The organism is Enterobacter sp. PL_is514 (assembly GCF_055816715.1).
Genome location: NZ_JBVPGN010000035.1, coordinates 1 through 113811, shown reverse-complemented (window position 1 = coordinate 113811; position 113811 = coordinate 1). Strand labels below are relative to the sequence as shown.

Below are 113811 nucleotides of genomic sequence, written 5' to 3'. Positions count from 1 at the left end.
GGGTGAACTCAGCATAATGATCCCTTTGATCATTTTCTGTTTTATTTTACTTACACATTTCAGCAGATCGTCTTCGCTGCTTTTTGAGGTTTGCAAAATAACATCAAACCCTTCTTCTTCCGCTTTAGCCGTAATGGCATGAAGGACATCGGAGAAAAAGGGATTACCGGCAGTGGTTTTGGTTGAACGGGTCGAAATAACCATAATGGCATCGAAGCCTGAAGAGGTCAGGGCGCGAGCCAGTTTGTTGGGTTGATAATTTAATTCGTCAATCGCCTTCAGCACTTTGTCACGTGCTTCGGGAGAAATATTCGTTTGTTTATTCAGAACGCGGGAAACGGTTGATTTCGATACGCCCGCAACCCGTGCGATATCATAGATGGTGGGTGACATACACCTTACTCACTCCGGACTGACAGCAATGCCGTTCATCTTACTGGAGAGAAAACGGCAATAGCAATAAATAAGAATTGATAATCAACGATCTGCCCCCATTTATTGTATTCTGAAGCCATGCATTCAAGGCTTCCAGGCAACGAAGGACGGCGATGAAGCGACTTAAGAACGAAATCAATTCACTGGTGAACCGTGGCGTTGACCGTCATCTGCGTCTGGCCGTGACGGGGCTGAGCCGCAGCGGTAAGACGGCGTTTATCACCGCGATGGTAAACCAGCTCCTGAACCTGCACGCCGGGGCGCGTCTGCCGTTGCTTAGCGCGGTGCGGGAAGAACGCCTGCTGGGCGTGAAGCGCGTCCCACAGCGGGATTTTGGTATTCCACGTTTTACCTATGACGAAGGGCTGGCGCAGCTCTATGGCGATCCGCCCACCTGGCCGACGCCGACGCGAGGGGTCAGTGAAATTCGCCTCGCGCTGCGTTTTCGCTCGAATGAATCCCTGATGCGCCACTTCAAGGATACCTCCACGCTGTACCTGGAAATCGTCGATTACCCCGGCGAATGGCTGCTCGACCTGCCGATGCTGGCGCAGGATTACCTTAGCTGGTCCCGCCAGATGACGGGCCTGTTGCAGGGGCAGCGCGCCGGGTGGTCGGCCAAATGGCGACAGCTGTGCGAAGGTCTGGACCCGCTTGCCCCGGCCGATGAAAACCGTCTGGCGGCCATTGCCGACGCCTGGACGGCGTATTTGCACCAGTGCAAGCAGGAAGGGTTACACTTCATTCAGCCGGGGCGATTTGTTCTGCCGGGTGATTTAGCGGGCGCGCCTGCGCTTCAGTTTTTCCCCTGGCCGGATGTGGACGGGGTGGGCGAATCGACGCTGGCGCAGGCGGATAAGCACACTAACGCCGGGATGCTGCGTGAGCGTTACCATTACTACTGTGAAAAAGTGGTCAAGGGATTCTATAAAAACCACTTTTTGCGATTTGACCGCCAGATTGTGCTGGTGGATTGTCTGCAGCCGCTTAACAGCGGGCCACAGGCCTTCAACGATATGCGCCTTGCGCTGACGCAGCTGATGCAAAGTTTTCACTACGGGCAGCGGACGCTGTTTCGCCGTCTGTTCTCACCGGTAATCGATAAACTGCTCTTTGCGGCCACGAAGGCCGATCACGTCACGGTCGACCAGCATGCCAATATGGTGTCGCTGCTGCAGCAGCTGGTGCAGGACGCCTGGCAAAACGCCGCCTTCGAAGGGATCGGCATGGATTGCCTTGGTCTCGCGTCCGTGCAGGCGACGCAAAGCGGGCTGATTGACCTTAACGGTGAGAAAATACCGGCATTACGCGGGAACCGGCTCAGCGACGGTGAACCGCTTACCGTGTATCCGGGCGAAGTGCCTGCGCGGCTGCCGGGTCAGGCCTTCTGGCAGAACCAGGGCTTCCAGTTTGAAGCCTTCCGCCCGCAGGCAATGAGCGTCGACAGGCCATTACCACACATCCGTCTGGATGCGGCGCTGGAGTTTTTGATTGGAGATAAATTGCGATGACGGAACCGTTAAAACCGCGCATAGACTTTACCGGAACGCTTGAGAAGGATCCTCAGGAGGCGTTCAAAACCTCGCAGACGTTCAGCGGCACGCAGGCGGATAACTTTGCCCCGGCCCTGACTGAGGAGCCTGGCGTCGAAGAAGGACCGGCGGAGGCGGTTGTGGAAGCTGCTCTGCGTCCAAAACGCAGTCTGTGGCGCAAGATGGTCACCGCCGGTCTGGCGCTGTTTGGCGTAAGCGTGGTTGGGCAGGGCGTGCAGTGGACGATGAATGCCTGGCATACTCAGGACTGGGTCGCGCTGGGCGGATGTGCCGCGGGCGCGCTGATTGTGGGGGCGGGCATCGGGTCGGTTGCCACCGAGTGGCGTCGGCTCTGGCGTTTGCGCCAGCGCGCGCACGAGCGTGATGAAGCGCGGGATCTGCTACACAGCCACGGCACCGGGAAAGGTCGCGCGTTCTGTGAAAAGCTGGCCAGCCAGGCCGGAATCGATCAGTCGCATCCGGCGCTTCAGCGCTGGTATGCCGCCATCCATGAAACCCAGAATGACCGGGAAGTGGTGACGCTCTACTCCCATATGGTTCAGCCGGTGCTGGATGCCCAGGCGCGACGCGAGATCAGCCGCTCTGCGGCGGAATCCACCCTGATGATTGCCGTGAGCCCGCTGGCGCTGGTCGATATGGCCTTTATCGCCTGGCGTAACCTGCGCCTGATCAACCGTATCGCGAACCTTTACGGCATAGAGCTGGGTTACTACAGTCGGCTCAGACTGTTCAAACTGGTCCTGCTCAATATCGCGTTCGCCGGGGCGAGTGAGCTGGTGCGCGAAGTGGGCATGGACTGGATGTCACAGGATCTGGCGGCGCGTCTTTCTGCCCGTGCCGCTCAGGGTATCGGCGCGGGATTATTAACGGCGCGTTTGGGAATTAAAGCGATGGAGGTCTGCCGTCCGCTGCCGTGGATTGATGGCGATAAGCCCCGGCTGGGGGATTTCAGGCGTGAGCTGATCGGCCAGCTCAAAGAGACGCTCAATAAAAAACCGACTCCGTGAGGTTTTGTTCACTAATCGTGCTGGCTGTCAATATTTGTTGACAGCCATCTTCCGGATCACCGTGTTCTGACATATCATTTTACTGTTATTGGCTTAAAACGGTGAATTTCCCATGCGTCTTGAAGTCTTCTGTGAAGACCGTCTCGGTCTGACCCGCGAATTACTCGATCTTCTTGTTTTACGTAGCATTGATTTACGTGGCATTGAGATCGATCCTGTCGGGCGAATTTACCTCAATTTTGCCGAAATTGAATTTAATACCTTCAGCAGCCTGATGGCGGAAATCCGCCGTATCGCTGGCGTTACGGATGTACGCACCATTCCCTGGATGCCCTCTGAGCGTGAGCACCTGGCCCTGAGCGCGCTGCTGGAAGCCATGCCCGAGCCGTTCCTCTCCCTGGATTTGAAGAGCAAAGTTGAGCGCGTTAACCACGCGAGCTGCCAACTGTTCGCGCAGAGTCAGGAGAAGCTTAGCAATCATAACGCCGCGCAGCTGATCCCCGGCTTTAACTTCCAGCGCTGGCTGGACAGCAATCCGCAGAACACGCTTAGCGAGCATGTGGTGATTAACGGACAGAATTTCCTGATGGAGATCACGCCGGTCTATCTGAAAGGAGAAGGGAATACTCGCGTGTTGACCGGGGCAGTGATCATGCTGCGCTCGACGTTACGCATGGGTCGCCAGCTGCAAAACCTCTCCAGTCAGGACGTTGGTGCATTCAGCCAGATTATTGCCGTCAGTCCGAAAATGCGCCATGTGGTTGATCAGGCGCGCAAGCTCGCAAGCCTGACCGCGCCGCTGCTGATTACCGGGGATACCGGCACCGGGAAAGACTTGCTGGCTCATGCCGTGCATCTGGCGAGTCCGCGTGCGGCTAAGCCCTATCTGGCACTCAACTGCGCCTCTATTCCGGAAGATGCCGTTGAAAGCGAGCTGTTTGGTCACGCGCCGGAAGGCAAGAAAGGGTTCTTCGAGCAGGCTAACGGCGGCTCGGTGCTGCTGGACGAAATCGGCGAAATGTCGCCGCGTATGCAGGCTAAGCTGCTGCGTTTCCTGAACGACGGAACGTTCCGCCGCGTCGGTGAGGATCACGAAGTGCATGTGGACGTGCGCGTCATTTGCGCCACCCAGAAAAACCTGGTTGAACTGGTGCAAAAGGGGATCTTCCGCGAAGATCTCTATTACCGCCTCAACGTCCTGACGCTGAATATTCCGCCGCTGCGCGATTGCCCCCAGGACATCATGCCGCTTACGGAGCTGTTCGTCGCCCGCTTTGCCGACGAGCAGGGGGTGCCGCGTCCGAAGCTGTCTGCCGATCTTGGCACGGTGCTAATGCGCTACGGCTGGCCGGGCAACATTCGTCAGCTCAAAAACGCCGTATATCGCGCGCTGACCCAGCTTGAAGGGTATGAGCTGCGTCCGCAGGATATCCTGCTGCCGGATTACGACGCCGGAACGGTATCGGTAGGCGAAGAGGCGATGGAAGGGTCGCTGGACGACATCACCAGCCGTTTCGAGCGTTCTGTGCTGACGCAGCTGTACCGCAGCTATCCCAGCACCCGCAAGCTGGCAAAACGTCTTGGCGTCTCGCACACCGCGATCGCGAATAAGCTGCGTGAGTACGGTTTGAATCATAAGAAAGGTGACGAATAACAAAAAAGCCTCTGCAAAGAGGCTTTTTACTTTACGTTTATTCCTTCGCCATCGGCGTGTTAACGATTTCTGTTTTTGTCTCTCCCTGTATCGACGCAATCCTGCTTTCGACGTCTTTCACCTGCTGCGGGCTGTGCAGCAGGGTATAGGTCAGATCGAACTGCGCGCTGGCGCCTGGCTCCAGCTGCTTAACCCGCTTCTGCTCGCGTTCAATCGTCACGGGGTAGGCGTAGCTGGTACCCGGTTCGATGCCCGTGACATAACCCTGCTTCAGCGTGTCGGTATTTTTCCATAAGGTCAGCACGGGCAGCTGGCGCGTATCAAACTGGATTGATGCGCCTTTATCTCCGGCTTTATTGACCACTGCCGCGAGCGTTTCGTGGTTATTGTCTGCGAGCGGTTTAATGTTAAAGACCATCTCATCAAAGCCTTTTGTCGGCCCGGCGTAGGTTTGCCAGTCGTTAACGCCCGCTTTGGCGTAGTCATTGAATGGGCTCACGCTCACCGCAGGCGCAAGGAATCGGGCGCCTTCTTCGAGGATTGGCGTGCCGAAGTTGCTGTGATAGATGATTTGGTAATCATGAGGGTAATCTGCATGGTTGGTCAGAACATCATGCAGGCTGAACTGGTTGGTTCCGGGGACGTAGCGCAGTTCGGTCATGGTTTGCAGATCCGCTTTTTTAAACGTGCTCTCTTTGATCAAACCCCGAACGCGGATCTCATGCGGAGCGGCATCCGCAACCTCGACCTCTACCTGCGATACCGGTGTATTACCCGCTCTGCCATGCAGGGTGTAAATTTGCCCGTCCGCGGTGACCGGGTGCCCTGTCCACTCATAGCCACAGCGCACCATCATCTCGTTGAAACCATCCAGCCAGCCGAGACCGTTGCGGCTTTCAAGATTGATATAAGCCGGATTAACGACCTCTTTGACGGGGGAATTCCAACCCAGTCTGGTGCCAAAGCCTTCTACGTGCAGAAGGTTCATCCCGCGGGTCGGGCTCAGGGTGATGGTGAGGCCATCTTTGCTGCTAATAATGATGACTTTGCTGCCTTCCTGCTTGCCGCCATGTAAGACTTTTTGCTCAATGCTGAACGTTTGATCCTTAACTTTCAGCTCGTCACTGGAAATCTTCCAGTTTCCTTTCTCTACGCTGCTTTCAGCGCTTGTCAGCACCCAGGTTTTAGCCGCAGCATGACCAGAAATCAGGACCGCAAGGAGCGTAAAAGCGAATTTAATCTTCATATATTATCCTTTTTGCTGAAACGATTATTTTCTTTCGTAAGCAAATCTAATGTTTAGACAAAAAGGGAAATGTGATGTGCTTCACTGGGGATGAAAATAGGGAATTTTAACGATTATTATGCGTTACTGATCACGCTCATGTTACATATTGCCTAAGTTATTGCATGATTAATGTGACTTACGAGCATTTAAGCTTTAACGATTCAGCTCTGAAGTAATAAAAAACCCCGCCGCAGCGAGGTTGAGAATAAGTTGTATAGAATGCTAAGGACTTATTATGCTTTCAGCACGTCCAGCGCGGCAGTGTAGTCCGGCTCGGTGGTGATTTCGTTAACCAGTTCGCTGAAGACGACGGTGTCGTTTTCATCCAGAACCAGTACAGCACGTGCTGCCAGACCCTTCAATGGGCCTTCAGCAATGCTGACGCCATATTTCTCGAGGAAATCTGCGCTGCGCAGGGTGGAGAGGGTAATAACGTTGCTCAGGCCTTCGGCACCGCAGAAACGGGACTGGGCAAACGGCAGGTCAGCGGAAATGCACAGCACAACGGTGTTGTCCATTTCAGTCGCCAGCTGGTTGAATTTACGCACGGATGCGGCACAAACGCCGGTATCAATGCTTGGGAAAATGTTCAGTACTTTGCGTTTGCCCGCAAACTGAGCCAGTGTGACGTCAGACAGATCTTTAGCCACCAGAGTAAAAGCCTGCGCTTTGCTGCCAGCCTGCGGAATGGAACCTGCTACAGCAACCGGGTTGCCCTGGAAATGAACGAGTTGTGACATAGATATCTTCCTGTTTACATATAGTTAACGTCGGGGCTAGTGTATGCCATCAGCGGATAACACGGCAAACCAAATTTTTCGCCTTACCGGGCCGCAAGGAGTCAGTGATGAGAAGCGTTAAGGTCTATGAAGAAGCCTGGCCATTGCATACCCCGTTTGTGATCTCCCGCGGCAGCCGAAGTGAAGCCAGCGTGGTCGTAGTTGAAATCGAAGAAGAGGGTATGAAAGGCGTCGGGGAATGTACGCCTTACCCGCGCTACGGAGAAAGTCCTGCGTCGGTGATGGCGCAGATCATGACCCTGGTGCCTGACCTGCAAAAAGGGCTCACGCGCGAGGCGTTACAGCAGCGTTTACCCGCCGGGGCGGCGCGCAACGCCATCGACTGTGCGCTCTGGAGCCTTGAAGCCGCTAAGCAGCAAAAATCGTTGACGTCCTTGCTGAGTGTGGTCGTGCCGGAGACCGTCGTGACGGCGCAGACGGTCGTGATTGGTGAGCCGGAGCAAATGGCCGCCAGCGCAAAAGCGCTCTATGACGCCGGGGCCACGCTGTTAAAAGTGAAGCTCGACGATCGTCTGATCAGCGAGCGGATGGTCGCTATTCGCTCGGCGGTGCCCTCAGCCACGCTGATTGTGGACGCCAACGAGTCGTGGCATCCCGAGGGGCTGGCCGCGCGATGCCAGCTGCTGGCCGATCTGGGCGTAGCGATGCTGGAGCAGCCTCTGCCGGTAAAAGAGGATGCAGCTCTGAAGAATTTTATCCATCCGTTGCCCGTGTGCGCGGATGAAAGCTGCCACACCCGCGAAAATTTGAGCGAGCTTAAGGGCTGCTATGAGATGGTCAATATCAAGCTCGACAAGGCAGGCGGACTGACAGAAGCCCTGGCCCTTGCAGCGGAAGCCCGGGCGCAGGGGTTCGCCCTGATGCTGGGATGCATGCTCTGCACCTCCCGGGCGATCGGCGCGGCGCTGCCGCTGGTCAACCAGGTTCGTTTCGCCGATCTGGATGGCCCGACGTGGCTGGCGGTTGACGTTTCACCGGCCCTTAAATTTACCAGCGGCGTGCTTCATCTCTGAGGCTGCCAGCGCAGAAGCTCCATCATCGCTTTTAGGTAAATTTCGCTGGCTTCGTCGGAGGATATCGGCGGGAATTCAGCGGTGATGCAGGGCAGGCTCAAATCGGCACACCAGCTTCCGAATGATCCGGGTGTTTCATACCCCACGCTGGTGACGAGCGGCAGGGCGAAAGCCTGTGCCAGCCACGCGCCCAGGTCGGAGTGACGCGGATCTTCAATGCAGGCCAGCGGATCGTGGAAGGAGACAACCCACGCGGGGTGGATCTTATGGATAAGCTGGCACAGCGCCTGCGTTTCTGGCTCCGAGCCGGGCTTGTCTCCCGTCAGCAGCACCACGTCCCGCTCCTCGGCTGAGCTGTTCCAGCGATACACCGTTTCTCCGGCGCGCCAGTTTGCCGCCGGGAAATTACGGTTCAGGTCGACCCCCCTCGCATTTGCCCGTAATCCAAGCTGGCAGCCATCCGGATTCACGGCAAGAATCACGTGATGGCGTCGTAATGACGGCGTCAGCGTCCGCAGCGCGCACGAGAGCGTGACGACAGACGAGTTCTCATCACCGTGCGTGCCGGCAATGATCAAACCGCTGTCGCGATCGGCATCGGGTGCCGGGAACCAGATCAGCGATGCGCCTAAAAATGAGCGGCCATATTGTTCCGCTCCCGGAGGAAAGGCGCCGCGTTCCGCGCGTGGTCGGGTGGTTGCCATACGAAATCCTGATAAAAAAGTCTCTACTGGCAGTGTTGTGCAAAAGCCGCTGTTAATCAAATAGTTTCCGTAACGGCTGAGAATTGCCTTAAATCACTATTCAGGCGTAAGTTATTTGCATTTCTTATTGTCGAAACAAATAATTACGCATCTGCTTGTTACCTGAATTTATTAAAGGGGATCTTATGAAGCATCCTGTTTCGCGTCTTTTTACCGCACTGTGTCTGTGCGGGCTCTCTACACTCTCATACGCTGCTGATGTGCCGCAGGGCACGGTACTGGCGCAAAAACAGGAGCTGGTCAGGCATATTAAAGACGAACCTGCCTCGCTCGATCCGGCAAAAGCGGTGGGGTTGCCCGAGATTCAGGTAATTCGCGATCTTTTCGAAGGGCTGGTGAATCAGAACGAGAAGGGGGAACTCACTCCGGGCGTGGCGACGCGCTGGCAGAGCAACGATAACCGTATCTGGACGTTCACCCTGCGTGACAACGCGAAATGGTCTGACGGTACGCCCGTCACCGCGCAGGATTTTGTCTACAGCTGGCAGCGTCTGGTTGACCCGAAAACCACGTCTCCGTTTGCCTGGTTTGCGGCGCTGGCGGGTATCAACAACGCGCAGGCCATTATCGATGGCAAAGCGGCGCCTGACACCCTGGGCGTGACGGCGGTGGATGCCAGAACCTTACGCGTCCAGCTGGACAAACCGCTACCGTGGTTCAGCAACCTGACGGCAAACTTTGCCTTCTATCCGGTACAAAAAGCGAACGTTGAAAGCGGTAAAGAGTGGACGCGTCCGGGTGCCCTGGTGGGCAATGGCGCATACGTCCTGAACGACCGCGTGGTGAATGAAAAACTGGTTGTCGTTCCGAATACTCACTACTGGGACAATGCGAAAACAGTCCTGCAAAAAGTGACCTTCATTCCGATCAATCAGGAATCATCCGCCACCAAACGCTATCTGGCGGGGGATATTGATATCACCGAATCGTTCCCGAAAAACATGTATCAGAAGCTCCTGAAGGACATTCCGGGACAGGTGTATACGCCGCCTCAGCTCGGAACCTATTACTACGCGTTTAACACGCAAAAGGGCCCGACGGCCGATGCACGGGTTCGTCTTGCCCTGAGCATGACCATCGATCGCCGCATTATGGCGGAGAAGGTATTAGGTACCGGTGAGAAGCCGGCCTGGCATTTCACGCCTGACGTGACGGCGGGCTTCACGCCTGAACCTTCACCGTTCGAGCAGATGTCGCAGCAGGAGCTGAATGCTCAGGCGAAAACCTTGCTCCAGGCCGCAGGCTACGGTCCTCAGCGTCCGCTGAAGTTGACCCTGCTGTACAACACCTCGGAAAACCACCAGAAAATCGCCATTGCGGTGGCGTCAATGTGGAAGAAAAATCTCGGTGTGGACGTCAAGCTGCAAAACCAGGAGTGGAAAACCTATATCGACAGCCGTAATACCGGTAATTTTGATGTGATCCGCGCGTCATGGGTAGGCGATTACAACGAGCCATCGACCTTCCTGTCCCTGCTGACCTCAACCCACAGCGGCAATATCTCGCGTTTCAATGAGCCAGCCTACGATAAAATTATCCATCAGGCGACGCTGGAAACCACGGCGAAAGCGCGTAATACGGACTACAACATGGCGGAGAAAATCCTCATGGAGAAAGCGCCCATCGCGCCAATTTATCAGTACACCAATGGTCGTCTGATTAAGCCCTGGGTGAAAGGCTACCCCATCGATAACCCGGAAGACGTGGCGTATAGCCGGACAATGTATATTGAGAAACACTGACGCCCAGGACTTAACTACTACCAAATCCAGAACTGGCGCGGAGTACAGCGCCAGTTGCTCCGTCTGATCCTCTCCCGCCACAGCAGAAAATAACACTTTCCTGACGATACTCGCGCTGATATTTATCAGGCGATTCAAAAAACACAATACGTAATTGTGGGTAAAAATTGCATGTGTTGAAAATCGCCATCTACACTTGAACAAAATAATATCTTGTGTTCTGCATATTAAAAACATGCAGTAACTCCAGTGAGGTCAATATGTCTTTCACTAACAGAGAGTTGCGTGAACTTGTCGAAACACAATTAAAATATACGTTATGCGTTAGCCTGGACAAGGCTACCAACGGCGATATATTCAATGCTGTGGCGCTGGCAGTGCGGTATTTTCAGCAAGATCGCTTTCTCGATAGTCAGGCCCGGCAGCGCGCTGAAAAGAAAAAACGCGTTTATTATCTCTCAATGGAATTTTTACTCGGGCAGTCATTGCGTAACAACCTGATGAATATGAATTTGCTAGATGATATGCGTCAGGTTGTCAATGAGCTCGGATTTGATTTTGATAATATTTTTGATGAAGAACCCGATGCGGCACTTGGGAATGGGGGGTTAGGGCGCCTGGCCGCCTGCTTCATCGATTCTATGGCTACGTTAGATATTGCTGCTTCAGGGCATGGTATCAAATACGAGTATGGTTTATTCAGGCAGACGTTTGAGAATGGTCAGCAAGTCGAACATCCAGATGACTGGCATTCCATGCACTCCCCCTGGCTAGTTGAACACCATAGCCAGGCTATGCTGATCCCCATTGGTGGTTTCATTGAACATTCAGATGATGTTAATGGTAATTACAACCCAATGTGGATGGGATGGAATACCATCGTAGGCATTCCTAATGATTATTTCGTTTCTGGTTACAGAGGTAACACCACTAATAAACTTCGTTTATACAGTGCCGTAGCTTCTAACTCTTTCAATATTCATATTTTCAATCATGGCGATTATATAAAAGCAGTTAGTGAAAAAATAGCTTCTGAAAATATCTCAAAAATACTCTATCCTTCTGATGAAATTCTCTCAGGTAAGGAGCTCAGACTTACTCAGGAGTATTTTCTTGTGGCATGTACTTTGCGTGATATTTTTCGTGAATATACTGAAATTGAAACGGATATTTCTTTATTGCCGAAGCATGTTGCTATCCAGCTTAATGATACGCATCCCGCGCTGGCTGTTGTCGAGTTGATGCGAATACTTGTAGATGAACATAACCTTCCCTGGCACCAGGCCTGGGATATCACCCAAAGAACTTGTGCATACACGAACCACACGCTGATGCCTGAGGCCCTGGAAACCTGGCCAGTGGCGTTGTTTGAAAAACTGTTGCCGCGGCACTTGCAGATTATTTTTGAGATTAACCACCGTTTTCTTGAGGATGTCGCCTCCCGTTGGCCCGACAAACCGCATTTGTTGACCTCCTTGTCTCTGTTTTCGGGGGACAACGAGAAAAGTATCAGGATGGCAAATTTGGCCATCGTCGGGAGTCATTGTGTAAATGGGGTGGCGATGCTCCATTCCGAGCTTATTAAAACGCACCTGGTTCCCGATTTTTATTTTATTACGCCAGATAAATTCATTAATCAGACCAACGGCATTACGCCGCGCAGATGGTTGCAGCAGGCTAACCCAAATCTTGCCGCGTTTCTGAATCAGCAATTGGGTACCCGATGGCCGACGGATTTACATATGCTTCGACAGCTGGAGAAGCATGCGGATGATACGGGGGTGATCGATCATATCCGCGGCATTAAATTCAAAAATAAATCCGCGCTGAGCCAGATTGTTTCACAACGTTATGGGATTATGTTGGACCCTATGGCAATGTTTGATTGTCAGGTAAAACGCATTCACGAATACAAGCGCCAGCTTCTGAATATTCTTCACGTCATTTCTCTCTATATTGATATTAAAGAGAATGGGAGAACCATAGCGCCTAAGGTGCATCTTTTTGCAGGTAAAGCGGCACCCGGTTATCGAATGGCAAAGCTTATTATTCAGTTAATTAATGCTGTTGCGAATAAAATCAACAGCGATGCGCGTATTGCCGGACAGCTGAAAGTCATTTTTCTTGAGGATTACAAAGTCTCCTTAGCCGAAAGCATAATACCGGCAACAGACCTGTCTGAACAGATATCCACAGCAGGTACGGAGGCATCTGGAACCAGTAATATGAAGTTCGCGCTGAATGGTGCGTTAACAATGGGTACGTATGATGGTGCCAACATAGAAATTCTTAATGCTGTTGGGGTAGAAAACTTCTATCTTTTCGGCGCGACGGCTGAAGAAATCAATGAAATGCGTTCAAATGGCGATAATAATCGTTTCTATCGTCAGAGCGATCCTCGAATGATGCGTATAGTGGATACGCTTATTTCTGGCGCTTTTACCGCCGATCGTGAAATTTTTGCACAGCTACACCATATGTTGACAACAGCCGATCATTATTGTCATCTGCTGGATTTTGACAGCTACAGTCAAACCCAACGTCAGGCAATGGCGGATTTTGAACATCCGCGCCAGTGGCATCGAAAAGCGTTGCTAAATATTAGCCGAATGGGGGAGTTTTCGAGTGACAGAACCATTCAGGGATATGCAAGGGATATTTGGGGAATAAATTGCTGAGGGTCATGCTTCCGGTTGCCTTCCGGGAGCGATGCCGGTGCACTAAGATCTGCATTCGGGAACACGTTACGCCTGATGTGAGGGTGATTATGAACTTTGAAATACAGAGTGAAAATGACGTACAGATTGTCGTTCCGCTGGTTCGCAGGCTGGATGCTTCTGTCGAGCAGACCTTTAAGCAGCAGGTGCTGGAGGTGATTGAAAAAAGCAATAAAAAGATATTGCTGGATTTCAGCCACGTAGATTTTATTGACAGCAGCTGTCTCGGCGCGCTGGTATCCATACTCAAGAGTTTAAACGGCAAGGGTGAGCTGGTGCTGTGTTCGCTTAACAGCAATACACACGATCTCTTTAAGCTGACCAGGATGGATCGTATTTTTTCTATTAAGGCCAATCGGCAGGATGCCCTGCAGGTGCTGATGGGCTAATATCACATTGCTTTTAGGGGAGAAAGCGGGATGTGCCAACGGTTAAAATGAGAACTGACGCATCCTCGCGCCAGTCCTGAAAACATGGCTCCGCTCCACCCGCACGGTATTCGCCCGGGCTGATACCGGCGCGCTATTGTGCTAATAACGCACTAAACTTCGCCAGCCACTGCGGATGCGCGGGCCAGGCGGGAGCCGTCACCAGGTTGCCGTCTACGTGGGCCTGATCGATGCCGATAGTGGCGAAGTGTCCTCCGGCGAGGCGCACCTCAGGCGCGCAGGCCGGGTAGGCGCTACAGGTTCGTCCTTTCAGGATGCCCGCGGCAGCGAGCAGCTGCGGGCCGTGGCACACTGCCGCAATCGGCTTACGCGCGGCGTCAAATGCCTGCACCAGCTTTAACACGTCCTCATTTAGCCGCAGATACTCGGGCGCTCTCCCGCCGGGGATGAGCAGCGCGTCGTAATCCTGTTCCTTGACGGTGGAAAAGTCGGCGTTGAGGGTAAAGCGGTGACCGGGTTTTTCGCTATAGGTCTGGGCGCCGTCGAAATCATGGATTGCCGTCATGATGTAGTCGCCCTTTGGTTTATCGGGACAGACTGCATCCACCTGATGGCCAATCATCTGCAAAGCCTGAAAAGGCACCATGGTCTCGTAATCTTCGGCGTAGTCGCCAACCAGCATCAGGATCTTCTTGCTCATCATTCCTCACCTTTTTCAATAAAGATGATTAAGATATAGCCTGGCGTGGCTGAATTGCCGGAAATAAAAAAGCCCGTCAGAGCACGGGCAACATAAGCAAATGAATAAGTGATTCGTTATCAACGTTGTTGGAGGATAACGCCGAGTATTTTACGCGGCTGTAAGGGAAGCAGATACCTGACATATTCGGTAGGTGAAACAAGCGATTAAACGTGCGTTACGGTGCGTCGAAGGTCGGGTAAAGGCTATTTTCAAGGAATTCGACGAGATACCAGACCTCACCGCTAAAAATAAACCAGAAGCCAAATATAATAAGGAGTAAAATAATTAAGGTGAGTATTATTTCTGTTTTTCCCATTGCAGCTTTAACCCACCTGAAGCTAATTGATTCGAGGTGGGCATTGTAGCGGGGCTTTACTGGATACTCCAGTTTCATGCAGCAAGGACTTTATTGCGTCCGTCATTTTTAGCGCGATACAGGGCATCGTCCACACGCTTAAACAGCTCATCAATACTCTCCCCCTGATCGTGCCGCGCCACGCCAATGCTGACGGTAAACCGCGGTAAGCCCGGAATCGTAATGCGGGCTACGGCTGCACGGATCGACTCGGCAATCTGCAACGCGGTGTCGAGAGAAGTGCGCGGCAGCAGAATTACGAACTCTTCGCCACCCCAGCGGAACACCATGTCGCCCTCCCGACTACAGGCTTCGAGCGTTCGCGAGAGGGCGATAAGCACCTCATCACCTTTCAGATGACCGAACAGATCGTTAATATTTTTGAAATGGTCGGTATCCACCAGCAGCAGGCTAAATTGCTGTTGCGCTGGAAGATAATTGAGGCTGTTTTGATCGGTAATGGCATAGAACTGGCGCCGGTTGAGTAGCCCGGTCATGGAGTCACGTAACGCCGCATGCTCCAGCTCCTGCTCCAGCCTTTTCTGCTCGGTGATATCGTGAATGATGCACAGCATCAGCTTGTCGCCGTAGATCTCAATGGGCCCGGCATACGTCTGAACGTGGCGGGTGGATCCATCGGCCAGGCGGTGAACAAAATTGAGAGGCTTATGACCACCGGGCAGCGCGGCAATCGCCGTCATAATGGGCATCACATCCCGCCCCAGGGTATTAATTTCCCAGGTATGCTTACTGCACATGTCGTCGTGTGAATAGCCATAAAAATTGAGTGCAGCCAGATTCGCATCGACGATTTGACCATCGCGGGCAGGATCGATCAGCAGCATCGGGGCGCTGTTGGTCAGAAAAAAGCGCGCATAAAATCCCTGTTTTTTCCGCCGGTAGGTGGCGGAACGGCTGGCCTTCAATCCTGAGAGTAATTGTGGTGAGGTCCCCTCGAAAACAATCACGTCACCCCAGGGGGCGTAGTGGGCAAGCGAGAGACGACAGCTTAACGGCGTATCCTGGCCATCCCAGCTGATTGTCCAGATTTCGACGATCTCCTGATCTGTTTTCAGTTCAGGTACATACATCGACAGGAGGGGTTGCGCATTCGCAGAATAGGTGCCTTTGCGCAGGTCATCGAGCGTTTTATCCCCCATGACCTGCGTTGCGGCCACATTCGCAAAAATGATCTGTTCCGACACGGGTGAAATGAGCCACACGGGTGTTTTAATTACATTCAACGCATCAAAACAAGGTTGCGACATAGGCATTTCCTGTTCATTGGCACACTGTGGCTGACATGTATGACAGAATTGACTCGCGTGTACTGCTTTGAAACATACTCCACTTCATCCCGTCAGGCATGATTTTTTTGTGAAGCAAATGCGTTTTCCGAATGAATTTTACCAATTGGTATAATTTGTTTGTCCGAGTTTATTTGCAGCAGCAGCCACGGTACCTGTTCGGCAGGTAAGGGGCGGGAGAAAAGGTACCCCTGCAGATAATCGCAGCCGAGACGGGTGAGGACCGCCTCCTGTTCTTCCGTTTCGATCCCTTCTGCCACCACATTCATTTCCATGGTCCGGGCGATACTGATGATGGTTTCAACCAGCTTGTAGCTTTTTTCATTTTCCAGCATCGAGGTTACGAAGCTTCTGTCGATCTTAAGTTCTTTAGCCGGAAGCACGCTCAGCATCAGCAGGTTGGAATAGCCCGTACCGAAATCATCAATCGAGACGGTGATCCCTGCGTGATTAAACGTATTGAGCAACTCAATGCTGCGGTCGAGATTTTTAAGTGCGGTGCTCTCAGTTACCTCAAGGATCAGCCGGGACGGAGACAGGTTATATTTTTCCAGCATCGACGAGATGATAGGGAAAATGTCCGGCTGTTCGAACTGGACGGGGGATAGGTTAAGCGACAACGTCCACTGGCTGAACCCTTGTTCAGTCCAGAAATGCAGCTGCCGGCATGCCGCTTCAATGGCCCAGTTGCCCACCGGGATAATTAAGCCTGTTTGCTCGAGCGAGGGGATAAACAGACCTGGCAGTACAACGCCTTGCTCAGGATGCCGCCAGCGCAGAAGGGCTTCAAAACCATGAATGGTTTTCTCTCCCGCATGCCAGGTGGGCTGGTACCACAGTTCAAACTGATCGCGTTCAAGCGCCTGAGAGAGTTCCTGCAGGAAACCGGGTTTCGCCGGGATCGCTGTTGACATCTCGGACTGATAAATCGCCCAGCCGTTGCGCCCATCGTCTTTGACATGATGTAAGGCTGCATCCGCCTTAAGTTTGAGCTCGTGCAGCGTTTCGCCATCCTGAGGATAGAGGCTGACGCCCGCGCTGATCGTCGTGCTCAACGTATGTCCGCAAACAGACAGAGGGCGTCGTACATCCCCGAGCAGTGAAGTGAGCAGGGCGTTGAGCTTGTCGTCATCACATTCCGGCACCAGCAGGATAAAGGCGTCTCCTCCCAGTCTTGCCAGGGTCATCTCACGCGTGAGTCGGGCCGTGATGCGCTGTGCGACGGTGATCAATAACTCATCGCCGACGCTGTGACCCCAGGTATCGTTGACGCGTTTGAAATGATCGACGTTCAGGAAAATGACGGCAAATTGCCTGTTACTCAGCAACGCGCTGCGCAGGCAGTCCTGCATACGGAGATCCATCTGGTGGCGGTTCGCGAGTCCGGTGAGCGCATCAAAGCGCGCCTGTAGCTCAAGCTGCCGATTGAGCTGCCGCAGATTGTCCGTCAGCCGGCCGGTGCGTCGGTGAGAATCGACAAGGGAAATAATTAACATCACGCCAAGCAGGCAGAGCGTGGTGACCGAAACCCAGATGGATAACCCCAGTTCGCCGATCCCGCCGGGGAGGGTATGCGACATTTCCGGGTAATGCGCGGCACTCATGCCGGTATAGTGCATCGCACAAATGGCGGCGGCCATGACCAGGGCCGCGAGAAGACGATCGATAAAGACGCCTTTGTGTTTATCTCGCAGACGGAAAGCCAGCCACAGCGCCGTGCCGGAAGCCACCACGGCAATGACCACGGACAACCCCACAATACGGCGATCCCAGATGATGCTGCCATCCAGCATCAGGGCCGCCATACCGATGTAGTGCATGGATACTACGCCTGCGCTCAGGATCGCGGTGGCAACGATGGGGCGAAAAAGAGACCGTTTTTTTCCCGCGACGGCAATATCAAGGGCCGTGGTCGACGCAATAACCGCGACGCCTAGCGATGCAAGGGTTAACCAGAGGTCGTAGCTCATCATCATGGGCATTTGCATCGACAGCATGCCGATAAAGTGCATCGACCAAATGCCAATGCCCAGCGTAACCCCACCGGCAATACGCCAGAACAGGGCAGCCTTTCGGCTGGAAGGGGGGATCTTTCCGGCGCTGTCCAGCGCCACAAAGGAGGCGATAAACGCCACCAGATAAGAGATAGCGATTAACACAGGGTCCCACGATATATTGAGCATTATGCAATCCCACGCCTGAGAGGGTTACCGATTTCGCCTGCCGGGTACATCTTTATCGGGAAACGAACATGCGCATTCAAACCATATTAGTTATTTATCGTGAAAAATGGCCAGTCATATTAATACTCTAAAACTTATTAAGAATATAAAATATATTCCATTGTTAATGTATTAAGCATTGCTAAACAAAAACGAATAAAAGTAGCAAAGCTCCTTAAATATGAGGGAGATCGTATCGTCTCACCGCGGGCGATACTATCGCTTAAGATGGCGAGAGACCAGTATCACAGCATCCTGCGCAGAACATTTTCACTAATACACTCTTTTTGTCTGACTTAAGACAAATCTCAGGATGCTAACGGCGAAAAAACAAACCCGTGAAGTTTGCGAGGAAAAACGTCTGAGCCAATGCTATAAGTCTTAATGCCGACCAAAATATAAAACGTGGGTATTATCATGCTAAAAAATATTAGTGTCAGGACCTTTATTATTGGGTTCCTTTTATCTCTTTTTTTGGTGAATGCAGGTGTCGTTGTTCTATTTTCCAGCAATCCTTCTCTCTTTATTTCGCTTAATGTCATCAACTTCATTGCGCTATTTTTGCTCTGGGTCTATATGACGAAGTATCTTGTGACGCCGATCAATACGGTGAAGAAGAGTATTGAAGAGGTGACAGCAGGTAATCTTGGTGTCTCTATCCCTGAATTTGGCAATAACTGTGCCGGCCGACTCATCCCGGGGATAAACAGCCTCTCCGGCAACATTGCGACGCTGGTGCGCGAGATCAGGGCGTCGTCGCAGACCGCGATGACCTTATCGGATCAACTCTCGGCACGTAGCGCTCAGCTTTCGGTGAAAACCGAGCAGCAGTCTGCGTCTTTAGTGCAAACCGCAGCCAGCATGGAGCAAATGGCGGCGAGTACTAAAAACAATGCCGATAACACCCGCCTGGCGAGCGAACAGGCTAATGTGGCGACGCTGCAGGCGCGCAAGGGCGGGGAGCTGATGGGGCAGGTCGCCAACAATATGCAGTCCATTACCGAATGCGCCCAGCAGATGACGGAGATTATTTCGTTGATTGACGGCATTGCGTTCCAGACCAATATTCTGGCGCTCAACGCGGCCGTTGAGGCGGCAAGGGCAGGCGATCATGGAAAAGGTTTTTCTGTCGTTGCGGAAGAGGTAAGAAACCTGGCACACCGCAGCGCAGAGGCCGCGAAGAATATCAAAGCGCTGATTGAAGTCACCAGCAGTAACGTCACGCAGGGCGCTACCGTTGTGTCGCAGGCAGAGAAGAATATGCATGAAATCGTGACGGGCTCGGGGAATGTCAGTCGCTTAATGGACGATATTTCCGCGTCGACATCAGAGCAGGAAAAAGGCATTTCTCAGATCACGCTGGCGCTTTCGGAGCTGGAGCGGGTCACGCAAAGCAACGTGGCGATGGCAGAGGAACTCAACGGTTCCTCTGATGTCCTGCGCAATCAGGTCATTGAGCTGCAGGCCCGCACGCGTAATTTCAGACTTGACCAGGGCTCTTCTTCCTCATTACCAGGCGGCTCGCCATCCTTCCTCCAGCGGCCAGAGCACTCACTCTGACTGAATCTCAAAGCCTGGCATGCCAGGCTTTTTTTACGCCTCTGGCCAGTATGTACATTTCCTGAGCGATATCAGCGCGATGGGAGACATAGTTGTTGCTTAACCCCTGATGGAAGCTAGACTGACACCAAAAGAGCTAAAAAGGTGGAGGCGCTGTGGAAAGCATTAAAGGATCTGAACTTAACGTTCCTGACGCAGTTTTTGCGTGGGTGCTGGACGGCCGCGGCGGTGCGCGACCGCTGGAAGATAATGATGTGATCGACAGTGCGCATCCCTGCTGGCTACATCTGAACTATACCCACCCGGACAGCGCTGACTGGCTGGCCTCGACCCCGCTCTTGCCAAATAACGTGCGCGATGCGCTGGCGGGTGAAAGCCTGCGGCCGCGCGTGAGCCGAATGGGGGACGGTACGCTGATCACCCTGCGCTGCATTAACGGCAGCACGGATGAGCGTCCGGACCAGCTGGTTGCGATGCGGGTCTATATGGACGATGGACTGATTGTCTCCACCCGACAGCGTAAAGTCCTGGCGCTGGATGACATCGTAAACGATCTGAAAGAGGGCACCGGGCCGATCGATTGCGGCAGCTGGCTGGTGGACGTCTGTGACGCGCTTACCGATCACGCGAGCGAATTTATCGAAGAACTGCACGACAAAATCATCGACCTGGAAGATAACCTGCTCGATCAGCAGATCCCGCCGCGCGGTTTTCTGGCCCTGTTGCGTAAGCAGCTAATTGTGATGCGCCGCTATATGACGCCGCAGCGCGACGTGTACGCGCGTCTGGCCAGCGAAAGACTTGCCTGGATGAATGACGATCAGCGACGCAGAATGCAGGATATTGCCGACAGGCTGGGGCGCGGGCTGGACGAGATTGATTCCTGTATTGCCAGAACGGCGGTGATGGCGGACGAGATCGCGCAGGTGATGCAGGAGTCGCTGGCGAGAAGAACCTACACGATGTCCCTGATGGCGATGGTCTTTTTGCCCAGCACGTTTCTTACCGGACTGTTTGGCGTAAACCTGGGCGGTATCCCGGGCAATGCCTATCGCTATGGTTTTACCGCGTTTTGCGTCATGTTAGTTGTTTTGATAGGCGGTGTTGCATGGTGGTTGCATCGTAGTAAATGGCTGTAAATTTACGTTTTTTCCAGCTTTTACCGGGATCAAAACGCTCTTTTAATTGAGCGAAGTCAATAAACATCTACCCCGTAAGGTGCAATATTACTCCCGCAGGTGAATGCAACGTCAAGCGATGGGCGTTGCGCTCCATATTGTCTTACTTCCTTTTTTGAATTACTGCATAGCACAATTGATTCGTACGACGCCGACTTCATAGTCGGCTTTTTTTTGCCTCCTGATTCTCAACGTCTACCCTAAAAGGGACGACAGTAAATTATGGAGGGAATGATGAGCATCCTGAACGCTCTGCTACTGCAACAATCGCGTCAATCCGATCCTATCCCCAGCGATCCGGTCCCCATGCCCGATCCCATCCCGCGCCCACAGCCGATGCCCGACCCGCCGCCCGATGAAGAACCGATTAAATTGTCGCATCGAACCGCGAGATCTGCGAGGATACGCGCCATCTGACTGCAAAGATGACCACGAGAGACTATTGTGACCGCTTTTTCTACCCTGAATGTTTTGCCCGCTGCCCAGCTCGATAACCTCAACGAGCTGGGATACCTCACGATGACGCCTGTTCAGGCGGCCGCGTTGCCTGCCATCCTCGAGGGCCGTGACGTGCGCGTACAGGCGAAAACGGGCAGCGGGAAAACGGCGGCATTCGGCCTCGGCCTGTTGCAGCATATTGATGCGGCGCTTTTTCAGACCCAGTCTCTGGTGCTGTGCCCGACCCGCGAACTGGCAGATCAGGTTGCGGGTGAACTGCGTCGCCTGGCGCGTTTCCTGCCTAATACCAAGATTTTAACCCTCTGCGGCGGACAGCCGTTCGGCGCGCAGCGTGATTCACTCCAGCATGCGCCGCACATTATTGTCGCCACGCCTGGCCGCCTGCTCGATCATCTGCAAAAAGGCACCGTCTCGCTGGATGCGTTACAAACGCTGGTGATGGATGAGGCAGACAGGATGCTGGATATGGGCTTCAGCGATGCGATTGACGAGGTGATCCGTTTCGCACCCACCGACCGTCAGACGCTGCTGTTCTCTGCGACCTGGCCGGACGCTATCGCCGCCATCAGCGGGCGCGTGCAGAAAAATCCACTCACCATTGAAATCGACAGCGTAGATGCGCTGCCCGCTATCGAGCAGCAGTTCTTTGAAACCTCGCAGCAGGGGAAAATTCCGCTCCTGCAGAAGTTGCTGAGCCAGCATCAGCCTGCCTCCTGCGTGGTGTTCTGTAATACCAAAAAAGACTGTCAGTCGGTCTGTGATACCCTCAATGCCGCCGGGCAGAGCGCACTGTCGCTGCATGGCGATCTGGAACAGCGCGATCGCGATCAGACGCTGGTTCGATTCGCTAACGGCAGCGCCCGTGTTCTTGTCGCAACCGACGTCGCTGCGCGCGGTCTGGATATTAAATCCCTTGAGCTGGTGGTGAACTTTGAGCTGGCGTGGGATCCCGAAGTGCACGTGCACCGTATTGGCCGTACCGCACGTGCAGGAAACAGCGGTCTGGCGATCAGCCTCTGCGCACCGGAAGAGGCGCAGCGCGCCAATATTCTCTCTGAGATGCTGCAGATGAAGCTGAACTGGATGAATGCCCCTGCTGGCGTCAGCCTGGTGCCGCTGGAAGCCGAAATGGCGACGCTTTGCATTGATGGCGGTAAAAAAGCCAAGATGCGTCCAGGTGACGTATTAGGCGCGCTGACCGGAGATGTGGGACTGGACGGAGCGGATATCGGTAAGATTGCGGTTCATCCGGCGCATGTTTACGTAGCGGTTCGCCAGGCGGTGGCCCATAAGGCATGGAAGCAGCTGCAGAACGGGAAAATTAAGGGTAAAACCTGTCGCGTACGTCTGCTGAAATAAAGCATCAAGCGTCTCAGAAGATGTTTCTGAGACGCTAATCGCTTACTTCACTTCAAGCACGTTCAGACGCAACTCTTCAAACTGATTGTCATCTTCTTCCGGCTGCCAGCCGGCTGGCTGCATGGGAATATCTTCCCGGTCAAACGCCAGATCGCCGCCATTCACCACGTCTGAGTCATGGTTAATGCCTTTGAAGTCAAACAGTTCTACATCCGCGAGATGGGAAGGGACAACGTTCTGCATCGCGCTGAACATAGTTTCGATACGACCCGGATAACGCTTATCCCAGTCGCGCAGCATGTCGCCAATCACCTGACGCTGCAGGTTCGGCTGAGAGCCGCAAAGGTTACATGGAATGATCGGGAACCCTTTAGCCTGAGAAAAACGCTCAATGTCTTTTTCACGACAGTAGGCAAGCGGGCGGATCACAATGTGTTTACCGTCATCGCTCATCAGTTTAGGCGGCATGCCTTTCATTTTGCCGCCGTAGAACATATTGAGGAACAGCGTTTGCAGGATATCGTCGCGGTGATGGCCCAGCGCAATTTTGGTCGCGCCCAGCTCCGTCGCGGTACGATACAGAATGCCGCGGCGCAGGCGAGAGCACAGAGAGCAGGTGGTTTTCCCTTCCGGGATTTTCTCTTTCACAATACCGTAGGTATTTTCTTCGACGATTTTGTACTCAACGCCCAGCTTCTCGAGGTATTCCGGCAGAATGTGCTCCGGGAAACCCGGCTGCTTCTGATCAAGGTTGACCGCCACCAGGGAAAATTTCACCGGTGCACTTTGCTGAAGATTACGCAGGATCTCCAGCATGGTGTAGCTGTCTTTACCCCCTGACAGGCAAACCATGATGCGGTCGCCTTCTTCAATCATGTTGAAGTCTGCAATGGCTTCGCCCACGTTACGGCGCAGTCGCTTTTGCAGTTTGTTCAGGTTGTATTGCTCTTTTTTGTTAATCTCTTGATTCTCTTGCATTGAGTACTACCTTCGGAGCCAGCAGGGGCAAAAATTGTATGCCGCGTATGGTACGGATTCCGGCGGCGAATGCCAGCACGTTTTGCAGCGAGGTTATATCTGGCGTTGCAACACTGTCAGCGTGCGCTGTGGTTTCAAGGCCTCCTATAGCACATTACTCGTCCTGGTTTTCCATATTTGTTCTATGACGGGAGGAAACTTGTATGGCATAAGAGCGTTAAACGAACATCAAAAGGAATGACGTTATGTCGCTTTATGACCTCAAAACCGAAGCACTTGCATTACCGGAGGCCTGGCACTCTCATGTATTAGGCCGCTTTGGAACTGCGAATCTCAAAGTTTTACGAATGGATGAACGCTCAGTGATTGAAGAGGTTCATGAGTATGACGAGGGGTTACTGGTCATTGATGGGCGTCTGGAGCTGAGCGTGAAGGGTAAAAAAATCTCTGTGACGTCTGGACAACTTTATGTAGCCAAAGCTGGCACTCCCCATACTGTCGAAACAGGCAGTTTTGGCACACTGGTTATCATTGATTTACCAGAAACGGAAGTGGCCTCGCTTTAAGCGGCTTGCGATGAAGTGTCAGGGTGTCGTTTTGATCTGGCTCTCAGTCTACCTGAAATTAATGAAAACGTATCAGCAGGGCTGCCATTCGGTGGCCTTATATCTTTCCCCTCGATGATGTTGTTTATTGCGCCATGGGAGCAGACCAAATATTCGGGTCTGAATGAAAATTTTCGACGCCTGACATGGTAATTATTATGTTATCTACCATGATTAAGACGATGACAATTCAATCGCTTCAGCATCGCTGAAGCGGTTACTTCACTCTAATCGAGAACCCTAAATGCGCCATGCATCTATCCCCGTAGCTGCAGCCACGGCAATATTTTTGCTGGGCGTTTTTATTATCAATTTACAGGTTTGGTATTCTGCACGGGCTGACAGCTTTGCAGGGGCGCACTATGTCGTGCGGAACATGAACGTCATTCTTAAAGAAGCCCGTCATGCGACCCAGATTGCAATGCAGCTTGCTGAGAATGAGTGTGATGCTGAAGGACAGTATCGGCTCGGCACTGAAGCGGCATTACAACCACATCTGAGAACGATCGTTATTCTGAAAAAAGATGCGGTCTGGTGCTCCTCCTTACCGGGAAACCGCGTGTTGTTGGTTAACGGCTCTGCGCTGCCTGCAGCATCGTTACTACTCGTTCCAGCGAAAAGTACGGTCAACGGCCTGCCGGTTCTCTTATACCAGACAAATCATGCCGGAAGCCGAATCATGGTGAGCATCAGTGACAGCCATATCCGGGATGCGCTGAATATGCCATTACGTGGCGTGGGATATTCACTGAACGTCGGCGATCGTATCTTAGGCCAATCAGGCGATGTGTTGACGGCAGCCCATTCGAACAAAGATGTACTGACGGTAAAAGATGCTGATTTTCCTTTCGCGATTCAATTTAACGCTCCGCCTCTGTTTAGCCTGACGAGATTATTCGACCAGGCCGGTGGGGTGTTGTTATTTCTGTTGCTCATTTCCTCTCTTCCTGCTTATCTTTTGCAGCGTTATCTCTCTAAGGATATTTCGCCTGAGGAATCTCTGCGTACTGCCATCTACAGAAATGAAATTATTCCCTATTACCAACCCGTCGTGAGCGGAAAAGAGGGCACCTTGCGTGGCGTAGAAGTGCTGGCCAGATGGAAGCATCCGCAATCGGGGTTTATTTCTCCCGCGTCCTTTATTCCTCTCGCTGAAAAATCAGGGTTAATTATTCCGTTAACTCAAAGTTTAATGAGACAGGTTGCAAAGCAGATGAATTCTATTTCAACGTTGCTGCCAGAAGGGTTTCACGTAGGAATGAACTTCAGCGCTTCTCATATCGTTGCGTCCACCTTTGTTGAAGAGTGCCTCCACTACAAACACAGTTTTATTCAACAGGATCTTAATCTTGTCGTTGAGGTGACCGAGCGCGAACCGCTCCACATCGATGAACATCTCGTTAAGACGCTGAATGAGCTGCATAACAACGGATTTGCTATTGCCCTGGATGACTTTGGTACGGGATACTCAGGTCTATCCTATCTGCAAGCGCTGCATATTGATTACATTAAAATCGACCAAAGCTTTGTTGCCAGGGTTAACGCGAATGAGGATTCAACGTTGATCCTGGATTCGGTGCTGGAGTTGGCAAAAAAACTTTCAATTAGTATCGTGGCGGAAGGTGTTGAAACAGAAGAGCAGCTTGATTACCTCACGCGCAATCATATCCGTTTTTTACAGGGTTTTTTCTTCTATAAACCTCTTCCTTTCAAGGAGCTGCTCAAAGTTCTCTTGTCGAAGCCAAAAGTTAAAGTGAGGGTGGAATGAGGTTTAACCCGCAATCAGCGTTTCAGCCTGAAACATTTCTAAGATAGCGTATACTCCCTCTTCCAAAACCGCTCAACAACCCGGTGGCTTGTGCTATGACCCTCAATCGCTTTTGTTACTTACTCCTGATCTTTGCTGCAATCGGTAGCTTTCTGGCCTCGAATCCTGTGGTGATGTGGTTTCTGCTGATCAATGTGCTGACGTTGGCTCTGTATGGCGCTGATAAAATGGCGGCGCGTAAAGGGATGCGCAGGGTACCGGAAGCTACGTTGCTGGTATTTGGCGTGACAGGAGGTTGGCCTGGCGCCATTGTGGGCCAGCAGCTTTTTCGCCATAAAACCCAAAAGCAGCCCTTCAAAACCTACTTTTTCTTAAGCGTCGTGGTCAGCATCGGCATGATGGCGGTGCTTTACCATTTCTCTCCTGTTTCTTCTTTATGAACGTATTGACATCAAGTTAACTTGAGCTTTTAAGATGCCAGCACCACGTTGATAAGGGAGTAACATCTTAAAATGAAAGAGATTGATGTAGGTTTCACTCATGTCGCGTTTATGGTCAGAGACCTGGAAAAGAGTATTGCCTTCTATCGTCGCTATGCCGGTATGGAGGTCATTCATTTGCGTGAACCCGATATGCCTGATGCAAGAAAAGTGGCATGGCTTAGCGACCATACTCGTCCTTTTGCACTTGTTCTTGTACAGGCCGATACCGTGACCGATACGCCGCTGGGTAGCTTCGGGCATCTGGGTATTGCCTGCGCGACCCGCGAAGAAATTGACAGAAAAACCGCGATGGCCACCGCTGAAGGCGTGCTAAGGAAAGCGCCTGAGAACGTAGGCGAGCCCGTCGGCTACTATGTCTTTTTTGCCGATCCCGATGGAAATACGTTAGAACTGTCATTTGGACAGCGTGTCGGTCTGGAAGCGATTCGAACGATGAATCGGGATAAATAACGCGGGTAAACGTCTGGAACGAAGAAATGGGGCGCATCGCACGTCGTTAATTAATCCTCCATCACTGCCAATAGTAGTAGGACTATTCTTAAGTGGTTGCTGTTTTTTGCACAATCTGAATAATACGTGCAACAACAAGGAAGACAACATCCCATGAAAATAAATTCTATTATACTGGCAGTGCTGTCTGTCTTTTCTGCGCCTTCCTGGTCTGCTTTTCAGGAACGGGAATATAATACCTGGTATATCAAAAATGCGGTCCTTTATGATATGACACAAACCTCGGAAGGCTTTCCCGTCATGGTGAGTGTTTCTCAGCCAGGGCGAAAATCCGCTAACTTGCTGGTGTCATATATTACTGAAGGCCGTTGTGGTGATAATAACCTTCCGCTAAATGTGAATGGTAAAGTCCTGCCCGCTAAATATGATTGTGTTCAGATAGGGCAGAACAGAATTGAACATTTTTCAGTGGTGGATGCGGACAGCGTCAATGGCATGGTGACGCATTTGAAATCTGATTTCACTATTCTCCTGCAAAACGATATCAAAATTTGGGCGGCAAATATAAAAACGCCAAAATACGGGCTGGCACCGAGATTCTAACGATGAAATGTCTGTCTCGCGACAGGTATTATTTCTATCATGGTAATCATTTATGAAATAATAGTGTCGTGGTGTTATTAATCAAAATAAGGAGTAAGTGGCCCTGTTTTTTTACGTATTGAAATGGACTGTATGCTAAACGGTACGAAACCGCACAAATAATCCTTTCTGACATTATGGATAAAGCTCACTACCAGACTTACGCTTGCTAGCGGCGTTTTAGTTGTTCAGCACATCTTTACTGGTAAGGAGCAGAAAATGTCGCAACGTAATAGTCTGGATTTACTAAGCCGTAAAGAGGGAATGTGTCTGTTAGAGCAAAGCATGGGTTTTGTCTGGCAGGCAGCACTTCGGGCGGTCGCGGTATTAGGGGTCGCAGATCGTCTGGTTGAAGGAAAAAAATCCGTTACGCAACTGGCGGATGAGCTTAATGTCGATGGCGACTATCTTCATCGGATCATGCGCGTATTGTCCTCTCGCGGGGTGTTCAACGAATTATCTGAAGCTGAATACAGTCTTAGCCATTCAGCACAATTCCTCTGTTCTGAGCATGAATTTTCCTTGCGTGCGGCGGTGCTCATGCTGACAGACCCAACATTCTGGCAGCCAGCGGCTAAAATGGATGAAATATTGCAAGGCAAACCTGTTTTTAATGATTTGTTTGGCAAGCCTTTTTACGACTACTGGCAGCATGATGACACGATGACTGACAGCAACATTTTTCATGCGGGTATGGCCTCTATGTCATCCGTAGAGAATGAAGTCATCGCAGATAGCTATTCGTTCCCTCAAAACGCTGTCGTTGCCGATATCGCCGGTGGGCTGGGTAACTTATTGTTGGCCGTTTTACGTCGAAATCCGACCTTAACGGGGATCCTCTTCGATCAAAAAGACGTGCTTGAGCGGAATCGACTGCACCTGTTAAAGGATAATCGTCGATGGAAGACCGTTGAGGGCAGCTTTTTTGAATCCTGTCCTGTAGCGGACATTTACCTGCTTAAATATATTTTGATGGACTGGCCTGATGAGAAGGCCATTCAGATCCTTCAATGCTGCAGAAAGGCTATGAAAGAAAACTCCCGGCTATTAATTTTTGAGCCGCTTATTAAAAAAGAAAATAATGAACAGGGACGATTTGAAATTGACCTTCTTCTGTTAACAAGTTTTGATGGAGGGCGGGCACGAACAGAGTCTGAGTATCAGGCCTTGTTTGAACAGACCAATCTGAAATTGAACAAAATAATAGACACCCGTTCGTATCTGTCGATTTTAGAAGTCATACCTGCCTGAACTGTTTAAATAATATTCACAGAGCATGTGCCCGGCATTCCGTTTTACCGTATTCCTGCTACGCTTGTCTGTTGTACCAGGAGCATGAATATGAAAAACAAAGATGAACAAACCGGATTAGTGGGGCTGGCGATTGGGGCCGCCGTTATTGGGCTGGTTTCAGCGCAGAAACCGATCCATCGCAACAGTATTGTCGATGAGCTGGTCAGGCTAGGCAGGCAAAAAGGCGATGGTGTAGAAGACGAGGTTTTCGTGAAAGCCGCCGAGCTGGTGAGAAAAGGGGTATAGCCTATGGCTGAATGTCGTAATGCGCAGTGCCATTGCGGTGCGGTGGCCTTTACCGTTGCGCTCACGGATGGCCTGAATACCGCGCGGCGCTGCAGCTGTTCTTTTTGTCGCATGCGGGGTGCGGTCGTCGTCTCTGCGCCGCTGTCAGGGATTACCGTGACAAAAGGTGAGGATAAGCTCACGGAGTACCGTTTTAACACGGGAACGGCACGGCACTTCTTCTGCTCGGTGTGCGGGATCTACACGTTCCATCAGCGGCGTTCCAATCCAAACGAATACGGCGTGAATGTTGCCTGCTTTGAAAACGTCTCACCGTTCGATTTCTCTGAGGTGAAGGTAATGGACGGGGTAAACCATCCCTCGGATGGAGACAGCGGGGTGTTTGGCTATCTCTCTTTTCGCAAGAAAGGGACAGTTGAGGCGTAATTGCCGCCTGGCCATTCTTTAATCAGCCTGGCTATAGTGGAGGGTGGTTATCTGAAACAGGAGAGACTATGCTCTGTGTTGAAAAAGACGATCCGCGAGAGGCGCCTGAATCAGGTGATAAAAAGCCTCAACCGGTGAAAAAATAACGCGACCTGTGCGTTTATCCGCCACCGGCACTGCTGGTGGCTTTTTATTTTCCAGGAAAACCTGTTAACCGCCATCCAGGTGGGTTAACACAGCGCCGAGATGCCCGACAATATCAGCAAAATCAAAAATTAACGCCATCCACAGCAAGGCTAAAAGGGCAAGTACGGCAAGGGATACACGACCAAACAACGCTGTTATCCTTAGTGACGAAAGGGCTATCACCTGAGTTTAACCCGTTTTCTTTCAACTTACCTTCAACCAACCCTTTTCTGAAACTGTCTTTTGTGACGTACTTCAAAAAAAATTGAGCCCGCATCATAATGCGGGCTCTGGCAATCAGAACTGGTAAACCAGACCTAACGCGACGACATCATCCGTGCCGATGCCGTTGTTTTTGTAGAAGCTGTCATCTTCATCCAGCAGGTTAATTTTGTAATCAACGTAGGTGGACATGTTTTTATTGAAGTAGTAGGTCGCGCCTACGTCAGCGTATTTAACCAGATCCTGATCGCCCTGACCGTTGCCCAGATCCTTACCTTTAGACTGGAGGTATGAAAGGGTCGGACGCAGGCCGAAGTCGAACTGGTACTGCGCGGTCACTTCGAAGTTCTGGGTTTTGTTCGCCACGGCGTCGGTGTTATCACCGTACGGCGTCATATTGCGGGTTTCAGAATACATTGCCGCCAGGTAGATGTTATTGGCGTCATATTTCAGGCCCGCAGTCCATGCATCCGCTTTGTCGCCGCCCGCTGTGGTATTCATCACCTGCTCGTTGGTACGGTCAGAAGAGGTGTAGGCTGCACCCGCAGTAATGCCCATGCCGAAGTCATAGGTAGTAGAGATACCGAAGCCGTCGCCGTTCTCGTGACGCGTGTCGCGACCGTTGTTGGTGCCTTCCTGATTGTTGCTGGCGTCTTCATTTTTGCCCTGATACTGCAGCGCAAAATTCAGACCCTGCACCAGACCATAGAAATCGGTGTTACGGTAGGTGGCCACACCGTTGGCACGGCCGGTCATGAAGTTGTCGGCTTTGGTGTAGGAGTCACCGCCGAACTCAGGCAGCATATCGGTCCAGCCTTCCACGTCGTACAGCACGCCATAGTTACGACCGTAATCGAAGGAACCGTAGTCGCCCACCTTCACACCGGCGAAGGCCAGACGCGTCCAGGACTGGTTATCAGACCCTTCGGTGTTATTGGCCTGAATGTTGTATTCCCACTGTGCGTAGCCGGTCATCATGTCGTTGATCTGGGTTTCGCCTTTGAAGCCCAGACGCATATAGGTTTGATCCCCGTCAGCGCCTTTATCATCGGAGAAATAGTGCAGACCATCTACTTTTCCGTACAGATCTAATTTGTTGCCGTCTTTATTATAAATCTCTGCTGCATGAGTTGCGCCAGCCATTAACAGAGCCGGAATCATCAGGGCCAGTACTTTTCTTTGCATTGTGATATTCCTTTGCAGTTGTTTTTATTTAATTACCTGTTGAACTTCCTGAATGAGAAAGTTGTCTCATGCTAAATCACTCCTGTGTAAGAGTAATAAATTATAATTGTTACGAACTAAGTAAAATCTAAACCGAATAAATCAATGGTAATGGTCATCTGTTTGATGAATGTATTAATGCAAAACATAATAAATTAAAATTATTAATCAGGCATTAGTTAAGCTATTCTTGGCGGCGTTATATGCCTTTAAGATTATTTATCCATAATTCGCGTGAATAATATTTAGGAAACTAAATAGATATTTATTGATTATCTGGATTCGCCCGGTGTGAATACACCGGGTTTTTTTATGGCAAAAAAAAGCCCGGACACGCCGGGCTGAGAAACTAGTCGCTGGTCGATTTTTCGGCTTTACCCGCCAGCTGCGCCAGGAAATCATAACGTTTTTGCAGATCGGCCGCGGCGTCTTTCCAGAGCTGTTCGGCCACTTCCGGCTGCTGCGCGTTAAGGCGACGGAAGCGTTGTTCCTGCATCAACGTCTCGGCCAGGGCATCTGACGGCGGACGTGAATCCAGCGCCAGCGGTAACTTACCCTCGTCCGCACGGCGCGGGTCGAACCGGTACAGCGGCCAGAAGCCGGTCGCGGTCAGCTGACGCATCTGGTCGTGGCTGAGTGCCAGGTCGTAGCCGTGCTCTTCACAAGGGCTGTAGGCAATGATCAGCGACGGGCCTGGATACGCTTCCGCTTCCTGGATGGCTTTTACCGTCTGGTTAAGCTGGGCACCCAGCGAGATTTGCGCGACGTAAACGTGACCGTACATCATCATGCTCACACCGAGATCTTTGCGCGCCTTGCGTTTTCCGTGTTCACCGAATTTCGTCACAGCGCCAAGCGGCGTGGCTTTAGACGCCTGACCACCGGTGTTGGAATAACACTGCGTATCCAGAACCAGGATATTGACGTTTTCGGTCAGGCTCAACACGTGATCCAGTCCACCAAAGCCGATGTCGTAAGCCCAGCCGTCACCGCCAATCAGCCAGATTGATTTTTCAACCAGCGCGTCCGCGTCGGTCAGCAGTTGTTCAGCGCCCGCCACGCCCTGAAGCGCCTGACGTAGCTCAGCAACCTGCTCACGACGTACCTCTGGCGTCGCGTCCGCGTGAAGCGCGTCATTGAGCCCGGCGGGGATCTGCCCGGCAAACTGTTCCAGCAGGCGCATCACGCGTGCGCGGTGCTGGTCAACGGACAGGCGGAAGCCCAGGCCAAATTCGGCGTTGTCCTCGAACAGCGAGTTTGCCCACGCGGGACCGCGACCGTTGGCGTCAGTGGTGTACGGCGTGGAGGGCAGGTTACCGCCATAGATAGATGAGCAGCCGGTAGCGTTGGCAATCAGCATCCTGTCGCCGTACAGCTGGGTAAGCAGCTTGATATACGGCGTTTCACCGCAGCCTGAGCAGGCGCCGGAGTATTCAAACAGCGGCGTGATCAGCTGCGAAGTGCGAATATCAATGCGTTCCAGTTTGCTGCGATCGATTTCCGGCAGATTCAGGAAGAAGTCATAATTGACCTTCTCCTCTTCAACATGCTCCAGACGCGACATCATATTGATGGCTTTAATATCCGGGTTCTGCCTGTCTTTCGCCGGACAGACCTCGACGCACAGATTACAGCCGGTGCAATCTTCCGGTGCGACCTGCAGAACGTATTTCTGTCCGCGCATATCGCGGGATTTCACATCCAGCGAATGCAGGCTGGCCGGCGCGGCCTCCATCTCTTCCGGTGACACCACTTTGGCGCGAATGGCAGAGTGCGGGCAGGCCGCTACGCAGTGGTTGCACTGGGTACACAGCTCTTCCTTCCAGATGGGGATCGCTTCGGCGATGTTTCGTTTTTCCCAGCGGGTGGTGCCCATCGGCCAGGTGCCATCTGGCGGCAACGCAGAGACGGGCAGGGCATCACCCAGCCCGGCCAGCATCGCCGCCGTCACGGTCTTCACGAAATCAGGCGCCGCATCGGACACGACCGGAGGGCGGTTCGGGCTTGCGGCGTTGACCGGCTGCAGAGGCACCTCGAACAGCGACTCGCGCGCCAGCGCCAGCGCCTGCCAGTTACGTTCGACCAGCTCCTGGCCCTTGCTGCTATAGCTTTTGGCAATCGCGCCCTGCAGTTCCGCCAGCGCGCTGTCGCCCGGCAGGATATTCGTCAGATGGAAGAAGGCCATCTGCATAACGGTATTGATACGCGCGGCAAGGCCACATTCGCGGGCAATTTTCGCCGCATTCACCACAAAGAAACGGGCTTTTTTCTGGTTCAGCACCGCCTGCACTTCCTGCGGCAGGCGCGACCAGACCTCATCTGCGCTGTATGGCGTATTCAGGAGGAAAATACCGCCAGGCTTCAGGCGTTCGGCCATCTGGTATTTATCGATAAACTGCAGCTGGTGACAGCCAACAAAATCAGCCTGAGAAATAAGATACGCAGAGCGGATGGGCTGTTCGCTCACCCGCAGGTGGGAAACGGTCAGACCGCCGGCTTTCTTGGAGTCATAGACGAAGTACCCCTGGGCGTACCACGGCGTGGAGTTGCCGATGATTTTGATGTTGTTTTTGGTCGCAGAGACGCTGCCGTCACTGCCCAGACCATAGAACAGCGCCTCGAGTTTGGCGGTTGAGGGCAGGGTGTTTTCCGGCAACGACAGGGACAGATTTGTCACATCATCATAAATGCCGACGGTAAAGCGCGGCTTGGGCTTCGCTTCGCTGAGCTCGTTGAATACCGCCAGCACGCAGTCCGGTCCGAACTCTTTGGAGGACAAACCATACCGCCCTCCGATCACGCGCGGCAGCGTTTCACGTTCGCCATGATTAAAGGCTTCGGCCAGGGCCGTCATCACATCCAGATACAGCGGCTCCGCCTGGGCGCCCGGCTCTTTGGTGCGATCGAGCACCGCAACGGTACGCGCGCTCTCCGGCAGTGCCGAAATCAGATGTTTCGCCGAGAACGGCCGATAGAGACGCACTTTAAGCACGCCAACCTTTTCGCCGCGCGTCAGCAGCTCGTCAACAACTTCCTCGCAGGTGCCAATGGCAGAGCCCATCAACACAATGACCCGTTCCGCCTGCGGATGGCCATAATACTCAAAGGGTTTGTATTCCCGACCGGTCGCGGCGGCAAAGTCATTCATCGCCTGTTCAACATGGTCGTAAACCGCGTTGTACCACGGGTTCGTGGCCTCACGGGACTGGAAATAGGTATCCGGGTTCGCCGACGTGCCGCGAATCACCGGGTGTTCCGGATTCAGGGCGCGGGCGCGATGCGCGTCGATATCCGCCTGCGGGAGGAGATTCAGGATTGTCTCGTCAGCCAGCGGGACGATTTTGTTAATTTCGTGAGAGGTGCGGAAACCATCAAAGAAATGAATAAACGGCACCCGGCTTTTGAGCGTGGCGATATGCGAAATTAAGGCAAAGTCCTGGGCTTCCTGAACGCTGCTGGCGCACAGCATTGCGCAGCCGGTCTGGCGTACGGCCATCACGTCTGAGTGATCGCCAAAGATAGAGAGCGCGTGGGTGGCAACGGTCCGCGCAGCAACGTGCAGAACGAAGGGGGTCAGTTGCCCGGCGAGTTTGTAGAGCGTCGGGATCATTAACAACAATCCCTGAGAAGAGGTGAACGACGTGGAAAGCGCGCCGGTCTGAAGCGCGCCGTGCACCGTGGCAATCGCACCGGCTTCAGACTGCATTTCAACTACTCTCGGGACATCGCCCCAGACGTTTTTTAACCCGTTACCCGCCCAGGCGTCTGCCTGCTCAGCCATGGTCGAACTTGGCGTAATCGGGTAGATGGCGATAACTTCACTGGTGCGAAACGCGACTGAGGCAACTGCACCATTACCGTCAATAGTTTGCATAGGACAACACCCTTACATTGCGCAAAAAATAGGGGTCTGTATAACGACGACAAACCCTGAATATTATCTGTGTATTCTAGCAAACGGGGGATTTTACGATTTTCGCTTTTGTGTCCTCGGTATTCTCGCCATCAATGAGTAGATCAAACTTTTGGCGAAAAAATTGCGAGAAATTGTTTCTGGAGCGCATAAATACGCACTTCCGCTCTCGACGACACGGGATGGGATGCCTATTATGCATAGGTTTCGCATTATTCATGGGGGAGAGAGCATGCGCTCAGCATTTTGGGTAGGGTGTGCCGCATTATTGTTGTCGGCATGTAGCAGTGAACCCGTTCAGCAGGCAACGGCAGCCCACGTGGCGCCGGGAATGAAGGCGGCGATGTCCAGCTCGGGTCAGGCTAACTGCGCGATGATTGGCGGCTCGCTGTCGGTTGCCCGCCAGCTTGATGGTTCTGCGATTGGGATGTGCGCCTTGCCAAACGGCAAACGCTGTAGTGAACAGTCGCTTGCCGTTGGAAGCTGCGGTAACTACTGATTATTCTACACGCTTAAACATCAGCGTTTTATCGGCTGTCGCCAGCGTTAACTGGTCTTCCGTCAGGTCGACCTGCGCCCCTTTGCGCAGCATGTCGCCGATGGCCTGATCCAGCTCATTCAGCTGCGGTTCAGTACAGAGCTTGCGCGTCATGGCCAGCGTTTTCACTTTAAGCTCGCCTTCGGACAATTTCCCCTGTCCGTTGAAGCGGTTACACATCTGGCCAGAAACGCTGATGTTATTCACCAGGCTGATATCAGGCAGGGCACTAAAACCGATCTCAGGTTGCGTTGTCGCACTCTTCACTGCCTTACCGTTCACGTTTTCCAGCACAAAGCGGTGGTTCTGAAGTTGCTCCGGCTGAACGGAGGCTTTACCCGGATTAACGCACCCGGTAAGGGCAAGACTGATAACACTTAACGCAATGAGCTTTTTCATTTTTCTTCTCAAACTATAAATACTGTGAATCTTTTTCCAGTGTAACGATACTCTGCCGTGCGTTAATGGGGTTTATCTGAAAGTGCGGGGGGAAGGAGACGGGCAACGCTGCGGTTGCCCGGGATGAAGTTAATGCGATTTAAACCCTGCTGCCGTCATCAGCATACGGAAGAGCATACTGACCGCAGCCAGCGCCAGTACGCTGCCGCCCCAGATAATGGCCAGCCACAGCAATCTTTTCCAGACCGGTTGTTGCATCAGTGATAACCCTCCCCATGCTGAACTTTGCCGCGGAAAACGTAGTAACTCCAGAAGGTGTAGACCAGAATTACGGGAATGATCAACAGCGCGCCGACCAGCATAAAGCCCTGGCTTTGCGTCGGTGCGGCGGCCTGCCACAGGGTGATCGACGGTGGAATAATATGCGGCCAGATGCTGATCCCCAGCCCGCTAAAGCCGAGGAATATCAGCCCCAGCGTCAGGATAAAAGGACGGCTATGGCTGGCTGGATTATTCAGGCAGCGCCACTGGTACAGGCTAAAAATCACCACCAGAGCAGGGACGGGCAGCAGATAAAACAGGTTCGGCAGCGTAAACCAGCGCGCGGCGATGGCCGGTTGCGCCAGCGGCGTCCAGAGGCTAATGGCGGCAATAAACGCCAGCAGCACGATTAACAGTGTTTTCGATACTTCACGCATCCGCTGTTGTAACGTGTTTTCGCTTTTCATCACCAGCCAGGTCGAGCCTAACAGCGCGTAGGCTACCACCAGGCCCGCGCCGCAAAACAGGTTAAACGCGGTAAACCAGTCAAAGGGGCCGCCGGTATAGGCCCGGCCGGTGACGGTAAAGCCGTTAATGACGGCGCCCACCGTCACGCCCTGGGTAAACGTCGCCAGAATGGAACCACCTATAAACGCCTTATCCCAGAACGGACGGTGCGCCGGCGTGGCTTTAAAGCGAAACTCAAATGCCACCCCGCGGAAAATAAGTCCGATCAGCATTAATGTGAGCGGAATGGTCAGGGCATCAACGATGACCGCATAGGCCAGCGGGAATGCGCCGAACAGGGCGGCACCGCCCAGCACCAGCCAGGTTTCATTCCCGTCCCAGACCGGCGCGACGCTGTTGACCATCACGTCGCGATCGTCGGCGTTTTGCGTGGCCGGGAACAGAATGCCGATCCCCAGATCAAAACCGTCCATCACGATATACATCAGCGTGGCAAAGACGATGATCACAAACCAGATAATGGAAAGATCGATACCCATTATGGCTGCTCCTTATGTTCAGTAGTGACGGCAGAAAGCGGGCGCGCCGGACGTCCATCGGACTCGGTGGCGAAAGACTCATGCGGCTGCGGGCCTTTTCGGATGAGGCGCACCATATAGCTGTAACCCACGCCGAATACCGAGGTGTAAACGATGAAGAAGGCCAGCAGGCTCACGCTCATGTGCAGATCGCCATGGGCAGACACCGCATCCTTCGTTCGCTGGAGTCCGTAGACCACCCACGGCTGGCGGCCCACTTCGGTGGTGATCCACCCGGCCAGAATAGCAATCAACCCGGATGGTCCCATCAACAGCGCAAACCACAGGAAAGGTCGGGAAGAATAAACGCGCTTTTTATAGCGCAGCCAGAGAGCCGTCACCCCAAGCAGCAGCATCAGCATGCCCAGGCCCGCCATAATGCGGAACGACCAGAAGACGATGGTGGAATTCGGGCGGTCTTCCTTTGGAAACTCTTTCAGCGCCGGTACCTGTTTATCCAGACTGTGCGTCAGAATAAGGCTGCCGAGCGCGGGTATCTCCAGTCCAAAGCGGGTGCGCTCCTGCTCCATATCCGGCCAGCCAAACAGCAGCAGCGGGGTTGGCTCACCCGGCGGGTTTTCCCAGTGGCCCTCAATGGCGGCGATCTTAGCGGGCTGGTGCTTTAGGGTGTTCAACCCGTGCATATCGCCAACCATGGCCTGGATGGGGGCGACAATCAGCGTCATCCACAGCGCCATCGAAAACATCGCGCGGATGGCAGGGGTATTATTGCCGCGCAGCAGATGCCATGCCGCCGATGCGCCCACAAACAGGGCGCTGCTCAGGAACGCGGCTATAGACATGTGCAGCAGGCGGTATGGGAAGGAGGGGTTAAACACCACGGCGAACCAGTCTACCGGTACCACCTGACCGTTGACGATCTCATAGCCCTGCGGGGTCTGCATCCAGCTGTTCGAGGAGAGGATCCAGAAGGTGGAAATGATGGTTCCCAGCGCCACCATGCAGGTGGCGAAAAAGTGCAGTCCCGGCCCGACTTTGTTCCAGCCGAACAGCATTACGCCGAGGAAACCGGCTTCGAGGAAGAAGGCGGTAAGCACTTCATAAGTCAGCAGCGGGCCGGTAATACTGCCCGCAAACTGCGAAAAGCCGCTCCAGTTGGTGCCAAACTGGTAGGCCATCACCAGCCCGGAGACCACGCCCATGCCAAAGTTGACGGCAAAAATCTTCGACCAGAAATGGTACAGGGAGCGCCAGACCGGATTTTTTGTTTTTAGCCACAGCCCTTCGAGCACGGCAAGGTAGCTTGCGAGACCAATGGTGATGGCCGGGAAAATAATGTGAAAGGACACGGTAAAGGCAAACTGTATCCGTGCAAGGTGAAAAGCATCTAAACCAAACATGCAAAACTCCGCGATGTAATTATGTCGATGCCATTCTAAGCCGCGCCAGCTCTGGGTTGCAGAAACAGACCCGGCATATTTACCTATAACAGTTTGCCAGTGTATTATTTATAGATGTGCTTAAAGTCCGCTTTCCGCTAATGACTTTGCTCGAGTAATTGCTCCAGCATTAAATATGGGGTGCTCGTAGCGATCGGTTACGTCACTCACGCGGTAAATTTTCCACTTTCCGTCTTCACGACGCATATAGACTTCAAGATTAAGAAACCCGCCGTTCTCAATACCAATCCTGACAGGAAGAACTTCGCCATTGATGAACTGATGCGCCACACCAACCTCAAGCCGCTTCACCCAGGAGGGATCATAATCCTGAATATAAGCGAAATAATCTGACCCCAGGATTTCCTGTTCAGGAATCGACTCTATCTCGTTAAGTCGGGATAGTGTATCTGCCGCAACGTACTCTCTAAGCTGAGGGTATTCACCATCACTTTCCGCAAAAAACGTCAGATATGTGGAATAAAATTCTTCCGCTCGTTCGGCAGCATTCTGCTGAGGTACGCACGTACAAGCTGATAATAATAACGGTAAAGTAATTATAATCTCCCTCATCATCTACTCATCCTGTAAATCTTATAGGTTGGTTGTGCGCGGCGGTAACCCGGCCCGGGGTACATACTGAGCTGGGTAAAATCTGAGATCCACCGGGTGCCGTCGAACATTGTCATATGGCCGCTTGAATTTCCCCCAGGATAGGGCTGAATTACAGCGACATCTCCGCTAAGCAACGTCGAACCGGGAGGAATCTCCCTAAAACCTGCACGCAAAAGTTTTGGTCCATAATCCTTCGCATCATGTGTGCGTTCAAGCGTAATGCCGCCAGCGATTATGGCACGACGTGTAAACTTCGCGCATTCGTTATGAGAGTGTCCAAGCGCATGCGAGCGGAGGTAAGAAACAGCCGCGTCTTTATTCCAACTCATTGATAATTCCTTTCTGTAAGGTAAGGGCGCAATTCCTGCTTGAGCAAGACAAGTAGCAGAGTGTTCATTAGCCTGTTGTTAATACTCTGTGGTTGGTGAGATGAGTAGGCAAAAAATGTTATATATTATGTTTATATTTCATGTGGTTATGTATGTATGGTCGAGGATTGTAAACATCAATATTTAAAAAGCTGGACGAGCATCAGGGAATAAAAACATTCTTTTTATGAATTTTCCGCATTAAACCGCTTGCTTTGTCGTCAGCGCCGTGCGTTAATGGTCTTCTGGTTTTGAGTCCAAATAAATATCTGACGTAGTTTTATAAAGCAGTTCTCATCACGTTGTGCCTCTCCGCAGCCTCTCTTGGGTCTTTATCTACATTCCGATTCGTTTTGTTTAAAACCATTATGCCCAATCGGCCCATTAGTAATTTACGTTTTAACGTTTCAGGAGAATCCTATGACTTCTTACATCCATTTTCGCTGCCCATGCTGCCATGGTTCGCAGTACCGTACCTCAGCCTTTGATGTGTCTGAGAAAAACCCGTTTGGCGCGAAATGCATTTTTTGCAAATCGCCGATGATCACGCTCGACCACCTGGCCGCCGCGCATTCCGCTCAGAGCCACTGACCGAATACCGTAAGTAATTCATCTTCCAGACTATAACAGTTAGCTAAATCTTCTCTTTTTCTCCTGCTGATATACACTGTAGGTCATAAGGAGAATCTGATGAAAAAATACCAGCGTCTGGCGCAACAAATTATCTCGCAGATTGAGCTTGGCGTATGGCTGCCGGGCGATAAGCTGCCTTCCCTGCGAGAGCAGGTGGCAAGCAGCGGCATGAGTTTTATGACCGTTGGCCACGCGTATCAGATGCTAGAAAGTCAGGGGCGCATTGTCGCCAGACCGCAGTCGGGCTATTACGTTGCCTCGCGCCCGACCGCACACCAGCCTGCGCCACCCGCTCAGGTGATGCGTGACGAAGCGGTGGATATCAATACCTACATCTTCGACGTCTTACAGGCCAGCCGCGACCCGGCCGTTGTTCCCTTTGCTTCCGCGTTTCCCGATCCCCGTCTTTTCCCGCTTCAGCAGCTCAACCGCTCGCTGGCGAACGTCAGTAAAACCGCGACGGCGATGAGCGTGATTGAGAACCTGCCGCCGGGTAACGTCGATCTTCGCCACGCCATTGCCCGTCGCTACGCGCAGCAGGGGATGAACATCTCCCCGGAAGAGATCGTGATCACCGCAGGCGCGCTCGAGGCGCTGAATCTTAGCCTGCAGGCGGTGACCGAGCCGGGTGACTGGGTGATTGTCGAAAACCCCTGTTTCTACGGCGCGCTGCAGGCGCTGGAACGCCTGAAGCTTAAAGCGTTGTCGATTGCGACAGACGTCCGCGAGGGGATCGATCTCAACGCCCTTGAACAGGCGTTGAATGAGTACCCGGTTAAAGCTTGCTGGATCATGACCAACAGCCAAAACCCGCTCGGCTTCACGCTGAGCGCGGAGAAAAAAGCGCAGCTTGTGGCCCTGTTAACGCAGCACAATGTCCCGCTGATTGAAGACGATGTCTACAGCGAGCTCTATTTTGGCCGCGATAAGCCGCTCCCGGCGAAAGCGTGGGATCGTCAGGACATGACGCTGCACTGCTCGTCCTTTTCAAAATGTCTGGTGGCCGGTTTTCGCATCGGCTGGGTGGCGGCAGGTAAACACGCGCGACGCATTCAGCAGCTGCAGCTGATGAGCACGCTCTCAACCAGTTCTCCCATGCAGCTGGCGCTGGTGGATTACCTGGCGACCAAACGCTACGACGCTCACCTGCGCCGCCTGCGGCGTACGCTGGCCGAGCGAAAGCAGCAGGCCTGGCAGTCACTTCTGCGCCATATGCCTGCCGGCGTCAAAATTCACCATAACGACAGCGGCTATTTTTTGTGGCTGGAGCTTCCGGCACAGCTGGATGCGGGGCTGCTGAGCGAAAAGGCCTTAACGCACCACATCAGCATTGCTCCCGGAAAGATGTTTTCCACCTCTGACGCGTGGACGCCATTCTTTCGTTTTAATACCTCCTGGGCCTGGGGAGAGCGGGAAGAGCAGGCGGTCATTCAGTTAGGGAAATTAATTAGCACGATGCTGGAATAATCCTTTCTCCGTTATTTAAATAATCAATTCTTATCCTGATGACGGCACTGCGAATATTTCGCGGTGACCTGTCATAGGAAATCTGCATACCGTCTCTCGCGCCTAACTCCTTGTCTATAATCCAGTTAACGGGGAATGCGCCCTCGGTCACACCTTGATGAAATTTCCTGAAGCCGTACGGTGCGGCGCATTTGCGCGGTCTACGTTTAATAAGGGAGATATTTTTACGGCACGGCTGCCGCTAAATTTCATTGCGACAGGAGTAACTCTTATGAGCAAAAATTTTGCCCGCAGCAGCCTGTGTGCGCTCGGCATGACTATCATGACAGCGCAAGCCGCTGAACCCCCCAAGGCCATTGGCGACGGGGAAGGTCGACTGGATATTATCGCCTGGCCGGGATACATCGAGCGGGGACAGACGGATAAAAACTACGACTGGGTCACCCAGTTTGAAAAAGAGACCGGGTGTGCGGTCAACGTCAAAACGGCGGCCACGTCGGATGAAATGGTCAGCCTGATGGCGAAAGGGGGATACGATCTGGTCACCGCCTCGGGTGACGCCTCCCTGCGGCTGATCATGGGCAAACGCGTCCAGCCGATTAACCCCGACCTCATCCCCAACTGGAAAACCCTCGACGAACGGATTGTGAAAGGAGAATGGTTTAACGTCGGGGGCAAGGTCTACGGCACGCCGTACCAGTGGGGGCCAAACCTGCTGATGTACAACACCAAAACCTTCCCGACGCCGCCGGACAGCTGGAGCGTGGTCTTTACTAAACAGGATCTGCCTGACGGTAAAACCAATCAGGGACGCGTACAGGCGTATGACGGCCCGATTTATATCGCCGATGCGGCGCTGTTCGTCAAAGCCACGCAGCCGCAGCTGGGTATCAAAGACCCGTACCAGCTCACCGAAGCACAGTATGCCGCCGTGCTTAAGGTGCTTCGCGACCAGCATGCCCTGATCCACCGCTACTGGCACGACACCACCGTCCAGATGAGCGACTTCAAAAATGAAGGCGTCGTGGCCTCCAGCGCCTGGCCGTATCAGGCGAATGCTCTGAAGGCCGAGAACCAGCCCATTGCCACCGTCTTCCCGAAAGAGGGGGTGACAGGCTGGGCGGACACCACCATGCTCCACGCGCAGGCTAAACACCCGATGTGCGCCTACAAATGGATGAACTGGTCGCTGACGCCGAAAGTGCAGGGCGATCTGGCTGCATGGTTTGGTTCCTTGCCTGTGGTTCCGGAAGGGTGTAAAGCCAGCACGCTGCTGGGCGATAAAGGCTGCGAAACAAACGGTTATAACGAGTTCGACAAAATCATGTTCTGGAAAACCCCCATCGCAGAAGGCGGCAAATTTGTCCCTTACAGCCGCTGGACGCAGGATTACATCGCCATCATGGGCGGTCGTTAATTGCCCGGGAGCAGAACATGACGTACGCGGTCGAGTTTAATAATGTTTCCCGCCTGTACGGCGACGTACGGGCGGTGGATGGGGTCACCATTGCGATTCGTGACGGAGAGTTTTTCTCCATGCTGGGGCCTTCGGGCTCCGGCAAAACCACCTGCCTGCGCCTGATAGCCGGTTTTGAACAGCTGTCAGGCGGGACGATCTCTATCTTCGGCAAAGAGGCGAGCGACCTGCCTCCCTGGGAGCGGGATGTGAACACCGTGTTTCAGGACTACGCGCTGTTCCCGCATATGTCGATCCTCGACAATGTCGCCTACGGGCTAATGGTCAAAGGCGTCGACAAGAAAAAACGCCATGCCCAGGCCCGTAATGCCCTGGAAAAAGTGGGCCTCAGCTTTGCCGTTGCCCGCAAACCTTCTCAACTTTCCGGCGGCCAGCGTCAGCGTGTCGCCATTGCCCGCGCGCTGGTGAATGAACCGCGCGTCCTGCTGCTGGACGAGCCTTTAGGGGCGCTCGATCTCAAGCTGCGGGAACAGATGCAGTTTGAGCTGAAGAAGCTTCAGCAGGAACTTGGTATCACCTTTATTTTTGTCACCCACGATCAGGGCGAGGCCCTTTCCATGTCAGATCGGGTGGCGGTGTTCAATAACGGGCGCATCGAGCAGGTGGATACCCCGCGCGATCTCTACATGCGTCCACGCACGCCGTTTGTTGCCGGTTTTGTCGGCACCTCTAACGTCTTCGATGCGGGCCTTGCGCAGAAAATATGCGGCATGGAAGGCAGCTATTCCCTGCGCCCGGAACATATTCGCCTTAATGAGGGCGGAGACGTTCAGGTTCAGGGCGTCGTGCAGGCCGTTCAGTATCAGGGGGCGGCCACGCGTCTGGAGCTAAAGCTCACCGATGGTGCCAAACTGCTGGTGAGCCAGGCTAATCTCAGTGAAACCTCGTCGCTGAGCGGCATTGCGCCGGGGCAGGCGGTCATGGCGTCATGGTCACGCGAGGCGATGATTCGCCTGCACGAGGAGAGGTGAAATGGATATGAGTGTCGCGCATCCTCCCGCCTCGCGCGGCCGCTTAAGCCGCATGACCGCACTGTTCTGGCGCAAGCCGTCGCTCGGCCTGTTCCTGCTTCTGCTCGCGCCGCTGATGTGGTTTGGCATCGTCTATTTAGGATCGCTGCTGACGCTGCTGTGGCAGGGGTTTTACACCTTTGACGATTTCACCATGGCCGTCACGCCGGACCTGACCCTGGCGAACATTCTGGCGCTCTTCAACCCGGCAAACTACGACATCATCCTGCGCACGTTAACGATGGCGATTGCGGTGACCATTGCCAGCGCTATCCTGGCATTCCCGATGGCGTGGTACATGGCACGATACACCCGCGGCAAGTGGAAAGCGTTTTTCTATATCGCCGTGATGCTGCCAATGTGGGCGAGCTACATCGTCAAAGCCTATGCCTGGACGCTGCTGCTGGCGAAGGACGGGGTAGCGCAGTGGTTTCTTAGTCATATGGGGCTGGAGCCGATCCTGACCTCACTCCTTACGCTCCCGTCAATTGGCGGCAACACCTTGTCCACCTCCGGGCTGGGACGGTTTCTGGTCTTCGTCTATATCTGGCTGCCGTTTATGATCCTGCCGGTCCAGGCGGCGCTGGAACGCCTGCCGGCCTCGCTGCTGCAGGCCTCAGCCGACCTTGGCGCGCGTCCTCGCCAGACTTTTCGCTATGTCGTTCTGCCGCTGGCCATTCCGGGCATTGCGGCGGGCTCAATCTTCACCTTTTCTCTGACGCTGGGAGATTTCATCGTTCCGCAGCTGGTGGGGCCGCCGGGCTACTTCATCGGTAACATGGTCTACTCGCAGCAGGGTGCCATTGGCAACATGCCCATGGCCGCCGCGTTCACGCTGGTGCCCATCGTGCTGATTTCTCTTTATCTGGCGTTCGTGAAACGTCTGGGAGCATTCGATGCACTCTGAACGCGCACCGCTGTTCCTGAAAGTGGCAGCGTGGGGAGGCGTCATCTTCCTGCACTTCCCGCTGCTGATTATCGCGACCTACGCCTTCAACACCGAAGACGCTGCCTTCAGCTTTCCGCCGCAGGGGCTGACGCTGAAGTGGTTTAGCGTGGCGGCGGGGCGCGGCGATATTATTGAATCCGTGACGTTGTCACTTCAAATTGCGGCGCTATCTACCGCAATTGCCCTTGTGCTTGGCACGCTTGCTGCAGCGGCGCTGTGGCGAAGCGAGTTTTTTGGCAAGAATGCGATTTCGCTGTTGCTGCTGTTGCCGATTGCATTACCGGGGATCATCACCGGTCTGGCGCTGCTGACGGCCTTCAAAACGATCAACCTTGAGCCGGGGTTTTTCACCATCGTGGTCGGACACGCCACCTTTTGCGTGGTAGTGGTGTTTAACAACGTGATTGCCCGATTCAGACGCACCTCCTGGAGCCTGGTGGAAGCGTCGATGGATCTCGGGGCCGACGGATGGCAAACCTTCCGCTATGTGGTGCTGCCCAATCTGGGTTCCGCGCTGCTGGCCGGGGGAATGCTGGCGTTTGCCCTGTCGTTTGACGAGATCATCGTCACGACATTTACCGCGGGACACGAGCGCACGTTACCGCTGTGGTTGCTCAACCAGCTCGGGCGTCCGCGCGACGTGCCGGTTACCAACGTCGTTGCTCTGCTGGTGATGCTGGTGACAACTCTCCCCATTCTGGGAGCCTGGTGGCTCACCCGCGACGGCGAGAACATCGCTGGTGGCGGGAAATAACTTCGATTTAAACAGGACAACGCTATGCAAAACCAACTGCTGATTAATGGTGAACTGATTACTGGCGAAGGGGAAAAGCAGCCGGTTTACAATCCCGCCACCGGAGAGGTGCTGCTGGACATCGCTGAAGCCTCTGCCGCGCAGGTCGATGCTGCCGTTCGGGCTGCCGATCGTGCCTTTATCGAGTGGGGGCAAACCACCCCGAAAGCCCGTGCAGAGTGCTTACTGAAACTGGCCGACGCCATCGAAGAACATGCCGACACTTTCGCGAAGCTGGAATCCCTTAACTGCGGCAAGCCGCTGCACTGCGCTCTGGGTGATGAAATTCCGGCGGTGGTGGACGTTTTCCGCTTCTTTGCCGGGGCGGCCCGCTGCCTGAACGGCCTGGCAGCGGGGGAATACCTTGAAGGACACACCTCGATGATTCGCCGTGACCCGGTGGGCGTGGTTGCCTCTATTGCACCATGGAACTATCCGCTGATGATGGCGGCGTGGAAGCTCGCGCCCGCGCTGGCGGCAGGAAACTGCGTGGTGATTAAGCCCTCAGAGATCACCCCGCTGACCGCTCTGAAGCTGGGAGAACTGGCAAAAGATATCTTCCCGGCAGGCGTTCTGAACGTGCTGTTTGGGCGGGGGAAAACGGTCGGCGATCCGCTGACCGGGCATGAAAAAGTCCGCATGGTTTCGCTGACCGGTTCGATTGCGACCGGGGAACATATCATCGGCCATACGGCGTCCTCCATTAAACGCACCCACATGGAGCTGGGCGGTAAAGCGCCGGTTATTGTCTTTGATGATGCCGACCTGGATGCGGTTGTCGAAGGGGTGCGGACGTTTGGTTTCTACAATGCCGGACAGGACTGTACGGCGGCCTGTCGTATTTATGCCCAGAAAGGCATTTATGCCGCGCTGGTGGAAAAGCTGGGCGCAGCGGTCGCCAGCCTTAAAATGGGGGCACCGGAGGATTCCTCTACCGAACTGGGACCGCTCAGCTCGGCCGCCCATCTTTCTCGCGTCTGTCAGGCCGTCGATGACGCGAAAGCGCTCGGCCATATCCGCGTTGTCACCGGCGGGAGCAAAAAAGAGGGGGCAGGCTACTACTTCCAGCCAACCCTGCTGGCGGGGGCAAAACAGGACGATGCCATCGTTCAGCGCGAGGTGTTTGGCCCGGTGGTGAGCGTCACCGAGTTTGACGATGAGGCGCAGGTGCTGGCCTGGGCGAACGATTCGCAATACGGCCTGGCGTCATCGGTCTGGACTAAAGACGTGGGGCGCGCCCATCGCCTGAGCGCGCGCCTGCAGTACGGCTGCACCTGGGTGAATACCCATTTTATGCTGGTGAGCGAAATGCCGCACGGCGGCATGAAATTATCCGGCTACGGCAAAGATATGTCGGTCTACGGGCTTGAGGATTATACGGTCGTGCGGCATGTTATGATTAAACACTGAGCCCGTCATGCCTGGTCGTATTTGCGGCCAGGCGCTCTCCTTGCCCGCCACCCGTGTTACGTAAGATACTCAATTGTTATTAGCCATAGTTTTTAAGTGGTTATTCTGTAACGAAAAAACTTGATCTGTGTCAACATATGACGCATATTGCGTGCGGTTATTTTTTCGGCTCTGGTATACAGAATGACGTTGTATCAAAAGATGTTGGTTTTTTACGCAATCATGGCTTCCATCTGCGCATTAATTACCTGGTTCCTCTCCAAAGACCGCAAACGTATCCGCCTGCTCAGCGCTTTCCTGGTGGGGTCAACCTGGCCAATGAGCTTTCCCGTTGCGCTGCTGGTATCGCTTTTCTGAAGCACGCTTCCAGTTTTAAAAGATGAACATAGCATTCCTGACGTGATAACTGTATAAATACACAGTGCATCATAAAAGGAGTGCTTATGAACAGTTTTTACTCGCAGCAGGCCGGTTGCACCGTGCGCTGGCACGACTTGCCCGGTACCGGCGATCCCGTGGTGTTCATTCACGGGCTGGGCTGCGCCTCTTCCTATGAATATCCCCGCGTCGTTCGTGACCCGCTGTTTGGCGCGCGCAGAGCGATTCTCATCGACTTGCCCGGCAGCGGCTACAGCGATAAGCCTCTGCACTACAGCTATAAAACCACTGACCAGGCCCACGTCGTCGCGGAGCTGATTGACCATCTTGAGCTGGATGCCTTCTGGTTATACGGCCACAGCATGGGCGGCAGTATTGCTATCGAAACGGCGGGGCTGCTGGCAACGCGCGTGAAGGGACTGATGGTGTCAGAGCCCAATTTTCACGCGGGTGGGGGCATGTTCAGCCGGTCTATAGCGGCGCAAACCGAGCAACAGTTTCTGGAGCAAGGTTATGACGCAATGCTCAGCGCAGAAAAAACGGCGTGGGCAGGGTGCCTGCAGAGCAATGCCGCTTATGCCGTCTGGCGCGGTGCATCCAGTCTGGTGGCGGGCGTTGAACCGGAATGGGAAGCGCAGTTCCTGTCACTTCCTTGCCCTGTGACGCTGATTTTCGGCGAGCTCTCTCTGCCGGATGACGATGTGGAAAATCTAGAGCAGAAGGGTGTTGAGGTAAAAATTATCCCTGCGGCGGGGCATTCAATGTCGTGGGAAAACCCGTCTGCGCTGGCACAGACGTTAGCTGAGTGTATGACGGTGTGATCGTTGTGCAATTTATTATCGTTGCAAAATGTAGGCCGGGTAAGCGCAGCGCCACCCGGCAAGAAGGGCGGCTACTTTATTAAAGCCTGTAGTGCCTGACGTGCGTCAGGCTGAACATCATGCGGATGCTGGTAATCAATGTTCTCTATCGCGCGGCTATAGAGGGCGACCAGCCAGTCGTAAACGTACGCGGTGGCCGCATGCACAGGCTGTTCTCCCAGGCGCGTCAGACGAGGCACGGCGCTACTGACCACTGGCGTGACGAAGATGGCCTGGCCCTTGCGGATGCGGCTTGCCGGACGTACCGCCACGGGCGTCTGGTCGTAACCCAGCCAGCCAATGAAATTGCCCATCACGGCATGCAGTTGCGCAGCGCTACTTTTATCCGCTTCGACGATACGCTGAAGCTGTTGAGGCAGATCAAGCCGGTAGCTGGTGGTCACCAGCACATCCGCGATTTGCTGTAACACCGCAGGTTCCAGCCCAAGGCGGACGGCCGCTGCCTCATTGCGGCTCCACTGGCGCAGATGATTTATCCAGACTCTGTGCGCCAGTCGCGCTTTGTCTTTTGTCTGGAACAGGCCGTTGCTTTCCTGTGCATTCTCGGCAAACAGGTCAATGGTGTCCGTAAACAGCCCGTTCACCTGCTCCTCGCGAGGTTGCTGAACGGCGAGCAGCGTTTCAAAGGCCTTCAGCGGCGGCAGCAGGCCTTCAAGCAGTTCGCCGTGGCGGGCGGCGCTGCTTTGCAGCGTGCGCACCATGTTTTCGGCCTGAGCACGTCTTGTCCCTGGCTCCTCAACCAGCGGCGTCAGATAGCTTTGCATCAGCGATGAGAGCTCCTGTCGCAGCAGGCCTTTCAGCGTGCTGAGACGCTTCTGTCGCTGCGCGGGCAGCGTGGCCTGAGACAGCCACTCGATGACGCGCTGCATGCTGTGGCTGTCCAGGGCCTGCAGCGTGCCCCAGCGTAAGCCCGGCTTACCGAGCAAATGCTGTACGGCTTCGTCGAGGTTCTGCCGGGTAGTAAAGCGGGCGTCATGCGGGGTGATCGCCCACACCAGACCTGGAAGGGCAGACTCTTCAGCAGGCTGCGTCTCCTTCACCCAGTTCATCAACACTTTTGCTTTTTTGGCCGTCTGTTCGTGCTGCGCCGTCGCGTTACAAATCACCAGCACATCAGGTTGAAGCTGTTGACGGTAATGCTCGAGCAGCCACTGGGATTTCGCCTGGCGTAGCGGGTCGGCACGGTTATCTTCAAAAACCGGAATATCAATAATATCGACGTTGTCCAGCGCGCCGTTCTCAACCGGCAACACCAGCTCGCGGGTCAGGAAGGCCAGCACATCGACGGGGATACTGATGGCGTTAAGCATTTCACCGCCATTCAGCGGATGAAGCAGCGTCTCCTGCGCGTCCTGAAGGTCTAACGTGCCGTCGTGCGTCAGGAATCCTTCACCCGGCAGCCCAAAGCTGTCCACCAGCAGGCTAAGCGGGGCAGCAAGATCGCTGACATGGCTGGTCTGGTGCAGCACGTGGGCCAGTTTTAACCACTGCTGGGTCAACTCCTGCTGCTCGCCCCACAGCAGGGACCAGACGCTGGCCCTCGTGCTGAGATCGAGCGATGGCACCAGCTGGGCAAACTCATACCAGAGGGCATCATCAATTTGCTGTTTCGCTGCGGGTACGGTGCTTTGCCAGAAGCGGGCAATCGCTCCCACCTCCTGAGCAGTGATACCGGGCACGCCCTGCGGCTGGCGCAGCCCGCGCCATTTCTCCAGACGTGTCTCAATGACCGCCTTACCCACCGCGCGCATCTGCGGGTGCAGGGTCGTGCGGGCAATAAACAGCTGTACCAGCTCGGCCTCGGTGACCAGACGCAGACGCAGCGGGAACGCCTCATCAGCCACCTCCGGGGTTTCCCGGGTGAAGCGGACGGCCATGTTGGTCAGGGCATGTCCCGGATTGATATGCGAAAAATAGTCAAAGGTGCGCTGGCCTGGCGTTACGTTAAGGCGTCCATTGCCGCTGCCGCACAGAGACAGCAGCAGGTGCGCTTTCGCGCTCTGCGAATGACCGTAAAGCCCAATGCTGCTCTGGCGAGTCATGGCGCGTTCAATGGCCTGCTCCCGCGCCTGCACCGCGTTGATGCGAGCAAGCAGGGCGTCAGCATCGTTATCCAGCACTGGGGCGTTCAGGCGCGTCTCATTAATCCACCCGATTAAGGCCTGAGTGGTGGTCGTGGTCGCTGTCATTTCAGGTATACGCTCCCGCTGTCGATCCAGTAGTGGCTGCCGCTGTGTCGGCGGTCGGCCAAAGTATTCAGTTTGAAGGTTAGTGCGTCAGGCGCAACCGGCGTGCCGTCCTGCAGCCAGGCATCGCTCAGCTCGAAGGCCTCCGGGCCTTCCTGCTTGCTGCCGCCGCAGAGTTTCAGCCGCACGTTCAGCACGCCGTCACCGGCAATGGCTTTGGCCAGTTCAGCCGAGTTAATGCTGAGCGTGTAGAGCGGCGTGGCAGGCCAGCGCGCGTTCGCCAGTTGGCGGAAGCCGAGGGTGACGTTACCGCGCAGCGGGAAGTGCAGACGCGCGTCAAGCTTAGCGCCGGGCTTATCGAGATCGATATCCTGATACCAGACGTTTTCCTCGCGCAGGGTATTGACGGTGTTATCCAGCACGCCGAGATAGCGCACGGTGGAATACGCGCCAATGTCCGCGGCTTTAAAGTTGAAGCGCGGCAGACGCAGATCGAGCGCCAGGCTGCAGAGCATGGCGCCCACCGCGGCTGTCGATTTAGGGTTGCCAATGCGCCCCTGCTGGCTGAACGGATACCACTCGTGCACCTGGTATTTATCCAGCCAGACGATGCGATTGACCGGCACCGGCTGCAGGTGGCGAATGAGCGCCTGAACCCCAGGCAGGCAGCCGGGGCGTCCGGTGATCAGCAGAATATCGCAGCTGTAATGGGAAATCGCCTCACACACCGCGTGGAGCGGGGAGGCCAGCGTAAACTGCCCAGCCAGCATCGCATCCTGCATTTCGCGGAAGTTCACATGCAGCGGCACCGCGAACAGATCGAAAGCGTCTGAACCCGCAGGCAGGGCATGATCGATCGCCTGCTGCAGGTAATTCATCACGTTGCGGGTCGGCTTCTGAGGCAGCAGATCGCCAAAGGTGGCATGCAGACCGGCCAGCGGATCGTCAACGTCGCTGGATTCCCATCCGGCAAGAATGGCATGGCCAATTGGCATAAAGAGCTGCAGCGCCGTTTGCTGACGCAGCACGGCCTGGGTATCAATGCGCCCGGAGTCACCGAACAGCGAGGCCATCAGCAGCGAGGCATCCGCGATACCGGATTTCTGCAGCTGCGTTTGCAGAGCGGGCAACACGTAGCGCTGAATCACGTCCAGAAGCGTATCGTCACCCGCGACCTTAAAGCCTTCACGGAACAGCAGCTGCGGGGTGATTTTGACGTTATTGCCGGAACCGTCGTCCAGTTGGTAATGGGTGATCGCCATATCCGTTGTCCCGCCGCCAATGTCGATGGACGCGACGCGCAGCGCGCGTCCCGGCTGGCTACCCGGCTCAGGCTCACGGTCCGGGCGGGCCAGGGAGGCGAAGAAGGCTTCGGTCTGACCGCCAAAGCGGGAGATGGCTTCGTTATACAGCCAGACCAGCTGACCGCAGCTGGCTTCATCCCACTCCATCTGGATTTCAGGTACCGGCACCACGCTTTTTTCCTGCTGTTTGCGGGTGACAAAATCCTCATCCTGCGGGTGCCAGCCCATCGCTTTCCAGACGATGGCGATGGCTTCAAACATGCGGCGACGGAAAATCTCGCGCTCCTGCTTTGGCATGGCCGAGGGCAGAGTCAGGATCAGGGTGCGCAGCTGGCGCGGCGACGCCGGGAAGCCCAGACGCAAGCGTGTGGCGACGCTGTTGATCTGTCCCAGCGCCTGCGCCAGCAGCTCGCACAGCATGTGCGTCATCAGGGTGCTGCGGCTGTACTGCGGCGAGAAGACCGGCAGGCGCTCGTCCTGCGGCAGCGTGAAGAGCGGCTCGCCGTCATCGTTCATCAGGTTCATCAGCGGGAATGCGGTGGCAAGCGGTTCACGCTGGGTTTTGCTGTTCATCTGGCTAAAGCGCCAGTCCTGCACGACCGGCGTTTCATCCCACAGGTAGCGACGCGGGCTGGAGATACCGCTGTTGCCTTCGGTTCCCAGACGCTGCATCGCCAGTTTGCGGGCTTCATCACCGACGCGCACAATCGACGGCCAGACAAAGGCATCTTCGCGACCGCTTTCAACCGAGAAGTGCTGCTTGCCAAAACGCGCTTCCGAAAACTCGAGACGGCTGGTGAACAGCGGCTCGTTCAGGAATTGCGGCTCGCTGAGCGAGCGAACCTGCAGCTCGGCGGTCTGGCGCAGCCCATCGTTCGCATCGCCGTGGTCTTCAATAATGACGCCGCAGGTGTGGGTATTACCCACGTCGAGGATCAGGTCAACCGGAATGGCTGGCGTGCTGAGCGTATGGGTAACAAATTTCACTTCCGGTACGGTGAGCTGTTCACCGAGCATGGTCAGCACGTTGAGCCAGTGGGCCTGATACTCAAATCCGCGCATCGCCTGCTGGAGATCGCGTTCTGAGCGGTTTTCAACGCCGTCGGCATACTGGGTAAAGGCCTCGCGCAGCCAGCCGTCAATCCAGGTCTGATCGAGGAAACTTTCTACCTCGTTATCGCGCCAGGCCAGCGCGAAACGGGTCCCGTTGAGAATATCGTTTTCAACCGGGGACAGGGCGGACGTGGCGTGTTCAGCAATCTGGCTGTCAAGGGCGAGCGTGACGCGGTGCGTATTGCCTGCCGTATCGGGCGTATCAAGCCTACGCACCTGAACGCGTGCCCAGTTATCCGGCCCCTCAACAAAGGTTCGCGGTGGGTTAAAGCGCAGGAACGGAACCGGAAGCCAGACGCCGTCCAGCACCGTCAGAGACTGATGCAGCGGGATGGTGGTTTCCGGTTTGACCACTTCAGGCTGCCCGCCGTTCATTCCCGGCAGGGTATAGCGACCGTTGACCAGGTCGAAATCGAGGCGCAACAGCGGGCCGTTCGCGGTTTTACGTACGAAGCGCCCGTTGCTGGCGGTGTCCTGCGGCGTCAGACCGAAATCAAGGAACTGCACGCCGCTGTTGGCAATAAGCGTGACGCTTTGTTTATAGTCGCAAAGATTAACCAGCATAGGATCAGGCACCTGCTTTCTTGAACGTCAGTGGGACGACGGTGTTGGCATCATAACGGGCGCGACATTCCGCGATATCGCTGGTGCCGGCTTTACAGGCAACCTCCGGCATCGGGTAGCGGGAACCGTCGGTGCAGCGGGCGGTACCGCGACTTTTAATCATCAGCTCGCCATTGCTGTGCAGCCCGGAGAAGACCTCCGCACGGCAGACCACGTTATCGCCATGGACAACCCGGGCGAAACCTTTGTTGTTCTGGATCTGATAGCGCATTGATGGCGGCTTGCCGGTAACCGGATCTTTCACGTCGAGAACCGCACGCCAGGTACCGTTCAGGAAACGCGTCGATCCCGCTTTTACCTGATTCGCTTCCATCACCATGGCATCTTTCGGGATGGCGACAATAACCACCGGAGCGGTTGTTTGTGCAGGCGCCGGAACTGCTTCTTTTTCTTTGCTGGCCACGACCTCTGCCTGATGCAGCGGTAATTTCATCGCCAGTGGTTCAACCGCTTTGATCGGTTTTGGCGCAATCTCGACGGGCTCTGGTGCAGGTGCCGGAGCGGGGTCAGCGGAAGGCGACTGTTTTGGCCACAGCAGTGGGGCGGCAATGGCGGCGACGATCACGGCGGCAACCGGCAGCGTCCACAGTGGGACGCGGCGCTTTTTCGCGACAATCGCCGGGGGCGTTTCCTGAACGCCTTGCGCCACGACCGGGGCCGGTTCTGGCTCATACAGATCTTCCGGCGTAATGCGCACCACCGTGGAAGGGGCGATCAGCGGCTCGTCAGCCTGTTCAAAGGTCACCAGCGGTTCTGGCTCAGGTTCCGGTTCAGGATCTTCAATGACAACGGGAGCAGGCTCAGGGACCAGCGATTCACGCAGGCAGTCGAGGACATCGTCGCGCGCACTCTCGTTCAGGTTTACAAACCCCCAGAAGCTGATGACCGGCTTTCCGTCTACCAGGAAGAGGAAGTTTTCACCCGGGAACTGAAACGCCTTCGACAGCAGAGAACCAAAAAGCTGCTGCGCGGTTTTGGGCGACTGCAGGCATTTCTTGCTTAACGACTCGACGCTGGCGAGCGTGTTTTCCAGATAGCGCAGGGCGCGATAGCGGTCATCTTCATCTGCCGCTTTCCAGCTGGTTACGCTCCCTTCAACCGGGGAATACCAGTCCACACGGTCACCGCTGTCGTTGACCTGAGGAATTGCCAGACAGTCGACGATGGCCTGTTGTTTGCGCAACCGGAGCGCTTCCCGGATTTGTAACGCTGATTCGAAAACGGCTTGTCCGCCGCCGCCAACGGCCTGAAAGTCATCCAGATTACCGCTGCGTAAAAGAGTTTTTGCCACGATTTGATCCCATATACTTCTTCACACCATTACTTTAACGAAACGAGGAAGCAAACAAACGGAGGAAGAGACGCTAAAAGCGCCGATTTCTTGCGGCATAGAAAGTGACGGTTGTGCTTGACGAATAATGGGCCTTAAGGCAAATCATCTTTTTGGGCGCTGGCTGTAAAACCAGCGAAAAACGCGGCTTTAGAATAACCTGATAGTGTTTCGTTATTTGCCAGGTCATACCGCCTGTGCTGTTATTACTGTCCTATATAATAAAACTGTCAGGGTTATAACCATGTCTACAGGGAAAACACTGCTCGCCCTTGCGCTGAGCGCGCTGTTACCAGCCGGTGCCGCATGGGCGGCAAACAACGATACGCTTATTTACTGTTCTGAAGCGTCTCCCGAGTCCTTCAACCCGCAAATCGCCAGCTCTGGCCCATCTTTTGTGGCCAGCTCCCAGGTGCTGTATAACCGTCTGATCAATTTTGACCCGGTGAAAAACACTCCGGTGCCGTCGCTGGCGGAGTCCTGGACGATTTCACCGGACGGCAAGACCTATACCTTTACCCTACGTAAAGGAGTGAAGTTCAACAGCAACAAATACTTCAAACCGACGCGCGACTTTAATGCTGATGACGTCATTTTCTCGGTCATGCGTCAGAAAGACCCTAAACACCCGTACCACAACGTGTCGCAGGGCAACTACGAATACTTTAACGATGTGGGTCTCGATAAGCTGATCCAGGACGTTAAAAAGGTCGATGATTACCACGTTCAGTTCACCCTGAGCGAGCCCAACGCCGCGTTCCTGGCCGACTGGGGGATGGATTTCGCCTCGATTCTCTCCGCTGAATACGCCGACGCGATGCTGAAAAAAGGCACGCCTGAGAACGTGGACACCTGGCCGATTGGTACCGGGCCTTACGTGCTGCAGCAGTACAAAGTGGATTCGCTGATCCGCTACGTTGCGAACCCGAACTACTGGGAAGGTGAAGTGCCGACGAAGCATCTCATCTTCTCCATTACGCCAAACGTGGAAACCCGCCTGGCGAAGCTGCAGACCAACGAGTGCCAGATTATTCCTGCGCCGTCCCCGGTTCAGTTTGACGCCATCAAGAACAACAAAGACCTGACGCTGCACTCGGTCGATGCGCTGAACGTCGGTTATCTGGCGTTTAACACCGAGAAAAAACCGTTTGATAACGTGCTGGTGCGTCAGGCGCTTAACTACGCGACCGACAAGAAGGCCATCGTTAATGCGGTCTTTATGGGATCGGGCACGGTGGCAAAATCGCCGATCCCGCCAAATATGCTGGGCTTCAATAAAGACCTGAAGGACTACAGCTACGATCCTGAAAAAGCGAAAGCCCTGCTGAAGCAGGCGGGTCTGGAGAAGGGCGCGGAAGTCACGCTGTGGTCAATGCCGGTTCAGCGTCCGTATAACCCGAACTCGCGTCGTATTGCGGAGATGATCCAGAGCGACTGGGCCAAAGTTGGCGTGAAGGCCAAAATTGTCTCCTACGAGTGGGGCGAATATCTCTCCGGAATGCGTAAAGGCGAACATGACTCCGCGCTGTTTGGCTGGATGTCCGACAACGGCGACCCGGACAACTTTGCCGACGTGCTGCTCGGCTGCAACAGCATTAAAACCGGCTCAAACGCCGCGCGCTGGTGCGATAAGGGGTATGATGCCCTGGTGCAAAAAGCGAAGCTGACCAGCAGCCCGGCCGAGCGCGCGAAGCTCTATAGCCAGGCGCAGGAGATCTTCTACCAGCAGGCGCCGTGGATCGCGCTGGCCAACGGGAAAACGTTCTACGCGACCCGCAGCAACGTGACCGGGTACAGCGTAAGCCTGATGGGCAGCGATTTCTCGAAAGCGAAGCTGAACTGATCGTGTGCCCGGTGGCGCTGCGCTTACCGGGCCTACGGTTCCCCCTGTAGGCCGGGTAAGGCGTAGCCGCCACCCGGCAATTCACAAGGAGTGACAATGTCACATTTAAACGAAGTTATCGCCCGCGTCGATGCCGCCATCGAAGAGAGCGTCATCACCCACATGAACGAACTGCTGATTGAATTAAGCGATGATGCAGAGCTGAGCCGTGAAGATCGCTACACCCAGCAGCAGCGTCTGCGCACCGCGATTTCGCATCACGGTAAGCAGCATAAAGAAGAGATGGACGCGCGTGAGGAACAGCTGACGAAAGGCGGCACCATACTTTAACGATCAAAACTGGCGTCGCGCCACCAGCCAGGCCCCGACCACCAGCATCACCGCGCCGCACACCGGGCCAATCAGGGCGCGAAGCGGAATGCCATGGCTCCTCAGCACGTCCAGCACCAGCCCGCCTATCAGCTGGCTTGCGACCAGCACGGCGATGGTCGTCGCCGCGCCAACGTTCTGATAACCGCTGATGCTGGCAAACACGAAAAACGACCCCAGCAGCCCCGGGATAAGCGTCCACCAGCGCACCGTTGCGGCCAGCTCGCTGAATCCCGCGACGCCCTGTTTCAGCAGCAGAATGCTGACAAACAGCACAATGCCGACCAGCGAATTCAGCAGCATCGCGATGAGAATGGTGGAAGAGGACTGGGTGATACGCACCATCAGGGTGTTTTGCACCACCAGACCGATGCCCGCCGCCACCAGAAACGCCAGCGTCAGTGACTGATTCATGGGATAGCGTCCGGATCGCTGCGCTCGTCCAGCTGCAGCTGCATAAAGGTTAAGTCCAGCCAGCGGCCAAACTTGGTTCCCACCTGCGGCATTTGTCCGGTCGTCACAAAGCCGAGCGTCTCATGGAGATGAATCGAGGCATGGTTTTGCGCTTCAATGCCGGCCACCATCACGTGTTTACCGATGGCGCGGGCCTCGTTAATCAGCGCCTTCATCAGCGTTCGGCCAATCCCTTTACCCTGATGGGCCGGATGGACGTAGACCGAATGCTCAACCGTATGACGAAAACCGTCGAAGGCGCGCCAGTCGCCGAAAGAGGCGTAGCCGGTGATGACACCGTCTTCTTCGCTCACCAGAACCGGATAACCCGCCAGCGTGCGCGCCTCAAACCACGCGATTCGGTTATCGGTATCGACGGTTTTATCGTTCCAGATCGCGGCAGTATGCAGCACCGCGTGGTTGTAAATCTCGCCTATCGCAGCGCAGTCTTCTTTGCAGGCATGACGAACGATCATGATGAAGCCTCTGTGTGTTGTTCACTATAGTATTACGTTATCGCTACGATATTACACAACTGTATCCCCCGATCGCTACGGCATAAGCCATATTTTTTTGTTATCAAAAGCCCATTGAAATGCCGTTCATACACTATAGTATGACGTCATGAACACCATAACAGACACGATGAATCAACGGATTAGCGCAAGAATTCGCCTTGAACGCGAGTCTCGCGGGTGGTCCCTGAGCGAGCTGGCGGACCGGGCAGGGGTCTCACGCGCGATGATCCACAAGATAGAACGCGGAGACAGTAGCCCGACGGCCACCTTGCTTGCCCGCCTGTCTGGCGCGTTTGGCATCAGCATGTCAACGCTGATTGCCCGGGCCGAAATGCAGGAAGGCAAGCTGCTGCGCCTGGCAAACCAGCCCGTCTGGCGCGATCCGCAGACGCACTACCTCCGCCGCCATGTTTCTCCCCGTACCGATCTGCCCATCGACCTGGTTCAGGTTGAACTGCCTGCGGGCAGCGATGTTCCTATGCCTGCCTCTTCTTACGCGCTGGCACGTCAGCTTATCTGGCTGCAGTCCGGTGAGCTGGTGTTCCAGGAGGGCGATACGCGCCACGAGATGCACGCCGGAGACTGTCTCGAGCTGGGGCCGCCGAATGACTGCCGGTTCATCAACGAGACGAATGAAACCTGCATCTATCTGGTTGTACGCCTCAATCAGTCTGGCTCGTAATGCTAATGCGATAACGCCGATCGTGAGCCAGGCTGTAATGACATTTTTACCAGAAGGAGATCCTGATGAACCAACCTGTTTCGCAAAATCGCCGCTGGGTACTGGCCTCTCGTCCACAGGGTGCGCCGGTCGCGGACAATTTTCGTCTGGAAACGCAGCCTGTTCCGGAACCGGGTGCGGGGCAGCTTTTGCTGCGTACCGTCTGGCTGTCGCTGGACCCTTATATGCGGGGGCGCATGAGCGATGCGCCATCCTATTCACCGCCGGTTGAGATCGGTGCGGTGATGGTGGGGGGAACGGTCAGCCGCGTTGAGCAGTCAAACCATCCCGACTTCAAAGCCGGTGAATGGGTGCTGGGCTACAGCGGCTGGCAGGAGTATGAACTCTCGGACGGCAGCGGTCTGGTGAAGCTGGGTGAAAATCCGTCTCATCCTTCCTGGGCGCTGGGCGTACTGGGTATGCCGGGCTTTACCGCCTATATGGGGCTGCTGGATATTGGTCAACCGAAAGCGGGTGAAACGCTGGTGGTGGCTGCGGCGACCGGCCCGGTTGGCGCGACAGTAGGGCAGATCGGCAAAATCAAAGGTTGCCGGGTGGTCGGCGTGGCCGGTGGTGAAGAGAAATGCCGCCATGCCGTTGAGGTTCTCGGCTTTGACCTGTGTCTGGATCACCATGCGGCGGATTTTGCCGACCAGCTGAAACACGCCTGTCCGAACGGTATTGATGTCTATTATGAAAACGTCGGCGGGAAAGTGTTTGATGCTGTGCTGCCCCTGCTGAACACCTCCGCCCGCGTGCCGGTGTGTGGCCTGGTGAGCGGCTACAATGCGACGGGCTTGCCCGAAGGGCCAGATCGCCTCCCGCTCCTGATGGCGACCATCCTGAAGAAACGCATTCGTATGCAGGGCTTTATCATCGGCCAGGACTACGGGCACCGCATTCATGAGTTCCAGGAGGCGATGGGGCGCTGGGTGCAAGAGGGGAAAATCCACTATCGCGAACAGGTGACGGACGGCCTGGAAAATGCTCCCGAGGCGCTGATTGGCCTGCTGGAAGGACGAAACTTCGGCAAAGTCGTGATTCGCGTCGCGAGTGACAATAAATAAAGCGCACAATGGCGGGGTTTCCCGCCATATTTATTTGTGAAGATACGATATATTGTCTTTAATTACTGGACAGGGTTTTTCGCGCCATCATCCCGGATGAGGCCGAAAACGATAAAAAAATGATGTTTGCTTTTTTTGGCTGTTTTACGTACTTCCCACCACCAGGCATGACGATACAGGATATATCGTACCGGCGCCGTTTTATTAAAACTGGCGTTTAAAAATAGCATTAAGTTTTAGCTACAGGAATTCCACATGCTTGATTTGGATCACTTAGAAAAAGCCCAAAGGGTTAGCCTTACCATGCAGGTTGAACACAGTTTGAAAGGGGCGTTAATTACAGGCTCCCTCAAACCAGGAGCACGACTGATTACGAAAGAGATTGCTGATAAATTAGGCACCAGTATTACGCCGGTCCGCGAAGCGCTGCTGCGCCTGGTCTCCTCAGGCGCGCTTCACGCCACGCCAGCGCAGGCATTTCTGGTCCCTGAGGTGACGCTGGAGCGTTATAACGAGATTAACGCCATCAGAAAACAGCTTGAGCCGATGGCGGTTGCTGCTGCATGCCAGAATATGTCAGACGGCAAGCTGGAGGCGTTGCGCAAAATGTCAGAGGCCTTCCATGAGGCTATGCGCAATGGAAACGTTCAGCAGGCATTGCATGCAAATCGCATCTTCCGGTTTACGCTTTATCAATATGCGGAAATGCCTACGCTTAATGCCTTAATTGAACAGTTATGGGTGCGCATCGGACCCTGTATGAACTACCTGCATCAGGAACTTAACGACATCAAAACGTCAACGTATCACTATGATGAGCTTCTTTCAGCCCTTGAGCGGAGAGATGTGGATGCCAGCCAGAAGGCAATTGATAAGTTGATTGATGAAGCGGATTTTCTTTTACAGCGACAATATTTTAACTGAGAGATTATTTAACAGAGCGACTATATACTGCGCCTAATTATTTATTTGGTGAATAACTCCTGATGGCTTATTGCCATCAGGAGGGTTATTTCATTAATAAAATAAACTTTTCTTTTTCTTACTCGAAGCGATAAGAGACCGACAGCCCGACGCCATAGTTACGGCCTGGTGCAGGTTCGTAATAACGGCCGTTGGACTCGTTGACAATAACCGAGCCCGCGTACTCTTTATCGAACAGGTTATCGACGCGGCCAAAGACATCCATTCCCCAGTTGCCGTAGTTAAACTTATACCCGGTATTCAACCCGACTACCGTGTACGACGGCGCTTTCGCGGTGTTTTTGTCGTCGGCCATGATGTCGCTCATGTAACGCACGTCCGTGCCCGCGTACCAGCCTTCCTCCGGCTGCCAGCCAAACGAGGCAAAGCCCATGTTGCGCGCAATCCCCGGCATGCGGTTACCGTTACAGTCTGCGTCACTGCAGACGTTAGTACGGTAGGTGGCATCCAGGTACGTCCACGCCATCTTCAGCTTCCAGTTCTCCGCGAACTGCTGATCCAGGGAAACTTCCACACCCTGACGGCGTGTTTTCCCGGCATTTTTATAGGTTGTGCGGCCGCCGGAACTGGAGTCCACCACGATCTCATCATCCGTATCGGTGCGGAACAACGCCGCCGTCAGCAGGCCGTTGCCGATGCGGGTTTTGCTGCCCACTTCATAGGTGTTGTTCGTGGATGGCTTCAGGCCAATATTCAGACCACCCTGATTATCCGCACGATAGGAGAGTTCGTTGATGGTTGGCGTTTCAAATCCACGCCCTGCGGCAGCGTAGAGGTTCCACCCGTCAGTCACCGCATACTTAACGGCGCCCGCCGGGAGCCACTTGTGATAGCTCGCGTCACCGCTGTCGTCGCCGTTGCCCGGCGTAACGTAATGGTCGTTGGAATCAAACCAGACCGAACTGTAGCGGACACCCGCATCGACAGAGAGTTTCTGCGTCAGCTGCCAGCTGCTCTGCAGATAAGGATCGACGTTCCACATCAGGTTACGTTCGTCACGACGTTTATCGCCTTTGACGCCGTAGTCCGGCACGCCGTTGCTCATCACAAAGTTCTCGTAGCCGCGACGATCTTCACTCAGGTTTTCGTAGTTCAGGCCGGTGGTAAACGTCACCGGCACCAGCAGCTCGCCACGGTGCGTCCAGCGGGTATCCACGCCCTGATAGTGGCGTTGCATATCGATCACCCCACCGGAGTGGGAAGGTTTCAGCTGCGGCTGCCAGGGAATCGACTGGTACTGCGTCATTTCACGCTCACCGGCGTACATCATCACGCTGAGGTCGTCCTGGGTGCTGAGCTGGCGATCGTAGCGCAGGCCAGCCTGGGTCTGTTTGATGGTCTTACGGGTGTTGTACTGATCGCCACGCGGAGACTGACGCGGATTATTCTGCCACTCCTGATAGCTCAGACCGCCCGGATCGTTGGCTTTCATGTCCACGCTGTTGAAGATCAGCGTCAGCTTGCTGACGTCATCAATACGCACGCCCAGCTTCGCGTTGGCAAGATTCTTACGCGCGCCGCTGTGGTCGCGGTAGCCTTTGGTGGTGAAACGGGTGGTGGAAACGGTGTAATCCACATCGCCCGCGTGGGTGCCATCACCCATCGCGCCGGTGGCTTTCATGCCATAGCGCCAGGTACCGTAGCTGCCGTAATAGCTGCTCGCTTCAATAGTCGGCGGCTGCTGACCGGTCTGGGTGTTGATGTTAATCACGCCGCCAGAGGCGTTGCCGTACAGGGCAGAGAAGGGGCCGCGCAGCACTTCAACGCTCTCTACGCTGGAGAGATCGATGTTGGAGGTCTGGCCCTGTCCGTCCGGCATGGTGGCAGGGATACCGTCGACGTACATACGGATACCGCGCACGCCAAAAGTTGAGCGGGCGCCAAACCCACGCATCGAAAGCTGGAGATCCTGAGCATAGTTCTGGCGGTTCTGAATTTGCAGTCCCGGGACGCTGCCGAGGGATTCAGACAGGTTGATGCGAGGCGCGGCGTGGCGCATGTCATCGCCATTGACGACGCTGACCGCGGCCGGGGTATCCAGCTCCGATACGGTTTGCGGCGTGGCGCTGACGATCATGGTCTGTTCCTCCGCGCTCATAGCGGTGAGCGGCGCGAAAGTAACGGGAACCAGCAGCAGCGGGAGAGAGGCCTTACGGGCAGAAATGATTTTCATGAATAAAACCGGTTGTGGTGTATAAACGAACCAAATGGAACATGTCCATACATGTTAAAGGTTTTGTAAATGTTTTGAAAACTATAACCGCACATTGCGTTAATGAAAGGTGGTGTGGGAAAGAAAAACTCCACATTCAGTTGATTAATGATTACTATTCTCATTATCAAAAGGCGATGCCATGACGTTGCCTGCCGGAAGTGATGTCAGCCCAAACCCCTCTTTTCAGAAAAGGAATTGTTATGTCTTTACGTCATCTGTGCTCGCCGCGTCTGAGCCTGTCACTGCTGTCTGCCACTTTACTGCTCGCCGGGACGTTCCAGGCGCATGCCGCCGAAGAGATGCTGCGTAAAGCGGTGGGCAAAGGGGCGTATGAAATGGCCGTGAGCCAGCAGGAGAATGCGCTGTGGGTGGCGACCTCGCAAAGCCGCAAAACCGATAAGGGCGGGGTTGTTTACCGTCTTGATCCGGTCACGCTGGACGTGACGCAGGCGATCCATAGCGATCTGAAACCCTTTGGTGCCACTCTCGACAGCGCGACGCAAACCCTGTGGTTTGGCAACACCATCAACGGCGCGGTAACCGCGATTGATGCAAAAACGGGCGACGTAAAAGGACGTCTGGTGCTGGACGGGCGTCAACGCAGCGAAACCGTCAAACCGCTGCAGCCGCGCCAGCTGGTGGCGGATGACGCGAGCAACACGATTTACATCACCGGTGTCGGCAAAGAGAGCGTGATTTGGGTCGTGGATGGCGCAACGCTGAAGCTGAAAGAGACCATTGCAAATACTGGCACCTACAGCACCGGTCTGGCGCTGGATGCGCAGGCGAAACGTCTCTATACCACGAATGCGGACGGCGAGCTGTTAACCATTGATACGGCCACCAACAAAATCCTGAGCCGTAAAAAAGTGCAGGATGACGGGAAAGAGCACTTCTACCTGAACCTGAGCCTCGACACAGCCGGTCAGCGTGCGTTCCTGACCGATTCAAAACAGCCGGAAGTGCTGGTGGTGAGCCTGAAAGACAGCAGCTTGATCGAGAAAATCGCCGCGCCGGAATCCCTGGCGGTCCTGTTTAACCCGGCCCGCAACGAAGCCTACGTGACCCACCGTGAAGCCGGCAAGGTGAGCGTGATTGATGCGAAAACGTATAAGGTGACTAAAACGTTCGACACGCCGGTCTACCCGAACAGCCTGGCGCTTTCTGCCGATGGTAAAACGCTGTATGTGACGGTGAAACAAAAATCCACCCGCCAGCAGGAAGCCACCCAGCCTGACGATGTCATTCGTATCGCGCTGTAAGATAAAAAAAGGGAAGGCATTTGCCTTCCCTTTTTAATGCTTTCTGGATGCTTAACGCGAGGTTTCTTCCACCAGCGGTGCGTCGTGTTTTTCATCGTCGTGATGAACCGGCGCGGTGCTGTGGATCTCGTGAACGCGCTTACGCACGCCGAACCAGCCGGCAATCAGCAGTACCGCCAGCAGCGGAATCGTCGCGATGGTGTAGGTACCGTTCGGGTAGTCGAACGCCATCAGCACCAGCACGCTGAACAGGAAGAGCAGGGTGAGCCAGGAGGTCACCGGTGCGCCCGGCATCTTGAAGCTCACATCAGCCGCTTTGCCTTCTTTAATCGCCTTGCGCAGACGCATCTGGCAGACCACGATAAAGCCCCAGGAAGCGATAATCCCCAGTGCAGCCACGTTCAGAACGATCTCAAATACGCGGGACGGCACCAGATAGTTCAGGAACACGCCAAAGACGTAAACCACCAGCGTGGCCAGAATCCCTGCATAGGGAACCTGCTGCTTGCTCATCTTCGACATGAACTTCGGCGCGGAACCGCCCATCGACATGGAGCGCAGGATACGACCGGTAGAGTAAAGGCCGGAGTTCAGGCTGGAGAGCGCCGCCGTCAGGACCACGATGTTCATGATGCTGCCCACGTAAGGCACGCCCAGCTTAGAGAAGAAGGTCACGAACGGACTCTGGCCCGCCTGATAGGCAGTCCATGGCAGCAGCAGAACCAGCAGCACCACGGAACCGACGTAGAACAGACCGATACGCCAGATCACGCTGTTGATGGCTTTTGGCACCATCGTCTGCGGATCTTTACATTCACCTGCCGCGGTGCCAACCAGTTCGATAGAGGCGAAGGCGAACACGGCGCCCTGAACCAGTACCAGCGCAGGCAGCAGACCGTGCGGGAAGAATCCGCCGTTATCGGTTATCAGGTGGAAGCCGGTGGCATTGCCATCCAGCGGCTTACCGCTGCCGAGGAAGACGGTACCCACGACCAGGAACACCACGATGGCCAGCACTTTTACCAGCGCAAACCAGAACTCCATCTCCGCGAACCACTTCACGCCGATCATGTTCATGGTGCCGACAATCGCCAGCGCACCAAGCGCAAACACCCACTGCGGCACATCACCAAACGCGCCCCAGTAGTGCATATACAGCGCAACGGCGGTGATATCGACAATACCCGTCATCGCCCAGTTGACGAAGTACATCCAGCCCGCAACGTAAGCCGCTTTTTCACCGAGGAATTCACGGGCGTAAGAGACGAAGCTTCCGCTGGAAGGGCGATGCAGTACCAGTTCGCCCAGCGCGCGGAGAATGAAGAAAGAGAAGATCCCGCACACCAGATAGACCAGGGCGAGAGCCGGGCCAGCCATCTGCAGGCGTGCACCAGCACCTAAAAACAGACCCGTTCCGATAGCGCCGCCGATGGCGATCATTTGAACCTGACGGTTGCCCATCGCTTTGTGGTAGCCCTCTTCGTGAGAGTTCAACCAGCGACGTTTAGCAGCATGATGATCGGCTGCGCTTTTATTGCTTGTTTTCATTGAGTTACCTGTTTGCCTGTCTGAACCATTATCGTGATAGTCCTGCCTGGCAGAAAGCAATACAAACGATTGCTTCTGCGCAAACACATGTCGCCTTCCCAGTCATTCTGCGTATGGATAAGGCGAAACATGGCGAGGCATCCTACCTGCAATTCATAAGCGACGCAAAATATAACCGTGCCGAAAGTGATGCACGTCGAAGGAAATCGTGTGGTCAGAGCAGACGGGGATCACAACACGCTGAATCGTGATGAGTTTTTAGTCAAAACAATGGCGAGGTTGATTATTTAATCATCAGATTCTCTTAATTATTACCAGATGGTATAAATTTTTGCTGCTGCAGGGCATCGAGAAGTAACCTGAACGCGGTTGTGTGCTGCCGACGGCTCGGATAATAGAGGTGATATCCTTCAAACGTGGGGCACCACGATTCAAGGACCCTGACCAGCCGTCCCTGATTTAGAGCGTCCAGGACCGAGGACTCGGGCACGTAGGCTAATCCGAGGCCATTTTCCGCGGCGTCGATACGCTGCGACAGGTTATTCAGCGTAAGCTGTCCGTCAACCCGCACGCGAAGCTCGCGCCCGTCGCGCTCAAATTCCCAGTCATATAATCCCCCTCGGGTGGGCAGGCGGAGATTGATACAGCGGTGTTCGCTCAGCTGCTCCGGCACGAGCGGCACGCCAAAACGAGCCAGGTAATCCGGGGAGCCGACGACCGCCATGCGCATGTCCGGCGCAATCCGCACCGCAATCATGTCTTTTGCCACCTGTTCACCCAGGCGAACCCCTGCGTCGAAGCGGCCATCTACGATATCTGTCAGGCCATTGTCGACCATCACTTCGACGTTAATGTCAGGATATTGCAGCATAAAAGCCTTCAGGACCGGCCAGAGCACGGCATCCATCGCGTGCTCGCCGGCGACGATGCGGATAGCGCCTGCGGGTTTGTCGCGGGTGCTGCGAAGCGCCGTGAGTTCCTGTTCGATCTCCAGCAGATGCGGGCTGAGGCGCGAAAAAAGCTGCTCACCCGCGGGTGTCGGAACCACGCTGCGGGTTGTGCGGGTTAACAGGCGAACGTCTAATCGCGCCTCAAGCTTGCGCATCGCATGGCTCAGTGCCGATTGCGAGACGCCCAGCTGCGCCGCTGCGCGCGTAAAGCTACGCTCGCGGGCCACCACCATAAAGGAGAGCAGATCGTTGAAATTATCTTTTAGCATCGCGGTTCTATTTATGAGTTTCAGTCATGTGTCCTATCTGATTATGCACCCTAATGCTGCCGAGTGCTTTGCGCTACTGTTAACGCAACAGTCAACGAGGAGCAAAAGATGAAAATTATCCGCAGCGGTTCAATACCTTCAGTACGAGGACCGGAAGCCTGGTTTACCGGCACTGTTCGGATTGACGCACCCTTTCAGGCGACCGAACCTGCCAGCGTCGGCGGGGCAACCGTAACCTTTGAGCCGGGCGCGCGCACGGCCTGGCATACGCATCCCCTGGGACAAACGCTGATTGTGACGCAGGGGCGCGGCTGGTTACAGGAGTGGGGCAAAGAGGCGGAAATCCTGAATCAGGGCGATATCGCCTGGATCCCACCCGGCGTGAAGCACTGGCACGGCGCAAATGCGCAAACGGCGATGACGCATCTTGCCATCGCCGAAGCGGTAAACGGCAGCCCGGTAACATGGCTGGAAAAAGTGACTGACGAGCAGTACCCGAACGGCTAACCGCCAAAAACGGAAATTGCCTGCTGCAGGCGCGTCGTCCGCTGCGTCAGGTGATTCGCAGCGTGAGTGACGTTATCCACCATCCCCGTATTGCTCTGGGTCATTGCGCCGATACGGGAGAGGGAGGCGTTGATCAGCGTCAGCGCCTGGGTTTGTTCCTGGGTGGCGTGGCCGATCTCCTTAATCAAGGTGGAAACCTGCAGAACATGGTCGATCATGACCGTCAGCTGTGATTCGGTTTGTACCACCTTCTCCACGCCAGCGTTGACGCTGGCAACGTTTTTCTCGATCAGCGCTTTGATCTCTTTCGCCGCCGTCGCGGAGTGCTGCGCAAGATTGCGCACCTCAGCCGCCACCACGGCAAAGCCGCGCCCGGCTTCACCCGCGCGCGCCGCTTCCACGGCGGCATTCAGCGCAAGAATATTGGTCTGGAAGGCAATGCGATCGATAACGCTGATAATATCGACGATCTGGCCGTTATCCTGCGACACGGACTGCATCATACCGATGGTCTCTTTCATCATCGCTTCACCGCAGTGGGCGCTGTCGCTGGTGCGATCCGCCATCTGGATCGCTTCATTCGCGGTTTCTGCCGTCTGCTTCACCGCGCTGGCGATCTCTTCCACCGCAGATGCGGTTTGCTGCAGAAAGTCTGCGGTTTCTTCAGAGCGCGTTTGCAGCGCCGCACCTTCTTTCGCGACCTGCTGGCTGATGGTGCCAATCCCGCTGATTTGCGCCCCGACATCGTCAACCAGCGAATTCAGGTTCAAACCTGATTGATTCACCAGGCGCATCATCAGCCCGATGTCATCGATCCTGTCAAAATGGTAATAGTCCGTTTTACGTCCTGAAACCACGCGCTGCATCTGTTGAACAATAGATTTTACCGGCCGTGCGATCTGCGCGTGAAGATAACAGGCAAGGGCAGAAAAGAGCAGCGCCAGACTCCCCGACTGCACAAGTTTATCAGGGAAGAAATACACCGCCAGGCAGGAGAGTAACGCTGTCGTCGCAATACCAAGATGGATTCGTTTACAGGTGCTGAGACATTTAAAAAGCGACATAAAGGAAAATAAACCGCGTCGAACTAACAGTCCTTTATAAAAACGGTAATGTTTTAATTCGTTATTACGCACTTTTGCATACAGTTTTTCACTGGCTGCGATCTCTTCCCGTGCGGGGATATTTCGCACCGAAATATAGCCCGTCAGGGATCCACCCTGCCAGACCGGCGTCACGTTGGCCCGCACCCAGTAGTGATCGCCATTATGACGACGGTTCTTCACCAGCCCTGTCCAGGTCTCGCCCTGCTGCAGGGTAAACCACATGTCGCCAAACGCTTCGGCAGGCATGTCGGGATGGCGGATGAGGTTATGCGGCTCACCAAGAAGATGTTCTTCTTTATATCCGCTGGCTTCAATAAAAGCGGAATTAGCATAGGTAATATGACTTTTTGTATCGGTGGTGGACATTAACGTCGCACCAGCGTTAAGTAAATACTCGTTTTGTGTAACGGGTGTGTTACGCCTCATGAGTAACTCCATGATGTTGTGCAAGAATAAAAAAACGTCCGGAAAGCACTCCGGCAAGATTAATGAGATTATTTTTATAACTGTCTGCTGCTTATTCTCTCTGAATTTTTGGCTGTCTGAAATACTCGCTACATATTATTTTTAAACGGTTAACGCTATCGAATGTAATAAAAATGAAAATATTTTCAGAGGCGTTTTTGGGAGACGCTTTAAATAAATGACATAAGCCAAACTGTAAGAGGGAGATCGCTTCCCGGGAAAAATTGTCATGCTGAAATAGCGTTTCGTTAACAGGATGAAAACGCTATAATTTGGTCTCATTTTCATAAAAACAGGGAGGCTGAGGTGAAAATTAACGTCATAGGAACCAGCGGAAGTGGAAAAAGCACGCTGGCGAAGCGGATTGCGACCGAACTGGCTATTCCCTGTATCGAGATGGACAGACTCTACTGGCAGGCTGACTGGCAGGGCACGCCGGACGACGAGTTTCAGGCAAAGCTGGAGCAGGCGCTACAGGCGTCGCCAGACTGGGTGCTGGACGGTAACTACAACCGCACGCGGCCTGTGAAATGGCGCAATGTAGACGTTGTGGTGTGGGTGGATTATGGGTTTATCCGCACCTTCTGGCAGGCCGTCACGCGAGCAATAAAGCGGGCCTGGCATAAGCACGAGCTCTGGCCGGGAACGGGGAATAAAGAGAGTTTCCGGCGCGCGTTCTTCAGCAGAGAATCGATTATCATCTGGACGATGAAAACCTGGCGTAACAACCGCACGCGCTATGAAGCCGATCTGCAAAACCCGCAATATAGCCATATTCGCTTCGTCCGCATTACCCGTCGGGAGCAGGTGGAAACGCTGATTGCCTCCTTAAAGTCTTATTCTTAGCATGGTTTTATATATCTGTTTTCCGGCAAACTAAATGTAAATTAATTGTTTCTCAGTGGTGAAATGCGCCTTTAATAATGACGACATGTTAAGTCAAACGAGAACGCAACATGTCATGGCGAATCAGCATTCTGGATAAAAGCCCCATCGCTGAAAACGAAACGGCTGCCGATGCACTGGCGCGTACCCTGGCGCTGGCGCAGCAGGCAGAAAATCTGGGCTATCATCGTTTCTGGATTGCCGAACACCACAACACCCCACAGCTTGCCAGCCCTTCCCCGGAGCTGCTGATTGCCTGGATCCTCGGGCAAACCACGCGCATTCGCGTCGGGTCCGGCGGCGTAATGCTTCAGCACTACAGCCCCTATAAAGTCGCCGAGAACTTCAACGTGCTGGCCGCGCTGGCGCCTGGCCGCGTGGATCTCGGCGTCGGGAAGGCCCCCGGCGGACTACCGCTCTCAACCCGCGCGCTGCAGCAGGGCCTGAATCAACAGGAAAAGGGCAGCTTTGCCGAACAGCTGGCCCAGCTCGACCGCTGGATCCGTCCTGAGCATCACGCTACTGAAGAAGCCGTCCGCGCCACGCCGCTGCCGCCGCTGCCTGCTGAAGGTTTCCTGCTGGGCGCGAGTACCGAAAGCGCGCTGCTGGCCGCCAGGCTCGACTGGCACTTTGTGTTTGCCGCACACCTGAACGGTGACCCGGATCTGCTGCGCGAGGTGGTATCGACCTGGCGTGAGAACAGCGCGCGGGATGTGATAGTGGCGGTGCAGGCGATTGTCGCTCCGACGCAGGCCGAGGCAGACGCGCTGGCGCAGAAGGTCGAGGTGTGGGGCGTTGAGCTGGCAAACGGGCAGCGCGTCACCGTGGCCAGCGAAGAGCAGGCCTACGCCTTTGCACGCCAGGCGGGCAGCGAGCCGGTGCGCATTGCACGTCGTGCGCAGTCGCTGCTGGCGGGCACCGCTGAGTCGGTAGTGGAACAGCTCAACGCGCTGCATCAGCAGTGGGGCATTGACGAATTTATCATCGACACGCCGGTAGCGGAGGGAGCAACGCGCGTCGCGTCGCTGCGCCTGCTCGCCGAGGCGCGTCTTAACAGGGAGGTCACCGTATGAGCTTTGGCGAACAGCTGATTGCCTGGCGTCGCGAACTGCACCAGAACCCGGAGCTTTCCGGCCAGGAAGTGGAGACCACGACGCGCCTGCGCCAGTGGCTGACGAATGCCGGGATTACCCCGCAGCCTTACGACCTGTCTACCGGGCTGGTGGCGGAAATCGGCTCGGGCAGCAAACTGATTGCGCTGCGGGCGGATATTGATGCCCTGCCGATTGAAGAGCGCAGCGGCGTGCCGTTTAGCTCGCAGCGTGCAGGCGTAATGCATGCCTGCGGACACGATATCCACACCAGCGTCATCCTCGGCGCCGCGTTAAAGCTGAAAGAGCGAGAGGCCTCGCTTAACGGCCGGGTGCGGATCCTGTTTCAGCCTGCCGAAGAGAACTTTGGCGGTGCGAAGAGCATGGTGCGCGCCGGTGCCTTACGCGATGTCAGTGCCATTTTCGGCATGCACAACGAGCCCGGCCTGCCGGTCGGTGAGTTCGCTACCCGCGGCGGTCCGTTCTATGCCAACGTCGACCGCTTTGTGATCCGCATTACCGGCAAGGGCGCGCACGCCGCGCGTCCGCACGAAGGCAACGACGCCATTGTACTGGCGAGCCAGCTGGTGACGGCGTTGCAAAGCGTCGCCAGCCGCAACGTCAATACGCTGGATTCGGTGGTGCTGAGCGTGACGCGCATTGCGGGCGGTAACACCTGGAACGTGCTGCCGGAAAGCGTCGAGCTGGAAGGCACGCTGCGTACCCATCGCACGGAAGTGCAGCAGAATGTGAAAGCCCGCGTGGGCGAAATCGCTGCCGGGTTTGCCAGCGCCTTTAGCGCGCAGATTGATATCACCTGGTATGCCGGGCCCACCGCGCTGGTGAATGACGAACGCTGGGCCGATTTCGCCACCTCGGTCGCCCGGGACGCCGGATACGAAACCCGGCACGCCGAGCTGCATATGGGCGGGGAAGATTTTGCGGTCTATCTGCAGCAGATCCCGGGAGCGTTTGTCAGCATCGGCAGCAACAGCCCGTACGGTTTACATCATCCGGCATTTAATCCGGATGAAGCCTTAATTGAGCCCGCTGCCCGCTATTTTGCACAGCTTGCGGAAAAAGCCCTGCAACACGTTTAATTCTTAAGAGGTGAATATGTCTGCACATCGTCAACTGCGGCTGGGGACCATTTTGCATGGTGCATCCGGAAATATGTCCGCCTGGCGTCACCCTGAGGCCGTCGCCGATGCCAGTATCAATTTTGATTTCGTCAAATCGACGGCGTTAAAGGCGGAGGAGGGCAAACTCGATTTTTTATTCGTTGCCGACGGTCTCTACATAAACGAGAAATCCATCCCGCATTTTTTAAATCGCTTTGAACCGCTGACGGTGTTATCTGCTCTCGCCAGCATCACCTCGCGCCTGGGGCTGGTGGGAACCTTATCCACCTCCTACAGCGAACCCTTCACCACGGCGCGCCAGTTCGCCAGCCTCGACCACCTCAGCAACGGACGCGCGGGCTGGAACGTGGTGACCTCGCCGCTGGAAGGGTCGGCGAAGAACTTTTCCCGCGAAAAACACCCCGAGCATGCGCTGCGCTACCGGATTGCGGATGAGTATCTCGACGTGGTGAAAGGGCTGTGGGATTCCTGGGAAGGTGATGCGTTCGTACGTAATAAAGAGAGCGGGCAATTCTTTGACGCGTCAAAGCTTCACACCCTGGATCATCACGGTGATTTCTTCCAGGTCGCCGGGCCGCTGAATATTGGCCGCACCCCGCAGGGGCGTCCGATTGTCTTTCAGGCCGGGGCGTCGGACGACGGGAAAAAGCTGGCGGCGAAACATGCCGACGCCATTTTTACCCATCACGAGACGCTCGACGAGGCAAAAGCCTTTTACCGCGACGTGAAGCAGCAGCTGGAAACAAACGGTCGCCGCGCGCCTGACTTGCATATATTCCAGGGCGTCAGCGTGATTGTGGGAAAAGACGCCGAAGACGTGGAAAACCAGTACCAGACCACGGCGGCGCTGGTGTCGATTAACGATGCCCTCAATTACCTGGGGCGCTATTTCGAACATCATGATTTCAGCCAGTATCCGCTCGACGAGCCGTTCCCGGATATCGGCGATTTAGGCAAAAACAGCTTCCGCAGTACCACCGATGAAATTAAGCGTAACGCCCGCGAGCGCAGCTTAACCCTGCGTCAGGTAGCCCTTGAAGCTGCATCACCGCGCCCGCGCTTTTCCGGTACGCCGGAGGAGGTGGCTGACGGTCTGCAGGCCTGGTTTGAAGGCTATGCCGCTGACGGCTTCATCATTCAGGGCGGTACGCCGGATACCTTCCCGCGCTTTGTTGACCAGGTGGTGCCCATTCTTCAGGCCCGCGGCCTGTTCCGTACCGACTATCCGGGCACCACGCTGCGCGAAAGCCTCGGTTTAGACCAACCGAAAAACCAGTTCACACAACAATAAAAGAGAACCCCGCTATGCAGAAATCATCGCTTATTCTGGCGCTCGCGCTGGCCTTTACCCCTGCCGTCTGGGCAGAGAATGTGAATATTAACGGCACCGGCGTGAGCATCGAGGCCAATAAAACGCCGGTTAACACTGCCAAAAACAATGATGCGGTGGCTCAGCTGCCGAAAGACTATCGCTTTGCCGTGCCGGGGAAATTTACCGTTGCGGTGGCGGGGCTCAATCAGCCGCCGCTGACGGTCTTTTCCGACGACAACAAAACGCTGCTGGGAAGCGAGGTTGACGTCGCCCGTCTGGTCGCCGACAGCCTCGGGCTGGAGCTGAACGTGGTGCCGACCTCCTGGGAAGACTGGCCGCTGGGCGTCGCCTCCGGGAAATATGATGCTGCCATTAGCAATATTACCGTCACCAAAGAGCGTAAAGAGAAGTTTGACTTTGCCACCTACCGAAAAGATTCCCTCGGGTTCTACGTGAAATCAACCAGCCCGATCAAGTCGCTTGAGAAGGCTGAGGACATCGCCGGGCTGCGGATTATCGTCGGCTCCGGCACCAACCAGGAGGCCATCCTGCTGGCATGGAATGCCGAAAACCTGAAGAAGGGGCTGAAACCCTTTACCCCGATCTACACCAAAGACGATGCGGCACAAACGCTGGCGCTGCAGTCAGGACGCGCGGATGCCTACTTTGGTCCGAACGTGATTGGCGCCTGGAAAGCGGCGCTGAACGGGAAAACCAAACTGGTGGGCAGCGTCGACGGCGGCTGGCCGAAGGCGGCACACATCGCGGTGACGCTGAAAAAAGGCAGCGGACTGGTTGAGCCGGTGCAAACCGCGCTGAACGGCGTCATCAAAAACGGCGATTACGACAAAGTGCTCAACCGCTGGGGGGAAGGGGTTGAGCGCATTCCTCAGTCCGAAGTGAACCCGGCTGGCCTGGGCGATTAAGGAGGCGTGATGAGCGAACGATTTCGTGATGTATCACCGGAAGATGCTGAACTTCAGCCCATTATCGAGGGGCTGTTCGGTGAATATGCCGCCCGCTACGGGGACTACTTCTCAAAAGACGCGGAAGTGGAGCTCACCGAGTGGTATTTAGCGCCGCAGGGGCTGTTTATCGTCCTGGAGCGCGACGGGAAGATTATCGCTACCGGCGCATACAAACCGTTTGACGAACGCACCGCGGAAATCAAACGCATCTGGACGGACAAAACCCTGCGTCAGCAGGGGCTTGCCGGGCGCGTGGTGCAGGAGCTGGAGCGCAGGGCGGTGCTGGCAGGGTACAGTCAGATCTACCTGACAACCGGCTTTCGTCAGCCGGAGGCGGTCAGGCTCTATCTTAGCCAGGGCTATCAGCCGCAGTTCGATCTGAACCGCGATCCGGAAGAGTACAGCCAGCCGCCGTTTGACGGTCGGCTGCGATTCACCAAAACGCTGGTACGTGAAGCGTTCAGTAAAACCGCATGAGGAACGACGATGAGCAACGTTGAAACCATTAAGGTGGTCCCGGCGCGTTATCCGCTGCGGGCCGTCGGCGCCGCGGTGGCGCTGTTTGTCCTGGCGGTCGTGATTCAGTCCGTGGCGTTTAACCCGCGCTGGGAGTGGTCGGTGTTCGCCCGCTGGTTCTTCGACCCGGTGATCCTTGAAGGTGTCGGGCAGACCCTGCTACTGACGCTGATCGGCACCGCGCTGAGCGTGGTGTTTGGCGGCATGCTGGCCCTGGCGAGACTCTCTTCATCCTGGCTGCTCAGCAGCCTGGCGTGGGCGTACATCTGGCTGTTTCGGTCGCTGCCGCTGATTGTGGTGCTGATCATCCTGTACAACTTTTCCTATCTTTACGACACGCTCTCGCTCGGCGTGCCGTTCACCGGCATCACCTGGGGCAGCTTTGAAACCATCAACGTGCTGGGGCAGTTTTCTACCGCCGTGGTGGGGCTAACCCTGGTGCAGAGCGCCTATACCGCCGAGATCATTCGCGGCGGATTCCTCGGGGTCGATCACGGGCAGTATGAGGCCGCCGCCGCGCTCGGCCTGCCGGCCTGGCGCCGCACGGTGCGCATCATTTTGCCTCAGGCGCTGCGCACCATTCTGCCGTCGGGGTTCAATGAAATCATCAGTCTCGCCAAGGGGACGGCGATGGTTTACGTCCTGGCGATGCCGGAGCTGTTCTATACCATCCAGATGATCTACAACCGCACGCAGGAGGTGATCCCGCTGCTGATGGTTGGTGCCGCCTGGTACCTGGCGATCACCACCGTCCTGTCCGCTATCCAGTACGGTGTTGAACGCGCACTTGCCCGCAGCGAACGCCGCTCTGCGGTAAATCAGAACCGTGCCGCCCGTCGTACCCGTTCAGTCACCACCACGCCAGCACAGGAGCCTATCCATGCAAGCCTCTCCTGAAGGACATATTTCGATTACCGGCGTCAGCAAATTTTTTGGCCGCCATAAGGCGCTCGACAACGTTTCGCTTGAGATCCCGCCCGGGTCCGTGACGGTCATTCTCGGGCCGTCCGGGTCAGGCAAATCAACCTTGCTGCGCACCATTAATCACCTGGAGCGCGTCGATGAAGGCTTTATTCAGATCGACGGGGATTACATTGGCTACCGTCGTCAGGGAGACAGGCTCTACGAGCTAAAGGAGAAGGAGATCCTCAAACAGCGCGTCAACGTGGGCTATGTGTTCCAGAACTTCAATCTCTTTCCGCATCTCACGGTGCTGGAAAACCTGATTGAGGCGCCCATCGCGCATAAAAAGCTCAGCAAAAAAGAGGCGGTGGAAAGAGCGTACAGCCTGCTGGACGTGGTCGGGCTGCGGGATAAAGCCGATGCCTGGTCGCGCCATCTCTCCGGCGGGCAACAGCAGCGTATTGCCATTGCCCGCGCGCTGGCGCTGCGCCCCCGCGTGATGCTGTTTGATGAACCCACCTCGGCGCTGGATCCGGAGCTGGTGGGGGAAGTGCTGGACGTGATCAAAAAACTGGCCCGGTCCGGCACTACGCTGGTGGTGGTCACTCACGAGATAGGCTTTGCCCGGGAAGTGGCGGATCAGGTGGTGTTTATGGTCGACGGAAAAATTGTCGAGCAGGGAAGCAGTGACGAGGTATTAAACCGTCCGTCACATGCGCGAACGCGCCAGTTCCTCTCCAAAGTCTTATAAGGGGTGCCAATGAAATACGGACTTCTGGCGGGGCTGGTCTTCACGACGGCGAGCCATGCCAGCATTGATTTGAAAGCCAACGAGCAGCCGCTGCCGGTGACGGTGGATCGGCAGGCCGTGGCGAAGATCCCCGCCAGTTACAAATTCGTGGAGCCGGGTACGCTGACGGTCGCCGTCTCAATGCTGAACTCCCCGCCGCTGGCGCTGCTGGCCAGCGATAACCGTACGCGCATTGGCAGCGACCCGGATATCGCCCGCCTGCTGGCGGGCAGCCTGGGGCTGAAGCTGAAGCTGGTGCCGACGGCGTGGGAAGACTGGCCGCTGGGGATCGCCTCCGGGCGCTACGACGTGGCGCTGGTGAACATTGCGGTGACCGAACAGCGTAAAGAGAAGTTTGATTTTGCGACCTACCGCGTCGACTCGCTGGCGTTTTCGGTGAAATCCACCAGTGAGATCCAGTCAATCAAAAGCGCGGAAGATCTGGCCGGGAAAAGGGTGATTGTCGGCTCCGGTACGAATCAGGAACGCATTCTGCTGGGCTGGAACGAAGAGAATAAAAAGGCGGGGCGCGAGCCTGCGCTGCCGGTTTATCTCCACGATGATGCTTCGGGCAATCTCTATATCCAGTCCGGAAGGGCGGATGTGTTCTTCGGACCGCAGTCGGTTTCAGCCTATAAAGCGGCGCTCACAGGTAAAACCCGCGTGGTCGGTTTAGGGCCGAAAAAAGCCTATGTCGCGACCACGACCAAAAAAGGCAATGAGCTGGTGTACGCGTTACAGGCGGCGCTGGACGGCGCGATCAAGCGGGGAGATTACCAGAAGGTGCTGGCGCGCTGGGGCGAGCAGGGGGAAGCGGTGGCACAGTCGGAGGTCAACCCGCCTGGGATAACCTACTAATGGTGCTCTACACTTAGGATTTTCACTCCTGAGGGGGCAACATGATTAAACTCTATGGCGTACCCGGCTGGGGCTCGGCGATCGGTGAAGTGATGCTAACCCTGGCTGATATCCCTTACCAATTTATCAACGTGGACGGGTTTGACCAGCCCGGCCCGCAGCGTGAGCTGCTGCAAAAGCTCAACCCGCTGTGTCAGGTGCCGACGCTGGCGCTGGAAAATGGTGCCATCATGACCGAAACGGCGGCGATTGCCCTGATGGTGCTCGACAGATGTCCCGACCTTGCTCCGCCCGTGGGGCAGGCCGAACGCCAGCAGTTTCAGCGTCTGATGATCTGGTTTGTGGCCAACGTCTATCCCACATTTACGTATGCAGACTATCCCGAACGCTGGGTGCCGGATGCGCCGGAACAGCTGCAGAAAAACTGCATCGCATACCGGAAATCCCTCTATTTGTGGTTCGAAAGTCAGATTAAGGCCGCCCCGTTTGCGCTGGGGGAAAGGCTGACGCTGCTGGATGTGTATATTGCGGTAGCGCGCACCTGGGGGCCCCGTCACGCCTGGTTTGCCGAGAACACCCCTAAATTCACGGCGATTGCGGACGCCGTATGTCAGCGACCGGAACTGCACAAGGTGTTAAAGGCAAACAATATTATCTGATAACGTGTAACCCACATTCACAACCGGAAGCCTGCACATGCCACACGTAGATATCAAATGTTTTCCCCGTGATTTGAACGACGAACAAAAAACGGCCCTGGCGGCGGATATTGCCGACGTGATTATTCGCCATTTCAACAGCAAAGACAGTTCCGTGTCGGTGGCGTTGAACCAGATCGCGCCTGAAGACTGGAAGGCGCAGGTCTGGGATACCGAAATTGGACCGAAGCTGGAGGAGCTTATTAAGAAGCCCGGGTATTCGATGTAGGATCTTTGCCGGGGATCGAATAAGTCCTTCCCGGCTTGTTTTCCCGTTTTCGCAAAAATCGATAAAAATGCGTTTTGTCTTATCCGCTACACTTAACGTTTCTGGCTGACATATTATTAATCCTTAGGAAAGATCTTCAACAGAATCAATTAAGGACAGACACGTTAAAGGATAATTTTCTGATGACAAAATTACCCCGTTTTTCATTCGCCTTTCTTCATCCCCGTTACTGGCTAAGCTGGGCCGGCATTGCCGCGCTGTGGCTCATCATGCTGCTCCCTTATCCGCTTCTGTTCAGAATCGGTCATGGCCTTGGTCGACTGGCGATGCGCTTGCTTCCCCGCCGCGTCGAAATTGCCCGCCGCAACCTGGAGCTTTGTTTCCCGGAGATGAAAAAGGCGGAGCGAGAGTCATTGCTGCAGCGTAATTTTGAATCGGTAGGAATGGGGGTGATCGAGACCGGGATGGCATGGTTCTGGCCCGAGTGGCGGGTGAAGAAATACTTTACCGTGCGGGGTTATGAGCACATGGAAAAGGCCAGGGCGCAAGGAAAGGGCGTGGTGCTGGTGGGGATGCATTTTCTGACGCTTGAGCTAGGCGCGCGGATATTTGGCATGCTTAACCCCGGTATCGGGGTGTATCGTCCTAATAATAATGCCCTGCTGGACTGGCTTCAGACGCGCGGGCGCCTGCGTTCCAATAAAACCATGCTCGATCGTCATGATTTAAAGGGCATGATCCGCTCGCTGAAGCAAAATGAAATTTTGTGGTACGCCCCGGACCATGACTATGGCAAAACCAATAGCGTATTTGTGCCGTTCTTTGCGGTGCCGGATGCCGCGACGACCGCTGGAAGCTATATGCTGGTCAAAAGCGCTAAGCCTGCCGTCATTCCCTTTGTGCCGCGCCGTAAGGCGGATGGCACCGGTTACGAGCTGATCATTCTGGACGATATCAGCGAGGCGTTGCAGGGCGGCGATAAAGAAGCCGTGGCGACGCAGATGAACAGGGCGATTGAACACGCTGTACGGATGGCGCCAGAACAGTATATGTGGCTGCACCGGCGCTTCAAAACGCGTCCCGAAGGTGTACCTGACCGGTATGACCGCCGCAAGAGCGTGGCCCCACGGGGTGATATTCTCTCCGCCAGCGATTTTTCTGACCGATCAGGCATACAGCACTAAAGCCTCAGCGATGCCCTCACCCTGCGGTGAGGGCATGACCGTCGCTACAGCGCGGATCGGCGGTACGGCGCATAGTCCGCCTGCCACCACGTCTTCTCGATACGCGCCATCAACGTCTCATCATCTATCGCCGGTGCCACGCCCTGTTCAATCGCAGCCCGGGCGACGGCGACGGCAATCTGGCGTGAGACCGTTTCAATCTGATCTACCGGCGGCAGCAATCCACCTTTTTCCGTGGTGACCAGAGGAGACTGCGCGGCCAGGCTGCGGCTAGCTGCCATCAGCATCTCTTCCGTGACCCGGCGCGCGTTACAGGCCAGAACGCCCAGCCCCAGACCAGGGAAGATATAGGCGTTGTTACACTGGGCAATCTCGTAGTGTGCATTCTCCCAGAATACCGGCGCGAACGGGCTGCCGGTGGCCACCAGCGCGGCTCCCTGGGTCCAGGCGATAAGATCCTGAGGCTGGGCCTCCGCCCGCGACGTCGGGTTTGAGAGCGGCATGATAATCGGACGCGGGCAGTGGCGATGCATCTCTTTGACAATCTCTTCGCTGAACAGACCCGGCTGGCCTGAAACGCCGATCATCACCGTAGGATGCGCGTTCTTAACCACGTCCAGCAGGGAAATATTCTTCGCCTCTACCTGCCAGCGGCTAACGGCGTCGCGCGCGGTAAGCAGTTTTTTCTGGAAATCGAGCAGGTTGGTCATGTCGTCGGTCAGCAGGCCGAAGCGATCGACCATGAAGATCCTGCTGCGGGCTTCGGACTCGGTCAGGCCGTCATCGACCATCAGCGCCACAATTTTTTCAGCGATCCCGCATCCCGCAGAGCCGCTGCCGAGGAAGACCACGCGCTGATCGCGAATGCGGGTGCCTGCCGCATGGGCCGCCGCCATCAGCGTACCTGCGGTGACCGCTGCCGTGCCCTGGATATCATCATTGAAGCAGCACAGCTGGTCGCGGTAGCGCTGGAGCAGGCGGGTGGCGTTTTTCTGCGCAAAGTCTTCAAACTGCAGGAGAACATTGGGCCAGCGTGCTTTCACGGTGCTGACAAACATATCCATAAACTCAGCGTATTGGTCGTCGCTGATGCGCGGATGACGCCAGCCCATGTACATCGGGTCGTCGAGGTGTTGCTGATTATTGGTGCCGACATCCAGCATAATCGGGAGGGTAGAGGCCGGATGGATCCCCCCGCAGGCGGTATACAGCGACAGCTTACCAATCGGGATGCCCATACCGCCGATACCCTGATCGCCAAGCCCTAAAATACGTTCCCCGTCCGTCACCACAATCACGCGAACGTCGTTGCGTGAAAAACTTTGCAGCATCTCATCAATACGATGACGGTTAGGCCATGAAATAAACAAGCCGCGCGCGCGGCGATAAATCGTAGAGAAATGCTCGCAGGCTTCACCGACCGTCGGGGTATAGATAATCGGTAACGTCTCTTTCAGATGCGAACGCAAGAGATTGTAAAAGAGAGTTTCATTGGTGTCCTGAATATTTCGCAGATAAACATGACGCGAGATATCGCTTTTAAAATGACAGAACTGTACCCAGGCGCGCTCGGTTTGTTCTTCAATGGTTTCAACGTTGTGTGGCAATAACCCATGCAGATTAAAATTATCACGCTCTTCTTTAATAAAAGCGAGTCCTTTATTTAATAGCGGATTCTCCAGCAATACGGCCCCATTGTAAGGGGTGTACAGAACTTCTTTCCGGGACATGGTTAACTCCTGAATTTTTTATATAAAACAGATTAAGAGATGAAATAGATCATAATGCCTTCGGTCACGACCCCGACGGCAGTACCAATTAATATGGAAGAGGATGCGGTATCGATATAGGTATCGCTGCGTAAAGCAAACATCCCCGCGGCAATAGCGGAAGGCGTTGCGCCAATAATTACGACCTGCTGCAGTAAGGTATGACTCAGGCCAAAGGCGATCCCTGCGGCGGCCATCATTGCCGGCTGAATCAGGTTTTTAATACTGATATTGGTAAATGTCTGCACGTTCAGTTTTGGACGTTCACCGTAAAACAGCAGGCCGAGGGCAAACAGGGACAGTCCGCCGGAAACCTTGCCAACCATCTCAATAGGCATGCTGAGAATGGAAGGGATTTGCACACCGGCGAGACTGAGCAAGACGCCGGAGACCGGGATCCAGACGATAGGGTTGCGAGCCGCTTTGATGAGGTTTTGTACGATCATCGCCCCCGGGTGCAGCGCCTCCAGGCCATCATGACCGTTTTTATCACCCATACGAATCAGGACGATAGTCAGAGGGATCATGATAACGCTGGTGATAATGTTACCTATCAGCACACCGATAAATCCTTCCGGCCCAATCAATACCGCCAGGACCGGCGCGCCAAAGTAGGCCATATCAGGAAAGGCGCAAACCAGAGACTGAATGGCGCTGGTTTTGATATCGTGGCGAAAAACATAGCGTGAAATAAACAGCGTCAGTAAATACGACCCCATTAAACCGACAACCAGGACGGCCATAAAGGTCAGGTTTTTAATTTTATTGGGATCGGTATGCAATGCACCAATGAAAAGATGAAAAGGAAGGGCGAAACGAATCACCACGGTTGCCATGACGTTTGCATCTTCACGCCGGGAATATCCCAGCTTTCCACTTAGCCATCCAAGTAACATAATAAAGACGAGCGGAAACAGTGACTGTAATAGTAATGAAGGCATAGTATTTCCTGTAGGGTATTTTATGTGTTTTATTGCAGCGCTAATCTAGCGCTTAGATAGCAGGGCAGGAGTGACAAGTGTCACACTCTCTCTGGTTTTATTAATTTCAAAAAGATTGCATTAGTTGGATAAGTAATGCTTGCGTTAAAAATTGATAAGACGCAAGAATGCGACATGAGTTGCGATAAATAACTTTAGTTACTAAACGCTGAATTAAGTTATTTAAAGGCAAAGAGCCGAATTGTTCACATTTCTCCCTGCAGGCCCGTGATAATTTCACCCTGAGCCTGTTTTTAGAAAAGGCCATCTAAATCATTATTTATATTTAAGAACATTTTTTCGTATCAGGAATAGTTTCAGTTATTCCTTTCTCTGTATATCCGAACACAATTTTCAGGTGATTATATGAAAGATAATCCTGTACCGACTTCTGAGCTGTCTACCTCGCGTTTTGCCTTTGGGCTCAACAATACCGAGGTGGGCACGGTCCCGCTGATGCTGTTCGTCGGGATTGCCGCGATTGTGGCGACATCCGCCTGGGCAGGGCTGCTGCCAAAAAATATGATAGGTGGCCTCGCGGTGATCATGACCCTCGGTTTCGCGTTTGCGAAAGTAGGGCGTCAAATCCCGGTGTTGAAAGATATCGGCGGCCCGGCGATCCTGTGCCTGATGGTGCCCTCCGTGCTGGTCTATTTTGGTGTATTCGGGAAACATACCCTTGATACCGTGCATCTGCTGATGAAAGAGGCGAACCTTCTCTATTTCGTGATTGCCTGCCTGGTGGTCGGCAGTATTCTGGGGATGAACCGGGTGCTGCTGATCCAGGGGATGATGCGCATGTTTGTTCCGCTGGTGGCGGGAACATGCATGGCCGTGCTGAGCGGCCTCATTGTGGGTTCACTGTTTGGTTATACGCCTTACCATACCTTCTTCTTCATCATTGTGCCCATCATTGGCGGTGGAATTGGCGAGGGCATTTTGCCGCTGTCCCTGGCCTATTCGGCAATACTGGGGCAGACGCCGGACGTCTACGTTGCACAGCTGGCACCCGCTGCGGTCGTCGGGAATATCTTCGCCATTATTTGTGCGGGCTCGCTGGCGCGTCTTGGCGCGAAACGTCCTGCGCTTTCGGGAAATGGCATGCTCACGCGGAGTAAAGACGACGCCAGCCTGTTTGCCGGGGCGCAAAGCACACAGCAGACGGATTTTCATCTGATGGGCGGCGGGTTACTGATGGTGTGCGCGTTTTTCATCGTCGGCGGATTGTTTGAAAAACTGGTCCACATTCCCGGCCCGGTGCTGATGATCCTGATTGCTGTTCTGTGTAAATACTTCAGGGTGATCCCGGCCTCAATGGAGCAGGGCGCGCACAGTTGCTATAAATTCGTCTCGGCTGCTCTGGTCTGGCCGCTGATGATCGGCCTCGGGATGTTATACGTACCGCTTGAGAGCGTGGTGTCGGTCTTCTCGGTGGGATACGTGGTGGTATGCGGTTCGGTTGTGATTGCAATGGCGCTGAGCGGCTACTTTATCGCGTCGCGTCTGAATATGTATCCTGTGGAAGCGGCCATTGTGACATGCTGCCACAGCGGGCTGGGCGGAACGGGGGACGTGGCCATTTTGTCCGCGTCTAACCGGATGTCGCTCATGCCGTTCGCGCAGATCGCCACCCGCATCGGCGGTGCGTCGACGGTGATTTTCGCCACGCTGCTGATGGGCTGGATTATGGCGCACTGATTCGAAACGTCAGGATACTGAATCGCAACGACATTTTCAGGATGTCGCTGCGGTTCAGTCCTTTATAAATATCACCGTACTGTATAGAATTACCGCATCCACAGCGACGGGATACCACATGATGACCGGAAGAGTTGATTATCAGATTGAAAAATATCTCCTTACCGAAGCCGCCGAGCCGGAGCGCCTGACGCGCCAGTGGGCGGAGGTGATGGAAGAGTGTCGTGAGCAAAAGTCCGGGGCAGAGGAGCGGTTGCGTCTCGCGTTGCTTAATGTGGATTACGTCACCAGCTTCGAGCTGCCCTTCAGGCTACTTCTCACCCGTGCGCCCCAGTTAATAGACGTTGTCAGAAAAGAGCTTCAGCTCAGTCAGAAAAATGTTCTGTTTAACGGCAAGCGCTTTGGCTGCGTCTATAGCCTGAAAAGGGATCTCGATGGAATACCTGACGAGTTTACCTATCAACTGAAAACGCGGATCCAGCGCAGTGACGCGACAGGATGTAATGAAGTGCCTTACAGGCAAATTGCCCAGCAGGTCAAAGCCCCAAAGGAACGTCTCAAGCTGGCGCTGGAAAACGGCCTGTCTGTGACGGCACTCGACGGGCTTTTCTGGTTTGGCATTCAGCGCATCGCGGCTGATGTACAGAGGTTAAGGAAAATGGGTGTGAGAATTGTGACGTCGGAGACCGAAGTCTTTGATACGCTGACAAAGACCAGCCGACGGATCCCCGTATATAGCCTTGCTCGCCCGGAATGAGTATTCGCCGCTGAGCAGTCGACGCATCAAACATGACGGAAAATGGCGGCCAGTTTTTTTACAGCGTCTTCTATTTCCCTTTCCGTGTAAGCAGCAAATCCCATCAAAAAACCGGTGGACGCGGGGGGACCTGCATATAAATCGGTAAGCCCAAGTATATCAACACCCGCACGGCGGGCGGCGGTGGCTATCTCTTTCTCGGATATTCCGTGTTTCAGATGACAAGGCATTTGCATTCCCCCCGCAGGCGTTTCACAGGCAACATACTCAGAAAGATACGCATCCATCAGGCTTGCCAGCGCATCGCGACGAGCAACGTAAATACTCCTCATCTTACGAACATAGGCACCAAAATGGCCTCCCTCCAGAAATTTAGCCAGCGTCAGCTGGGTTATTGAGGCGGTGTGACCATCCATCAATGTCCTCGCCATGGTAAAGGGCTCTGTCAATTCTGAGGGAACGATCATGTAGGCAATACGCAGCCCGGGGAACAGAGACTTGGTGAACGTGCCGATATAAATTGTCCGGTTGTACGTATCAAGCCCCTGAAGACTGGCCATAGGCTTACCTTCGTAGTGAAACTCACTGTCATAGTCATCCTCAATGATCCAGGCCCCGTAACGGTTTGCCCATTTGACAACTGCCAGTCGTCGGTCAAGAGAGAGCGTCACCCCGGTAGGGTACTGATGAGAAGGGGTAAGGTATATCGCCCTGGCTGGCTCGGTCAGAGAATTAAGACCGTCAACCGAGATGCCTTTTTCATCAAGAGGAACCGGAATGCAGCGAAGTCCTGCGGCGTTGAACGCTTTGTGTGCCCCTTGATAGGAGGGGTCTTCAATGACAATGCCGTCTCCGGCATCCATCAGCACGTGGGAACAGAGCGCAAGCGCCTGTTGAGAACTTGTCAGAACAATGATCTGTTCTGCCCTCGCACGCGTTCCGCGCTCCAGGTTGACATATTCCGCAATGGCCCGTCGCAGGTGCTCTATACCCTGTGGTGGACTTTGCTCTAATGCCTGATGCTGAAACTCCTTCAGGACCTGTCGCTGAAGACGCTCCCAGGTTGAAATGGGAAACATGCGGGTTTCAGGAATGCCGGGCGCAAGGGGACGAGGGGAGGAAAATTCGCGGATCCCGCCGCTTTCATAAACGATCTTACCTCGGACGCTGAGTTTTGCTTTTCGTATCTCAGCGGTTGGCTGATGCTGTCGAGGACTGGGTTTTAAAAAGCGCGCGCTGGAAGAGACGAAGCTCCCTCTGCCTGTTTGTCTCTCAATAAACCCTTCGGCATGCAGGCTGGAGTAGGCCGCTTCTATGGTATCCCGGGAAACGCTGAGAGAAGCCGCCAGAGCGCGTGAAGCAGGAAGGGCCTTACCGTGAGATAATACCCCTTCCAGTATCAGCGTCCGTATTGCTCTCTGGATCCTTTCATGAAGCGGTAGCGATCCGTTAGCGGGGTCGATAATCCATGCCTTAACCGTTTCAAGCTGCGCGTGCTTAAACATGACGTTGTCCACTTTTCCTCTGTGCCTCTTGATTCTAAAGCAATACTGCATGCAGCAGGATGAAAAATTGGTCTGCTTTGATGGCAAGAATTGGCGGGGCAAAACGTGCCATTCAGCGAATACACTCTTCCTGAAACGAATAAACGGGTGAGAGAAGAGGCAATATGAACAATACGATCGTGACAATTAAGGCAGTTAAAGAACGTGATTTTGAAAGCTGGATGCCACTATGGGGAAAATATCAGGCGTTTTACAACGTCGATCTGTCCGGGGCGATTACAGAACGAACCTGGCAACGATTTTTCAGCCCCGTTGAGCCGCTATTCTGCGTGGTGGCACGATGTAATGGAGAAATAGTGGGTTTTGCGCATTATCTCTTTCACCGTTCGACCTGGGCTGAGAGCGATTACTGCTACCTCGAAGATTTATATGTCTGCGAAGCTGTCAGGGGCAAACATATTGGCAAACAGTTAATAGAATATGTTCAGAGAGAAGCCAGAAAACATCATGCCAGTCATCTTTACTGGCATACGCATGAAGCCAACTATCGCGGGCAACGATTGTATGACTGGATTGCGAAAAAAAGTGGAATGATTGAATATCGTATGCAGGTAAGGTAAATCCCTTTGCTGACGATATGCCCCTTACATCATTAAGGGGCTTTAACCCGATATGCTCTTATGATTTAGCCTGTAAAAGTATCGCCATCAGCCCCGGAAAGCGGGCATCCAGATCCTCTCTGCGCAATGAAATCATGTTTTCTCGTCCCTGCGGACGCTGCCAGATCACGCCGCTGTCGCGCAATACGCGCCAGTGATGGGTCATCGTAGACTTCACCACATCTTCCGGGCGCAGCGCGTTACAGCTGAGTTCGCTGCCATCGGCCAGCCGGCGAATTATCGACAGCCGGAGCGGGTTGCCGAGGGCAAACAGCACATTTTCCAGCAGTATTTGTTCAGTTTCAGGGTGGTTTGGGATCATCGTTTTCCTGCGTATGGCGTCAGATTGAGCTATATCAACAATAGGTCAACCGTTAAAAAATAGTTCGATAATACTCGTACAATAGGACTATTATAGCAAACGAACGAATGCACGACCATCCTGGTCGTCACAGACAAGTCATAAGACTTAAGGAAATATCATGCCCCGACCCATCCCTCTCGAACGTTATCGCAACATCGGTATCTCCGCGCATATCGATGCCGGTAAAACCACCACCACTGAGCGCATCCTGTTTTATACCGGGATGAGCCACAAGCTGGGTGAAGTACACGATGGCGCGGCAACCACTGACTGGATGGCGCAGGAGCAAGAGCGCGGGATCACGATTACCTCCGCGGCGGTCAGCTGCTTCTGGCCGGGTATGGACAGAGGATATGAGCCGCACCGGATTAACATCATCGACACCCCGGGGCACGTGGATTTCACCATTGAAGTGGAACGTTCCATGCGCGTACTCGACGGTGCCGTGATGGTGTATGACTCCGTGGGCGGCGTGCAGCCGCAGTCAGAAACCGTCTGGCGTCAGGCCAATAAATATCACGTTCCGCGACTGGCCTTCGTCAACAAAATGGACCGTCCGGGTGCCGATTTCTTCCGCGTCGTGCGGATGATGCAGGAACGCCTGAAGGCCAATCCGGTGCCGATTGTCATCCCGGTGGGGGCAGAAGATCACTTCACCGGCGTGGTGGATCTGATCAAGATGCGCACCATTCTGTGGGACGACGCGACTCAGGGTATGGTGTTTACCTATGCGCCTGTGCCGGATGATTTAATCAGCACCGCCCGGGAATGGCGGGAAAAAATGGTCTCTGCGGCGGCGGAAGCCAGCGATGAACTGATGGATAAGTACCTGGAGACGGGCGACCTGACGGAAGCGGAAATCATCAAAGGGCTGCGTATTCGCACCATCTCGGGCGAAATCCAGCCGATGCTGTGCGGCAGCGCGTTCAAGAATAAAGGCGTACAGCGCATGCTCGATGCGGTGATTGAGCTGATGCCATCGCCGCTGGACGTGCCGGCCATTGATGGCGTGGATGAAAAAGGGCAGCACGCCGAGCGTCATCCGAGCGATGATGAGCCGTTCTCGGCCCTGGCGTTCAAGCTGATGAGCGACCCGTATGTCGGGCAGCTGACCTTTATCCGCGTGTACTCTGGCGTGCTGCGCAAAGGCGACGCGGTGTACAACCCGGTGAAAGGGAAGAAAGAGCGTATCGGACGTATTGTGCTGATGCATGCTAACGATCGCCACGAGGTGGACGAACTGCGTGCCGGGGATATCGCGGCCTGTGTCGGGCTGAAAGACGTGACCACCGGCGACACGCTCACCGATCCGAACGCCGTCATTACGCTTGAGCGTATGGAGTTCCCGGATCCGGTGATCTCGCTGGCGATTGAGCCGAAAACCAAAGGCGATCAGGAGAAAATGGGGATTGCGCTGCAGCGTCTGGCAGCGGAAGACCCGTCTTTCCGCCTGCATACTGACGAAGAGTCCGGCCAGACCATTATCTCCGGGATGGGTGAGCTACACCTCGAGATTATCGTCGACCGCATGAAACGTGAGTTTGGCGTCGAGGCAAATATTGGTCGTCCGCAGGTGACCTATCGTGAAACCCTGCGTAAAACGGTGAAGGATATCGAAGGCAAATTTGTCCGTCAGTCCGGCGGTAAAGGCCAGTACGGTCATGTGGTGCTGAGCCTGGAGCCGCTGGAGCCCGGAAGTGGTTTTAAATTTGAAGATGCCACTAAGGGCGGCGTGGTGCCGCGCGAGTATATCCCGTCCGTTGAGAAAGGACTGCGGGAAGCAATGAACAGCGGGGTACTGGCGGGCTATCCGGTCGTCGATGTCAAAGCGACGCTGACGTTTGGCTCGTATCACGATGTCGACTCCTCGGAGATGGCCTTCCGCATGGCGGCGATCCTCGGTTTCAAAGAGGGCGCCCGCAGGGCAGATCCGGTGATCCTTGAGCCGATCATGCACGTGGAGGTGGAAACACCGGAAGAGTACGCCGGTAACATTATGGGCGATCTCTCTTCACGACGCGGCATGGTGCAGGGGATGGCGGAGCAGTACGGCAGCCAGATTATTCGTGCTGACGTGCCGCTGGCAGAGATGTTTGGCTATGCCACGACATTGCGCTCGATGTCCCAGGGACGCGCGACGTATACGATGGAGTTCCATCATTTTGCGGAAGCCCCGCGGAATGTTGCGGATGAGATTATTTCACGGCGTGCGAAGTAGTTAATGAATTGCACACGGTAGCCGCTGGGTTACCGTGTGCTTTTGCCGCTGTAGCAGAGGGCTTTCATATCCGATTATTACTTGATCAGCGTGGCCGATCGAACTTTCCATTTCCCTTCTTCCTGAACGAGACAATCTGCTACAACGTGATTTTGTTTCTTACCAAATGCGAGATAGACGTTTGTGCAAACGGCATCAAAATCAGAGTGTAAGACGGTTATCTGATTCCAGTCTTCATCCCAGTCCTGCGTTTTGATGAACATATCAGCATCGGGCATGTCTTTTTCGTTACTGTCTCCTGAGTACATCTCCTTAATTGCATCAATTGTCCCAGAGGCAACGTATTCATTCATAATGTCTGGATTCAGCACTGGTGGTTTGTCCTGATTCAGCTGAGCGATATACCATTGATTGAATTTAAGCGCAGCCTGGCCTGGGGCATAGTCAGTTTGGGCGACTGCGAACGGAGAGAGGGCAAAAAGAAAAAAGCAGAGTATTTTCATTAGTCGTGCCTGAACAGTTCGTAATGAGGTTGATCGTATACCAGGCGGAATCCAGCGTTGACCAATGTACGCCCCATATCTTTTGCCAGACGCGTATTGGGAATTTTTAATTTTCCCCCCGTTCTGATCGCTTCGGTGACGTAGCGAGCACAATAACCGGTGCTCTTCGGTTGGGCGTGTGATTTGGCATAGGAGATTGCGCCATCTTTATTCCATGACATTGATATTTCCTTAACGGGAGAGTGCTAATGCAGCAACTCCGGAAATATCCTCCGTTTTACAACGCAATAGTAAACATAAAATGCCATAGAAATTTAATATAATTCAGTAAGATATGATTTAGAAAATCAATCCAGCGCCTTCACCATCTTCCCACTCGCCACAAACGTCCCGGCTCCAAGATGATGCAGGGTGTTCAGCTTATCCCCGTCAAACTGCCAGCGTCCGGCGACAAACGTGCGTTTGTCTGCTGCCGCTGAAACCACTTCACCAAACAGGGTGTCATATTTTTCTGCCGCAGAAGTTACAGGTAATAACCGACACTCCATCCACGCCAGACATTTTTCTTCAATCACCGGCAGGCCAAGTTCAGGACCGTTCACGACCGGGATCCCGTAGCAGTTGAATTTGTCTTCATCGCGCCCGCTGACGCTGCCGACCGCGTAAGTCCAGTTGGCCGCCGCCACGCCGGGGATGACGATGCCAAATTTCCCGCTGCGTTCGATCAGCTCGCGTGACCAGGTACTTTTGTCCACGACTATCGCGATGCGTGGCGGTTCAAACTCAACGGGCATTGACCATGCGGCAGCCATAACGTTACGTCTGTCGAGCGTTTCATCACGACTGGTAATCAGTACGGTAGGACCATGGTTCAGCAGACGGCTGGCATGACGTAATTCAACAGGGCGAAAGTGGCTCATAGGATCTCCTCATCTGTAACGATGAGTATGACGAAAAAGCACGTAAATCAAAGTGAGTGAGTAAAATTAGTTTATAAACAGAACATCACAATCAAAGGAAACTGATTAATGTCCCCATTCCTGACCGCCTATTTCGCCCGCATCGGCTGGACGCAACCGACCGCTGTTGATATCGATACCCTGCGCGCGCTGCATTTACATCACAACTGTGCGATTCCTTTTGAAAATATTGATGTCGTTCTGCCGCGAGAGATCCATCTTGAGGATCAGAATCTGGTCGATAAACTGGTCTCCGCGCGCCGCGGAGGCTATTGCTTTGAGCAAAACGGCCTGTTCGAACGCGTATTGCGCGAAGTTGGCTTTACGGTGCGCAGCGTACTGGGACGCGTGATATTAGCGAATCCACCGCAAATGCCGCCGCGCACGCACCGCCTGCTGCTGGTTGAGCTTAACGGCGAGCGCTGGATTGCGGACGTGGGGTTTGGCGGCCAGACGCTGACGGCGCCAATTCGTCTGCTCGCCAGTGAGGAACAGGAAACGCCGCACGGCCTGTATCGTCTGCTGAGCGAGGGTAACGACTGGGTGCTGCAGTTCCGTCACCACGAGCACTGGCAGTCGATGTACCATTTTGACCTGACGACACAGTATTTCAGTGATTACGTGATGGGGAATTTCTGGTCGGCGCACTGGCCGCAGTCGCACTTCCGCCATCATCTGCTGATGTGCCGCCATCTGCCGGACGGCGGCAAGCTGACGCTGACCAACTTCAACTTTACCCACTGGCAGAACGGTCATGTGGAGGAGCAGATTCATTTGCCGGATGCGGAGGCGCTGTATAAGCTGCTGCAGGTGCGGTTTGGCCTGGGCGTTGATGACCCGAAGCACGGCTTTACCCTGGCCGAGCTGACGGCGGTGATGGCGGAGTTTGATACGCATCCGCAGGCCGGGAAATAGCCCGGTGGCGGCTACGCCTTACCGGGCCTACGGGTGCCCGAACACAGGCCGCCACCCGGCAGGTTAGTTTAAACATCGTCAAAGGCATGCTGATATGGAAATCTTGTTGCGGAATAAATTCAGTTCAGTGGGAATGTTACTCGGGGTTATTGCACTGCTTCTTTCATTAGTGCAGTTCACTTTTGGTCCTTTTTCGACAAAGTCGACAGCGCTTGAAATTGTTGTGGCTGAAAAAGTTTCGGCGGTAAAAAAAGGGATCATTGCTGGCATAAAGGGAGAACAGCCGACCGTTGAAGCGAAAAAGAAAGCGGTCGATATCGACAGCATTCTTATCAATAGCGGAATAATTTTATCCGTGGTGGCATTAGGGCTTGCCTTCACTGCTGGGATGCGCAAAGAGAACAGATGGGGGGTGAGTGGTGCACTGTTTTTTTCCGGGGCCACGCTCGCTTTTCATGCGGCGTTACTGGCTTTTGGTCTGATTGTCGCAGTGTTGCTGCTGCTGTTGGTTATTTCAGTCGTCAGCGGAAGTAATTTGTTCTGACATTGCGGCCCGGTGGCGTCAACACCTGACCGGGCCTACGGGCGTGTGAACGTAGGTCGGGTAAGGCGTAGCCGCCACCCGACAAATCAACGGCGCGATCTCACCACCTGATACCGCCGCGTAAAGTACTCAAACGGCGCGCTCCAGACGTGCACCAGGCGGGTAAAGGGGAAGATGAGGAAGATCGTCATCCCCAACACCAGATGCACGCGGAAGATCGGCGCCACGCCGCTCAGCATTTCCGACGAGCCGCCCTTAAACGTCACGATCCCTTGTGCCCAGCCCACCAGCTTCATCATCTCGCTTCCGTCAGGATATTGCGCGGAGAAAGGAATGGTCGATAGCCCCAGAATGCACTGTATCAGCAGGATACTCATAATGATGATATCCGGCGTGGTGGAGGTGGCACGCACCCGCTGGTTGAACAAGCGGCGAATCAGCAGCATCGACCCGCCGATCAGCGTCAGCACGCCGCAGATCCCTCCCGCAATCATGGCCAGCTGCTGTTTAACCGCGACGGGTAAAAACCAGGCGTACATCCAGTGCGGGGTTAACATGCCGAACAGGTGCCCGAAGAAGATCCCCAGAATCCCGATATGAAACAGGTTAGAGGCCCAGTTCATCCCGCGTTTGCTGAGCATCTGGCTCGATGAGGCCCGCCAGGTATATTGCCCGTAGTCGTAGCGCAACCAGCTGCCGAGGAAAAAGACGGTGGCGCAGATGTAGGGATAAATATCATAGAAAAACACGTTCAGGTAGTGCGTCATTTTGGGCCTCCGGCGCTGACGTCCACATACTGCGGCGCGACGTCCTGGCTAAAGCGTCGTTGATATTGCTGCATCGGCGAGCTGTCGCACGATGTGGCGTTGTCTTCAATAAACTTCACCTGTTCCTCTTCCCACACGGCGTCCAGCGCCTGACGGGTATCATCCCGTTTTTCACCGGACACCTGTTTCGCCACGCTGTCGCTGGAAAGGCGCGTTCCCGCCAGCGTCAGCAGGGCGTCAAACAGCTGATAATGCGCCACGCCGCGCTGTTTCAGGCGGCCGCCGATCAGCGCCAGGATCGGCGCGACGTTCTGCAAACCTTCGCGGCCCTCGTCCTCGGTCACGATGCTCAGGTATTCCAGGTATAGCGGCAGGTAGTCCGGCAGCTCGCGGCAGTCCAGCACCAGACCGGCTTTCTCATACTGGCTCATCAGGTCAACCATCGCCTGACCGCGATCGCGGGACTCGGCGTGAACGTGCTCGAACAGCAGCAGCGATGTCGCGCGACCGCGCTCAAACACCTCGCACCATTCGGCCTGTTTATCCAGCAGCGGGGCACTCAGGTGCTGCCGGGCAAACGGCAGCAGCATGGGCGCGTCCTGCGCAATTAACGAAAGCGCTTCATCACGGTTTTCCCACAGGGTGTCATCGGGATACTCGATCAGCAGCGCGATGATTTTCAGGATCTGCATTACTCTCCCTCCCCGTGTTCGCGCACCTCGGTGATGTTAATCGCGTCGATGCGGCTGCTGTTGAAGAGGTTGAATTTCGTGTCAGAGCCGTGGCAGCCGTCGCCAAAGGTGAAGCCGCAGCCGTTTTTCTCCGGGAAAGCGTCGCGCGCCATTTCGCGGTGGCTGGTCGGGATCACGAAGCGGTCTTCGTAGTTGGCAATCGCCAGATAGCGGTACATCTCCTCAACCTGCACTTCGGTCAGGCCGACCTCTTCAATGGCGCGTGTATCGGTCACGCCTTCCACGGTCTGGGAGCGCTTGTAGTGACGCATCGCCATCATGCGCTTCAGGGCGCGCAGCACCGGACCAGTATCGCCCGCGCTGAGCATGTTCGCCAGATACTGCACCGGAATGCGCAGGCTTTCGACTGCGGGAAGAAGGCCGTCGCTCTGCGGCAGGCCGCCAGCGTCCGCGTAGGACTGAATCGGCGACAGCGGTGGCACGTACCAGACCATCGGCAGGGTGCGGTATTCCGGGTGCAGCGGCAGAGCCAGCTTCCAGTCCATCGCCATCTTGTAGACCGGAGAACGCTGGGCGGCGTCAATCACGTTCTGCGGAATACCCTGCTCCAGCGCTTCCTCAATTACTGCCGGATCGTTCGGGTTGAGGAACACGTCGCACTGGCGCTCGTACAGATCGGTTTCATGCTCGGTGCTGGCCGCCTCTTCAATACGGTCCGCGTCATACAGCAGCACGCCGAGGTAGCGGATGCGCCCGACGCAGGTTTCCGAGCAGACGGTCGGCTGGCCGGACTCAATGCGCGGGTAGCAGAAGATGCATTTCTCTGACTTGCCGCTCTTCCAGTTGAAGTAGATTTTCTTGTAGGGACAGCCGCTGATGCACAGGCGCCAGCCGCGGCATTTGTCCTGGTCGATCAGCACAATGCCGTCCTCTTCGCGCTTGTAAATCGCGCCGCTCGGGCAGGTGGCGACACAGCTCGGGTTGAGGCAGTGCTCGCACAGGCGCGGCAGATACATCATGAAGGTGTTTTCGAACTGGCCGTACATCTCCTTCTGGATCTTCTGGAAGTTACGATCGCGGGCGCGTTTTTCAAATTCGCCGCCCAGCAACTCTTCCCAGTTGGGCCCCCAGACGATTTTGTCCATCCGCTTGCCGTCAATCAACGAGCGCGGGCGGGCGGTAGGGAGGTGATCCCCCTCCGGCGCGCGGTGCAGATCCTGATAGTCAAAGGTGAAGGGTTCGTAATAATCGTCAATCTGCGGCAGGACGGGGTTGGCGAAAATCTTCGACAGCACGCCCATTTTGCCGCCGAGGCGTGGGGTCAGCTTGCCGTGAATGCCGCGGATCCATCCGCCTTGCCACTCCTCCTGATCCTCCCAGTTTTTCGGGTAGCCGATACCCGGTTTGGTTTCGACGTTGTTAAACCAGGCATATTCCATCCCTTCGCGCCCGGTCCAGACGTTCTTGCAGGTCACCGAGCAGGTGTGGCAGCCGATGCATTTATCGAGATTCAGAACCATGCCAACCTGTGAGCGTATTTTCATTTTTTCGCCTCCTGTACCTGATCCCGACCTTCGCCGTCCAGCCAGTTAATGTTTTTCATTTTGCGGATCATGATGAATTCGTCGCGGTTGGAGCCGACGGTGCCGTAATAGTTGAAGCTGTACGCCAGCTGGGCGTAGCCGCCGATCATGTGCGTCGGTTTCGGGCAGACGCGGGTCACCGAGTTGTGGATCCCGCCGCGCCGTCCGGTCACCTCTGAACCCGGAATGTTCAGGATGCGCTCTTGGGCGTGGTACATCATGGTCATGCCCGGCGGCACGCGCTGGCTGACCACCGCGCGGGCGGTGAGGGCGCCGTTAGCGTTGAAGGCCTCGATCCAGTCGTTGTCCTCAATGCCCAGCTCGCGGGCGTCGGTTTCGCTGATCCAGACAATCGGCCCGCCGCGCGACAGGGTCTGCATCAGCAGGTTTTCGCTGTAGGTGGAGTGGATGCCCCATTTCTGGTGCGGCGTCAGGAAGTTGAGCGCTTTTTCCGGGAAGCCGTTCGGCGGGATCTCGCGCATATGGGTGACGCTTCGGGTATCAATCGGTGGACGGTAGGCCACCAGGCTCTCTCCGAACGCGCGCATCCAGGGATGATCCTGATACAGCTGCTGGCGGCCAGACAGCGTGCGCCATGGGATCAGCTCGTGGACGTTGGTATAGCCCGCGTTATAGGAGACGTGCTCGCTCTCCAGACCTGACCAGGTTGGGCTGGAGATAATTTTGCGCGGCTGCGCCTGGATGTCGCGGAAGCGGATCTTTTCGTCTTCCTTGTTCAGCGCCAGATGGGTGTGATCGCGTCCGGTCAGTTCGCCGAGCGCTTCCCAGGCCTTCACCGCCACCTGACCGTTGGTTTCCGGTGCCAGAGCGAGGATCACCTCGGAGGCGTCGATCGCCGTTTCAATCAGCGGACGACCTTTCGCCGGGCCGTCGGGCTTGACGTAGTTCAGCTTGCCGAGGAAATCGACCTCGTTCTGCGTGTTCCACGATATGCCTTTCCCGCCGTTGCCGAGCTTATCCATCAGCGGGCCGAGGGCGGTGAAGCGTTCGTAAGTTTCCGGGTAGTTCCGCTCGACCACCGCGATGTTCGGCGCCGTTTTACCGGGGATCAGATCGCATTCCCCTTTGCGCCAGTCCTGAATGTCAAACGGCTGGGAGAGTTCCGCCGGGGAGTCGTGCTGTAGCGGCTGTAACACTACGTCCGTTTCGGTGCCGAGATGCCCGACGCAGACCTCGGAGAAGACTTTGGCTATGCCCTTGTAGATCTCCCAGTCGCTGCGGGACTCCCACGCCGGGTCGACGGCGGCCGAGAGCGGGTGAATAAAGGGATGCATGTCTGAGGTATTCATATCGTCTTTTTCATACCAGGTGGCGGTGGGCAGGACGATATCCGAGAACAGACAGGTGCTGGACATGCGGAAGTCGAGCGTCACCAGCAGGTCGAGCTTGCCCTCAATGGCGGCGGTCTGCCACTCCACTTCCTCAGGCTTCACGTCGTCGGTCGAGCCTAAATCCTCGCCCTGAATCCCGCTCTCGGTACCGAGCAGGTATTTCAGCATGTACTCGTGGCCTTTCCCGGACGAGCCGAGCAGGTTAGAGCGCCAGACGAACAGGTTGCGCGGATGGTTCTTACCGTTGTCCGGCTGCTCGCAGGCGAAGCGGATATCGCCCGATTTTAACGCCTGAGCGGTGTAATCCTGCGGGGACATCCCAGCGGCGTCAGCGCGCGCCTTCACGTGCAGCGGGTTAAGGTTGAGCTGCGGGGCAGACGGCAGCCAGCCCATGCGCTCGGCGCGGACGTTGAAATCAATCAGGTGGCCGGTGAACCTCGAGGCGTCCGCCAGCGGAGAGAGCAGCTCCTGTGCGGTCAGCTTCTCGTAGCGCCACTGGCTGGCGTGGTTGTAGAAGAAGGAGGTGCTGTTCATCTGGCGCGGCGGACGGTTCCAGTCCAGCGCGAAGGCCAGCGGCAGCCAGCCGGTTTGCGGGCGCAGCTTCTCCTGGCCGACATAGTGGGACCAGCCGCCGCCGCTCTGCCCGACGCAGCCGCAGAAGACCAGCATGTTGATCATCCCGCGGTAGTTCATGTCCATGTGGTACCAGTGGTTCACCCCTGCACCGAGAATAATCATCGACCGGCCGTGGGTTTTGTGCGCCGTGTCGGCAAACTCGCGGGCGATTTTTTCAATCAGCCTGGCGGGCACGCCGGTGATCTGCTCGCCCCAGGCGGGGGTGTAGGCTTTGACCTGCTCATAGTTCTCTGCGGCATTGCTGTCCTCCAGACCGCGATCGAGACCGTAGTTAGCCAGCACCAGATCGTAAACGCTGACCACTCGTTTCTCGCTGCCGTCGGCGAGGGTCAGGATTTTGCTCGGCACGCGGCGCGTCAGCACCGGCTCCTGCTTCACGCTGCGGAAATGCGGGTTCTCGTTGCCGCCAAAGTAGGGGAAGGCGACATCGGCCACGCTGTCGTGGGTAATGAGCAGCGACAGCGTCAGTTCGGTTTCGTGCCCCGCAGCCTGTGGCTCCAGGTTCCATTTGCCTTTTTCTCCCCAGCGGAAGCCAATTGACCCGTTTGGCACCACCAGATTTCCGCCTACGTCAAAGGCGACGGTCTTCCATTCAGGGTTATTAGCTTCACCCAGCCCGTCGACAAGGTCCGAGGCGCGCAGCATACGTCCCGGCACCACGCGACCGTCTTCCTGCTCGTCCAGCAGCACCAACATCGGCATATCGGTATAGCGGCGGCAGTAGTTGAGGAAGTAGTCGCTGGGGTTATCGAGGTGAAATTCTTTGAGGATCACGTGGCCCATCGCCATGGCGAGGGCGCTGTCGGTGCCCTGTTTGGGGGACAGCCACTGGTCGCTCAGCTTCGCGACCTCCGAGAAGTCCGGCGTGATGGCGACGGTTTTGGTGCCCTTGTAGCGCACCTCCGTGAAGAAATGGGCGTCCGGAGTTCGGGTCTGCGGCACGTTCGAGCCCCAGGCAATGATATAGCTGGAGTTGTACCAGTCGGCGGACTCCGGCACGTCGGTCTGTTCGCCCCAGGTCATCGGCGACGCAGGCGGCAGGTCGCAGTACCAGTCGTAGAAGCTCAGGCAGGTGCCGCCCAGCAGGGAAAGATAGCGCGTGCCGGCGGCGTAGGAGACCATCGACATCGCCGGAATAGGGGAAAAACCGGCCACGCGGTCCGGGCCATAATTTTTGATGGTCCAGACGTTGGCGGCGGCAATCAGCTGGTTCAGCTCTTTCCAGTTCGAGCGGATAAACCCGCCGCGTCCGCGCGCCTGCCGGTAGCTCTGCGCCTTTTGCGGATCGCTCTGGATGGCGTCCCAGGCCAGCACCGGATCGGTATGCTGCGCCAGCGCCTCGCGCCACAGCTCAATCAGCTTGCGACGCACCAGCGGATATTTAAGACGGTTGGCGCTATAGAGATACCACGAGTAGCTTGCGCCACGCGGGCAGCCGCGCGGTTCGTGGTTGGGCAGGTCAGGGCGGGTGCGGGGGTAATCGGTCTGCTGGGTTTCCCAGGTTACCAGGCCGTTTTTAACGTAAATCTTCCAGCTGCAGGAGCCGGTACAGTTCACGCCGTGGGTGGAGCGCACAATTTTGTCGAACTGCCAGCGCTGACGGTAGCCGTCCTCCCAGTCGCGGTTGGTGTTATATACCTGCCCGTGCCCGTTGGCGAAGCTGTCCCCCTTTGTTTTGAAATAACGAAAGCGATCCAACAGTTTGCTCATGACATTTCTCCTGCTTCGGACGTGTAGTTATTCTTTTTTTGCGGATTTGCGGCCATACACCAGCCAGGTAACAAGCACGCAGACAATGTAAAACACGAGGAACACCTTCATGGCGCCGACCGGCGATCCGGTCATCGCCAGCGAGGTGCCAAAGGCTTTAGGAATGAAGAACCCGCCAACGGCGCCGATAGCGGAGATAAAGCCCAGCGCGGCGGCGGTCTCCGTCACCGCTTCGTGTTGCGCCTGCTCGTCCGTGCCGCCCTGCTTTTTGACGCGGTCGAGCGTGATTTGGCGGAAAATAATCGCGATCATCTGGAAGGTGGAACCGCTGCCGAGCCCGGCGGTGAGGAACAATCCCATAAAGACCAGATAGAACGCGACAAAGCTGCCGGAGCCAGAGCCGGGCAGCGTCAGGAAGATCAGGGCACTAAAGAGGGCCATAAAGACGAAGTTAATCAGCGTGACCCGTACGCCGCCCAGTTTGTCAGAGATCATTCCGCCCGCTGAACGCGCCAGCGCACCGATTAGAGGGCCAAAGAAGGCGAGGTGCAGGATGTTGACGTCCGGAAACTGTGTTTTTGACAGCATGGCAAAGCCTGCCGAGAAACCGATAAACGAGCCGAAGGTCGCCAGATAGAGCAGGCTCAGCAGCCAGAGGTGAAAGCGCTTCAGCACCGGGAGCTGGCTGGCGATAGAGGCCTTGGAGCTGGCGATATCGTTCATCCCAAAGAAGGCCGCAAGGGTGGCCAGCAACAGAAGCGGAGCCCATATCCAGGCAGCATTTGCCAGCCACAGGGTGGAACCGTCATCTTGCGGTACGCCCTCCACGCCCAGGAAGGTAAACATCGGCAGGAAGATCACCAGCGGCGCGACCAGCTGCATCACGCTGACGCCCAGGTTGCCGAGCCCGCCGTTAATACCGAGCGCGCTACCCTGTTTTGCCTTGGGGAAGAAGAAGCTGATGTTGCCCATGCTGGAGGCAAAGTTGGCGCCTGCAAAGCCGCAGAGCAGGGCAATCACGATAAAGATCCAGTAAGGCGTCGCGGTGGTCTGAATGGCAATTCCCAGCCAGACGCAGGGAATAATCAGGATGACGGTACTCAATACCGTCCAGTATCGTCCGCCAAATATTGGTACCATAAACGAATAGGGAATGCGCAATATCGCGCCGGAGAGAGAAGGTAATGCCGTTAGCATAAAAAGTTGATCGGTGGTGAAATTAAATCCGACTTTATTCAGGTTCACGGCAATAGCGCTAAATAACATCCACACGCAAAACGCTAATAGCAGGCAAGCCACAGAAATCCATAGGTTTCTTCGTGCGATATGTTTCCCTTTATTCTCCCAAAATTGCGTGTTTTCCGGTTTCCAGTTGCTCAACAGATGCTGATTGTTCTTTTCACTTTGTTGCGACATATCGCCCTCTTGCTTACCTTAATGAAGAGAAAAAAGCAGTGAAAACAAAAAGATGATCTAGAAGGTGTGGCTGGGTTTATTGGATGTTTTTGGATACATCTGAAAGGATAGATAAAAAAACGAACCCCTGAGTTTAGAAAGGAAATAAGGGTTCGCTTAATATGTTACTAATTGTAAGCCCGAAGGTTATGAATACGCCTTCAGGAGTATTAACATAATTCGAGGGAAATCAGTTTATCGAGATGCTTATTAAACGCCACATCGTCCATTTCGGGCATATTTAACGTGGTGATCCCATCAAGCCCGCAAACCAGCCCGATCAACCGCCAGGCGATACTTTCGGCGCGATCGGTAAGCGTAAAGGCGTTAGCCTCCGCCCCGGCACGGATAATCGCCACGGTCTCCTGATGCCACATCTCCATGGTCATCACATAGGCACCCTTGATGTCAGCATCACGGCTGGCAAGGATCTGGGCTTCACGCCACAGGCGAATATAGGGCTCAAACCTCCCGTCATCGCTGCCGAGCATGGCATGAAGCTGCTCCCGCCAACCGGCCTGTTTACCCGCGACATCTGCATCCAGCAGCTCGCGAATCAACCGTACGAAGGCCAGCGATTTTAGCTCTCCGCCGGAGGTAAAATGATGGTGAACCTGTCCGGTGGCGACTCCGGCTTCAGCCGCAACGCGGCGCACCGTCATTGCCGCCAGTCCTTCTGCCAGCGCCACACGCATGGCGGCCTGTAAGATGGCTTCCCGCCGTTCATCCTTGCTCAGATATCGCATGTTTACTCACTCTCAATGGGAACGAAACGAGTGTAACAAAAAGCTGGACATGCGTTCAACTTTACGTAGGATCGCATCCTGGACATGTGTCCATGTTTTAAAAGAAAAGGAAATTTATGTTTCGTCAGTGGTTAGCGTTAGTGATTATCGTGCTGGTGTATATCCCGGTGGCGATCGACGCGACGGTGCTGCACGTGGCGGCGCCGACATTGAGCATGACGCTGGGTGCCAGCGGCAATGAATTGCTGTGGATCATCGATATTTACTCGCTGGTAATGGCGGGAATGGTGCTGCCGATGGGCGCCCTGGGTGACCGCATTGGTTTTAAACGATTGCTCATGATTGGCAGCACGCTGTTTGGCCTGTCGTCGCTGGCGGCAGCGTTTGCCCCGTCAGCAGGGTGGCTGATTGCGACGCGCGCCTCGCTGGCAATTGGTGCGGCGATGATTATTCCGGCTACGCTGGCTGGGATCCGTACGCTGTTTATCGACGCGCGGGATCGTAATATTGCGCTCGGCGTCTGGGCGGCGGTCGGTTCCGGTGGGGCGGCGTTTGGCCCGTTGATTGGCGGTATGCTGCTTGAGCATTTTTACTGGGGATCGGTGTTTTTAATTAACGTGCCGATTGTGCTGGTGGTGGTTTCGCTGGCCGCGCGTTTTGTGCCTCCTCAGCACGGCCGCCCGGAGCAGCCGCTGAATATTAGCCATGCCATTATGCTGATTGTGGCGATTTTACTGCTGGTCTACAGTGCGAAAACCGCCCTGAAAGGCGCGCTGTCACCGTGGATAGTCGCGTCCGCGCTGATTATCGGCTCGGTACTGCTGTTTATCTTCGTGCGTATTCAGCTCCACGCTCGCGTACCGATGATCGACATGCGTCTGTTCTGCCATCGCATCATTTTGAGCGGCGTGGTGATGGCGATGACCGCCATGATTGCCCTGGTCGGGTTTGAGCTGCTGATGGCCCAGGAGCTGCAGTTTGTTCACGGCTTTACGCCTTTTGAAGCGGGCATGTTCATGCTGCCGGTGATGGTCGCCAGCGGGTTCAGCGGGCCGATCGCAGGCGTGCTGGTTGGGCGATTAGGGCTACGTATCGTCGCGGCCGGCGGCATGGGGCTCAGCGCCGTCAGCTTTATCGGGCTGTCGATGCTAGACTTCAGCACACAGCAGTGGCAGGCGTGGGGGCTGATGGTGCTGCTCGGCTTCAGTGCCGCCAGCGCGCTGCTGGCCTCGACCTCGGCAATTATGGCGGCCGCGCCGAAGGAGAAAGCCGCCGCCGCGGGAGCAATTGAAACCATGTCCTATGAACTGGGCGCCGGGCTGGGGATCGCCATTTTTGGTCTGCTGTTGACCCGCAGCTTCTCGGCGTCGATTGACCTGCCGCAAGGGCTGAATGCCTCGCTCGTCGATAAAGCCTCGTCATCCATTGGTGAGGCGATGAAGGTGGCGCAGGATCTGACCCCGACGCTGGCGGAGTCGGTGATTGAGGCGGCGAAAAGCGCGTTTATCACCTCGCACAGCGTGGCGCTGGGCAGCGCGGGCGGAATGCTGCTGCTGTTGGCAGTGGGGATCTGGTTCAGCCTGGCGAAGGTCAAGCCGCAGTAATACAGGGCGCGCGGTTGGCGCGGGCGGGGCAGATGGGCTATGTTTTTTACAGGATTATCTGACTCTTGCTGGAAAATATGAGCCTTCGCCACAGCAGTGAACCGTCCCAGCCGCTCTCCCGGTTAACCCTGCTTGCAGGGGGGGCGCTGGGCGTCGTTTTTGGTGATATCGGCACCAGCCCGCTTTATACCTTCCGCACGGTGCTTTCGCTCTCTGAGCATGACCCTACGCCCGGCGTCATACTGGGCCTGCTCTCCCTGATCACCTGGACACTCATCCTGGTGACATCCATAAAATATGCCGCCTTCGCCATGCGAATTGATAATCATGGCGAGGGGGGCATCATGGCCTTAATGTCGCTTCTGGTGGAGAAAGGCAAAGGCGGGCGGTGGGTTATTTTTGCCGCCCTGATTGGTGCAGCGCTGATTTACGGTGATGGCGCGATCACCCCGGCCATCTCCGTGCTTTCTGCCCTTGAAGGGCTGGAGATGGTGATCCCTGAGTCCCAGCCGTACATATTACCCCTGACGGTGGCAGTGTTGCTGGCGCTGTTTCTTATCCAGCCTTTTGGTACAGCCCGCATAGGAAAAATATTTGGCCCGGTCATGGCGCTGTGGTTTTTGGCGATTGCCGCGCTGGGCGTGCGGGGGATCGTTCAGCACCCCTCGGTACTGTTGGCCCTTAATCCTGCTTACGGCATCGCATTTTTATTTTCGAACGGGTACACCAGTTTCCTGGTCCTGGGCGGCGTTTTTCTCTGCGTGACGGGGGCCGAGGCCCTGTATGCAGACATGGGGCATTTTGGTAAAAAGCCGATCTGGCTTGCCTGGTACGGTATCGTCTTTCCTTCGCTGCTGCTCAACTATGCTGGCCAGTCAGCGCTGATTCTGTCCGGTGCCGACAGCAAGCAAAACCTTTTCTATACCCTGTGTCCGCCGACGCTGCAGGTGCCTCTCATCATACTTGCCGCGCTGGCGACAATCATCGCCAGTCAGGCGATTATTACCGGCGCGTTTTCCATGACGCGCCAGGCCATTCAGCTTGGCTGGTTACCCCGGTTACGCATTAAACAGACGGCGGCAGAAAGCTACGGTCAGATTTATATCGGGATAATAAACTGGCTGCTGATGGTGGTGACCATCGGGCTGGTGGTGTTCTTTAAATCCTCCGATAAGCTTGCCGCGGCGTACGGCATCGCCGTGTCGTTAACCATGCTGATGACGACAGGACTGCTGTTTGTTGCCATGCGGGAAGTGTGGCGCTGGAGCCGGGTCAGCAGCGCGCTTATTGCCCTCTGTTTCCTGGTGATTGATGCCACCTTCTTGTTTGCTAATCTGATTAAAGTCCTGGAGGGTGGCTATATCCCGCTGCTGATGGCCGCAGCCATTTGTACGGTGATGCTAATCTGGCACCGCGGCGTTAAGGCGGTCTCCGCATCGGTGGGCGAGAAGGGCGTCAGCGTGGATGCGTTCTTTGCCCAGCTTCAGCAAAAGACGGTGCCCAGAGTGGTAGGCTCAGCCGTGTTTTTGACCCGTACACAGAACAATATCCCACCGGTCATGCGCTGGCATGTCGCGCGAAACCGGGCGCTACAGCAGGACGTGTTGTCGCTGACCATTGATATACTCAATGTGCCCTACGTCGGGGAAGAGCAGCGTATAAGGGTGGAACAGCGCGCGCCGGGTTACTGGCACGGCGTGGCGCAGTATGGCTTTATGGAACACCCGGACATTCCGCGGTTGTTACAGGGGGTCAGCGAGATTAACGCGCTTTTTGCCACGGACGACGCCACCTGGTATGTCGGGCATGAAACCATTGTGGCAGGCGAAGGCGGGGCCGGTATGGCGGCCTGGCAACGACACATTTTTGCCTTCATGAAGCGCAACTGCACGCACGTCATTAACCACTACCACCTTCCCAGCGATCGGGTGGTTGAAATCAGCCGGCGCGTTGCCGTCTAGCGTCGCGCGAAAGCAGAGGACCTCTGCTTTCGCGCCGTTCTAGCTCTCCTGGGCCGCGGACAGGACGCTGTGCAACAGCACGTTCGCCCCTTTCTCGGACCACTCTGGCAGGATCCTTTCCGCTTCGTTATGGCTGACGCCCTTCACGCAGGGGATAAAGATCATGCTGGCGGGCGCAATTTTGCTCACATAGCAGGCGTCGTGTCCCGCACCGGAGACCATCGGTTTCGACGAATAGCCCAGTTCCGCCACGGCCTTCTCCGTACGAGCGAGGCATTCAGCATTAAACGCGATGGGCGCGTAGTCAAAAATGCGCTCAACGAGAGCCGACACGCCGCGCAGGCTCAGGCTTTCAGCCACCTTATGCAGCGCCGCTTCCATGGCTTCCAGAGCCTGCTGCGCCGGATGGCGAAACTCCACGCTGCATTCAACACGAGACGGCACGACGTTGCGCGAGTTTGGCGTAACCTTCGCCATACCGATCGTCGCGCGTCCGTCCGGCGCATGCCGATAGCCAATCTCTTCCATCTTCAGCGCCAGCTCTGCAAAGGCGGTCAGCGCGTCGCGTCGGCTGTGCATCGGCGTCGTGCCCGCGTGAGAGGCGAATCCTTCCAGCGTCAGGGTAAACCAGCGCTGCCCCATTGCCGCTCGGACTGAGCCGATATCGATGGCCTCATCTTCCAGGATCGGGCCCTGTTCGATGTGCAGTTCGTAGCAGGCGTGAACAGGAAACGCGCGGGCAGGGGTTTCACCCCGGTAGCCAATGTTATCCAGCGCTTCACCCACGGTGATGCCATCGTGATCGGCGCGGGCATGAGCGTACGCTTCGCTAAACTGCCCCGTCCAGACCCCTGAAGCGAGCATGGCTGGCGCAAATCGCGCGCCTTCTTCGTTAGTCCAGTTCACCAGCACGATGTCACGCTCCGTCTCAACGTGATGGTCATTGAGGGTACGCAGCAGCTCCAGCCCGGCCAGCACGCCGTAAACGCCGTCATAGTTCCCGCCCAGCGGCTGGGTATCCATGTGCGAACCGGTCATGACCGGGGCAAGCTGCGGGTTTTTCCCCACGCGGCGGATAAACATGTTGCCCATGCTGTCGACATCGCAGGTAAAACCGGCGTCCAGCGCCCAGTCGCGCAGCAGGTTACGCGCAACACGATCTTCCTCGCTCAATGCCAGACGGGTCACGCCACCGGCGGGCGTGCCGCCGATCTGCGCCATCATCTCAAGCGTTGACCACAGCCGTTCGGCGTTGACGCGGATCATGTCTTGTCCTTGCTGCTGCGGTAGCGGAAATCACAGCACGCACCGCCCTGCATAATGGTGGTGGTGCGGGTTAGCTCAACGTCCGGCGCATAGCCAACGATGAATTTTTCATCCCGCGCGCAGGAGAGCAGATGACCAATCTCGCCCAGCCCCATTTCGTGATACATCTCCGCGTAGCGACAGCGGGTCACGTTGTAGTTGTACTGCTGGTCGTCGGCGTCGATCACCTTCACCTCCAGCGCGTTATCTTTCTCCCACAGATACTGCAGGGCGATAAAGCTCTTGATGTTCGCGCCGTTGGGTTCTTTGCTGGCAAACGCTTTGCCAGCGTCAATCGCGGCCTGCTCAATGGCCTCGCCAATCACCGCCTGGGCGCGGGCTTTCCCTATCTCGCGCACCAGGATTTCATAAATTGGCTTAATAATTTCGGCTTCAATTTTGCGGCGGGCGAGAATGCCCAGCTCGTTATTATCACTCATCACATTGCCTCGCTGCGTTACTTCGCTTTTGCGCCGCCCAGCACGGTCTGCGGCTGCCATTTGCCGTCGACCACCTTGTAGACCGTGAACGACGGCGATTTCAGGTTGCCCTCTTTATCAAACGCGATCTGCCCGGTGACGCCGGAATAGCTGATGGCGCGCAGGGCAGGCAGATACGTGGAAGGCTCAACGGAGTCTGCTTTTTCCATCGCCGCAACCAGCACGCGGGTGGCGTCATAGGCGAACGGGGCGTGCAGTTCGATATGGGTGTGGTAGCGGGACTGGTACGCCTGCTCGAACGCTTTGCCGCCCGGCATCTGGTCAACGGGCAGACCCGGCTCCAGCGCCACAACACCTTCGCCTTCTTTCTGCGCCAGCTTGAGGAACGTCTGGCTGACGAATCCGCCTGCGCCCATCAGCGTGGCATTCATGCCCAGCTGTTTGATGCGACGCGCCAGCGGTGCGGCCTGGCTGTCGACGCCGCCGAAGAAGATCAGATCGGCGTTTTTACTGCGGATGGCGGTCAGTACGGCGCTAAAATCGACCGTTTTGTCATCCACGTACTGACGATCGACAATTTTCACGCCCTGGGCTTCCAGCGATTTAATAAACTGGTCTGCAAGCCCCTGACCAAATGCGGTACGGTCGTCGATCACCGCAATGCGTTTGGCTTTCAGGGTATTCACCGCGTACTGACCGGCAAACTGACCGCCGTCATCGTCGTGTCCCATCACGCGGAAGCTGGTATCAAAACCTTGTTGCGTATAGGCGTGACCGGTCGCGACCGGTGCGACCTGTGCGATGCCCGCATCGTGATAGACACGTGCGGCAGGAATGCTGGTACCGGTGTTCCAGTGACCGACGACGCCCGCCACGCCGCTATCCACCAGACGCTGCGCGACGGCCACGGCGGTGCGCGGATCGGACTGATCGTCTTCGGACTGCAGTTTGAAGGTCACCGCTTTGCCGCCGATGGTCGGGTGCTGCTTGTTAATGTCGTCAATGGCCAGCTGCGCGCCGTTCTCCAGATCTTTACCGATACGGGCAGACGGGCCGGTGAGCGGGCCCGCGAGACCGATAACCACGGTTTCGCTGTCAGCGGCCCACGTGGCCGTCGAGGCAAAGCTGCCGAGGAGGATAGCGGCGCTGAGCGCACTGATTTTTACTGTTTTCATTGTATTTCCCTGATGTTGGCTGGTGTGGTTAAACGGGCATTTCGCCCAAATAAATCTGTGCAATCTGGTCGTCATTGAGCAGCGCTTTCGATTCGCCATGATGAACAATGCTGCCGCTGTCCATCACCCACGCGCTGTCGGTGACTTCCAGCGCGAGACGGGCGTTTTGTTCGATGAGCAGCAGGGCAACGCCGCGCTCGCGCAGGCCGGCAATGACGGCAAAAATGTTTTCAACCATCTTCGGCGCGAGGCCCATCGACGGCTCGTCGAGGATCAGCAGGCGCGGGCGGCTGAGCAGGGCGCGGTTAAGGGCCAACAGCTGTTGCTCACCGCCGGACAGCAGGCCGGCAAGCTGGTGCTGGCGTTCGCCCAGGCGCGGGAATCGCTCGAATATCTCGTTCATTTCGCGATTAAATGTGACAGTGTCACGCCTGGGCCAGGCGCCCATCTGCAGGTTTTCCAGGACCGTCATGCGGGAGAAGATCCCGCGGCCCTCCGGGACCATCACCAGTCCGTCGCGCAGTAGCGCCTCGGGCCTGTGTCTGCGGACGTCTTTACCGCGGAATTCAATACTGCCGCTAAAGCTTTCCAGTCCGGTAATGGCGCGCACGGTGGAGCTTTTCCCCGCGCCGTTAGCGCCGATCAGCGTCGCCTGTTCACCCTCGTGCAGGGTAAAAGAGACATCGCGTACGGCCTGAATACCGCCGTAATGCACGTCCACACCTTCCACCTTCAGTAATTCAGACATGGGCGTTGCCTCCAAGCCAGGCGGCGATCACTGCCGGATCGCGCCGCACATTTTCCGGCGTGCCGCTGGCAAGCGTTTTGCCGTAATCAAGGACCGTCAGACGGTCGCAGATGCCCATCACCAGCTTGACGTCATGTTCAATCATCAGCAGGGTTTTGCCGTTATCGCGGATGCGGATGAGCAGCTCGCCAAGCGCCACTTTTTCCGCCGCGTTCATCCCGGCGGCGGGTTCGTCCAGCGCCAGCAGCAGCGGATCCGTTGCCAGCGCGCGGGCGATTTCAAGGCGGCGCTGATGGCCATAGGCCAGATCGCAGGCGCGATAGTGGGCGAACTGCGCAATGCCGGTATACTCCAGCCAGTGCCAGGCCAGTTCCCGGGTCTGCCTCTCTTCTTCACGGGCGCGTTTGTGACGGCTCAGCGCGGCCCACAGGCCGTTACGGGTGCGCACGTGGCGACCCACCATCACGTTTTCCAGCACCGACATGTCGTTAAAGAGGCGCACGTTCTGAAACGTGCGGGCAATCCCGGCGGCGGTGACTTTCTCAATATGCTTTGGGAAATACGGCTTATCCGCGATCGAAAATTCGCCGCTGTCCGCCGGATAAAGGCCGGTGATCAGGTTAAAGCAGGTGGTTTTTCCCGCCCCGTTAGGGCCAATCAGGCCATAGATCTCACCCTTGTTCACGGTAATCGAAACGTCATCCACGGCGGTAAGCCCGCCGAAGCGTTTTGACATATTGCGTACGGTTAACAGGCTCATGCTTTCACCTCCTTGTGGCGAACCGGCCAGATGCCTGAAGGACGCACCAGCATCACCAGCACCAGCGCCAGGCCGTAGAACAGCTGACGTAGCACTTCCGGGTCAATCAGTACCGTACCGAACAGCGCCTGCTGAACCGGCGCTGCCTGACTGCGCAGCAGTTCCGGCAGGGCGGTAAGCAGTATCGCGCCGAGGATCACGCCAGGAATGTGTCCCATACCGCCCAGCACCACCATCGCCAGCACGGCAATGGATTCCTGTAACGTGAAGGATTCCGGGGAGACAAAGCCCTGAAACGCGCCGAACAGGGCACCCGCCACGCCGCCAAAAGAGGCACCCATCGCAAAGGCCAGCAGCTTATAGTTACGCACGTTGATGCCCATCGCGCGCGCCACATCCTCATCTTCACGGATGGCGTGCCAGGCGCGACCAATACGGGAATGCTGCAGGCGCAGGCAGACAAAAATAATCGCCACAATCACCAGCATCAGCAGGTAGTACCACAGCCACAGCGCGGGCACTTTGAAACCAAACCAGTGGTATACGCCGCTGAACTTCAGGCCGAACAGGTTGAGCGTATCCACCCCGGTAATACCCTTCGCACCGTTGGTGATGTTCACCGGTCGGTCGAGGTTGCGCATCAGAATGCGGATAATTTCGCCAAAGCCGAGGGTTACTATCGCCAGGTAGTCCCCGCGCAGCTTCAGCGTAGGAGCACCGAGTAAAATGCCGCAGACCGCCGCGACGAGCGCCGCCAGCGGTATAATCAGCAGATATGAGGTGTGCAGCCCGTCAGGGAACCAGACGCTGAGGACAGGAAATACCGCCAGAAGGTGTGGGGAGGCCATTAGTGCCGCAAGGTAGGCGCCGACCGCGTAAAAGGCGATAAAGCCCATGTCCAGCAGGCCGGTATAGCCCACCACAATATTGAGCCCGAGTGCCAGCATGATGTAGAGCAGGGCGAAGTCGATCACACGTACCCAGTAGTTGCCGCCAAGCTGCGTGGCCATTACGGGAGCAATCAGCAGCGCGAGGCAGAACAGGACCATGCCTGACCAGAATTTGCGCGTCGTCGTCGGGGCCTGAAGTTGAAGTGTTGTCATGGTATTCCTTACGCCCTGTGCGCCACGCGCTCGCCCAGCAGGCCTGCCGGACGGAAGACCAGCACCAGAATCAGGACCATAAAGGCAAAGACATCCTGATAGTTGCTGCCAAAGACGCCGTGGGTGAGTTCCCCCAGATAACCTGCGCCCAGCGCTTCGATAATGCCGAGCAGGATCCCGCCAATCATTGCGCCACGAATGTTACCAATGCCTCCCAGCACGGCGGCGGTAAAGGCTTTGATTCCGGGCAAAAAGCCCATTGAGAAGCTGGCGTTGCCGTAGTTGCTGGCCATCATGACGCCTGCCAGCGCGGCAAATACGCCGCCAATGGCAAACGTCAGGGTGATGATGGCGTTTGGGTTAACCCCCATCAGCGTGGCAACGCGCGGGTTTTCCGCCACGGCACGCATGCCGCGGCCCAGGCGGGTGTATTCCACCAGCAGCCATAGCCCGGTCATTACCGCAAGCGCCAGCGCCACGGTAACAATGCCGGTGACGGTCACAATGGCAGGGGGATGCTGTTCACTTCCTGACGTCACGGCGATCGGATCCATGGGCAGGATCTGCGGGAACATCAGCGGGTTGCGCGTCCAGATAATCATCGCCACGGTTTGCAGCAGGACCGAGACGCCGATACCCGAGATCAGCGGAGCCAGGCGTGGGGCGTTACGCAGTCGACGGTAGGCAAACCGCTCCACGGCCATTGCCAGCAGGGCGCAAACGGCCATGGCAATCACCAGGGCAACACCAAGCTGCAGCAGCAGCGGCATGTGAGGAAAGGTGGTATTCAGGGCGTTAATGGCGGAAAGCGTGGTGAGCGCACCGACCATCAGAATATCGCCGTGAGCAAAGTTAATAATGCGCAAGATGCCATACACCATGGTATAGCCCAGCGCGATCAGCGCGTAGATGCTTCCCAGCATCACACCGTTGATCAGTTGTTGTATGAGTGTATCCAACGTCTGTACCCGCAAAGTGCTGTTTCTGCGGCTACCATCCGATAAATGAATTAAATTGTAAAATACACATATATTATTTCTTATGATAAACCGGAATTGCTTTATCTTAATGATTTGTATAAAGATAATGCAATCGAGTTCCCGGCTAAAAAGCCTAAAGAAATCAACATATGAATAAAACAGAACAATCGGCAGATTTGTCCGCGTATGCAGACAGTCGCCTGGCAAACGATCCGCCGCTTCGGGCTGTCCGTGCCTTTGAGGCCATCGCCCGGCTGGGCAGCGTCACGCTGGCCGCGCAGGAGCTGGATATCTCACCGTCGGCGGTAAGCCATCAGCTCAAGGTGCTTGAAGGGTATCTGCAAATTCCGCTCACGGAGCGTCAGGGACGCAGGCTTGTGCTGAGCCAGCACGGACGTGAATATTACCGCTCGATTCGCGCGGCGTTTAACGTGCTGCGCCAGGCAACGGAGCACCTGGCGGAGCAGGCGCAAACGCGTCAGGTCACCATCAGCCTGATCCCGCTTTTTGGCATGGGGTGGTTCATCCCACGTTTACCTGCTTTTATGCGCGCCAATCCCCAAACCGAGATCAACGTGGTGTATGCCAACCATCGTAACTACCTGAGCGACGCGTCGGATATGTCGATTCGTTTTGGTAACGGGCAGTGGGCGGGCTATCAAAGCGAAAAGCTGATTTCCGGTCAGATGGTGCCGGTGTGCAGCCGTGCGTTTTTGCGCGTTCATGGCCACATCGACACGCCTGAACAGCTGCTGCAAATGCCGCTGTTGCATGATGAAGAGCGTACGAGCTGGACGCAGTGGTTTTTGTTGCAGGGGGTAAAACGTCCGCTCCGGCGCAGCGGCCCGCTGTTTGAAGACGGACTGTTGACGCTGGCGGGCGTACAGGCTGGTCTGGGCTGTGCGCTAATGCGTGAGCCGCTGATTGCGCCGTATCTTGAGAGCGGCGAGCTGGTGAAGATATTTGACTTACCGATTGATGACGGGCGCGATTATTACCTCTGCGTGCGTACAGACTCAGAGATGACCGAGGACGGCAAGCTGCTGCAAACCTGGCTTCGTTGGGCGGCGAACGGAGAGTCGTCAGCCGGATAGGAAGATAAAAAAAGCCAGCTTGTTCAGCTGGCTTTTGTAGTGACAATATTTAGAACTGGTAGGTCAGACCCAGCGCCACGATGTTGTCTGTACCGATGCCTGCCTGGCGAGTGAACTTGTTGTCGTCGAGCAGGTTGATTTTGTAATCCACGTAGGTGGACATGTTTTTGTTAAAATAATAGGTCGTGCCAACATCGATGTATTTAACCAGATCCTGGTCGCCGAAGTTTTCGATGTCTTTGCCTTTAGACTGCAGGTAAGCGATGGATGGACGCAGGCCAAAGTCGAACTGATACTGAGCCACAACTTCGAAGTTTTGCGCCTTGTTTGCAAAGCCGTAGATGTCGGTACGCTTGTTGTTAGAGGTACCGAAGCGGGTTGCGTTATAGGTCTGAGAGTACTGCGCCGCGAGGTAAACGTTGTTCGCGTCGTATTTCACACCACCGCTGTATACTTCAGCGCGGTCGCCTTCACCGTATACGCCAGCCGCATTCTGGTCAGCGGTACGACGGGAAGAGGACATTGCACCACCTACGCTGAAGCCTTCGCCCAGATCGTAAGTCAGGGATGCGCCATAGCCGTCACCGTTCTGGTTCAGCAGGCTGCGACCGCTGGTGTTTTCACCCTCTACGCTGCCGTTTTTGCCCTGATACTGCAGAGCAAAGTTCAGGCCGTCCACCAGACCAAAGAAGTCCTGGTTACGGTAGGTCGCGACGCCGTTAGCACGTTGCTGCAGGAAGTTGTCAGCGCCGTAGGTATCGCCGCCAAATTCTGGCAGAACGTCAGTCCAGGAA

General features: G+C 55.3%; 104 protein-coding genes and 2 pseudogenes (1 of these 106 only partly in view). 57 read left to right on the top strand and 49 right to left on the bottom strand.

All coding sequences use genetic code 11. The features are described from left to right. On the bottom strand, window positions 1–393 hold the 5' end (the start) of the coding sequence (locus AC0TNG_RS19310; RefSeq protein WP_024907151.1) for a LacI family DNA-binding transcriptional regulator. The gene continues 618 nt to the left of window position 1, outside the view; only the first 393 of its 1011 coding nucleotides appear in the window; the start codon lies at window positions 391–393; the stop codon falls past the left edge of the window. Window positions 394–548: 155 nt separating this feature from the next. Here AC0TNG_RS19310 and AC0TNG_RS19305 point away from each other — a divergent pair, with 155 nt between their 5' ends. The 3 genes from AC0TNG_RS19305 (at window position 549) to tyrR (ending at window position 4649) form a co-directional block, all read left to right on the top strand. Next, window positions 549–1946, top strand: coding sequence for a YcjX family GTP-binding protein (locus AC0TNG_RS19305; RefSeq protein WP_024907152.1), 1398 nt, complete (start codon window positions 549–551; stop codon window positions 1944–1946). Then, a complete protein-coding gene (locus tag AC0TNG_RS19300; protein WP_024907153.1) occupies window positions 1943–2995 on the top strand; it encodes a YcjF family protein in 1053 nt (350 codons plus the stop codon). Before AC0TNG_RS19305 ends, AC0TNG_RS19300 begins: the two co-directional genes overlap by 4 nt. A gap of 112 nt (window positions 2996–3107) precedes the next feature. Beyond that, window positions 3108–4649, top strand: a complete 1542-nt coding sequence (gene tyrR / locus AC0TNG_RS19295) for a transcriptional regulator TyrR (protein ID WP_023312028.1) — start codon at window positions 3108–3110, stop codon at window positions 4647–4649. Window positions 4650–4686: 37 nt separating this feature from the next. On the opposite strand, the gene AC0TNG_RS19290 is transcribed toward tyrR, so the two are convergent. Together AC0TNG_RS19290 and tpx are read right to left on the bottom strand one after the other, a co-directional pair. Next, complete coding sequence (locus AC0TNG_RS19290) at window positions 4687–5895, bottom strand: aldose 1-epimerase family protein (protein ID WP_024907154.1); 1209 nt, start codon at window positions 5893–5895, stop codon at window positions 4687–4689. A 275-nt stretch (window positions 5896–6170) separates the two neighbouring features. Beyond that, on the bottom strand, window positions 6171–6677 hold the full coding sequence (gene tpx, locus AC0TNG_RS19285; protein ID WP_023335907.1) for a thiol peroxidase: 507 nt from the start codon (window positions 6675–6677) through the stop codon (window positions 6171–6173). 107 nt (window positions 6678–6784) lie between these two features. Here tpx and ycjG point away from each other — a divergent pair, with 107 nt between their 5' ends. Beyond that, window positions 6785–7750 carry an L-Ala-D/L-Glu epimerase gene (gene ycjG / locus AC0TNG_RS19280; protein ID WP_024907155.1) on the top strand — a complete coding sequence of 322 codons (966 nt, stop codon included), beginning with the start codon at window positions 6785–6787 and terminating at the stop codon, window positions 7748–7750. On the opposite strand, the gene mpaA is transcribed toward ycjG, so the two are convergent. After that, the gene (mpaA, locus tag AC0TNG_RS19275; RefSeq protein ID WP_024907156.1) at window positions 7741–8454 is read right to left on the bottom strand and encodes a murein tripeptide amidase MpaA; all 714 of its coding nucleotides are present in this window, start codon (window positions 8452–8454) and stop codon (window positions 7741–7743) included. The genes ycjG and mpaA overlap by 10 nt on opposite strands. A 185-nt stretch (window positions 8455–8639) precedes the next feature. Between mpaA and AC0TNG_RS19270 the strand changes: the two genes are divergently transcribed. From AC0TNG_RS19270 to AC0TNG_RS19260, 3 genes are all read left to right on the top strand, one after another. Next, window positions 8640–10256: a peptide ABC transporter substrate-binding protein gene (locus AC0TNG_RS19270; RefSeq protein WP_248164827.1), complete on the top strand. Its 1617-nt coding sequence runs from the start codon at window positions 8640–8642 to the stop codon at window positions 10254–10256. A gap of 260 nt (window positions 10257–10516) precedes the next feature. Beyond that, on the top strand, window positions 10517–12934 hold the full coding sequence (locus AC0TNG_RS19265) for a glycogen/starch/alpha-glucan phosphorylase (RefSeq protein ID WP_473712658.1): 2418 nt from the start codon (window positions 10517–10519) through the stop codon (window positions 12932–12934). Window positions 12935–13023: 89 nt separating this feature from the next. After that, on the top strand, window positions 13024–13362 hold the full coding sequence (locus AC0TNG_RS19260; protein ID WP_157189288.1) for an STAS domain-containing protein: 339 nt from the start codon (window positions 13024–13026) through the stop codon (window positions 13360–13362). 133 nt (window positions 13363–13495) lie between these two features. Here the strand turns inward: AC0TNG_RS19260 and AC0TNG_RS19255 are convergent, their stop codons facing one another. The 4 genes from AC0TNG_RS19255 to AC0TNG_RS19240 all read right to left on the bottom strand — a co-directional run bounded on the left by AC0TNG_RS19255 (window position 13496) and on the right by AC0TNG_RS19240 (window position 17949). Beyond that, window positions 13496–14062, bottom strand: coding sequence for a DJ-1/PfpI family protein (locus AC0TNG_RS19255; RefSeq protein ID WP_463726803.1), 567 nt, complete (start codon window positions 14060–14062; stop codon window positions 13496–13498). 217 nt (window positions 14063–14279) lie between these two features. After that, window positions 14280–14420, bottom strand: a complete 141-nt coding sequence (locus tag AC0TNG_RS19250; protein ID WP_061715006.1) for an Ecr family regulatory small membrane protein — start codon at window positions 14418–14420, stop codon at window positions 14280–14282. A gap of 74 nt (window positions 14421–14494) precedes the next feature. Beyond that, the gene (locus AC0TNG_RS19245) at window positions 14495–15727 is read right to left on the bottom strand and encodes a sensor domain-containing diguanylate cyclase (RefSeq protein WP_024907161.1); all 1233 of its coding nucleotides are present in this window, start codon (window positions 15725–15727) and stop codon (window positions 14495–14497) included. A gap of 92 nt (window positions 15728–15819) precedes the next feature. Then, window positions 15820–17949 (bottom strand): EAL domain-containing protein, encoded by a 2130-nt coding sequence (locus AC0TNG_RS19240; RefSeq protein WP_024907162.1) that lies wholly within the window; start codon window positions 17947–17949, stop codon window positions 15820–15822. 456 nt (window positions 17950–18405) lie between these two features. On the opposite strand from AC0TNG_RS19240, the gene AC0TNG_RS19235 reads away from it, so the two are divergent. The 4 genes from AC0TNG_RS19235 to dbpA all read left to right on the top strand — a co-directional run bounded on the left by AC0TNG_RS19235 (window position 18406) and on the right by dbpA (window position 22544). Continuing rightward, the gene (locus AC0TNG_RS19235) at window positions 18406–19548 is read left to right on the top strand and encodes a methyl-accepting chemotaxis protein (RefSeq protein ID WP_071994460.1); all 1143 of its coding nucleotides are present in this window, start codon (window positions 18406–18408) and stop codon (window positions 19546–19548) included. Between the two features lie 155 nt (window positions 19549–19703). Continuing rightward, window positions 19704–20687, top strand: a complete 984-nt coding sequence (zntB, locus tag AC0TNG_RS19230; RefSeq protein ID WP_024907164.1) for a zinc transporter ZntB — start codon at window positions 19704–19706, stop codon at window positions 20685–20687. Window positions 20688–20960: 273 nt separating this feature from the next. Then, entirely contained in the window at window positions 20961–21143 is a 183-nt protein-coding gene (ynaL, locus tag AC0TNG_RS19225) for a proline-rich small protein YnaL (protein ID WP_071787463.1), read from the top strand. Between the two features lie 27 nt (window positions 21144–21170). Next, a complete protein-coding gene (gene dbpA, locus AC0TNG_RS19220) occupies window positions 21171–22544 on the top strand; it encodes an ATP-dependent RNA helicase DbpA (RefSeq protein WP_032647506.1) in 1374 nt (457 codons plus the stop codon). A 42-nt stretch (window positions 22545–22586) separates the two neighbouring features. On the opposite strand, the gene ttcA is transcribed toward dbpA, so the two are convergent. After that, window positions 22587–23522, bottom strand: coding sequence for a tRNA 2-thiocytidine(32) synthetase TtcA (ttcA, locus tag AC0TNG_RS19215; RefSeq protein ID WP_061715008.1), 936 nt, complete (start codon window positions 23520–23522; stop codon window positions 22587–22589). A gap of 35 nt (window positions 23523–23557) precedes the next feature. Further along, window positions 23558–23626, bottom strand: a pseudogene (locus AC0TNG_RS19210) (hypothetical protein); the annotation flags it as partial. Between the two features lie 141 nt (window positions 23627–23767). Here AC0TNG_RS19210 and AC0TNG_RS19205 point away from each other — a divergent pair. The 9 genes from AC0TNG_RS19205 (at window position 23768) to AC0TNG_RS19165 (ending at window position 29601) form a co-directional block, all read left to right on the top strand. Next, entirely contained in the window at window positions 23768–24088 is a 321-nt protein-coding gene (locus AC0TNG_RS19205; protein WP_473712657.1) for a cupin domain-containing protein, read from the top strand. A gap of 283 nt (window positions 24089–24371) precedes the next feature. Then, a complete protein-coding gene (locus AC0TNG_RS19200; RefSeq protein WP_157189268.1) occupies window positions 24372–25895 on the top strand; it encodes an EAL domain-containing protein in 1524 nt (507 codons plus the stop codon). A 95-nt stretch (window positions 25896–25990) separates the two neighbouring features. Continuing rightward, window positions 25991–26335 (top strand): DUF1294 domain-containing protein, encoded by a 345-nt coding sequence (locus AC0TNG_RS19195; protein WP_048991959.1) that lies wholly within the window; start codon window positions 25991–25993, stop codon window positions 26333–26335. A 72-nt stretch (window positions 26336–26407) separates the two neighbouring features. Continuing rightward, a complete protein-coding gene (locus tag AC0TNG_RS19190) occupies window positions 26408–26848 on the top strand; it encodes a VOC family protein (protein WP_473712656.1) in 441 nt (146 codons plus the stop codon). A 153-nt stretch (window positions 26849–27001) separates the two neighbouring features. After that, on the top strand, window positions 27002–27451 hold the full coding sequence (locus AC0TNG_RS19185) for a hypothetical protein (protein WP_024907227.1): 450 nt from the start codon (window positions 27002–27004) through the stop codon (window positions 27449–27451). A gap of 258 nt (window positions 27452–27709) precedes the next feature. After that, window positions 27710–28741 carry a methyltransferase gene (locus AC0TNG_RS19180; protein WP_473712655.1) on the top strand — a complete coding sequence of 344 codons (1032 nt, stop codon included), beginning with the start codon at window positions 27710–27712 and terminating at the stop codon, window positions 28739–28741. 90 nt (window positions 28742–28831) lie between these two features. Further along, complete coding sequence (locus AC0TNG_RS19175) at window positions 28832–29029, top strand: hypothetical protein (protein ID WP_023312007.1); 198 nt, start codon at window positions 28832–28834, stop codon at window positions 29027–29029. A 3-nt stretch (window positions 29030–29032) separates the two neighbouring features. Continuing rightward, window positions 29033–29455 (top strand): GFA family protein, encoded by a 423-nt coding sequence (locus AC0TNG_RS19170; protein ID WP_032647497.1) that lies wholly within the window; start codon window positions 29033–29035, stop codon window positions 29453–29455. A gap of 68 nt (window positions 29456–29523) precedes the next feature. Next, complete coding sequence (locus AC0TNG_RS19165; protein ID WP_223239581.1) at window positions 29524–29601, top strand: hypothetical protein; 78 nt, start codon at window positions 29524–29526, stop codon at window positions 29599–29601. A 64-nt stretch (window positions 29602–29665) separates the two neighbouring features. Here the strand turns inward: AC0TNG_RS19165 and AC0TNG_RS19160 are convergent, their stop codons facing one another. From AC0TNG_RS19160 to nifJ, 3 genes are all read right to left on the bottom strand, one after another. After that, complete coding sequence (locus AC0TNG_RS19160) at window positions 29666–29791, bottom strand: hypothetical protein (protein WP_265589641.1); 126 nt, start codon at window positions 29789–29791, stop codon at window positions 29666–29668. A 147-nt stretch (window positions 29792–29938) separates the two neighbouring features. After that, window positions 29939–31048: a porin OmpC gene (gene ompC, locus AC0TNG_RS19155; protein WP_032647495.1), complete on the bottom strand. Its 1110-nt coding sequence runs from the start codon at window positions 31046–31048 to the stop codon at window positions 29939–29941. Window positions 31049–31436: 388 nt separating this feature from the next. Further along, complete coding sequence (nifJ, locus tag AC0TNG_RS19150; RefSeq protein WP_473712654.1) at window positions 31437–34961, bottom strand: pyruvate:ferredoxin (flavodoxin) oxidoreductase; 3525 nt, start codon at window positions 34959–34961, stop codon at window positions 31437–31439. Between the two features lie 271 nt (window positions 34962–35232). Between nifJ and AC0TNG_RS19145 the strand changes: the two genes are divergently transcribed. After that, on the top strand, window positions 35233–35499 hold the full coding sequence (locus AC0TNG_RS19145) for a putative hemolysin (protein WP_023312003.1): 267 nt from the start codon (window positions 35233–35235) through the stop codon (window positions 35497–35499). On the opposite strand, the gene hslJ is transcribed toward AC0TNG_RS19145, so the two are convergent. The 6 genes from hslJ to AC0TNG_RS19115 form a co-directional block, all read right to left on the bottom strand. Further along, window positions 35500–35937 carry a heat shock protein HslJ gene (gene hslJ, locus AC0TNG_RS19140; RefSeq protein ID WP_473712653.1) on the bottom strand — a complete coding sequence of 146 codons (438 nt, stop codon included), beginning with the start codon at window positions 35935–35937 and terminating at the stop codon, window positions 35500–35502. It abuts the gene before it with no gap. Between the two features lie 129 nt (window positions 35938–36066). Next, window positions 36067–36195, bottom strand: coding sequence for a DUF2474 domain-containing protein (locus AC0TNG_RS19135; protein ID WP_008501283.1), 129 nt, complete (start codon window positions 36193–36195; stop codon window positions 36067–36069). Further along, window positions 36195–37205, bottom strand: coding sequence for a cytochrome d ubiquinol oxidase subunit II (gene cydB, locus AC0TNG_RS19130; protein WP_045908839.1), 1011 nt, complete (start codon window positions 37203–37205; stop codon window positions 36195–36197). Before cydB ends, AC0TNG_RS19135 begins: the two co-directional genes overlap by 1 nt. Then, entirely contained in the window at window positions 37205–38605 is a 1401-nt protein-coding gene (locus tag AC0TNG_RS19125) for a cytochrome ubiquinol oxidase subunit I (protein WP_473712652.1), read from the bottom strand. Before AC0TNG_RS19125 ends, cydB begins: the two co-directional genes overlap by 1 nt. Window positions 38606–38725: 120 nt before the next feature. Next, window positions 38726–39220 carry a DUF3828 domain-containing protein gene (locus tag AC0TNG_RS19120; protein ID WP_024907236.1) on the bottom strand — a complete coding sequence of 165 codons (495 nt, stop codon included), beginning with the start codon at window positions 39218–39220 and terminating at the stop codon, window positions 38726–38728. Next, window positions 39217–39588: a hypothetical protein gene (locus AC0TNG_RS19115; protein WP_024907237.1), complete on the bottom strand. Its 372-nt coding sequence runs from the start codon at window positions 39586–39588 to the stop codon at window positions 39217–39219. The genes AC0TNG_RS19120 and AC0TNG_RS19115 overlap by 4 nt, the downstream gene beginning before the upstream one ends. Window positions 39589–40047: 459 nt before the next feature. Between AC0TNG_RS19115 and ymcF the strand changes: the two genes are divergently transcribed. The 9 genes from ymcF (at window position 40048) to AC0TNG_RS19070 (ending at window position 48565) form a co-directional block, all read left to right on the top strand. Continuing rightward, window positions 40048–40218, top strand: a complete 171-nt coding sequence (gene ymcF, locus AC0TNG_RS19110; protein ID WP_473712651.1) for a cold shock small protein YmcF — start codon at window positions 40048–40050, stop codon at window positions 40216–40218. A gap of 99 nt (window positions 40219–40317) precedes the next feature. Beyond that, complete coding sequence (locus AC0TNG_RS19105; RefSeq protein WP_024907239.1) at window positions 40318–41727, top strand: aminotransferase-like domain-containing protein; 1410 nt, start codon at window positions 40318–40320, stop codon at window positions 41725–41727. A gap of 271 nt (window positions 41728–41998) precedes the next feature. After that, window positions 41999–43144: a putative ABC transporter substrate-binding protein YdcS gene (ydcS, locus tag AC0TNG_RS19100; protein WP_024907240.1), complete on the top strand. Its 1146-nt coding sequence runs from the start codon at window positions 41999–42001 to the stop codon at window positions 43142–43144. Between the two features lie 17 nt (window positions 43145–43161). Further along, window positions 43162–44175 (top strand): ABC transporter ATP-binding protein, encoded by a 1014-nt coding sequence (locus AC0TNG_RS19095; RefSeq protein WP_473712650.1) that lies wholly within the window; start codon window positions 43162–43164, stop codon window positions 44173–44175. 7 nt (window positions 44176–44182) lie between these two features. Beyond that, complete coding sequence (locus AC0TNG_RS19090; protein ID WP_407820461.1) at window positions 44183–45121, top strand: ABC transporter permease; 939 nt, start codon at window positions 44183–44185, stop codon at window positions 45119–45121. Then, the gene (locus AC0TNG_RS19085; protein WP_024907243.1) at window positions 45111–45917 is read left to right on the top strand and encodes an ABC transporter permease; all 807 of its coding nucleotides are present in this window, start codon (window positions 45111–45113) and stop codon (window positions 45915–45917) included. The genes AC0TNG_RS19090 and AC0TNG_RS19085 overlap by 11 nt, the downstream gene beginning before the upstream one ends. A 24-nt stretch (window positions 45918–45941) precedes the next feature. Next, a complete protein-coding gene (patD, locus tag AC0TNG_RS19080) occupies window positions 45942–47366 on the top strand; it encodes an aminobutyraldehyde dehydrogenase (RefSeq protein ID WP_048991980.1) in 1425 nt (474 codons plus the stop codon). 183 nt (window positions 47367–47549) lie between these two features. After that, window positions 47550–47723, top strand: a complete 174-nt coding sequence (locus tag AC0TNG_RS19075) for a GhoT/OrtT family toxin (RefSeq protein WP_013096478.1) — start codon at window positions 47550–47552, stop codon at window positions 47721–47723. An 86-nt stretch (window positions 47724–47809) separates the two neighbouring features. After that, complete coding sequence (locus AC0TNG_RS19070; RefSeq protein WP_473712649.1) at window positions 47810–48565, top strand: alpha/beta fold hydrolase; 756 nt, start codon at window positions 47810–47812, stop codon at window positions 48563–48565. A 71-nt stretch (window positions 48566–48636) separates the two neighbouring features. Here AC0TNG_RS19070 and AC0TNG_RS19065 read toward each other — a convergent pair whose 3' ends face one another. The 3 genes from AC0TNG_RS19065 to AC0TNG_RS19055 are packed head-to-tail and all read right to left on the bottom strand — an operon-like array spanning window position 48637 to window position 55143. Further along, window positions 48637–50814, bottom strand: a complete 2178-nt coding sequence (locus AC0TNG_RS19065) for a virulence factor SrfC family protein (RefSeq protein ID WP_473712648.1) — start codon at window positions 50812–50814, stop codon at window positions 48637–48639. Then, window positions 50811–53792: a virulence factor SrfB gene (locus AC0TNG_RS19060; RefSeq protein WP_473712647.1), complete on the bottom strand. Its 2982-nt coding sequence runs from the start codon at window positions 53790–53792 to the stop codon at window positions 50811–50813. Before AC0TNG_RS19060 ends, AC0TNG_RS19065 begins: the two co-directional genes overlap by 4 nt. A 4-nt stretch (window positions 53793–53796) precedes the next feature. After that, window positions 53797–55143 (bottom strand): SrfA family protein, encoded by a 1347-nt coding sequence (locus tag AC0TNG_RS19055; protein WP_473712646.1) that lies wholly within the window; start codon window positions 55141–55143, stop codon window positions 53797–53799. 283 nt (window positions 55144–55426) lie between these two features. On the opposite strand from AC0TNG_RS19055, the gene AC0TNG_RS19050 reads away from it, so the two are divergent. Both AC0TNG_RS19050 and AC0TNG_RS19045 read left to right on the top strand, forming a co-directional pair. After that, window positions 55427–57025, top strand: coding sequence for an ABC transporter substrate-binding protein (locus AC0TNG_RS19050; RefSeq protein ID WP_024907249.1), 1599 nt, complete (start codon window positions 55427–55429; stop codon window positions 57023–57025). Between the two features lie 96 nt (window positions 57026–57121). After that, the gene (locus AC0TNG_RS19045; RefSeq protein WP_008501298.1) at window positions 57122–57355 is read left to right on the top strand and encodes a YdcY family protein; all 234 of its coding nucleotides are present in this window, start codon (window positions 57122–57124) and stop codon (window positions 57353–57355) included. A gap of 3 nt (window positions 57356–57358) precedes the next feature. Here the strand turns inward: AC0TNG_RS19045 and AC0TNG_RS19040 are convergent, their stop codons facing one another. After that, the gene (locus AC0TNG_RS19040; protein ID WP_008501299.1) at window positions 57359–57808 is read right to left on the bottom strand and encodes a DMT family transporter; all 450 of its coding nucleotides are present in this window, start codon (window positions 57806–57808) and stop codon (window positions 57359–57361) included. Beyond that, a complete protein-coding gene (locus tag AC0TNG_RS19035) occupies window positions 57805–58323 on the bottom strand; it encodes a GNAT family N-acetyltransferase (RefSeq protein WP_032647470.1) in 519 nt (172 codons plus the stop codon). The genes AC0TNG_RS19040 and AC0TNG_RS19035 overlap by 4 nt, the downstream gene beginning before the upstream one ends. 148 nt (window positions 58324–58471) lie before the next feature. Between AC0TNG_RS19035 and AC0TNG_RS19030 the strand changes: the two genes are divergently transcribed. The 3 genes from AC0TNG_RS19030 to AC0TNG_RS19020 all read left to right on the top strand — a co-directional run bounded on the left by AC0TNG_RS19030 (window position 58472) and on the right by AC0TNG_RS19020 (window position 61077). Beyond that, entirely contained in the window at window positions 58472–59047 is a 576-nt protein-coding gene (locus AC0TNG_RS19030; RefSeq protein WP_008501301.1) for a helix-turn-helix domain-containing protein, read from the top strand. A 65-nt stretch (window positions 59048–59112) separates the two neighbouring features. Next, window positions 59113–60153, top strand: a complete 1041-nt coding sequence (locus AC0TNG_RS19025) for an NADP-dependent oxidoreductase (protein ID WP_473712645.1) — start codon at window positions 59113–59115, stop codon at window positions 60151–60153. A 255-nt stretch (window positions 60154–60408) separates the two neighbouring features. Then, window positions 60409–61077, top strand: a complete 669-nt coding sequence (locus AC0TNG_RS19020; RefSeq protein ID WP_024909654.1) for a GntR family transcriptional regulator — start codon at window positions 60409–60411, stop codon at window positions 61075–61077. A gap of 118 nt (window positions 61078–61195) precedes the next feature. On the opposite strand, the gene pqqU is transcribed toward AC0TNG_RS19020, so the two are convergent. After that, entirely contained in the window at window positions 61196–63310 is a 2115-nt protein-coding gene (gene pqqU, locus AC0TNG_RS19015) for a TonB-dependent receptor PqqU (RefSeq protein ID WP_473712644.1), read from the bottom strand. A gap of 242 nt (window positions 63311–63552) precedes the next feature. Between pqqU and yncE the strand changes: the two genes are divergently transcribed. Beyond that, window positions 63553–64614, top strand: coding sequence for a 7-bladed beta-propeller protein YncE (yncE, locus tag AC0TNG_RS19010; protein ID WP_473712643.1), 1062 nt, complete (start codon window positions 63553–63555; stop codon window positions 64612–64614). Between the two features lie 51 nt (window positions 64615–64665). On the opposite strand, the gene ansP is transcribed toward yncE, so the two are convergent. Together ansP and AC0TNG_RS19000 are read right to left on the bottom strand one after the other, a co-directional pair. Beyond that, entirely contained in the window at window positions 64666–66162 is a 1497-nt protein-coding gene (ansP, locus tag AC0TNG_RS19005) for an L-asparagine permease (RefSeq protein ID WP_473712642.1), read from the bottom strand. Between the two features lie 304 nt (window positions 66163–66466). After that, on the bottom strand, window positions 66467–67381 hold the full coding sequence (locus tag AC0TNG_RS19000; RefSeq protein ID WP_473712641.1) for a LysR family transcriptional regulator: 915 nt from the start codon (window positions 67379–67381) through the stop codon (window positions 66467–66469). A gap of 108 nt (window positions 67382–67489) precedes the next feature. On the opposite strand from AC0TNG_RS19000, the gene AC0TNG_RS18995 reads away from it, so the two are divergent. Next, on the top strand, window positions 67490–67888 hold the full coding sequence (locus AC0TNG_RS18995; protein WP_024909649.1) for a (R)-mandelonitrile lyase: 399 nt from the start codon (window positions 67490–67492) through the stop codon (window positions 67886–67888). Here the strand turns inward: AC0TNG_RS18995 and AC0TNG_RS18990 are convergent. Beyond that, on the bottom strand, window positions 67885–69420 hold the full coding sequence (locus AC0TNG_RS18990) for a methyl-accepting chemotaxis protein (RefSeq protein ID WP_473712640.1): 1536 nt from the start codon (window positions 69418–69420) through the stop codon (window positions 67885–67887). The two genes, AC0TNG_RS18995 and AC0TNG_RS18990, sit on opposite strands and share 4 nt — an antisense overlap. Window positions 69421–69765: 345 nt before the next feature. On the opposite strand from AC0TNG_RS18990, the gene AC0TNG_RS18985 reads away from it, so the two are divergent. The 11 genes and pseudogenes from AC0TNG_RS18985 (at window position 69766) to AC0TNG_RS18935 (ending at window position 80035) form a co-directional block, all read left to right on the top strand. Beyond that, entirely contained in the window at window positions 69766–70305 is a 540-nt protein-coding gene (locus AC0TNG_RS18985) for an AAA family ATPase (RefSeq protein WP_473712639.1), read from the top strand. Window positions 70306–70415: 110 nt separating this feature from the next. Further along, the gene (locus tag AC0TNG_RS18980; protein WP_248164786.1) at window positions 70416–71417 is read left to right on the top strand and encodes an LLM class flavin-dependent oxidoreductase; all 1002 of its coding nucleotides are present in this window, start codon (window positions 70416–70418) and stop codon (window positions 71415–71417) included. Then, window positions 71414–72535, top strand: coding sequence for a M20 peptidase aminoacylase family protein (locus AC0TNG_RS18975; protein WP_032647454.1), 1122 nt, complete (start codon window positions 71414–71416; stop codon window positions 72533–72535). The genes AC0TNG_RS18980 and AC0TNG_RS18975 overlap by 4 nt, the downstream gene beginning before the upstream one ends. A gap of 16 nt (window positions 72536–72551) precedes the next feature. After that, a pseudogene (locus tag AC0TNG_RS18970) lies at window positions 72552–74815 on the top strand (NtaA/DmoA family FMN-dependent monooxygenase). A 9-nt stretch (window positions 74816–74824) separates the two neighbouring features. Beyond that, entirely contained in the window at window positions 74825–75334 is a 510-nt protein-coding gene (locus AC0TNG_RS18965; protein WP_008501765.1) for a GNAT family N-acetyltransferase, read from the top strand. Window positions 75335–75343: 9 nt separating this feature from the next. Continuing rightward, complete coding sequence (locus tag AC0TNG_RS18960) at window positions 75344–76270, top strand: amino acid ABC transporter permease (protein WP_024909603.1); 927 nt, start codon at window positions 75344–75346, stop codon at window positions 76268–76270. Further along, window positions 76254–77027: an amino acid ABC transporter ATP-binding protein gene (locus AC0TNG_RS18955; protein ID WP_024909602.1), complete on the top strand. Its 774-nt coding sequence runs from the start codon at window positions 76254–76256 to the stop codon at window positions 77025–77027. Before AC0TNG_RS18960 ends, AC0TNG_RS18955 begins: the two co-directional genes overlap by 17 nt. 9 nt (window positions 77028–77036) lie before the next feature. Beyond that, window positions 77037–77924 (top strand): ABC transporter substrate-binding protein, encoded by an 888-nt coding sequence (locus tag AC0TNG_RS18950; protein WP_032647448.1) that lies wholly within the window; start codon window positions 77037–77039, stop codon window positions 77922–77924. Window positions 77925–77965: 41 nt separating this feature from the next. Further along, window positions 77966–78583: a glutathione S-transferase family protein gene (locus AC0TNG_RS18945; RefSeq protein ID WP_473712638.1), complete on the top strand. Its 618-nt coding sequence runs from the start codon at window positions 77966–77968 to the stop codon at window positions 78581–78583. A 37-nt stretch (window positions 78584–78620) separates the two neighbouring features. Beyond that, window positions 78621–78851, top strand: coding sequence for a tautomerase PptA (pptA, locus tag AC0TNG_RS18940; RefSeq protein ID WP_024909599.1), 231 nt, complete (start codon window positions 78621–78623; stop codon window positions 78849–78851). 182 nt (window positions 78852–79033) lie between these two features. Next, window positions 79034–80035: a Kdo(2)-lipid IV(A) acyltransferase gene (locus tag AC0TNG_RS18935; RefSeq protein ID WP_024909598.1), complete on the top strand. Its 1002-nt coding sequence runs from the start codon at window positions 79034–79036 to the stop codon at window positions 80033–80035. Between the two features lie 44 nt (window positions 80036–80079). Here AC0TNG_RS18935 and AC0TNG_RS18930 read toward each other — a convergent pair whose 3' ends face one another. Together AC0TNG_RS18930 and AC0TNG_RS18925 are read right to left on the bottom strand one after the other, a co-directional pair. After that, window positions 80080–81765: an NAD-dependent malic enzyme gene (locus AC0TNG_RS18930; protein WP_473712637.1), complete on the bottom strand. Its 1686-nt coding sequence runs from the start codon at window positions 81763–81765 to the stop codon at window positions 80080–80082. Between the two features lie 32 nt (window positions 81766–81797). After that, a complete protein-coding gene (locus AC0TNG_RS18925; protein WP_024909596.1) occupies window positions 81798–82745 on the bottom strand; it encodes an AEC family transporter in 948 nt (315 codons plus the stop codon). A 405-nt stretch (window positions 82746–83150) separates the two neighbouring features. Between AC0TNG_RS18925 and AC0TNG_RS18920 the strand changes: the two genes are divergently transcribed. Then, window positions 83151–84482: a 2-hydroxycarboxylate transporter family protein gene (locus AC0TNG_RS18920; RefSeq protein ID WP_033145663.1), complete on the top strand. Its 1332-nt coding sequence runs from the start codon at window positions 83151–83153 to the stop codon at window positions 84480–84482. Between the two features lie 121 nt (window positions 84483–84603). After that, window positions 84604–85239, top strand: a complete 636-nt coding sequence (locus AC0TNG_RS18915; protein ID WP_024909594.1) for an ECs1377 family protein — start codon at window positions 84604–84606, stop codon at window positions 85237–85239. Window positions 85240–85265: 26 nt separating this feature from the next. On the opposite strand, the gene pdxR is transcribed toward AC0TNG_RS18915, so the two are convergent. Beyond that, window positions 85266–86744 carry a MocR-like pyridoxine biosynthesis transcription factor PdxR gene (pdxR, locus tag AC0TNG_RS18910; protein ID WP_473712636.1) on the bottom strand — a complete coding sequence of 493 codons (1479 nt, stop codon included), beginning with the start codon at window positions 86742–86744 and terminating at the stop codon, window positions 85266–85268. 164 nt (window positions 86745–86908) lie between these two features. Between pdxR and AC0TNG_RS18905 the strand changes: the two genes are divergently transcribed. Continuing rightward, entirely contained in the window at window positions 86909–87364 is a 456-nt protein-coding gene (locus AC0TNG_RS18905) for a GNAT family N-acetyltransferase (RefSeq protein WP_420278320.1), read from the top strand. 58 nt (window positions 87365–87422) lie between these two features. Here AC0TNG_RS18905 and AC0TNG_RS18900 read toward each other — a convergent pair whose 3' ends face one another. Continuing rightward, a complete protein-coding gene (locus tag AC0TNG_RS18900; protein ID WP_024909591.1) occupies window positions 87423–87725 on the bottom strand; it encodes an ArsR/SmtB family transcription factor in 303 nt (100 codons plus the stop codon). Between the two features lie 160 nt (window positions 87726–87885). Here AC0TNG_RS18900 and fusA point away from each other — a divergent pair, with 160 nt between their 5' ends. Beyond that, on the top strand, window positions 87886–89985 hold the full coding sequence (gene fusA / locus AC0TNG_RS18895) for an elongation factor G (RefSeq protein ID WP_473712635.1): 2100 nt from the start codon (window positions 87886–87888) through the stop codon (window positions 89983–89985). A 77-nt stretch (window positions 89986–90062) separates the two neighbouring features. Here the strand turns inward: fusA and AC0TNG_RS18890 are convergent, their stop codons facing one another. The 3 genes from AC0TNG_RS18890 to AC0TNG_RS18880 form a co-directional block, all read right to left on the bottom strand. Continuing rightward, a complete protein-coding gene (locus AC0TNG_RS18890) occupies window positions 90063–90488 on the bottom strand; it encodes a DUF3828 domain-containing protein (RefSeq protein WP_090416784.1) in 426 nt (141 codons plus the stop codon). Further along, on the bottom strand, window positions 90488–90709 hold the full coding sequence (locus AC0TNG_RS18885; protein WP_235404351.1) for a hypothetical protein: 222 nt from the start codon (window positions 90707–90709) through the stop codon (window positions 90488–90490). Before AC0TNG_RS18885 ends, AC0TNG_RS18890 begins: the two co-directional genes overlap by 1 nt. Window positions 90710–90835: 126 nt before the next feature. Next, window positions 90836–91408: a flavin reductase family protein gene (locus tag AC0TNG_RS18880; RefSeq protein WP_473712634.1), complete on the bottom strand. Its 573-nt coding sequence runs from the start codon at window positions 91406–91408 to the stop codon at window positions 90836–90838. Between the two features lie 108 nt (window positions 91409–91516). Here AC0TNG_RS18880 and nhoA point away from each other — a divergent pair, with 108 nt between their 5' ends. Together nhoA and AC0TNG_RS18870 are read left to right on the top strand one after the other, a co-directional pair. Further along, window positions 91517–92362 carry an N-hydroxyarylamine O-acetyltransferase gene (gene nhoA / locus AC0TNG_RS18875; protein ID WP_473712633.1) on the top strand — a complete coding sequence of 282 codons (846 nt, stop codon included), beginning with the start codon at window positions 91517–91519 and terminating at the stop codon, window positions 92360–92362. A 94-nt stretch (window positions 92363–92456) separates the two neighbouring features. Continuing rightward, the gene (locus AC0TNG_RS18870; RefSeq protein ID WP_024909585.1) at window positions 92457–92906 is read left to right on the top strand and encodes a hypothetical protein; all 450 of its coding nucleotides are present in this window, start codon (window positions 92457–92459) and stop codon (window positions 92904–92906) included. Window positions 92907–92992: 86 nt separating this feature from the next. Here AC0TNG_RS18870 and narI read toward each other — a convergent pair whose 3' ends face one another. The 6 genes from narI to AC0TNG_RS18840 form a co-directional block, all read right to left on the bottom strand. Further along, window positions 92993–93673, bottom strand: coding sequence for a respiratory nitrate reductase subunit gamma (gene narI / locus AC0TNG_RS18865; protein ID WP_014883923.1), 681 nt, complete (start codon window positions 93671–93673; stop codon window positions 92993–92995). After that, the gene (gene narW / locus AC0TNG_RS18860; protein ID WP_024909584.1) at window positions 93670–94365 is read right to left on the bottom strand and encodes a nitrate reductase molybdenum cofactor assembly chaperone; all 696 of its coding nucleotides are present in this window, start codon (window positions 94363–94365) and stop codon (window positions 93670–93672) included. Before narW ends, narI begins: the two co-directional genes overlap by 4 nt. Beyond that, window positions 94365–95909, bottom strand: a complete 1545-nt coding sequence (gene narH, locus AC0TNG_RS18855; RefSeq protein WP_024909583.1) for a nitrate reductase subunit beta — start codon at window positions 95907–95909, stop codon at window positions 94365–94367. Before narH ends, narW begins: the two co-directional genes overlap by 1 nt. Further along, complete coding sequence (locus AC0TNG_RS18850; RefSeq protein ID WP_267216400.1) at window positions 95906–99646, bottom strand: nitrate reductase subunit alpha; 3741 nt, start codon at window positions 99644–99646, stop codon at window positions 95906–95908. Before AC0TNG_RS18850 ends, narH begins: the two co-directional genes overlap by 4 nt. A 27-nt stretch (window positions 99647–99673) precedes the next feature. Next, window positions 99674–101062, bottom strand: a complete 1389-nt coding sequence (locus AC0TNG_RS18845) for a NarK family nitrate/nitrite MFS transporter (RefSeq protein ID WP_267216401.1) — start codon at window positions 101060–101062, stop codon at window positions 99674–99676. A 209-nt stretch (window positions 101063–101271) separates the two neighbouring features. Beyond that, on the bottom strand, window positions 101272–101847 hold the full coding sequence (locus AC0TNG_RS18840; RefSeq protein WP_267216402.1) for a TetR family transcriptional regulator: 576 nt from the start codon (window positions 101845–101847) through the stop codon (window positions 101272–101274). Window positions 101848–101963: 116 nt separating this feature from the next. Between AC0TNG_RS18840 and AC0TNG_RS18835 the strand changes: the two genes are divergently transcribed. Beyond that, entirely contained in the window at window positions 101964–103451 is a 1488-nt protein-coding gene (locus AC0TNG_RS18835; RefSeq protein WP_473712632.1) for a SmvA family efflux MFS transporter, read from the top strand. Between the two features lie 77 nt (window positions 103452–103528). Continuing rightward, the gene (locus tag AC0TNG_RS18830; protein WP_473701997.1) at window positions 103529–105412 is read left to right on the top strand and encodes a potassium transporter Kup; all 1884 of its coding nucleotides are present in this window, start codon (window positions 103529–103531) and stop codon (window positions 105410–105412) included. Between the two features lie 39 nt (window positions 105413–105451). Here the strand turns inward: AC0TNG_RS18830 and AC0TNG_RS18825 are convergent, their stop codons facing one another. Genes AC0TNG_RS18825 through AC0TNG_RS18795 form a run of 7 tightly spaced genes read right to left on the bottom strand, consistent with a single transcriptional unit; the run spans window position 105452 to window position 111902 of the window. Beyond that, on the bottom strand, window positions 105452–106678 hold the full coding sequence (locus tag AC0TNG_RS18825; RefSeq protein WP_473712631.1) for a Zn-dependent hydrolase: 1227 nt from the start codon (window positions 106676–106678) through the stop codon (window positions 105452–105454). After that, the gene (locus AC0TNG_RS18820; RefSeq protein WP_090416815.1) at window positions 106675–107157 is read right to left on the bottom strand and encodes an L-2-amino-thiazoline-4-carboxylic acid hydrolase; all 483 of its coding nucleotides are present in this window, start codon (window positions 107155–107157) and stop codon (window positions 106675–106677) included. The genes AC0TNG_RS18825 and AC0TNG_RS18820 overlap by 4 nt, the downstream gene beginning before the upstream one ends. Window positions 107158–107174: 17 nt before the next feature. Beyond that, window positions 107175–108332, bottom strand: a complete 1158-nt coding sequence (locus AC0TNG_RS18815) for a branched-chain amino acid ABC transporter substrate-binding protein (RefSeq protein ID WP_370883619.1) — start codon at window positions 108330–108332, stop codon at window positions 107175–107177. 28 nt (window positions 108333–108360) lie between these two features. Next, a complete protein-coding gene (locus tag AC0TNG_RS18810) occupies window positions 108361–109080 on the bottom strand; it encodes an ABC transporter ATP-binding protein (protein ID WP_473712630.1) in 720 nt (239 codons plus the stop codon). Further along, on the bottom strand, window positions 109073–109840 hold the full coding sequence (locus tag AC0TNG_RS18805) for an ABC transporter ATP-binding protein (RefSeq protein ID WP_473712629.1): 768 nt from the start codon (window positions 109838–109840) through the stop codon (window positions 109073–109075). Before AC0TNG_RS18805 ends, AC0TNG_RS18810 begins: the two co-directional genes overlap by 8 nt. Then, window positions 109837–110943 (bottom strand): branched-chain amino acid ABC transporter permease, encoded by a 1107-nt coding sequence (locus tag AC0TNG_RS18800; RefSeq protein ID WP_208762914.1) that lies wholly within the window; start codon window positions 110941–110943, stop codon window positions 109837–109839. The genes AC0TNG_RS18805 and AC0TNG_RS18800 overlap by 4 nt, the downstream gene beginning before the upstream one ends. An 8-nt stretch (window positions 110944–110951) precedes the next feature. Then, complete coding sequence (locus AC0TNG_RS18795) at window positions 110952–111902, bottom strand: branched-chain amino acid ABC transporter permease (protein ID WP_463726738.1); 951 nt, start codon at window positions 111900–111902, stop codon at window positions 110952–110954. A 170-nt stretch (window positions 111903–112072) separates the two neighbouring features. Here AC0TNG_RS18795 and AC0TNG_RS18790 point away from each other — a divergent pair, with 170 nt between their 5' ends. Next, window positions 112073–113017 carry a LysR substrate-binding domain-containing protein gene (locus AC0TNG_RS18790; protein ID WP_473701994.1) on the top strand — a complete coding sequence of 315 codons (945 nt, stop codon included), beginning with the start codon at window positions 112073–112075 and terminating at the stop codon, window positions 113015–113017. Window positions 113018–113066: 49 nt separating this feature from the next. Here AC0TNG_RS18790 and AC0TNG_RS18785 read toward each other — a convergent pair. Then, on the bottom strand, window positions 113067–113811 hold a 745-nt coding region (locus AC0TNG_RS18785; protein ID WP_473712628.1), incomplete at its 5' end, for a porin.

Bases quoted from the DNA above. Each gene is read 5' to 3' on its own strand.
- AC0TNG_RS19305 (WP_024907152.1), top strand. From the start codon at position 549: ATGAAGCGACTTAAGAACGAAATCAATTCACTGGTGAACCGTGGCGTT.
- AC0TNG_RS19300 (WP_024907153.1), top strand. From the start codon at position 1,943: ATGACGGAACCGTTAAAACCGCGCATAGACTTTACCGGAACGCTTGAG.
- tyrR (WP_023312028.1), top strand. From the start codon at position 3,108: ATGCGTCTTGAAGTCTTCTGTGAAGACCGTCTCGGTCTGACCCGCGAA.
- AC0TNG_RS19290 (WP_024907154.1), bottom strand. From the start codon at position 5,895: ATGAAGATTAAATTCGCTTTTACGCTCCTTGCGGTCCTGATTTCTGGT.
- tpx (WP_023335907.1), bottom strand. From the start codon at position 6,677: ATGTCACAACTCGTTCATTTCCAGGGCAACCCGGTTGCTGTAGCAGGT.
- ycjG (WP_024907155.1), top strand. From the start codon at position 6,785: ATGAGAAGCGTTAAGGTCTATGAAGAAGCCTGGCCATTGCATACCCCG.
- mpaA (WP_024907156.1), bottom strand. From the start codon at position 8,454: ATGGCAACCACCCGACCACGCGCGGAACGCGGCGCCTTTCCTCCGGGA.
- AC0TNG_RS19270 (WP_248164827.1), top strand. From the start codon at position 8,640: ATGAAGCATCCTGTTTCGCGTCTTTTTACCGCACTGTGTCTGTGCGGG.
- AC0TNG_RS19265 (WP_473712658.1), top strand. From the start codon at position 10,517: ATGTCTTTCACTAACAGAGAGTTGCGTGAACTTGTCGAAACACAATTA.
- AC0TNG_RS19260 (WP_157189288.1), top strand. From the start codon at position 13,024: ATGAACTTTGAAATACAGAGTGAAAATGACGTACAGATTGTCGTTCCG.
- AC0TNG_RS19255 (WP_463726803.1), bottom strand. From the start codon at position 14,062: ATGAGCAAGAAGATCCTGATGCTGGTTGGCGACTACGCCGAAGATTAC.
- AC0TNG_RS19250 (WP_061715006.1), bottom strand. From the start codon at position 14,420: ATGGGAAAAACAGAAATAATACTCACCTTAATTATTTTACTCCTTATT.
- AC0TNG_RS19245 (WP_024907161.1), bottom strand. From the start codon at position 15,727: ATGTCGCAACCTTGTTTTGATGCGTTGAATGTAATTAAAACACCCGTG.
- AC0TNG_RS19240 (WP_024907162.1), bottom strand. From the start codon at position 17,949: ATGCTCAATATATCGTGGGACCCTGTGTTAATCGCTATCTCTTATCTG.
- AC0TNG_RS19235 (WP_071994460.1), top strand. From the start codon at position 18,406: ATGCTAAAAAATATTAGTGTCAGGACCTTTATTATTGGGTTCCTTTTA.
- ynaL (WP_071787463.1), top strand. From the start codon at position 20,961: ATGAGCATCCTGAACGCTCTGCTACTGCAACAATCGCGTCAATCCGAT.
- ttcA (WP_061715008.1), bottom strand. From the start codon at position 23,522: ATGCAAGAGAATCAAGAGATTAACAAAAAAGAGCAATACAACCTGAAC.
- AC0TNG_RS19205 (WP_473712657.1), top strand. From the start codon at position 23,768: ATGTCGCTTTATGACCTCAAAACCGAAGCACTTGCATTACCGGAGGCC.
- AC0TNG_RS19200 (WP_157189268.1), top strand. From the start codon at position 24,372: ATGCGCCATGCATCTATCCCCGTAGCTGCAGCCACGGCAATATTTTTG.
- AC0TNG_RS19195 (WP_048991959.1), top strand. From the start codon at position 25,991: ATGACCCTCAATCGCTTTTGTTACTTACTCCTGATCTTTGCTGCAATC.
- AC0TNG_RS19190 (WP_473712656.1), top strand. From the start codon at position 26,408: ATGAAAGAGATTGATGTAGGTTTCACTCATGTCGCGTTTATGGTCAGA.
- AC0TNG_RS19185 (WP_024907227.1), top strand. From the start codon at position 27,002: ATGAAAATAAATTCTATTATACTGGCAGTGCTGTCTGTCTTTTCTGCG.
- AC0TNG_RS19180 (WP_473712655.1), top strand. From the start codon at position 27,710: ATGTCGCAACGTAATAGTCTGGATTTACTAAGCCGTAAAGAGGGAATG.
- AC0TNG_RS19175 (WP_023312007.1), top strand. From the start codon at position 28,832: ATGAAAAACAAAGATGAACAAACCGGATTAGTGGGGCTGGCGATTGGG.
- AC0TNG_RS19170 (WP_032647497.1), top strand. From the start codon at position 29,033: ATGGCTGAATGTCGTAATGCGCAGTGCCATTGCGGTGCGGTGGCCTTT.
- AC0TNG_RS19165 (WP_223239581.1), top strand. From the start codon at position 29,524: ATGCTCTGTGTTGAAAAAGACGATCCGCGAGAGGCGCCTGAATCAGGT.
- ompC (WP_032647495.1), bottom strand. From the start codon at position 31,048: ATGCAAAGAAAAGTACTGGCCCTGATGATTCCGGCTCTGTTAATGGCT.
- nifJ (WP_473712654.1), bottom strand. From the start codon at position 34,961: ATGCAAACTATTGACGGTAATGGTGCAGTTGCCTCAGTCGCGTTTCGC.
- AC0TNG_RS19145 (WP_023312003.1), top strand. From the start codon at position 35,233: ATGCGCTCAGCATTTTGGGTAGGGTGTGCCGCATTATTGTTGTCGGCA.
- hslJ (WP_473712653.1), bottom strand. From the start codon at position 35,937: ATGAAAAAGCTCATTGCGTTAAGTGTTATCAGTCTTGCCCTTACCGGG.
- AC0TNG_RS19135 (WP_008501283.1), bottom strand. From the start codon at position 36,195: ATGCAACAACCGGTCTGGAAAAGATTGCTGTGGCTGGCCATTATCTGG.
- cydB (WP_045908839.1), bottom strand. From the start codon at position 37,205: ATGGGTATCGATCTTTCCATTATCTGGTTTGTGATCATCGTCTTTGCC.
- AC0TNG_RS19125 (WP_473712652.1), bottom strand. From the start codon at position 38,605: ATGTTTGGTTTAGATGCTTTTCACCTTGCACGGATACAGTTTGCCTTT.
- AC0TNG_RS19120 (WP_024907236.1), bottom strand. From the start codon at position 39,220: ATGATGAGGGAGATTATAATTACTTTACCGTTATTATTATCAGCTTGT.
- AC0TNG_RS19115 (WP_024907237.1), bottom strand. From the start codon at position 39,588: ATGAGTTGGAATAAAGACGCGGCTGTTTCTTACCTCCGCTCGCATGCG.
- ymcF (WP_473712651.1), top strand. From the start codon at position 40,048: ATGACTTCTTACATCCATTTTCGCTGCCCATGCTGCCATGGTTCGCAG.
- AC0TNG_RS19105 (WP_024907239.1), top strand. From the start codon at position 40,318: ATGAAAAAATACCAGCGTCTGGCGCAACAAATTATCTCGCAGATTGAG.
- ydcS (WP_024907240.1), top strand. From the start codon at position 41,999: ATGAGCAAAAATTTTGCCCGCAGCAGCCTGTGTGCGCTCGGCATGACT.
- AC0TNG_RS19095 (WP_473712650.1), top strand. From the start codon at position 43,162: ATGACGTACGCGGTCGAGTTTAATAATGTTTCCCGCCTGTACGGCGAC.
- AC0TNG_RS19090 (WP_407820461.1), top strand. From the start codon at position 44,183: ATGAGTGTCGCGCATCCTCCCGCCTCGCGCGGCCGCTTAAGCCGCATG.
- AC0TNG_RS19085 (WP_024907243.1), top strand. From the start codon at position 45,111: ATGCACTCTGAACGCGCACCGCTGTTCCTGAAAGTGGCAGCGTGGGGA.
- patD (WP_048991980.1), top strand. From the start codon at position 45,942: ATGCAAAACCAACTGCTGATTAATGGTGAACTGATTACTGGCGAAGGG.
- AC0TNG_RS19075 (WP_013096478.1), top strand. From the start codon at position 47,550: ATGACGTTGTATCAAAAGATGTTGGTTTTTTACGCAATCATGGCTTCC.
- AC0TNG_RS19070 (WP_473712649.1), top strand. From the start codon at position 47,810: ATGAACAGTTTTTACTCGCAGCAGGCCGGTTGCACCGTGCGCTGGCAC.
- AC0TNG_RS19065 (WP_473712648.1), bottom strand. From the start codon at position 50,814: ATGACAGCGACCACGACCACCACTCAGGCCTTAATCGGGTGGATTAAT.
- AC0TNG_RS19060 (WP_473712647.1), bottom strand. From the start codon at position 53,792: ATGCTGGTTAATCTTTGCGACTATAAACAAAGCGTCACGCTTATTGCC.
- AC0TNG_RS19050 (WP_024907249.1), top strand. From the start codon at position 55,427: ATGTCTACAGGGAAAACACTGCTCGCCCTTGCGCTGAGCGCGCTGTTA.
- AC0TNG_RS19045 (WP_008501298.1), top strand. From the start codon at position 57,122: ATGTCACATTTAAACGAAGTTATCGCCCGCGTCGATGCCGCCATCGAA.
- AC0TNG_RS19040 (WP_008501299.1), bottom strand. From the start codon at position 57,808: ATGAATCAGTCACTGACGCTGGCGTTTCTGGTGGCGGCGGGCATCGGT.
- AC0TNG_RS19035 (WP_032647470.1), bottom strand. From the start codon at position 58,323: ATGATCGTTCGTCATGCCTGCAAAGAAGACTGCGCTGCGATAGGCGAG.
- AC0TNG_RS19030 (WP_008501301.1), top strand. From the start codon at position 58,472: ATGAACACCATAACAGACACGATGAATCAACGGATTAGCGCAAGAATT.
- AC0TNG_RS19025 (WP_473712645.1), top strand. From the start codon at position 59,113: ATGAACCAACCTGTTTCGCAAAATCGCCGCTGGGTACTGGCCTCTCGT.
- AC0TNG_RS19020 (WP_024909654.1), top strand. From the start codon at position 60,409: ATGCTTGATTTGGATCACTTAGAAAAAGCCCAAAGGGTTAGCCTTACC.
- pqqU (WP_473712644.1), bottom strand. From the start codon at position 63,310: ATGAAAATCATTTCTGCCCGTAAGGCCTCTCTCCCGCTGCTGCTGGTT.
- yncE (WP_473712643.1), top strand. From the start codon at position 63,553: ATGTCTTTACGTCATCTGTGCTCGCCGCGTCTGAGCCTGTCACTGCTG.
- ansP (WP_473712642.1), bottom strand. From the start codon at position 66,162: ATGAAAACAAGCAATAAAAGCGCAGCCGATCATCATGCTGCTAAACGT.
- AC0TNG_RS19000 (WP_473712641.1), bottom strand. From the start codon at position 67,381: ATGCTAAAAGATAATTTCAACGATCTGCTCTCCTTTATGGTGGTGGCC.
- AC0TNG_RS18995 (WP_024909649.1), top strand. From the start codon at position 67,490: ATGAAAATTATCCGCAGCGGTTCAATACCTTCAGTACGAGGACCGGAA.
- AC0TNG_RS18990 (WP_473712640.1), bottom strand. From the start codon at position 69,420: ATGAGGCGTAACACACCCGTTACACAAAACGAGTATTTACTTAACGCT.
- AC0TNG_RS18980 (WP_248164786.1), top strand. From the start codon at position 70,416: ATGTCATGGCGAATCAGCATTCTGGATAAAAGCCCCATCGCTGAAAAC.
- AC0TNG_RS18975 (WP_032647454.1), top strand. From the start codon at position 71,414: ATGAGCTTTGGCGAACAGCTGATTGCCTGGCGTCGCGAACTGCACCAG.
- AC0TNG_RS18965 (WP_008501765.1), top strand. From the start codon at position 74,825: ATGAGCGAACGATTTCGTGATGTATCACCGGAAGATGCTGAACTTCAG.
- AC0TNG_RS18960 (WP_024909603.1), top strand. From the start codon at position 75,344: ATGAGCAACGTTGAAACCATTAAGGTGGTCCCGGCGCGTTATCCGCTG.
- AC0TNG_RS18955 (WP_024909602.1), top strand. From the start codon at position 76,254: ATGCAAGCCTCTCCTGAAGGACATATTTCGATTACCGGCGTCAGCAAA.
- AC0TNG_RS18950 (WP_032647448.1), top strand. From the start codon at position 77,037: ATGAAATACGGACTTCTGGCGGGGCTGGTCTTCACGACGGCGAGCCAT.
- AC0TNG_RS18945 (WP_473712638.1), top strand. From the start codon at position 77,966: ATGATTAAACTCTATGGCGTACCCGGCTGGGGCTCGGCGATCGGTGAA.
- pptA (WP_024909599.1), top strand. From the start codon at position 78,621: ATGCCACACGTAGATATCAAATGTTTTCCCCGTGATTTGAACGACGAA.
- AC0TNG_RS18935 (WP_024909598.1), top strand. From the start codon at position 79,034: ATGACAAAATTACCCCGTTTTTCATTCGCCTTTCTTCATCCCCGTTAC.
- AC0TNG_RS18930 (WP_473712637.1), bottom strand. From the start codon at position 81,765: ATGTCCCGGAAAGAAGTTCTGTACACCCCTTACAATGGGGCCGTATTG.
- AC0TNG_RS18925 (WP_024909596.1), bottom strand. From the start codon at position 82,745: ATGCCTTCATTACTATTACAGTCACTGTTTCCGCTCGTCTTTATTATG.
- AC0TNG_RS18920 (WP_033145663.1), top strand. From the start codon at position 83,151: ATGAAAGATAATCCTGTACCGACTTCTGAGCTGTCTACCTCGCGTTTT.
- AC0TNG_RS18915 (WP_024909594.1), top strand. From the start codon at position 84,604: ATGACCGGAAGAGTTGATTATCAGATTGAAAAATATCTCCTTACCGAA.
- pdxR (WP_473712636.1), bottom strand. From the start codon at position 86,744: ATGTTTAAGCACGCGCAGCTTGAAACGGTTAAGGCATGGATTATCGAC.
- AC0TNG_RS18905 (WP_420278320.1), top strand. From the start codon at position 86,909: ATGAACAATACGATCGTGACAATTAAGGCAGTTAAAGAACGTGATTTT.
- AC0TNG_RS18900 (WP_024909591.1), bottom strand. From the start codon at position 87,725: ATGATCCCAAACCACCCTGAAACTGAACAAATACTGCTGGAAAATGTG.
- fusA (WP_473712635.1), top strand. From the start codon at position 87,886: ATGCCCCGACCCATCCCTCTCGAACGTTATCGCAACATCGGTATCTCC.
- AC0TNG_RS18890 (WP_090416784.1), bottom strand. From the start codon at position 90,488: ATGAAAATACTCTGCTTTTTTCTTTTTGCCCTCTCTCCGTTCGCAGTC.
- AC0TNG_RS18885 (WP_235404351.1), bottom strand. From the start codon at position 90,709: ATGTCATGGAATAAAGATGGCGCAATCTCCTATGCCAAATCACACGCC.
- AC0TNG_RS18880 (WP_473712634.1), bottom strand. From the start codon at position 91,408: ATGAGCCACTTTCGCCCTGTTGAATTACGTCATGCCAGCCGTCTGCTG.
- nhoA (WP_473712633.1), top strand. From the start codon at position 91,517: ATGTCCCCATTCCTGACCGCCTATTTCGCCCGCATCGGCTGGACGCAA.
- AC0TNG_RS18870 (WP_024909585.1), top strand. From the start codon at position 92,457: ATGGAAATCTTGTTGCGGAATAAATTCAGTTCAGTGGGAATGTTACTC.
- narI (WP_014883923.1), bottom strand. From the start codon at position 93,673: ATGACGCACTACCTGAACGTGTTTTTCTATGATATTTATCCCTACATC.
- narW (WP_024909584.1), bottom strand. From the start codon at position 94,365: ATGCAGATCCTGAAAATCATCGCGCTGCTGATCGAGTATCCCGATGAC.
- narH (WP_024909583.1), bottom strand. From the start codon at position 95,909: ATGAAAATACGCTCACAGGTTGGCATGGTTCTGAATCTCGATAAATGC.
- AC0TNG_RS18850 (WP_267216400.1), bottom strand. From the start codon at position 99,646: ATGAGCAAACTGTTGGATCGCTTTCGTTATTTCAAAACAAAGGGGGAC.
- AC0TNG_RS18845 (WP_267216401.1), bottom strand. From the start codon at position 101,062: ATGTCGCAACAAAGTGAAAAGAACAATCAGCATCTGTTGAGCAACTGG.
- AC0TNG_RS18840 (WP_267216402.1), bottom strand. From the start codon at position 101,847: ATGCGATATCTGAGCAAGGATGAACGGCGGGAAGCCATCTTACAGGCC.
- AC0TNG_RS18835 (WP_473712632.1), top strand. From the start codon at position 101,964: ATGTTTCGTCAGTGGTTAGCGTTAGTGATTATCGTGCTGGTGTATATC.
- AC0TNG_RS18830 (WP_473701997.1), top strand. From the start codon at position 103,529: ATGAGCCTTCGCCACAGCAGTGAACCGTCCCAGCCGCTCTCCCGGTTA.
- AC0TNG_RS18825 (WP_473712631.1), bottom strand. From the start codon at position 106,678: ATGATCCGCGTCAACGCCGAACGGCTGTGGTCAACGCTTGAGATGATG.
- AC0TNG_RS18820 (WP_090416815.1), bottom strand. From the start codon at position 107,157: ATGAGTGATAATAACGAGCTGGGCATTCTCGCCCGCCGCAAAATTGAA.
- AC0TNG_RS18815 (WP_370883619.1), bottom strand. From the start codon at position 108,332: ATGAAAACAGTAAAAATCAGTGCGCTCAGCGCCGCTATCCTCCTCGGC.
- AC0TNG_RS18810 (WP_473712630.1), bottom strand. From the start codon at position 109,080: ATGTCTGAATTACTGAAGGTGGAAGGTGTGGACGTGCATTACGGCGGT.
- AC0TNG_RS18805 (WP_473712629.1), bottom strand. From the start codon at position 109,840: ATGAGCCTGTTAACCGTACGCAATATGTCAAAACGCTTCGGCGGGCTT.
- AC0TNG_RS18800 (WP_208762914.1), bottom strand. From the start codon at position 110,943: ATGACAACACTTCAACTTCAGGCCCCGACGACGACGCGCAAATTCTGG.
- AC0TNG_RS18790 (WP_473701994.1), top strand. From the start codon at position 112,073: ATGAATAAAACAGAACAATCGGCAGATTTGTCCGCGTATGCAGACAGT.